Genomic DNA, 87,843 nt, shown 5'->3' on the forward strand with positions numbered 1-87,843 from the left:
AAGTGGCGGAATTGGTAGACGCGCTAGCTTCAGGTGCTAGTGTCCGTTAGGACGTGGGAGTTCAAGTCTCCCCTTGTGCACCACATTTGCAGATGTGGCGGAATTGGTAGACGCGCTAGCTTCAGGTGCTAGTGTTCGCAAGAACGTGGGAGTTCAAGTCTCCCCATCTGCACCAGATTTTGAAACCCCGGTTCTCACGAACCGGGGTTTTCTGTTTGTGCCCCTTAAGAATCCTCGTATACTGGCCTGGCTGACAAATAATCAAACCAACAATGTCAGAAGAGGTTGATATGCCAACGCCATTTTGGGACGCCCATGCGCAGCAGGTGCTGGTCCAGTTGCGCCCCGCTGATTTCCCCAACCTGCAACCGCAGCAGCTGCAAGCCTGGCTGCAGGACAGCCCCTTCGCGCACTATCGCCCCCTGATCGAACAGTGGGCTGACGCCTTGACCGACCTTGCCAATGGCGACCCTCAGCAGATCCAATCCCTGGCCCTTGCCGATAAACAGGATGGCGACTGGCAACTGCTGCTCAGTGATAATGCCATGACCCTCACCGCCCAACGTTTACCTGCCCAGGGCGGTAAGGAAGCGGACAAGGCCCTGCTGGTTACCCGGCTGGGCCAGATAGGGATCCGCACCGGACTGATCCGCAGCCGTATTGACGCCCTGCTCGCCGATGGCACAACGCCCCAGCTGATCGCCCAGGGTAAGGCCCCCTGTCGCGGCGAGGATGGCTTCCTTGAGCGGCTGGTGCCCCTGGGCCATGAGCGGGTGCTGCGCCCTCAGGCACAGGACAATGGCAAAGTCGACCTGCGTGAGTTGGGGCAACAGATCCTGGTGGAGCCGGAATCGGCCCTGATGCGGCGACACCCCCCCACCCTCGGCCAGTCTGGCTACAACCTCTACGCCGAATCATTGAAGGCCAATCCGGGCACCCCCTGTGCCCTGCAACCGGGCCCCGGTACCCGCCTGGCCCCTGGCGACCCCAACCTTTTGGTGGCCACCCTGCGCGGTCAGCCCCTGATGCAGGCCAAGGGGATGACCGTCGAACCCACCCTGACCCTGGAACAGGTCAATACCAAAAGTGGCAACGTCCATTTTGATGGCGCCGTGGTGATCCTGGGCAACGTCCAGGAGGGGATGGTGGTGGATGCCAGCGGAAGTATCACGGTGATGGGTCTGGTGGAGGGCGCCAGTCTCAATGCCGGTGGCGATCTCTGCATCGGCCAAGGGGTCATCGGCCGACCACTGGATCACGGCGAGTTCAACTGTACCCTGACCGCCAAGGGCAGCATCCATGTGCGCTACGCCCACTACACCCGCATCATCACAGGTGGCGATCTGCACATTGAACAGCAGAGCCTGCACTGCCACCTAAACTGTGGCGGTGAGCTGGTGGTGGGCAGCAGCGGGCGAGGCGATCTGGTCGGCGGCATTGCCCAGGCTCCCTACCGGATCCAGGCCCAGGGGGTGGGAGCCCGAGCGGGTGCCGAAACCCGCATCGAGTTGGGCCAGCATCTGCCGCAGCTGCGCGTCCAGGTTGAGCAACAGCAGCAAGCCCTGAACCAGGCCAGAGAGCAGTACCAGCAAGTACAGGAACGACTGCGGGCTCCCCACGACGATAGCCAGACGCCGGCACTGCACCAGGCCCTGAAACAGCTGGCTCAGCAGCGCGATGAGCTGGAACAACAGCTGCAGAGCAGCCAACAGCGGCTGCAGGAACTGCCTCAACGGCTAGCCCTGGAGATCACCAAGATACTGCACCCCAGGGTCAAGCTGTTGCTGGCGGAGCAGGCCAGCCTGAGTCAGAGTGAGCATGGCCCCAGCCGGGTGCGACTGTCCCGGGGTAAGGTGGCCATCGAACCCTGGGTGCCGGGGCGTGCAAAACAACGAAGCCATGGCACAAAAGTTGCAGCGTTTTAGGGATTCGCGAGATAATGTCAGATTCCCGACGACCCGAAATGAAGCCCAGTGTTCACACCATGATCGCCTCCATCCCCTTTGCCCTGCTGGCAGCCCGCATCGCCTTGTGGCTGCTGATCGCCGCCAGCGCGCTGTTGCTGCTACCCCTGGCCAACCTGCAATCGCTGCATCTGCAGGAGTGGGTGGGGCGCAATGGCTTTAGCCTGGGGCTCACCGTGGTATTGAGCGGCAGCTACCTGCTCGCCCATGGCCTGATGTTGGGCGTCAGCGGCTTGACCCAGAAACAGCAGCGCAAGCTGGCAGAACAGCGACTGCAGCAGAAGCTGCAACTGCTGGACGGTCAGGAGCGCGCCGTGTTGCGGGAATACCTGCTACAGAGCAAAAGCACCCTGGCGATGCCTCTCACCCACCCTACGGTCAATGAGCTGATGCAATCCGGCGTGCTGGTGCAGGCCGGTGCCACCGAGCACTATGCCATTGAGGGCCCGGTGGCCCCGCTAAAGATCGCCAATGGCGCCAAGGCCCGGTTGACCCGGCAGCTGCTGCGCCTGCCGGAGGGACAGCTGGATGAGCAGCAAAAGGCGGCCCTGATGGCCTCCCGCCCGGAGTTCATGGCCGGCAAGCGCAGCCGGCGCCAGGCCGCCTGATCAGAGCAAGCGGCAAAGCACACACCCAGGCGCAAACGCGAAAGTCTGACCAACAAAAAAGCCCCCATGCTGGGGGCTTTTTTGTTGCTAACCGGATTACAGCGCGCTGAGCATCGCTCGCTCGGCTTCACCTTCATCCAACTGGTGCTCCACCTCGGCCATCACCCGCTGATAGGAATCCATGCGCAGCGGCGTGGTCCACTCCAGAGTGTTGATAAAGATGGCAAAGGACTCAAACAGTTGGCGCGTGTCCAGTCGCTTAATGGCGTCGCTCATCAGTGGGTTGTCCACCGCACCGGATGCGCCGCGCTGGAAATAAGCCAACATGGCGTGCACGGTGGAGACCTGCTCATCGCTGGCCTTGAGGTGACCCTGGATCCGGGCGCCTTCCACCACGCGCAGGATGGCGCGGTAAAACTGCTCCAGGTACATCTTCAGTTCCTGGACCCGGTACTCCGACGCGCGTTCGATCACCTTGGGCGCACCACCTAAGGTGTTCAGTCCCAGGGTCCAGCTGGAGCGCTGAATCGCCACGACGGCAAACAGATGCATCGCCACCCAACGCTCGGCGTAGCTCAACTCACTGTTCATAAAGTGGGGCTGACGCTCCACCAGGTGCTCCACGTGGCGGGCAAAGATGGCGATCAACAGATCCTCTTTGCTGCTGAAGTGCTTGTAGAGCGTGCCCGCACTGCAGCCGGCCAAGGGCGCCAGCTCGGAGAAACGGAAGGACACCAGGCCCTGCTCTTGAATCAGTTGCTCTGCAAGACGCACCAATACCTGGTCGCGCTGGCGAAAACGTGCCTGATTGGGTGATCCCCAATGGGTTGAACTTCCTACTTCCATGGCCGATACCGTCATTGGACCCTCAAATTGTTGTTAGCTTTGAATCAGGTAGCTTCACTTTAAAAGGGTTAAGGAAAGCTAACTGTGCACTGGCGCTAACTTTTGGACTTTCACCTGAGACAAATTGACATACTGCGTTGTCTAACCGGCCAAAAACGCCCCGCCTGACTCCCTTTGGGTAAATCTAAGGGAGAATGACGTTCAAATGACAAACTCAGGACCGGACAAAATGTCTCACCCTCATCCCATCCGAGCCACAGCCGATAATGGCCACCACAGGCAATACCACTAAAGTCGCAGCCCATTTCGCAACAAAAGCTCGATCTTCATTTACAAAGCTGGTATTTAATTAGGTTCAGAGTACTAGGGAGGAGTCCGCATGGCAGACCAGAATTTTAAACCGGAAGAGCACAGCCCGGCAGAGCTTCAATCTGGGCAAACTTGGCGTGATGGCGCCATTGGACAGCAACTGGTTGAGTTGCTGGAAGATGCCTACCAGGATGACCTACCAGGCGATGCATAAAAAAAGCCCCAAGCGGGGCTTTTTTTATGCCTGTCATTGGCCGACTCCCGCTAGAAACGAAAACCCAGGTTCCAGAACAGTGTTGGTCGCTGCACCCGATAGGTGCGGTCACCATCCTCCTCCAGCAGATCCACATTAGGCAGCAGCAGCAGGTTTATCGAGAAACGCCGCCAGGTCAGCTCCAGGTTGGGCGCCACCATGGGCACTATCTCCCGCTCCGTGCCCTCAAACTGCTCATCCACGTAGATGGCCACGGAACGACTGGCCGCCCCCAGCATAAAGCCCGCCGCCAGCGAGTCGAACAAGGGGTACTGCCAGTTCCAGTAGAGGGTGTACATGGGGTTGTCGAAACTGTCGCGCAGGTACACCGCGCCCAGATGACAGCGCCAACGTTCGCTGCCGTGGCAGTTATCGAAGCGATAGTTCAGGCCGATGCCTTTGTGGTTTTCATTGAAGGTAGGGGAGCTTGGATAGGGCTCATCCTCGAAGTGATGGGACCAGCCGCCAAGCACCAGTTGAAAATCGCTGTACTGGGACTGCGCCCAGCCCGGGCCGCTCCACATCAGTACTAGCATCACTATTACTCTGATCACGCCGCGCCCTCCCTGAAGCCATGATGTCGGACACTCTGATGGGCCCATTTTTGTGATCCAAGTCACACCACCATAACCCAGATGTGAAATTCCGGCGACAACCAAATCAGACCAGCAGCAGCACCAGCGCCGCCTGCAGGCTAAGAACCAGGCTCATTCCGCCGCCAATCACAAAGCAGCGCAATTGCAGTCGTGTCATTTCGTTTCCCTCCCAACTGGAAAAACCGCTACGCAGAGCGGTGTTGCGGGGATCACTAGCGAAGCCCATGCAAAAAAAATAAGCCATTGATAAACAATGGCTTATTGGTTTTATCGGTTGAGCCTATCGGCGCAATCTATGACAGATTGGTGAGATCCGCCACCAGCCGATGGAGCGGTTGGCCGGACTGACCATACTTGCGCTCAAACGGGGTCAGCGGTGGCTCGTCCGGCAACGGGGCAAACTCGGCCTGCTGTCCGGCTTCGGCCAGCGCCAGCTGAAACTCTTCCAGGTAGATACGCCAATTGGAGCGCAGCTCCAGCTTTCCCCCCAAGGCCAGCAGCGAGGGAAACAGGGGCCCACCGTGCCAGCGTCGCTGCAGATGAGAGGACTTGGGCCAGGGGTTGGGATAGAGCAGATAGTGGTGCTGCAACTGCCAGCCGTCGGCCACCATCAGGCGCCACAGGTCGTTGAGGTTACCGCGCTCGACCCGGTAGTTGTCACCACCGAGCTGATAATGCTCATGCTTACCGACCCGACTGGCGGATTTGTCCAGGCCGAGCACCAGGGCATCGGGGTGGCGTCGGGCCAGGTTGGCACTGGACTCCCCCACCCCACAGCAGGAATCCAGTACCAGCGGGCGACCATCCGCTTCCTTCCAGGCTTTGAGCTGCTCAAACAAGCGCAGGCTGTGATCCGCATAGGGAGCCTGAAACGGGTGCTGCAGGTGGCGACGCACGGTCGCCAGCAGGTTGTCATGGGGCCCCGCCTGATTAGAGACGATGACCCGGGAGTTGCCGCTATCCATCAATGCCTCAATCCGATGCCGCGATCGATCAGATAATAGGCCACACCGCCGAGGATCAGCACAAAGGCCGACAGCACCGCCATCGACAGCCCCAGGCTGACATCCGCATGGCCCAGGAAGCCATAGCGGAAGGCGTTAATGGTATAGACCACCGGGTTGAGCTGGGACAGTGACTGCCACACCGGCGGCAGCAGGCTGATGGAGTAAAACACGCCGCCCAGGTAGGTCAGCGGGGTCAACACGAAGGTGGGGATGATGCTGATGTCATCGAAGGTACGGGCGAACACCGCGTTGATCAGCCCCCCCAGGGCAAACACCACTGAGGTCATCAGCAGGGTCAGCAGCAGGATCGGCAGGCTGTGGATCTGGATGTCGACAAACAGCAGGGCCACCACGGTGACGATCGCCCCCACGCACAGACCTCGGGTTACCCCGCCAGCCACGTAGCCCAGGATAATAAGGATGTTGGGCACCGGTGCCACCAGCAGCTCTTCGATATTGCGCTGGAACTTGGCGCTGAAGAAGGAGCTGGCGACATTGGAGTAGGAGTTGGTGATCACCGACATCATGATCAGCCCCGGCATGATGAACTCCATGTAGCTGAAGCCACCCATCTGACCGATACGGGAACCGATCAGGTTGCCGAAGATCAGAAAGTAGAGGGTCATGGTGATCGCTGGCGGCACCAGGGTCTGGACCCAGATCCGGGTAAAGCGGTTGATCTCCTTGCGCACCAGGCTGGTAAACGCGATCCAGTAGGGATGACTCATGCCTGCGCCTCCCGACCATTCTCCACCAGGGAGACAAAGAGTTCCTCAAGGCGGTTGGCCTTGTTGCGCATCGACAGCACCTCGATCCCCTGGGCCGACAGTTGACTGAACAGGCCGTTGAGGCCCGCGGTTTTCTCCACATCCACCTCCAGGGTATGGTCATCGAGCCGGCGGCTCTCAAAGCCCTCCAGCGCAATAGCCCCGGTGCCCGGCTTCAGGTCGAGGATAAAGGTCTCCAGGTGCAGCTTAGCCAGTAATGCCTTCATGCTGGTGCACTCCACCAGCTGGCCCTTATCGATGATGCCGATGTTGCGGCACAGCATCTCCGCCTCTTCCAGGTAGTGGGTGGTAAGGATGATGGTGACGCCCTGGGCGTTGATCTGCTTGAGGAAGCCCCACATGGAGCGGCGGATCTCGATATCCACACCGGCGGTGGGTTCGTCCAGGATCAGCAGCTTGGGCTGGTGCATCAGGGCACGGGCGATCATCAGGCGTCGCTTCATCCCGCCGGACAGCTCGCGGGCGCGGGCATCGCGTTTCTGCCACAGGTCCAGCTGGGTCAGGTAGGTCTTGGCCCGCACCAGTGCTTCAGCCTTGGGCACGCCATAGTAACCGGCCTGGTTCACCACGATCTGCTGCACCGTCTCGAACTGGTTAAAGTTGAACTCCTGCGGCACCAGACCGATGCAGCGCTTGGCGGCATTAAGTTCGGCATTGATGTCATGGCCGAACACCGACACCGAACCGCTGGTCTTGTTGACCAGGGCGCTGATGATACCGATGGTGGTGGATTTACCGGCCCCGTTTGGGCCGAGCAGGGCAAAGAAATCGCCCTGTTCGACGGTGAGATCGATCCCCTTGAGGGCCTCGACACCGCCGTCGTAGGTTTTCCGCAACGACCGAATCGCCAGTGCGGTGGCTGAACTGCTCATACGCTTCCCCTTGTTAGCCGCGTAATTATAAGTGCTCAGCGGATAAGAAAAAACGCCTTTTATATATGGTTATTCAAATATCCTAATCTCACCCCCGCAAAGCGCGGCAACAAAAAGGCGCCCCCGGGGGCGAGGAAAACGCGAGCTGGATGCTATCTTGTCGGAAATGGAAGAAGGAACAGATTTCAGATTCGTCAAAATCGTGTGGAAGTGTCGCACAATGACGACAAAGAAGAACCGGCGCTACCGGTTTGATGTAGCGCCGGATTAAGAGTGATTAGCCCTTGTATTTGATTGAACAGCCATAAGGCGCTGTCAACTTAGGATCTGGCGAACCGCCTGCTTCAAGTGCAGTCATACCTGAAGTCACATAGTTGATCGACTTAGGAATGTCCTCTGGATTCGCTGACTTGATGCTATCAATAGCGCCCGCGTAGCGAAGGATTCCGTCTGAATCGATTAGGTACATGTGTGGCGTTGTTTTAGCACCATAGGCTTTACCTACCGTACCTTCCGGGTCAAAAAGTACGTGACTTGGCGCGGCATTGCGGTCTTTGGTTAGCGCATTAGCAGTATCTGAATCCACATAGCCTTGCTTGCCCGGCGCAGAAGAGATAATTGATAGCCACACCACGTCTTCACCCGTGTACTGGGTCTGCAGGGCCTGCATGTTATCGCTGCTGTAGTGCTTTTGCACGTACGGGCATAGGTGGTTAGTCCATTCCAAGATCACCTGTTTACCAGCAAACTGTTCAAGACTGACAGACTCGCCGTGGCTGTTGGTTAGTGTGAACTCAGGCGCCGCAGAATCGACCTTAACGGCAGCACTGGCAAGCGTGCTGACACTCGCCATGACTAGTGCAGAGAGTAAGGCTTTAGCCCTCATGATTTTTCTCCTGTTGTGCAGACTTTATGGCATCTATGACTAAATCGGTTGTTAACACTTGAGGGAGCACCTGCCCCTCTCTATTTCCGGCGTACACTACGTATAGAGGTACACCTGAGCGTTGGTATCGGTTCAAAAATCCTAAAATTTCGTCGTTCTTATTTGTCCAGTCGCCGACCATGTAGTGGACGTCTTCCTGACTGATGACTGACTCAAACCTATCGGAGCGGAACGCCACTTGCTCGTTTACTTTGCATGTTATGCACCAATCGGCAGTCATGTTGACAAGAACGACCTGATTACTGTTGCGGAGCTTTCGTAGCGCGTCTTCACTGTATGCCAAATTCGGCCCGGCTTTCATCGAAGCAGATGGCGTTGCTTGATTCATTAGCGGCCACGCGATACTTCCCACTAATAAGACCAGCGCAATTGCGCCAGACTTTCTGCCAGAAAACGATAACCACCAACAACTCAGAGCGAAGACCAGCAGTCCGCATAGCAACAGCAACTGACTCAAGGCGTCCGTTTGAGATAAGTAAACCCATACCAACCAAATAACCGTAGCCAGCATTGGAAAGGCTAGGAACTGACGGAACCGGTTCATCCATTCACCCGGCTTAGGTAGCCACTTCTGCCACGCAGGAACGAGGTAAATGGCAGTTAATGGTGTTGCCAAGCCAAAGGCCAGAGCGCTGAATAGAGCAAACGTAGTAAAAGGCTCGCTCACTAACGCAACCCCAAGTGCCGTTGCCATAAACGGAGCCGTGCAAGGCGACGCGACCACAACGGCTAAAACACCAGTGAAAAATTGTGCACTGAAGCCTTTACCTTGAATAAGTGTTTGACCAATACCCGCAAAGCGCGACCCTGCTGGCGCAACATCGAGCAGGATCAACGCGATAAACACGAAGAGGTAGGCCAGGGCTCCGACGACGATGGGCTCCTGCATATGAAAGCCCCATCCGATGGCTTCACCACCTTGCTTTAGAATGATGATAAGCATGGCAAAGACGTTAAAGCTCACGAGGATGCCTATCGCGTAGCCGAGCTTATTGGCGAGAGATGACGCCTCTGTGGACTGACTCAGTGATAGAGCTTTGATAGACAGTACCGGCAGAACACAAGGCATGAGGTTTAATATCAAACCGCCTACAAAGGCCATCAGTAAGAGTAAAGGTAGGCTCGCACCGTCAAGGGCATTACCTGCGCTTGCAACTACCGGGCGCGCGGTCAGATAGTAACCTTGCTCGCCATCCGTCAATAAAAACTGAAGGGTTTGTCCCTGGTCGACAAAATAGTCTGAGCGAGAGATTACCGAAATGCTCTGCGCATCTTCTACCAGATACTGCTGCGATGCAGCATGATTGGTTACTGCCGAATCAAAAGGCAGGAGTTGCCATTCAGATGCGTAGGGGGCTGAAAATGACAGAGACAGATGCGATTCGGTAACTTCATATCGGCCGTCAAGCAGCTCGGTTTGTGGAAGCTGTTGCCTGGTCTGAACGAACGACGCCGACTGTTCTGTGGGTGATGAAGTTGCGTCAACGGGAATTTGCTTAGTCAGTGTTGTCCATCCAGGGATGCAGTCTTCTTTGCACACTAGCCAGGACAAATCGGCCACGATATCGGCCGTCTCTCCGACGGGGGCATTGTCGGCAACCGTAAATGGCACCATTAACAAGTTGTCTCCGTCGTAGCCGTAATTTACCAAGTGGGCGACGGGGATCTGGTGAGGGATAGGCCATTGGATTTCGCCTGCCGACAAGTAGTCAGGCAAAGTCCAGTTAATCACCGGAGGCTCGCCAGAGTCTCCGGGATTTCGCCAATAGGTATGCCATTCAGATTCTGGTGAGAGCAAAATGCCAAGATACTGAGTTTCACCAGGCACAAAAGCGGTGTCCTCGGCGAGCAGTCGCACTTCGATATGTGGACCTGTCGCCGACTCGCTGGCTGTGGTAGCAAAGCTAACAAGAGAAAAAAGCGTAAAAAACCAGAGCAGTATCAACTGGAAAGACTGTTTTATCATTATGGGTATTGAGCCTAAAATCGCTTAATAACTGCTCAGCGTACGTGACAAATTGGGACTTAGTCCACTTTGCCACGATAAATAGAAGTAATTTGTCGATAGACAGCGAAACGCCGCAACGAGTGCGGCGTTTTTACTATGCAGTTGCTTCAGACAGGGGCATTTGCCGGATGGAAGACCCCACTTTGCGTGGGCTTATTCGCTCTATCACCATCTAGTTAGCCGGTAAAAGAAAGGGCACCCTGAGGTGCCCTTCTCGCTTAAATCGCGTCTTCGTTCTCTTCACCGGTGCGGATGCGGATCACCCGCTGGATGTCGGTGACGAAGATCTTGCCGTCGCCGATCTTGCCGGTACGGGAGGTGTCGACGATCGCTTCGATCGCCTGCTCCAGCAGGTCGTCGGCGATGACGATCTCGATCTTCACCTTGGGCAGGAAATCCACCATGTACTCGGCACCACGGTACAGCTCGGTATGGCCCTTCTGACGACCGAAGCCCTTGACCTCCTGAACCGTCATCCCGGTGATGCCGATCTCCGCCAGCGCTTCCCGTACGTCATCCAGCTTAAAGGGCTTGATCACCGCTTCCAGTTTTTTCATTGCTCTTCCTTACTACCAGTTCTGTTTGCCGAAACCGGACGTGATGGGGTAACGCCGGTCTTTGCCAAAGGCACGGGGGGTCACCCGAGGGCCCACCGCCGCTTGGCGCCGTTTGTATTCGTTGATATCGGTCAGGCGGATAACCCGACGTACATCCGCTTCCTGGTGGCCGGCGGCGACGATCTCCGCCAGGCCCTGGTCCTGCTCCACGTAGCGCTCGAGGATATCATCCAGCACATCATAAGGAGGCAGGCTGTCCTGATCCACCTGGTCCGGGGCCAGCTCCGCCGAGGGCGGCCGGGTGATCACCCGCTCCGGGATCACTGCCGAGCGGGTATTGCGGAACCGTGACAAGGCATAAACCAGCTGCTTAGGCAGATCCTTGATCACCGCAAAGCCGCCACACATATCGCCATAGAGGGTGCAGTAGCCCACCGCCAGCTCACTCTTGTTACCGGTGGTCAGCAGGATGCGGCCGCTCTTATTGGACAGGGCCATCAGCAGTACCCCGCGGATCCGGGCCTGCAGGTTCTCCTCGGTGGTGTCCTTCTGCGCACCGGCAAACAGCGGCGTCAGGGTTTGCATAAAGCCATCGAACATCGGCTCGATCGGCACCACCTCGTACTCTACCCCCAGCGCCTTGGCCTCCGCCTCGGCGTCCTCCAGACTCATGGAGGAGGTGTAGCGGTAGGGCATCATCACCGCCTTGACCTTGTCGGCACCGATGGCGTCAGCGGCGATGGCCAGGGTCAGGGCGGAATCGATGCCGCCGGACAGGCCCAGCACCGCGCCGGGAAAGCCGTTCTTACCGATGTAGTCACGCACCGCCAGCACCAGGGCATCGTAGACTTGGGCCTCGACGCTGGGCAGCGGCAGGCGCTGACCCGGCTGTGGCTGCCCATCAACAAACTGCACCAGGGCCAACTCCGACTCAAACTGGGCCAGCTCCTGGGTGATGCGCCCTTGGGCGTCGACCACCATGGAGTGGCCATCGAACACCAGCTCATCCTGGCCGCCCACCTGGTTGAGGTAGACCACCGGGGCGCCAGACTCGGCACTGCAGGCCTCCAGCACGTTGAGGCGCTCATCCAGCTTGGTCATGTCGAAGGGGGAGGCGTTGATGCTGAGCAGGATCTCGGCGCCCTGCTCCTGGGCGCTCTGGATCGGCTCCGGGTGCCAGATATCTTCACAGATCAGCAGGGCCAGGCGATGGCCCTTGAACTCCACCACGCAAGTCTGGTCGCCGGTATGGAAATAACGCTCTTCGTCAAAGACCCGGTAGTTGGGCAGTTTCTGCTTGTGCGCCAGGGCCTGACGCTGCCCCTCGACGAACAGCGAGGCACTGTTGTAGAGCTCCCCGTCGGTGTCACGGTGGGGGTGTCCTACCAGCACCGCAATGCCCTGGGCCGCCGCCTCTACCTGGCTCAAGGCTACCTCTACCCGGCTCATCAGGTCGGGACGCAGCAGCAGGTCTTCCGGCGGGTAGCCGGTGATGGCCAGCTCGGAGAAAAGAATGAGATCGGCGCCCTGCTCCCGTGCGCGATCGATATCCTGGCAAATGGCCTCGCCATTGGCTTCGATGGCCCCCACCACGAAATTTCGTTGGGCGAGGGCGACCGTCAATTGCTTACTCATACTGCGGTCGGTCCAAAATGAAACGATGATCGCAGCATGGTAAATCATCTCCCCATGCCAGGGAAGCACGGCACACGAGGTGATTTCTCCCGGTCAGTCAATGGGCATGCACCCTCTTACGGACATGGCGAGCTGGGTAGAGTAAGAGCAGCACCTTTCTTATCCGTCGTCTTGCCATAGATCATATGCACGCACAAATTGTTCACATCGCTGGCCGTACTGAGCGTGGCTTCAGTGATGACACTGGGAGAAAGCTTGGCTTCCCCACTAGCACTGAAACGGATCTCATTGTCGGTACTGTCACCCAAATCCAGCCAGGTCGATGGCAGGTTGCAGCCAAATGCCGGTGTCCCTTCTGACGGTTTGGTCGGCTGTCCACTGCAGCTTGTGCCATCACTGGATGCGATCGACACATCGAAATCGGCATCATTGCAATCTACCCAGCCCCTGAATTTGCCACCGTTATTGAAATCGGCTTTTTGACAATAGATTACGCCCCCAATGTTCAAACCCGGGTTCGGGTTCGGATCTGGGTCTGGGTCTGGGTCTGGGTCTAGGTCTGGGTCAGGGTCTGGGTCCTCCACTTTGCCCAGGGTAATCCCTAAGTGCCTTGTCAAGGTGGTTTGCTCATCGTAGGGGGAGATGGGCCCCTCTCCACCCAGGCCAGAGTTACTTCGGCGTGCTGTGACGACCGCCACGTAGTTGCCATTGGCCGTGGCAGGATAGTTTAATCGGCCGCGGCTGTAGTAGCTGCTGTAGTAAGTGAGGCCATCCGCATCGGGACTGCTGTCGGCAATGGGTTCACTCGTCAGGGATACCGAGTCTCCGCAGGACGCACTGCCACTCTTGACTGCGCATTGGCTACAACCGTTCAGCGGATCAGCCGGGTCAAATTCAACCACACCGCACTCCCACAGCGTCCAGTCGGCCAGTTTGGTGTTGTTTATCTCGTGGAATGGATAATCCGTTAGGCTCATGGAGCTCGCTGCCCCAGGGTAGGCCTCGATCGGGTCCACATAGACGGCGCGAGACATCAACTGGGTAAAAGTGCTGGCGGCCGGGTCGATGGTAACACTGCGTTGGGGAAACGCTTTGCCTGAGTAGGTGTAGCTGTAATCGCCAGGTGCGGTCTGATAGTTGGTCGTACTACCCGCGTAATCGGTCAGCAGCGAGGATACGATGCCCTGATATTCACCGACATTGGCTAGGCTGTTGAGTTGATCCCGCGTCATCACTTCCAGGTGTGCCATCTGCCAGTCCGGCATCAGAACATAGTATCCATCCACCCGCATCATTCGGCAGGATTCCAGGTAATCTTGGCCGCTGTTGGCCTGAACAGTATGATCAGTAGTCCTATATTTGAGGTTACCCCAGCGCTTGTAATCAACGCTGTAGTGCTTGGTCAGACGCGCACTCTCCGAGGCAGACGCCTTGTAGGCACTGGCGTCAAAATGATCTTCACAGCAGCGGTTACAAAGATCCCCGGCTTTCGGATCGGTCTTATTGGCGGCACTAAAACTGCCGGTGGGTTTGCTCGATGGCTCGATCTGCAACCACTCCACCCCATCCTCATTCCAGGACAACTGCACCGGGTTGGCGCGTGAAGCATTCGAGCCCGACAGGGTGCAACTGCAAGTCACCGTAAGGTTGTCTTCCTGAACAATCTTCTGGTCATCCGATGAGTCAAAGTTCACTGAGTCAAATTGGACCAACACGATGCCATCACTGCTCTCCACCTGAGGTGTAGGCTTAGAGGTCTCACGTTTTTTGCCTTCACCCAACTCTATATCAATTACATCAGGAGCCAGCCCGTCATCGTGATAGACCGTTGGGCCGCCACCACCGTAGCCTCCTCCTCCGGAGGAAGCGGTACCCGAATCGGGCAAGGTCCGCGCTAACTCTCCACTCAGATTCACCGACATCGCCTGGCCATTGTTGGAGACCCAACTCACATCGACAATCACCGCTTTTTTCACCACTGTATCGCCTGCGCCCACATCGGCAACGCTAAAGCCATGCGCAGCCAGATCGTCAAGCATGTAATCCTCGACTGTCCAGCTAAGAGAAAAGTCCTGGTTCTTGAAAGTCACAGCTCCGGAGTTCAATTGAGTAGAGATACCTCCTTCATCAGACAGAATGTCCTCAAACTCGAAGCTGCTGCCCGGGCTAAAAGAACGCAAGTCATCCAGTTTTGCTCTGGCCAAATGCAACGCGACTTCCCGCTGGCTGGTTTGCGCTGCGCTTTTGACAAAAGTGCCCTGCAGTTGCGCCAGGGCAACCACCCCAAAACCGATTACCAGCACTGCAACCAGAACCTCGATTAGGCCGAAGCCACGGCACGTTTGAACCGGTCTCATCATCCTCTCCTTATCTCGCCATCCCTAGCACCCCGGGGGCTATTCCACTGCAAAATCACGCCAGCTTCCTGCTACCCTGACCAAGGGGGAAAAGACCTTATTTGGATCATCCTCATAGGCACTAAACACTTCCGGATGCCAGCTCAGCGCCAGATTGCTGTTAGTGTTGCCGGTGCCATGATTGCCCATCACTGACCCCAAGATCCCCTCTTTCGTTTTGATGGAGATCTTGGGCTCCGACGAATCGCTCAGATCGGTATCCAAGCTGAACAGCACCCCATAGACCTTGGTGTTATTTCGCACGTCCATACCGCCATCGGCAGAAATCAAGATAATGGGTGCTGATGGGCTTCCAGCCTGCGCTTGCTGCATCACACAGGAGTTGCCCTCATAGACAAATATTCCTGTAGAACTGGCGGTAAGCTCGCCGCAATCATCGATCTTTTGGGCGCCGCGGTAATAGATATCCCGCCACTGGTCAGTTGGGATGCCAAAGACAAAGGCAAACAGGTCATCGGGAAAGGCCGGATCATTGACGATGATATCGTTGCCCATGCCATCTTTTTTCGATGAGTAGGTGTCCCCACTACACTGGCCACTACCACGTTCAAACTCCTCGTAACCGCAACTCTCTGCAGCGCCAGTCAGGTCATCCGATTCACCAGTCCAGATTGACACCGGCACCCCCGTGCCCCCGCCATTCGGATTGGCTCCCAGATCCATGGTGCCGTTAAACTTTGCCGTTGACGCAAAGGTCAAAGGCGCGGGAGAGCCCAACGCAAACAGTGGTGCAAAGGCATAGCCCTCCGCCACCGTTGCAGAAGCACCACTGGCGCTGTCAAGGTAGCTCGCCGTAATGGTGACCGGCGCAGTTCCGCTATCACATTCCCAGGATAACGTGGCCTGATGTCCAGCCGGCAGACCACTATTGCTATCGTAAGTTTCCGTGGTGTCACAAACCGCACTGTCATCAAAGAAGCGCTGGGCACCTGACTCCAGCCAGGACTCAGCGCTGGCAAAGGCCGCCGCATATTGAAGCTCATTGCGAGAGATTCGCTTCTCCATCACCAGCACCTTGCCCGCGTACAGCGTAATCGCCGCCAGGATCAGCATCAACATCAGCGTCACGCCTACAGTGGCAAAGCCCCGGCTCTCCTTGCTCATCGTTTCTATCCTCAATACACGTTGTTTCGGATCTTCACCCTTTCGAGCAATGTCAGACTGATCTCCGGCCGTCCGGCCAAATTTCCACTCAGGCTGATCTCGACCGACTGCACCACACGCGACTCCCCGGCCACAACGGCCGGGTCCATGGTGAAATCCAGTGCCGTGATCTCCACATCGGCGCTGGTCAGCCCTTGCCAGCCCAAGCTGGCGCTGCTGCAGGCGGGCGTGGTAACAGCGCTGGTGCTAGACCAACTTCCCACCTCCACCTCCAGGCTGGTGGCATCGTAGCGGTAGGCACTGACCTCGTCCGGGCTCGGCCCCACCCCGGTGCTGGCATCGGCGTCCCCATTGTGGTCGGCCATCAACAGGATGCACTGGTAGGGCCCGCCGGCATCGTGGCTACCGCCACTGGCCAGGCTATCGATGTGCTCGCCCACCCAACTGCCGCTGTCGCGGCTGCCGGGCATAAACATAAAGGCCTTGTCGCCGATATCCCGATTGGCTATGGCGTCCCCCCGGTAGCCAGCCCGACGGACGTCCCGGGCCACCATGCCCATCACCGTCTGCAGCTCCTGGTTGAGCCGGGCCAGCCCCAAGGTGGTGCTGTTGGCCTTCAGATTGGAGACAAAGAAGCCCAGCATGGCGGCCAGGATCAACAGCCCTAAGGTCATCGAGACCATCAACTCCACCAGGGAGAAACCTCGGGTTAATTGGCGCATACCGTCCCTCCGCAGGCATCCACTCCCCAGATAGTGCCCTTGTCATTGGGGGTACAGATCCGGGCTCGCCCCACGTTCGAGGTCACCACACAGATGGCCAGGTCATCACCCAGGGCAAAGCGCCCATTACCGGCGGTAAAGCTGTTGCGCCGGCCTGGGACGCTCAAAGTGGTGTTGCCGCCAAAGTTTGCCGTGGCGGTGACCGAGCTGAACGCGCTGCTGTCGCCGCCACGTACAATCCCGTCGCCGTTGATATCGCATTTGTTGGTTTGATCGATAGGATTGCCGCTGCCATCTACCAGGGCGCAGGCGGTGCAGCTGTTTGGCACGTCAGTCAGGCGATAGCACCAGCCACCGCCGGTCTCGTTGATGAACTTCAACGAGATGCTATCCAGGTTGCGCTTGATCGCCTCACTCTTGCCTTGGTGCACTGTTTCCAGCAGTTGGAAGGCCGCCCCGCGCAAGCGCAGCTTCTGCGCCATGTCAGTGAACGACGGCATGGCAATCGCTAACAGGATCGCCAGGATGGCAAGGGCGACCAGTAGGTTAACCAGGGTCAGGCCCCGAGAGCCCTTTGCAGGTCTGCGCCTTGTGGTTGGAATCATCACACTTCCTCTGTGCGAACAGTACAATCCACTTGTACATCAATCTAGCCAGTGATTAAAGTGTACTAGAACAGACTATTAGATTTGAGCGGATCACGGATGAATCGAACTACTCCTGCTATTGCCCGTTCAGGCTTCACCTTGATCGAGCTGATGATCGTGGTGGCGATCGTGGCAATCCTGGCCAGCATCGCGGTGCCGTCCTACCACCAGTTTGTCCAGGAAGCCCGTCGGACCGACGCCAAACAGGCCCTGCTCGGCGCCCAGTTACTGCTGGAGGAGTACCGCATCGGCTGCAGTCAGTACGGCCAAAGCCCGGCAGACTGCCAAAGTGGCACCCCGACCAGCCTGACCAGTGCTAGCCTGGGGGCGGAGGATGGCAGCTACTACACCTACACCCTGACAGCCACCTCAGCCACCACCTATACCCTGACCGCAACCGCCAAGGGCAGCCAGACCAACGACAAAGTGGGCACCGTCAGCTGCACCCCGATGACCCTCAACCAAAACGACGCCAAGACCCCGGCAGAGTGCTGGTAAAAAAAACGCCGGCAGATGCCGGCGTTTTTCTTTGCGAAACTGCTTAGCGCAGCTCAGCGGGGACGTGGAACACCACGTTCTCTTCCCGGCCTGCAGCTTCGTCTACCGCTACCGCACCCTGGGCCTTGAGCGCTTCCACCACGCCCTGCACCAACACCTCCGGAGCGGAAGCACCGGCAGTGACGCCGATGGTGTCGACACCATTGAGCCATTCGCTCTGGATGTCGTCAGCCCCGTCAATCAGCTGCGCCTGGGTGCCGGATTTCTGCGCCAGCTCGCGCAGGCGGTTGGAGTTGGAGGAGTTCTTAGAACCCACCACCAGCACCAGGTCGCTCTGAACGGCCAGCTCCCGCACCGCATCCTGACGGTTCTGGGTGGCGTAACAGATGTCGTCCTTACGTGGCCCCTCTACCTGAGGGAAACGGGCCTTAAGGGCATCGATCACCGCCGCGGTATCATCCATCGACAGTGTGGTCTGGGTGACGAAGGTGAGGTTGGCTTCATCCTTAACCACCAGCTTGGTGACATCCTCCGGTGACTCCACCAGGTAGATACCACCCTCGGCATTATTGTACTGGCCCATGGTGCCCTCTACCTCAGGGTGGCCGGCGTGACCGATCAGCACGCATTCGGTGCCCTTGCGGCTGGCACGGGTCACCTGCATGTGCACCTTGGTCACCAGCGGACAGGTGGCATCAAACACCTTGAGGCCGCGGGCCTTGGCCTCGTTACGCACACTCTGAGAGACGCCGTGGGCGCTGAAGATCACGATGCAATCATCCGGTACCTCGTTGAGCTCATCGACGAACACCGCACCGCGCTGACGCAGGCCATCCACCACGTAGCGGTTGTGCACCACCTCGTGGCGAACGTAGATCGGCTTCTCAAACAGCTCCAGGGCACGTTCAACGATGCTGATCGCCCGGTCGACCCCGGCGCAGAAGCCGCGGGGGTTTGCCATCAAGACCTTCATTGTGCCTCCTTGGTGATCACATCGAGGATCTCCACGTCGAACAACACGGTCTGGCCCGCCAGCGGGTGGTTGAAGTCCACGGTGACTGAATCCCCTTCCACCGCCCGGATCACCCCGGGGAACTGGTTCCCGTCCATGGCGGTAAAGCCCATGATGGTGCCGACGGAAAGGTCCGCATCGGCGGCAAACTGGGTCCGGTCCATGTGCTTGATGTTGTCCGGGTTGGTCTGGCCGAAGGCCTCCTCCGGTGCCAGCGAGAAGCGCTTCTTGTCGCCCTTGGCCAGGCCCAGCAGCGCCTTTTCCATGCCGGCGCTGAGGCTGCCATCGCCCAGGGTCAGGCGGGCCGGCTTGCCGTGGGCACGGGTGCTGTCCGCCACACTGCCATCGGGCAGTTCCACGTTGAAATGCATAAATACCTGGGCACCGGGGCCCACAACCACATCACTCACTTGGCTTCTCCATTCTGTTTGGCCTGGTCGGCTTTGGGCTGCAGAAAGGCATCCAGGATCATCAACCCAGCGCCTACGCAGATGGCGGTGTCGGCAATATTAAAGGCCGGCCAGTGCCAATTCCCCACGTAGAAATCGATGAAGTCGACCACGTAGCCGTAGGCCAGGCGGTCGATCAGGTTACCAATGGCGCCACCGATGATCAGCGCGTAAGACCAGTTGATCACCCGGTTATCCGCCCGCTCAGCACGCAACATCACAACCAGTGCAATGGACACCAGGATGGCGAAGATGGCAAAGCCCCAGCGCTGCCAGCCGCCAGCATCCGCCAAGAAGCTGAAGGCGGCGCCAGTGTTGTGCACGTAGGTCAGGTTCAGGTAAGGGATCAGCGGGATCGACTCATACAGGTCGAACTTAGCCATCACCCACAGCTTGGTGATCTGATCCAGGATCAGCGCCACCGCGCTGATCCAGAGCAGACGACAACCGCTTTGCGTCCATGCGGCCGGACGCTTAGCCCAGGCCTCTTTAAGCATACTGACGCGCTTCTCCGTCGCCATCGACGTTGCTGACACAACGGCCACACAGGGTCGGGTGTTCAGCGTGGCTGCCTACGTCCTCACGGTGGTGCCAGCAGCGCTCACACTTGGCCGCCTCAGTCTTGCTCAGACCCACCAGCAGGCCATCGATCTCGGTGCTGACCGCGTCCTTGGCTTCGGCCAGGGGTTTAACGGTGGCGTTGGAGGTGATCAGGGCGAAGCGCAGCTCGTCACCCAGCTGTTCCAGCAGGGCCTTGAGATCGCCATCAGCATAGAGGGTCACATCCGCCTCCAGGCGGTTCTTGATCCCCTGCTCTTTGGCCTGCTCCAGCGCCTTGTTCAATTCGCCCAGTACCGCCACCAGTTGCTGCCACTGGTCATTGCTCAGGGCGGCATCGTCCGCCATCGGCGCCAGGCCATCGTACCAGTAGTCGGTAAAGACAAACTCACCGTGCTCGCCCGGCAGCAGCTGCCATACCTCATCGGCGGTGAAGCTCATGATCGGCGCCATCCAGCGCACCAGGGCTTCGGTGATCAGGTACAGCGCACTCTGACAAGAGCGGCGGGCATGGCCGTCGCCCTTGGCGGTGTACTGACGGTCCTTAATGATATCCAGGTAGAAGCTGCCCAGCTCAACGGAGCAGAACTGCATCAGTTTCTGGGTCACCTGGTGGAACTGGTAGTTGTCGTAAGCGGCAACGATCTCTTCCTGCATGGCGTGGGCACGGGCCACGATCCAGCGATCCAGCGCCACCATGTCGTCCAGCTCGACCATGTCAGTGGCCGGGTTGAAGCCATTCATGTTGGCCAGCAGGAAGCGGGCGGTGTTACGGATACGACGGTAGGCATCGGCACTGCGCTTGAGGATCTCGTCGGAGACGGTCATCTCACCGGTGTAATCGGTGGAGGCCACCCACAGGCGCAGAATGTCGGCACCCAGCTTGTTCACCACCTGCTGCGGGCTCATCACGTTGCCCAGGGACTTGGACATCTTGCGGCCCTTGCCGTCCACGGTGAAGCCGTGGGTCAGCACCTGCTTGTAGGGGGCATTGTCCTTCATCGCCACCGAGGAGATCAGCGAGGACATGAACCAGCCGCGGTGCTGGTCGGAGCCTTCCAGGTAGAGATCGGCACCGTGGCCATTGAACTCGTCACGGGCATCGACCACAGAGGCGTGGGTCACACCGGAGTCAAACCAGACATCCAGGGTGTCGGTCACCTTGCTGTAGTGTTCCGCCTCGTCGCCCAGCAGCTCGGCCGCGTCCAGATCCCACCAGGCCTGGATGCCGTCCTGCTCGACGCGCTTGGCGACCTGCTCCATCAGCTCAACGCTGCGTGGGTGCAGGGCCTGGGTTTCGTTGTGAACGAACAACGCAATCGGCACACCCCAGGTACGCTGACGGGAGATACACCAATCCGGGCGGTTCTCCACCATGGTATCGATGCGGGCCTGACCCCAGTCCGGGATCCACTGCACCTGCTCAATCTCCTCACGGGAGCGGCTGCGCAGGTTGTTCTGGTCCATGGAGATGAACCATTGCGGGGTGGCGCGGAAGATGATCGGGGTCTTGTGACGCCAGCAGTGCGGGTAGCTGTGGCGGAACGCCTCATGGTGCAGCAGCGCGCCCTTCTCCTTCAGCACCTCGATGATCGGGTTGTTGGCCTTAAACACGTGCTGGCCGGCAAACAACGGGGTATCCGGCAGGAATACGCCGTTGTTGCCCACCGGGTTGGCCACTTCCAGGTTGTACTTGTTGCCCACCACGAAATCGTCCTGGCCGTGGCCCGGGGCGGTGTGTACGCAACCGGTACCGGACTCGGTGGTGACGTGATCGCCCAGGATCGCCGGCACCAGCATGTCGTAGAAAGGATGATGGAACTGCTGCAGCTCCAGCGCCTTGCCCTGGCAGTAGCCCAGGTTGTGGTAGTGCTCGATACCGGCACGGTCCATCACGTCCTTGACCAGATCGGCGGCCAGGATCAGGCGCTCCTTGTGCTCACCTTCAACCTGAACCAGGGCGTACTGCACGCTCTCATGCAGGGCGATGGCGCGGTTGGCCGGCAGGGTCCAGGGGGTGGTGGTCCAGATCACCGCAGAGATCGGGCCTTCACCCTGGTGGCCTTCGGCGCAGTCAAACTTGTCCGCCACCAGCTTGGCGTCGTCCGCCTTGAAGCGTACGTCGATGGCCGGTGAGGTCTTGTCCTCGTACTCCACCTCGGCCTCGGCCAGGGCAGAGCCACAGTCAGTACACCAGTGCACCGGCTTAGCGCCCTTGTGCAGGTGGCCGTTGTCGATGATCTTGGCCAGGGTACGGATGATGTTGGCCTCGGTACCGTAGTCCATGGTCAGGTAGGGCTTATCCCACTCACCCAGCACACCCAGGCGGATGAAATCGGCCTTCTGGCCCTCAACCTGGGTCTTGGCGTAGGCGCGGCACTTCTCGCGGAACTCAGCAGCGGAGACCTTCTGGCCCGGCTTGCCGACCTTCTGCTCCACCTTCAGTTCAATGGGCAGGCCGTGACAGTCCCAGCCCGGAACATAAGGCGCGTCAAAGCCAGACAGGGTCTTGGCCTTGATGATGATGTCCTTGAGGATCTTGTTGACGGAGTGACCGATGTGAATGTCGCCGTTGGCGTACGGAGGGCCATCGTGCAGCACAAAGGGCTTAGCACCTTGGCGGCTGGCACGGATCGCTTTGTACAGCGCCTTCTCGTCCCAGTTCTTGAGCATCTCAGGTTCGCGCTTGGCCAGGTTCCCGCGCATCGGGAACTCGGTTTCAGGCAGATTCAGAGTTGTTTTGTAGTCAACCATTTAGGGTCACACCATCCGGTAAATCAAACAAAGAGGTTTGCGTCTGCAAGCCGGTTTCTGGCTTGGTTTGCATCCGCCTGGATCTGGGCCTTCAACGCCTCCAGAGAGGCAAAGGCTTGTTCTTCCCGCAGCCAGCTCACCAGCTCAACCTGCAGGTGCTGACCATAAAGATCAGCGTCAAAATCAAAAATGTGCACCTCAAGGCGGCTCTGAGTGCCGCCCAGGGTGGGGCGTCGGCCCACGTTGGCCACGCCACCATGCTGGCGACCGTCCTCGGTGCGCACGGTTACCGCGTACACCCCTTGCACCGGCACCACCTGACGCTTAAGCAAGATGTTGGCGGTGGGGAAGTCGAGGGTCCGGCCCAGCTTATCGCCATGGGCTACCCGGCCGCTGATGCAGTAGGGGTGGCCCAGCATCGATTCCACCAGGGCCAGGTCCCCCGCCGCCAAGGCGTTGCGGATCCCGGTACTGGAGATCCGCTCATCGCTCAGCCGCAGGCTTGCGGTGTCCTGCACCGCGAAGCCGAAGCGTTCGCCGGCGCTCTGCAGCAGGGCAAAGTCACCGCGACGGTCCTTGCCGAAGCAGAAGTCATCCCCCACCACCAGATAGCGTATGCCAAGCTGTGCCACCAGCAACTGCTCGACAAAGTGATCCGGCTGCTGACCGGCAAAGGCCTGGTCGAAGCGCACGCACAGCACCCGGTCGACACCCAGTGCCGCCAATCGGGCCAGCTTATCCCGCAACAGGTTAAGCCGGGCCGGTGCCCGTGCGCCCATGAAGAACTCCTGGGGCTGCGGTTCAAACAGCATCACCGTGGCCGGGACATCAAACTGCCGTGCCACCGTCACCAGGCGCTGGATCACCGCCGCATGTCCGCGGTGCACCCCGTCGAAGTTGCCGATGGTGAGCACGCAGCCACGGTGGGCCGGGGTCAGATTGTGGATACCGCGAACTAGCTCCATGGAACGCTGGTCACCTATGACTCGAAAATCGCCGGATTATACCTTAGCTAAAGGCAAACCCACTAATACCAATCGTACTAAATGCTGACGTTTTCCAGCAGCCTTTACGCCCCTTTCAGATGGCGCGGCCGGATCCCCAACAGCCCCAGGGCCAGCAGATAGGTCACGGCACCCAGGCCGATCAGGCCAAACAGGTGGCTGATCCGCTCCAGCAGAGACCAGGACAGCCACTGGGCCTGCTCCGGACAAAGCCACAGCAGCAACGCCGCCATCGCCGCTCCGGCCAGGGCCATGCGGGCGATCAGCCCCAGGCTGGTCCGGCTCAGGCTGAACACCCCCTGGCGGTTCAGGCCGCGATACAGCAGCAACGCATTCAAGGTGGCAGAGGCGGAGGTGGCCAGGGCCAAGCCAACGTAGCCAAAGGGGATCGCCAGCAACAGGTTAAAGCCCATATTGGCCACCATGGCGATGATGCCGTAGCGCACCGGGGTCTTGGTGTCCTGGCGGGCAAAATAGCCCGGCGCCAACACCTTCACCAGCATAAAGCTGAGCAGGCCGGAGGCGTAAGCCAACAGGCTCATCGCCGCCATCTGGGTGTCGCCCACAGTGAACTCACCCCGCATAAACAGCACCATCAGCATCGGCTGAGCCAGCACCATCAGGCCCAGCATCGCCGGGATCCCCACCAACAGCACCGAGCGCACCCCCCAGTCCATGGTGGTGGCAAAGCGGGTGGGATCGTCCGCGGCATGGCGACGGGACAGCGCCGGTAGGATCACCGTAGCGATGGCGATGCCAAACAGCCCCAGGGGAAACTCCAGCAACCGGTCGGAGTAGTAGAGCCAACTGATGGAGCCGGTCATCAGGAAGCTGGCAATAAAGGTGTCAAACAGCAGATTGATCTGACTGACCGAGACCCCGAACATGGCGGGGATCATCAGGGTGCGGATCTTGGTTACCCCGGGGTGATGCCAGCCCCAGCGGGGACGCACCAGGGTATTGGTCTGCAGCAGGAAGGGGATCTGGAACAGGAACTGGATCAGGCCGCCGAGGAACACCCCCCAGGCCAGGCCCAGCTCCGGCCGCGCCAGTTGCGGTGACAACCACAGCGCACAGCCGATGATCGCCACATTGAGAAACACCGGGGTGAAGGCCGCCACGGCGAAGCGCCCCAGGGTGTTGAGGATCGCCCCGGCCAGGGCGGTAAAGGTGATAAACCACAGGTAGGGGAAGGTGATCTTCAGCATCAGTGCCGCCAGCAGAAACTTCTCCCCCTCCGGCTCACCACCGAGCCAGGCAACAAACCAGCCGGTGCCAAACAGGGCCGCCAGCACCGGCGAAGCGATAACCCCCACCAGGGTCACCAGGGTCACGATCACCCCCAGGGTGCCACTGACTCGGGCGATCAGCTCCCGCACCGCCGATTCCGACTCCTTTTGCTGGTATTCGGTCAATACCGGTACAAAGGCCTGGGCAAAGGCACCCTCGGCGAACAGACGACGCAGGAAGTTGGGGATCTTGTTAGCCAGAAAGAACACGTCGGCCGCGGCCCCCGCTCCCATCAGGTTGGCCACTACCACATCGCGCACCAGCCCCAGCACCCGGGACACCAGGGTCATGGCGCTGACCACCAACCCGGAACGAACCAATCTCTTACTCAAAAAAGCCCCTAAGCCGCTGCGCAGGCCACCCTTTGGCGGCCTCAATGAAGGAATCGCAAAAAAAATTCCCTGCCTCTGTCACCGAGACGGGAATGCTGCTAGAATTTCGCCCCATCTTAAACCAAGAGGGTTGGGAAAGGCCAAATAAGGCCGCCAGATCGTAGATTTGGTGCTTATTTGCCCGCTGTCATTGACATCCCTGGGCGAACTGAGTAAATTCGCGACCCTTGTAAGAATCCAGACTGCACCGTTTTTAGGAGTTTGCACTTGGCTAACATCAAGTCTGCTAAGAAGCGTGCCATCCAAGGTGAGAAGCGTCGTCAGCACAACGCTTCCCGTCGCTCCATGATGCGCACCTACACCAAGAAAGTTGTTGCTGCTATCGCCGCTGGCGACAAAGCTGCTGCTACCGAAGCTTTCCAAGCTGCTCAGCCGATCCTGGATCGCATGGCCACCAAAGGCCTGATCCACAAGAACAAAGCTGCTCGTCACAAGAGCCGCCTGGCTGCGCAAATCAAAGCTCTGTAATCGCGCTTTGAATTGAACGATAAAAACCGGCCCCTGGCCGGTTTTTTTATGCCTGACGTTTGCCCCAAGCCCGATAACAGTCCCCCGCCCTGGCCCTGCGCCCGCACTTAATGCCGCCGGCCACACCTGTTACACTGCCGCTCGAAATGGAATAGAACAATAACAGGACGTCCCATGCGATCAGTGTTTCTCGCCCTTGCCCTGGCCAGCAGCGCCGCGGCCGCCACCCCCTTTTCCGCTGACACCCTCAGCCATGCCCAGTCCCTGCGCCAGCATGCGATGAGTAGCGACCATGCCTTCGAGGTGGTGGAAAGCCTTACCACCGAGGTGGGCCCCCGCCTGGCCGGCAGCGACGGCGATGCCCGTGCGGTGGCCTGGGCCAAGGCCCGGTTCGAGGCGATGGGGTTTGACCATGTCCGCTTGGAGCCGGTCACCATCCCTCACTGGGAGCGAGGCTACGCCGATGCCCGTGTCACCCTGCCCTTCCCCCAGCCTTTGGTGATCACCGCCCTGGGTAACTCGGTGGGCACCCCGGAAGGGGGGATTGAAGCCCCCATCGTACGTTTTGCCACCCTGGCCGATCTGGAAGCAGCAGACCCTGCCGAGGTGAAAGGCAAGCTGGCCTTTATCGACCATAGGATGGAGCGGTTCAAGGACGGGCGCGGCTACGGCCCGGTGGTGAAGGCCCGGGGCCAGGGCGCAGTTGCCGCCGCCAAGAAGGGCGCTGCTGGCTTGCTGCTGCGCAGCGTCAGCACCAGTGCCCATCGCTTCGCCCACACCGGGGTGATGCGCTACGTCGACGGCGTCGCCAAGATCCCTGCCGTAGCCATCTCCGGCCCGGACGCGGATCAGCTGACCCGGATGCTGCAGCGTGACCCCAAGATCCAGGTCAAGTTGGAGCTGGAGGCGATGGATCATGGCGAAACCACCAGCTACAACGTCATTGGCGAGATCACCGGACAAAGCCAGCCGGAGGAGATCGTCCTGATCGGCGCCCACCTGGACTCCTGGGATGAGGGCACCGGGGCGCTGGACGACGGTGCCGGAGTGGGGATCGTGACCGCCGCCGCCGGCCATATCCTGGCGCTGAAGCAGCGCCCTGCCCGTACCATCCGGGTGGTACTCTACGCCGCCGAGGAGATTGGTCTGATCGGTGCAAAAGCCTACCGCGACGCCCATCAGGACACCCTGGCACAACACTATGTGGCCGCAGAAGCGGACTTCGGTGCCGGTCCCATCTACCGGTTCGATACACGGGTTAACGAACAGGCGCTGCCGGCGATGACAGCACTGCAGCAGCAACTGGCGCCGCTGGGGGTCGAGCGGGGCCACAACCAGACCTGGGGCGGCCCGGACGTCTCCGTTCTGCCGCCGCTAGGGGTACCGGTGGCGGGCCTGGCGATGGATGGCACCGACTACTTCGACTATCACCACACCCCGGACGATACCCTGGATAAGATCCGTCCCGAGGCGATCCAGCAAAGCGCCGCGGTCTATACCCTGTTTGCCTGGCTGATGGCCAACGCCGAGGCCGAGTTGCGTCCCATCCCCATGCCCCAGCCCTGAGCCAAGTCTGAGAACAACAGCCATAAAAAACGCCGGTCATCAGACCGGCGTTTTCCTCTCTGTCGTATCCCTGGCTCGCTACAGCGGCTTGACCTTATAACGAGCACCCTCGCCATAGTCCGCCAGGCATTTGCTGATCCTCTGCCGGGTAAAGCCATGGCGACGCCAATAGCCGTCAGCACCGGCCACCGCCACCAGTGCCAGATGACTGAAGCCCTGCGCCCGGGCTCCGTCCTCAAGCTGCTCCAGCAGCGCCTTGGCAACGCCCAGACCCCGGGCCTGGGGGGAAACGGCCATATCATGCAGGTACATCTGCATCGTCTTTCCTGCATCCGCTTCGGCTACCTGACCCAAGGGTGGAGGGGTGCCCAGCGGCCAGGGGTGGGCCAGGCAATAGGCCAGCAGGCACTCGTCACGCCAGACACCCCAGCAGCTTTGTGGCCCCAGTCGTTGCTTGCTTTGTAGCACCGATTTTGGCTCCACCAGTGTCTCACCGTAGGCCTCGCGCTGCAGCGCCATCACCCCTGGCCAATCAAGCTCAGTCAGGGGACGGATAGACAGGCTCACGGCTCGTCCCGCAGGAACACCATGGTGTCTTCACTGGAGTCCGCCTCTGAGAAACGGTAGCCAGCGTAGTTAAACGCCTCCAGATCCTTGGGCGATTGCGGTTGCTGCTCAATCATAAAGCGCGCCATCAGGCCGCGGGCCTTCTTGGCGTAGAAGCTGATGATCTTGTACTGGCCGTTCTTCAGATCCTTAAACACCGGGGTGATCACCCGAGCTTCCAGCGCCTTGGGTTTCACCGCCTTGAAGTATTCGTTGGAGGCCAGGTTGATCAGCACGTTGTCGCCCTGCTCAGCCAGCGCCTGGTTCAGTGCCTCGGTGATGTGGTTGCCCCAGAAGGCGTACAGGTCCTTGCCGCGGACGTTAGCCAGCTTAGTGCCCATCTCCAGCCGATAGGCCTGCATCAGGTCCAGCGGTCGCAGCAGGCCATACAGCCCGGACAGGATCCGCAGGTGCTGTTGGGCGTGCTGCAGCTGGGATTCGCTCAAGCTGCTGGCATCGAGGCCGGTATACACGTCGCCATTGAAGGCCAGCACCGCCTGCTTGGCGTTGTCCGGGGTAAAGGGCGGCTGCCATTCGGCAAAGCGGGCGGCGTTGAGCCCCGCCAGCTTATCCGACAGCTTCATCAGGCTGGCCAAATCCGCCGGGGTCAGTTGACGGCAGGTGGCCATCAGCGCCTCGGCATGGTCCAGCATCGCCGGCTCACTGAAGGCCGGCACATGGGCCGGCGTGTCAAAATCGAGGTTCTTCGCCGGGGAGATCACCGCCAACATAGTTGCATCCTTGGTTTCGCAGATTTGATGGGCCCAATATATCAATGGGCCAGACACAAAAAAACCACGCCCGGAGGCGTGGCTTCTGGCTTTTTACGATTGCCGTTATCGAGACTTAGCGGCCGCTAGTGGGCTCGCGCTCGGTCTCTTTCCAGGTATCGCAGTGCAGCTGCTTCTCCAGCACGGCAACGGTACCGGCGTTGAACTCCGGGGTCTCACCGGCTTTCAGCTGGGACTCGTAGTCCTTGATGACAGCAATAGCCACCTTGGACAGGGTCACCAGGGCAATGATGTTCACCAGCGCCATCAGGCCCATGGACACATCAGCAAAGTTCCATACCAGGTTCAGAGAGGCCACGGAGCCCATCATTACCATGGCCAGTACGGCAACACGGAACACGGTCAGTACGGTGTTGTTCTTGGTCAGGAACTTCACGTTGGTTTCCGCGTAGCTGTAGTTGGCGATGATGGAGCTGAAGCAGAACAGGATGATGGCAAAGGCCACGAAGAAGGAGGACCAGCTACCCAACTCGTTGGTCAGTGCCAGCTGCAGCAGGCCGATGCCGCCCTGACCCTGCGGATCAGACAGCACGCCGGACAGCAGGATGATGGCCGCAGACGCAGTACAGATCACCAGGGTATCCACGAACACACCGATCATCTGAACAAAACCCTGGGAGGCCGGGTGGTTCGGGTTCGGGGTGGCGGAAGCGGCGATGTTGGCGGCGGAGCCCATACCAGCTTCGTTAGAGAACAGACCGCGGGCCACACCGGCCATGATGGCACCCATGGCACCACCAGCGGCTTCCTGCAGGCCGAAGGCGGACTTGAAGATCAGCGCCAGGGCAGCCGGAACCTCAGTGATGTTCATCAGCAGCACAACCACGGCGATCAGCAGGTAGGCCACGGCCATGACCGGGACGATCAGCTCAGAGGCCTTGGCTACCTTCTTCAGGCCACCGAAGATGATGTAGGCACTACCGGCCACGATCAGCACGCCCAGCAGGGCCTTGTCGATACCAAAGGCGGTGTTGACGGCGTCCGCGATGGTGTTGGATTGCGCCGCGTTGAAGGCGAAACCGAAGGCGATGATCAGCAGCACGGAGAACAGGGAGCCCATCCAGCGCTTACCCATGCCCTGCTCCATGTAGTAGGCCGGGCCGCCACGGTACAGACCGTCTTCGCCCTTCACCTTGTACACCTGAGCCAGGGTGGACTCGATGAACGCGGTCGCCATACCCAGCAGAGCGATGAGCCACATCCAGAAGATGGCGCCGGCGCCACCCACGGTGATGGCCACGGCCACACCGGCCATGTTGCCGGTACCCACACGGGCTGCCATGGAGGTGCAGAACACCTGGAAGGAGGAGATACCGTCGGTCTTGTTGCGGCCCTCTTTGACCAGCTTGACCCCGTGGCCGAAGCGACGGAACTGGATAAAGCCGGTCATCACGGTGAACAACACACCCGCAGCCACCAATACGTAGATCAGGACACTGCCCCAAAGCAGGCCGTTGGCCATATCGATGACAGCTTCAAAACCGCCTAGCAAAGATTCAAACATACAATCGTTCTTCTATATGAGCGCCCAAGGCGAGGTCGTGCCTCTTCTGGGGCGACTGAGTGTCAACTTCCATTCCTGGTCTTGCGGCCCTTCCTGGCCAGCTACCGGCAACTTCGTGCAATTTTGTTCTAATTCACCGCATAAATACGCTGCGGTGCGTCCAATAGCGGGCCGAAACATTAGCATACTTGATCTGCCAGACCGCGTGACCTTGGTCACACAGCATCATTTTCCCAACCCGCAGTTTACAGCAGCGCATCCAGCCAACTCAGGGTTAGACACAACAGATCACCACAAAACCACTCCGCGGCAAAGTTATATGACTCAGGTGGAAGCCTTTCCTTAACCTTCTACGCTTATCAGTAACAGGACGTGATTATCCAATAAAACAATGGATTGTGACTATGAAAGGATTGATAGGGGCGCTGGCCCTGCTCTGCCCTTTTGCCCTGGCGGCGACGGACGAGACCCCCTGGTACCTCAGCATCGGCATCGGTGGCAGCCATTGGCAGGATCTTTGTCCCGGCAGCGAGCAGGCGGATCGCTGCGATGACACCGACACCCAATGGGACATCAGCGCCGGTTGGCACTTTATCGAGCCCCTGGCCGTGGAGGTGGGCCATGTCGACCTGGGCGGCACCGAGTGGTCTCGGAATGAACAGTTAGGCCAGCGACTGTCCGGCGATGGTCTTCGATTCGCCTTGCGCGGCCAGGTCCCCCTGCCCCATCAGTTAGTGGTCAGTGGCGAACTGGGCGGACTTTGGTACGACAGCCAGGCCACTGACGCCAATGGCAGCGCCAGCGACAGCGGCATCGCCCCCTTTATTGGCGTAGGGCTGGATTACCAGATTAAATCCCGCTGGCAACTGGGCGCGAGGATCCGCCAGTACCAGGATCTGGAGGTCTCCGCCCTGTCCGCCCGCTCCGACGTCACCACCTACTCGCTGCAGCTCAAGTACCGCTTCGGCCCCATGGACAGCCCCATTGCCCGGGCCCGGGTGGCCCTGCCATCGCCACTGCCCGCCTCCACCACCCTGGTGTTCGGCTTTAACTCCTATCATCTGGATGAGGCCGCCCGGGATCAGCTCGGCCCTATTGGCCAATATATGCAGAGCACCCCCGGTGCACAGGCGGAGATCATCGGCTACACCGATCAGCAGGGCGACTCGGACTACAACCTGCTGCTGGGCCAGCGCCGCGCCGAAGCGGTGAAACTGCACCTGCAGCAGGCCTGGCAGATCCCGGAGGAGCGGCTGTTCACCACGACACGGGGCAGCCTGGACGCGGGGGCAAAACGGTCGGATTCTGATCGAAAAGCAACGATCAGCTTGTTCCTCGATTAGCCTGCATCCCCGATGGCGGCATTTCATAAAGGACAAACTGTAATTTATTTACATAACCGGTTGGCTTTATTGGGCAAATCGCCTTTAATGGAACAACCCTGATCCCCGGGCCTGCGGGCCCCAGCTAGTAATGGATTGACCACATGGCTAACGCGCTCGAACAACTTAAATCCCTCACCACCATCGTGGCCGACACCGGCGATATCGAAGCGATCCGCCGTTACCACCCAGAGGATGCCACCACCAACCCCTCGCTGATCCTTAAGGCCGCCCAGCTGCCCCAGTACGAAGCCCTGATCAGCGACGCCGTGGCCTGGGCTCAGCAAGAGAGCCAGGACCCGGCCCAGCAGCTGGAAGACGCCGCGGATAAGCTGGCGGTGAACATTGGCCTGGAGATCCTCAAGATCGTCCCCGGTCGCATCTCCACCGAGGTGGACGCTCGCCTCTCCTTTGATACCCAGGCCTCCGTGGCCAAGGCCCGCAAGTTGATCCGTCTGTATCAGCAGGCTGGGGTGGGTCCGGAGCGGATCCTGATCAAGCTGGCCTCCACCTGGGAGGGGATCCGCGCCGCCGAGCAGCTGGAGCAGGAGGGGATCAACTGCAACCTGACCCTGCTGTTCAGCTTCGCCCAGGCCCGTGCCTGTGCCGAAGCCGGCGTTTACCTGATCTCCCCCTTCGTCGGTCGCATCCTCGACTGGTACAAGGCCAAGACCGGCGAAGACTACCAGGGCAAAGACGACCCGGGCGTCATCTCCGTCAGCCAGATCTACCGCTACTACAAGGAGCACGCCTACGACACCGTGGTGATGGGCGCCAGCTTCCGTAACACCGGTGAGATCCTGGCCCTGGCCGGCTGCGACCGCCTGACCATCAGCCCGGCGTTGCTGGAGGAGCTGGAGCAGTCCAGCGTTGAGGTGGTACGCGAGCTGGATTACCAGGGCGAGGTGCACTCCCGTCCGGCCCCGCTGTCTGAGGGCCAGTTCCGCTGGGAGCTGAACCAGGACCCGATGGCCGTAGAGAAGCTGGCGGAGGGGATCCGCAACTTCGCCATCGACCAGGACAAGCTGGAGACCATGCTGCGCGAGCGCCTCGGTCTGTAACCCCTATTCCCTATCATCGCCCGGCATTGTCCGGGCGTTACTTTATGGACAAAGCCCCAATGAGCACATTGACCCAACTGCCAGCCTGGCAACAACTGAGCCAATGCCGAGCCCGCCTGGAGCAGCAATCGCTTCGTCAGGCCTTTGCCGATGACCCCCAGCGTGCCGAGCGCTATACCGTGCGCGCCGCAGGCCTGATGCTGGACTACGCCAAGAACCGCATTGATCAGCCCACCCTGGATGCCTTGCTGGCCCTGGCCGAGCAGGGAGGCCTGCCCCAGCTGCGCGACGCCATGTTTGCCGGCGAGGCGATCAACAACACCGAAGGTCGCGCCGTGCTGCACACCGCGCTGCGGAATCGTCAGCGTGACAGCATCCTGGTGGAGGGCGAGAACGTGGTGCCGGAAGTGCGCGCCACCCTGGCCAAGATGAAAGGCTTTGTTGAGCAGATCCACAACGGCGAGCGCACCGGCTACACCGGCCAGGCCTTTACCGACGTGATCGCCATCGGCATCGGTGGCTCCTTCCTTGGCCCCAAGGTGGCCACCGAGGCACTGCGCCCCTACGCCAAGCCACTGCGGATGCACTACGTTGCCAACGTCGATGGCACCGCCCTGGCCGAGAAACTGAAAAAGGTCGACCCGGCCACCACCCTGGTGGTGATGTCCTCCAAGTCCTTCACCACCCAGGAGACCCTGGCCAACACTGAAAGCACCCGGGACTGGTTCCTGGCCAGCGGTGCCAGCCAGGCCGACGTGGCCAAGCACTTTGTCGCGGTCAGCTCCAACGTACCGGCAGCGGTGGCCTTTGGCATCGACGCCGACAACGTGTTCCCGATGTGGGATTGGGTCGGCGGCCGCTACTCGCTGTGGTCCGCCATCGGTTTGCCCATCGCCCTGGCGGTCGGTTTTGACCACTTTGAGCAGCTGCTCGCTGGTGCCGAAGCGATGGACCGCCATTTCTGTGAGGCCCCGCTGGAACAGAATATGCCAGTGCTAATGGGCTTGCTGGCGCTGTGGTACGACAACTTCTTCGATGCCCAGAGCCAGGTGATCCTCAGCTACGACCACTACCTGCGTGGCCTGCCCGCCTACGTCCAGCAGCTGGATATGGAGAGCAACGGCAAGGGTGTGGACAAAGAGGGTAACCCGGTCGATTACCGCACCGGCCCGGTGATCTGGGGCGGCGAGGGCACCAACGGACAACACGCCTACCACCAGTTGCTGCACCAGGGCACCGCCCTGATCCCGGCGGACTTTATCCTGCCGCTCAACAGCCACAATCCGCTGGGTCGTCACCACAACATGCTGGCTGCCAACTGCCTGGCCCAGGCCCAGGCCCTGATGCAAGGTAAGACCCTGGAGGAAGCCAAGGCGGAACTGGCTGGTAAGGGCCTGTCCGAGACCGAGCTGGACACCCTGGCCAAGCACAAGGTGATGCCGGGCAACCGCCCCAGCAACACCCTGCTGATGGACCAGCTGACACCGGCCACCCTGGGGGCACTGATCGCCCTGTATGAGCACCGCACCTTTGTGCAAGGCGCGCTGTGGGGGATCAACTCCTTCGATCAATGGGGGGTGGAACTGGGCAAGGTATTGGGTAACGCGGTGCTGGCGGAGATCGAGGCGGAAAACCCCGCCTATCAGCAGGACAGCTCAACCAACGCACTGATCGCCTGCCTGCGAAAAGGGCACATCTGATCGCCATCGGCCGGTAACGTTGTTGCAACATTTTCATTGCATGGTGTTTTCCATCTGTGATATCTAGATTGTGACAACAGGAAAAACCGTTGGGGGGATGTGTTATGGAAAGACTGGATTACGGTTCACCGGAAGGAAGTGTGGTGGAGAAACCGACCCGCTCACGGGGCAGCAAGAAGCGCAAATGGCGTGAAATTGAAGCACTGAAAGAACGGGCACGGTTGCGCAAAGAGCTGGAAGACATCGACTTCTGCTTTGAGTTCACCGCCGACGTGGAAGACATGCTGGAAGAGTAAGGCATCCACCCAAACGCGACAGATAAAGGAAACGCCCCGCAATGCGGGGCGTTTTTTTGTCTTCAATTCAGCGCAGTGGCGCCGCTAGGGGGCTTCCGCCTCCAGCTCCGCCAGGTAGGCGCGCAGATCCTCGTACTCCTGGTCATTGCCCTCGCTGAACAGCGGGTCTTCGATCAGCTTGGTCGCCACCTTCTGCTGCAGGATGGCCCAGTCCGCCTCGGTCAGCTCCTGCTCCAGCACCGGCAGCACATAACGCTCCTCCTGCTCCAGGTGATGGCGTTGCTGGTGGGCAAAGTCGCGCAGATCGGCAATCAGCCGCTCCCGCGGCACCACCGCATCGTTGAGGATCATATTGAGGGTATCCATCAACTGGTCGGTGGATTCCGCCAGTACCTTATGCTCCTGGCCCAGCCGGTGCACCGTTTCCGCCCCTTTGCCCTGCTTCTCCAGGTAGTACTGGTAGAGGATATCCTCCATCGGGTGGTGGCTATGATCGGCGTAGCGCTGCAGGTAGTCGATCACATCCCGCACCAGTGGCAGGCTCACCTCCTGGCCCAAAGCCAGACGATTCGCTTTGTTATCCAACAGCGCCAGCAACGTAGCGATGTGGGCATGATCAGTGTGGATCCTTGCCAGCATAGGCTCACCCTTCTGTCCGTAAAGTGTTATCTCAACCTTAACTGTTAGCATGGGCTGAGAAAAGCGCGAACGCCTTGATCCCCATCAATGGCCGGTGATGCCTTACTGCGGCAGGCGGGGTTGCCAATCGATGGGATCCAGGCCCTGCTGCTGCAGCAAGGCGTTGGTCTGGGTAAAGTGGCCGCAGTCAAAAAAGCCCCGGTAGGCCGACAGCGGCGAGGGGTGAGGGGCATCCAGCACATGATGACGACTGCGGTCGATCCCCTTGCCTTTCTTCTGGGCATGGCTGCCCCACAGCAAGAACACCACCCCCTCTCGCTCCCGGTTCACCGCCTCGATCACCGCATCGGTGAAGCGCTCCCAACCCAGCTTGGCGTGAGAATGAGCCTGGCCGTCGACCACCGTCAGCACCGTATTGAGCAGCAACACCCCCTGATCGGCCCAGCTGCCCAGGTAGCCATGCTCTGGCAACTCAAAACCGGGAAACTCCTGGGCCAGCGCCTTGTAGATATTTACCAGCGATGGCGGCGGCTTGATTCCGGGGGCAACGGAGAAGCACAGGCCATGGGCCTGATTAGGGCCGTGGTAGGGATCCTGGCCCAGGATCACCACCTTAACCTGGTCAAAGTCAGTACGTTGAAACGCCTCGAACACCTGGTGCTCAGGGGGATAGATGAGCTGGCCCTCGCTGCGCCACTGGGCCAGCTGCGTCATCATCTGGCGAAAATAGGGCTGGGCTTGCTCCTCGGCCAGGATAGGGCCCCACTGGTTCTGCACCGGCATCTTGTTCTCCTTTGGCGATGTTGGCGCCAGCATAGCGAAGCGGCGGGCTGCGGAAAAGCCAGGGCGGGCAATCGCTTTCCCCGGCTTGCCCGGGCAGGACCGACACCGTACCATCGCGCCAGCCAAGCCAGTTCGGAGAGAACATGCCACACACCCAGTCCAGCCGCTTTGTCGGCGCCCATGTCAGCGCCAGTGGTGGCGTCGAGAACGCCCCCCTCAACGCCGCTAAGATCGGCGCCCGCGCCTTTGCCCTGTTCACCAAGAACCAACGACGCTGGCAGGCCAAACCGCTGTCTAGCGACAACATCGACAAGTTCCGGGCCAATTGTGAGCGACTGGGTTTTGCTGCCGAACAGATCCTGCCCCACGACAGCTACCTGATTAACCTCGGCCACCCCGAGCCAGAAGCGCTGGCCCGCTCCCGCGAGGCCTTTATCGACGAGATGCAGCGCTGCGAGCAGCTGGGTTTGACCCTGCTCAACTTCCACCCCGGCAGCCACCTGCGCAAGGTGGATGAAGACCGCTGCCTGGCCACCATCGCCGATTCCATCAACCTGGCGCTGGAGGCGACCCAAGGGGTCAGCGCGGTGATCGAGAACACCGCCGGACAGGGCAGCAACCTGGGCCACCGCTTCGAGCAACTGGCGGCGATCATCGACCGGGTGGAAGACAAGAGCCGGGTTGGTGTCTGTCTGGATACCTGCCACACCTTTGCCGCCGGCTACGATCTGCGTAGCACCGAGGCCTGCCAGCACACCTTTGCCGAGTTTGATCGCATCGTCGGCCTGTCCTACCTCAAGGGGATGCACCTCAACGGCTCCAAATCCACCCTGAGCAGCCGGGTGGATCGTCACCACAGCCTGCACCAGGGCGAGCTGGGCAGCGACGTGTTCCAGTTTTTGATGAGCCACCCGGCCACGAAGGGGATCCCCATGGTGCTGGAGACCATCGACGAGACCCTGTGGGCCGACGAGATCCAGTGGCTCTACAGCCTGGAACATCGCTGAGCCTGGCATGACCGGCTCCTGTCTCCCTGTGCTGTGGCGTGTAGCAACACACCCACAGCACAGTTTACGAATGCCGTTCAGCTCAGCTTAAGGTTCAGCTCACACTCCTTGCAGCGCAAGCTCAGACTGCGGTGTGGGTGAGCTACCATGCACGCCCCTTACTGCCCAGATTTAGAACGAGATCCATGATCAAGCCCGCCCTTCTTGTTGCCGCCTCACTGCTGCTGACCGCCTGCGTGTCGACCTATGACGATGTCCGACCGGGCCGGGACGGCATCCATCAAATCACCGTGTACGACCGGGATCAGCAAGAGTCCATGCGCAACGCGCTAAACCAATCGCGGGCCTATTGCCGCTCGCTGCAGCAGTCGATGTTTGTGATCAGCGAGGAGACCCGCTACCAGGGCACCCTGCCCCAGGCGGAGTTTGAGCGACAGAAGGCACTGGCCAACGCCGCCTCGCAAGCCGGTGACCGTCTGCAGACGCAAAGCAGCAGCCAGGGCGCCAATGACGTTGGCCGACTTCTGTCTGGCGTGGCGGGTAGCCTGGATGACAGCCTGCAGGAGCCCTACGAGGCCAAGTTGCAGTTCGAGTGTCAGTGAGCACGGAAACACCCAAGAAAAAGGGCACCCTCTCGGGTGCCCTTTGTGATCCTGGCGGAGGATGGCGCTTAGGCCTCCATCTCCTTCTCGATCAGCTGAATGATGATGTGGATGATCTTGATGTGGATCTCTTGGATGCGATCGGCGTAGCCAAAGTGCGGTACCCGGATCTCGATGTCCGCCACGCCGGCCATCTTGCCGCCATCCTTGCCGGTCAGGGCGATGGTCTTCATCCCTTTGTTCTTGGCCGCCTCAATGGCGTTGAGGATGTTGCCGGAGTTGCCTGAGGTGGACAGGCCAAACAGCACGTCGCCCTTGGAGCCCACCGCCTCAACGTAGCGGGAGAACACAAAGTCGTAGCCGAAGTCGTTGCTGACGCAGGACAGGTGGCTGGGATCGGAGATGGCGATCCCCGGGTAGCCCGGACGGTTCTCCCGGTAGCGGCCGGTCAGCTCCTCGGCAAAGTGCATCGCATCGCAGTGAGAGCCACCATTACCGCAAGACAGCACCTTGCCCTCCTGCTTGAAGGCATCCGCAATCAGCTTGGCGGCAGCCTCAATCTGGGCGAGGTTGTGCTCATCGCTCAAGAATTTATTGAGGACGTCTGCTGCTTCAGTCAGTTCAGCCTTGATTAGATCCTGATACATGGATGCTCTCTCGTTGGTTGTGTGTCATTGCCAGCATGGCATTCTGTCGAAGTCTACTGATTGAAACCGTTCTGTCGATAGTTAGGGGTCACAAGGCGTGAACCCTCTCCCTTTTCTGTGGGGGACTTTCCAGCGCCGGTGAGTGACAAATACCCAAAAAACAAAGGCGCCTATCGGCGCCTTTGCGGTTTTCAGCCCTTAACTACACGGTACGATGCAGATAGGCCTCGAACGCCGCTGCGTCAGCTCCCAGGGTTTCACTGAGTACCTGCTTGTCGACCACCGCGGCCAGCGCCGGCGGCAGCGGTAGCTCGATCTCCAGCACCTGCTCCACCGCCCCCTGGAACTTGGCCGGGTGAGCGGTGCCCAGAAACACCCCAACCTCGCCGGGCTGCAGCTGGCGTTCCAGCGCCTCGCTGGCCACCGCTGCGTGGGGCTCTGACAGGTAACCCTGTTGATGGAGCTGACGCAACCGCTGCTCGGTCTCGGCCTCACTGACCCGCTCCGCCGCCAGGGTGCTCAGCGGCCAACCCTGGCGCTGGCACAACGCCTCGACCCGGGGCCAGTTATTGGGACTGGTGACGTCCATGGCGTTGGACAGGGTGGCGTGCACCGGCATCGGCGACCACACCCCGTCGGCCAGGTAGCGCGGTACCGTGTCATTGGCGTTGGTAGCAGCAACGAAGCGCTTGATCGGCGCCCCCATCGCCTTGGCCAGCAGGCCGGCGGTGAGATTGCCAAAGTTACCGGAGGGCACCGAGAACACCGCCTGCTCGCGCTGCGCGGCCGGCAATTGTGCCAGCGCCTCAAAGTAGTAGCAGATCTGCGCCAGCAGCCGGGCGATGTTGATGGAGTTGGCCGAGGTCAGACCGTAGCGCTGCTTCAGCGGTGCGTCGGAGAAGGCCCCCTTCACCAGCGCCTGGCAGTCGTCGAAGCTGCCTTTCACCGCCAGGGTGTGGATGTTGTCCCCCAGGGTGCAGAACATCTTCTCCTGCAGCGGGCTGATGCCGCCATCGGGGTAGAGCACCACCACCTGGATGTTATCCAGCCCATAGAAGGCGTCCGCCACCGCGGCGCCGGTATCGCCGGAGGTGGCGGTGAGGATGGTCAGCGGCGTGTCCTCGGCAAACCGGCTCAGACACTGGGCCAGGAAGCGGGCGCCGAAGTCCTTAAACGCCAGGGTGGGGCCATGGAACAGCTCGAGACAGTGGCTGCGCTCAGTCACCGCCTGCAGAGGCGCGGCAAAGCGAAAGGCATCGCGCACCAGTGCACTGACCGTCTCCTGGCCCAGCTCCGGCGCCAGCCAGGCCCCCATCACCTGCTCGGCCCGCGCCAGCATGTCCTGCTGCCAGAACGCCGCATCCAGGGTCAGTTGCGGGATCTGGTCTGGGAAGAACAGCCCCTGTTGCTGGCCAAGTCCCTGGCGAACCGCCTCGGCAAAGCTCAGTCGCTCTGCCGGCACCTTCAGATTCACCCACTCCATCACATCGCTCCTCTTTCTACCTGAACACCGACCGGATCCAATTTGCAGATCCGCACCAGGCCCCGGGCATTCAATACATAATGTTGTTGCAGATAGCGCGCCGCCGCTTCTGCTTGTGTTTTGTCGCCGGCCACCGCAAACAGGGTGGGGCCGGAACCGGAGATCCCCACCGCAGGGCAACCCAGCGCCTGCAGCTTATCCCGCGCGGCCTGGTAGCCAGGGATGTGCGCCGCCCGATAGGGCTCAGCCACCACGTCCTTAAGCACCGCCAGCGCCTGCGCTTCATCCTGGCGATGGCAGGCATCGACGAAGCTGGCCAGCTGCTGGCCAAAGCGCAGCGCGGTGGCCAGCGGCAACTCGGTCGGTAACAGGGCGCGCATCTTGGCGGTGGACAGGGTGATGCCGGGGTAGGCCACCACCCAATACCAGGCGTTAAAGCCCGGCAACGCCCGGGCGCCGTCCTGCTGCATCAGCTGCAGTCCCCCCAGGTAGCTGGGCGCGACGTTGTCGTAATGCACGCTGCCGGAGATCTGCCCCTCCAGCTCCCCCATCATCACCAGCAACTCCTGCGGTGACAATGGGCTGTCGAAGAAGGCGTTGACCGCCGCCAGCGCCGCCACCACCGAGCTGGCGCTGCTGCCCAGGCCACTGCCGATGGGCAGGTTCTTCTCCAGGGTCAGGGCCAGCCCCTGCTCAGGCTTGCCTTGCTGCTGCAGAAAGTGGCGGGCGCAGCGCAGCACGATATTGTCCGCCACGTTGCCCGGCAGCAGGTCGGCGTAGGGGCCGACACACTCCAGTGACAGTGGTCCGTCACTGGCCTCCACATGGACCCGGTCCCCCAGCGGCTCGCCATCCACCGGGGCCAGGGCAGCGCCGAGCAGATCAAAGCCGACACTGACGTTACCCATGGAGGCGGGGGCGTAGACGCTGACGCGTTGTTTGGCTTGGCTCATCCCTTAACCCTCCCGTTGCCAGCTCTGGGTGCGCAGGATATCGGCAAATACCCCGGCGGCGGTGACCTCGGTACCGGCACCATAACCGCGCAGCACAAAGGGCAGTGGCTGATAGTAGCGGCTGTAGAACGCAAGGGCGTTCTCACCGCCCTTGATGCTGTAGAGCGGGTGCTCAGGCCCGACCGCCTCCAGCACCACCTGGCACTGACCATCGCCGCCGATCTTTCCGACATAGCGCAGCACCTTGCCCTCATCCCGGGCCGCTGCAATACGCGCAGCGATGGCGCTATCCGCTTCAGGCAGCCGGGCCAGGAAGCTGTCCACGTCACCGCTGGCATCAAAGCCCGAAGGCAGCACGCTCTCCACCTGGATCTGCTCCAGCTCCAGCGCCATCCCCGCCTCCCGGGCCAGGATCAGCACCTTGCGGGCCACGTCCATGCCGGACAGGTCGTCGCGGGGATCCGGCTCGGTAAAGCCCTTCTGTTTGGCCTGCAAGGTGGCCTGGGACAGCGGGATCCCCTCCTCCAGCAAGCCGAAGATGTAGGATAGCGAGCCGGACAGGATGCCGGAGAAGGCCTGCAGCTGATCGCCAGCGCGCAGCAGCCCCTGCAGGTTGTCGATTACCGGCAGGCCGGCACCGACGTTGGTCTCATACAGGAACTGGCGCTTCTGCTCCTGGGCAACTGCTCGCAGGCTCTGGTAGTACTCCAGGCTGCCGGTGTTGGCCTTCTTGTTGGGGGTAACGATATGCCAGCCGGCAGCTAGGGCGTCCACGTAGCGATCCGCCAGACTCTGCTCGGCGGTGCAATCCACCAGCACCGGGTTGACCAGCTTAGCCTCGTGGGCAAAGGCCAGCAGCTTGGCCATGTCCAGCGCCTCACCCTGGTTGGCCAGGCCGTCACGCCACTGTGCCAGCGGCAGCCCGGCGGCGGCCAACTGCATCTGGCGGGAGTTGGCTACGCCGCACAAACGGATGGCGATGTTCTGCTCGGACAGGCTGGCCTGCTGCGCCTCGATCTGACGCACCAGCTCGCCGCCGACGTTGCCGGCGCCGATCAGCACCACATCGATAAAGTGGCGGGTATCGAAGAAGTTCTGATGACACAGCCGCAATGCGCTGGCGGCTTCAGATTGGGCAATCACCGCGGAGATCGCCCGCTCGGAGCTGCCCTGGGCGATGGCCACGGCGGAGGCGCCGGCCTGGGCCAGGGCGCGGAAGAAGCGCGCCGCCACCCCCTTCTTGGTGCGCATGCCGTCGCCGATCAGGGTCATGATCGCCAGATCCTCAAGGATGGCGATAGGCTCCAGCAGCGACTGCTTCAGCTCCAGCTCGAACGCCGCTTCCAGTGCGGCCTTGGCAGCGGGCCCGTCCTGGGCGGGCAGACAGAAGGAGATGGAGTACTCGGAGGAGCTTTGGGTGATCAGCGAGATCGACAGCCCCGCCCGGGCAATGGCGTTGAACACCCGGCCTGCCATCCCCACCATCCCCTTCATGCCGGGGCCGGAGACGCTGATCATCCACTGGTCCTCCAGCTGGCTGATCGCCTTTACCAGGCTCTTGGAGGGCTCGGTGCGGGCGTGGATCAGGGTACCCGGCGCAGAGGGGTTGAGGGTATTACGGATGCGACAGGGCAACTGATGCTGGGCGATAGGGGCGATGGTGCGGGGGTGCAACACCTTGGCGCCAAAGTAGGACAGCTCCATCGCCTCCTCGTAGCTGAGGGAGGGCAGCAGCTGGGCATCGGCAATCAATCGGGGATCGATGTTGTAGACGCCGTCCACGTCGGTCCAGATCTCACAGCTGTCGGCATAGAGGCAGGCAGCCAGGCAGGCGGCGGAGTAGTCGGAGCCGTTGCGGCCAAGGGTCACCACCTCGCCGACCTCGTTGCTGGCGGTAAAACCGGGCATCAGCCAGATGCGATGGGCGCCCAGGTCCAGCTTGGCCAGACGGGCCCGGCTGGCCTCGATCGCCACCTCCGCCTCCAGGTGAGGGCCACGGGCCTGGAAGTAGTGACGCGGGTCCAGCGCACCGACGTTGGCACCGCGACTGCGAAACAGACCATGCAGCGCCGCCACTGACAGGCGCTCGCCGGTGACCAGTACCTGGGCCATCACCGCATCGGGGCAGCGCTTCAGCAGTCGGACCCCCTCCAGCAGGTTGGCCAGCTCCGCCCGCTCCTGGGCAAACTGCTGCGCCAGGGTGGCCTGGGCGGCGGGGTCCAGCTGCGGTGCCAGGGCCTGCTGCAGCTGTTCCAGGCGCTGGTCCAGCGAGGCAAGGTCCGGTGTCTTCCCTGAAGCGGCAGTCTGGGCTGCCGCCTCCAGGGCGTTGGTCACGCCACCGGGAGCGGACACCACCAGCATCACCGGAAACTGCGCCGCCGCCTCCGCCACCAGGGTGGCGACGTGTTGCAGCTTCTCCCCGTCCGCCAGTGACGAACCGCCAAACTTCATTACCTTCATGCCTTACTCCCTGTCACCAAAACCTTTTTCTACCGTCCAAAACACAACAAGCCCGCTCTTTGGGAGCGGGCTTGTTGTTTGGGATTCTTTGAATCCGAGGTGCCGTCAGCCCGCCCCCAACCTGTCGGTGGTGGTAATCAGGGTAATCTGGGTGTGACGAACCAGTGTCAACATAGTGTTACAACGAATCCTCGAATCAACTGGTTATACAGTCGCCAACTTCATTGACAAAGTCAACGCCTTTCCTTTATCGCGTTTTCAACATCACCGATAAGCAGATGCAACATTGACACGTCCCGTTGAGACAAGCTGCCCAGGCTATCGGCCAGCCAGCGACGCAGTACGTCGTCTTCTGCCACCGCCAAGCGGTCAAGCAGCGCCTGGCTGCGCCCCTTCAGAGCGCGGAACTGATCCGGATCCGCCTCGCTCTCCGCCGTCAGGCTGGCCTGGGAGAACTCGTAGGCATAGAGCATGATCGCCTGACCCAGGTTGAGCGAGGGATAGGGGTTGGCCAGGGGAATGGTGGTGAGTAGATCCGCCAGGGCCAGGTCGGCGTTGGACAGCCCGGAGGCCTCGCAGCCGAACACCAACGCTACCCGCTTTACCGAGCCGGCCAGTGCCTCGACCCGCTTGGCCGCCTCTGCCGGGGTGTGCAGCCGGCGCTTGTCGCCGCGACGGCGGGCGGTGGTGGCCAGCACCAGATCGACGTCCGCCAGGGCGGCGGCCAGGTCGGGGTAGCTGCCGGCCTGCTCCAGGATCTCCTGGCTGCCGTGGGCAACCCAGCTGGCCTGCTCCGATTGGTGCACATCCGAGCCGACTACCCGCAGCTGGTCGAAGCCCATGGTATTCATCGCCCGGGCCGCGGCCCCCACATTCTCGCCCCGCTGCGGGGACACCAGTACAAAAATCAGTTCAGCCATCGCTTCCTCCGTTGGCCACGGAGAGTAACGGGTTTGCGCCCGGTTGCAAGTCCCGCCCTGCCCCTTGAGACAAATAGTGGTAAGTTAGAGTCATCTGCGATGATTGCAGCAGGAGTGACCATGACAGGATGTTCCCCAACGCAGCTGGCCTACCGGATCCTGGCCGGGTTCGATAAACACTACCGCCTCTACACCCGCATCACCCTGGAAGCCAAAGACCGCTTCGCTCGGGCCGACTGGCCGGCGGTGCAAGCGGCCCAGAAAGCCCGGGTGCGGCTCTACGGCGAGCTGCTCAATGACCAGGTCCGGCTGATGATCCAGCAGCTGGACAAGCCGGTGATCTCCACCGAGCTGTGGCGGCAGACTAAGCAGGCCTACAGCGCCCTGCTGCAGGGGCATCCCCAGGCGGAGCTGGCGGAGACCTTCTTCAACTCGGTGTTCTCCCGCCTGTTTCGTCACCGCGGCCTGAGCAATCAGCACCTCTACCTGCACACCGATGCCCCGCCGCGCCCCGCCTTTGCCCCGGAAAAGCTGTGTCGGGTGGCCGCCCTGGACGACGGGCCGGAGGGCCTGGTCCGGCTCATCCTGCCCAGCCGCTTTGGCCGCCCCTTCAGCGACATCGAACAGGATGCCCAGAAGGTGTGGCAGCGGTTGCAGCCACTGATCGCCGAGCATCAGCTGCATACCCTGGAGCTGGTCACCAGCATCTTCTATCGTAACAAGGGTGCCTACCTGGTGGGCCGACTGGTGGGCCAGCAAGGCTTCCTGCCGCTGGTTCTGCCGATCCGCCACGGCCCGGATGGCCTCTATATCGATGCGGTGCTGACCGAAGAGGACGACCTGTCGGTGGTGTTCAGCTTTACCCGCTCCTACTTTATGGTGACGGTGGATCGCCCCTCCCTGCTGGTCAGCTACCTAAAGCAGCTGCTGCCCAACAAGAGCTGGGCCGAGCTCTACACCGCCATCGGCTTCCAGAAACACGGCAAGACCGAATTCTACCGGCGCTTCCTCCACCACCTGGACCGCAGTGACGATCAGTTCGTCATCGCCCCCGGCATCAAGGGGATGGTGATGTCGGTGTTTACCCTGCCCTCGATGGATACCGTGTTTAAGGTGATCAAGGACCGCTTCACCCCGCCCAAGGAGATGACCAAAGAGGAGGTCAAACAGAAGTATGAGCTGGTGAAACAGCACGACCGGGTGGGCCGAATGGCGGATACCCATGAGTTCGCCAACTTTGTCTTCCCCCGCGAGCGCTTCAGCGAGGAGCTGCTGGAGGAGCTGCAGAAGGTGGCACCTTCGGAGTTGGAGATCGACGATGAGCAGGTGGTGATCCGCCACCTCTACGCCGAGCGCAAGATGATCCCGCTCAACCTCTACCTGGAGCAGGCCGATCCGCCGCAACTGGCCCACGCCATCTACGAGTACGGGCTCGCGATCAAACAGCTGGCCACCGCCAACATCTTCCCCGGCGACATGCTGTTTAAGAACTTCGGGGTCACCCGACACGGCCGGGTGGTGTTCTACGACTACGACGAGATCAGCTACATGACGGAGTGCAACTTCCGGGCGATCCCCAAGCCCCGCACTCCGGAGGATGAGTGGGCAGCGGAGCCCTGGTACTCGGTGGCGCCGATGGACGTGTTCCCGGAGGAGTTTGGCTACTTCCTGCTGGGTAAGAAGGAGGTCAAGGCGCTGTTTATGGAGAACCACCAGGACCTGCTGGATCCGGCCTACTGGCAGGGGCTGCAGGAGGGGATCCGGCAGCAGCGGATCCCGGACTTCTACCCCTATCGACAGGCTTGTCGGCTGCCCTGAGCACATTTTTGCCACAGGATCGTGGCAGCGGACCCGGCGACGGCGTAAGATGCCGGTTTTTAGTCCCTTTGGAGTTATCGGATGATCATCGACGCCAATACCGTTGTTACCCTGCACTACCGTCTGCGCAATGCCGAGGGTGAGCTGCTCGAAGAATCCTTTGGCGCCGAGCCGATGCAGTACCTGCATGGCGCGCAAAACATGATCCCCGGGCTGGAGAAGCAGCTGACCGGCAAGCAGGTTGGTGACAGCTTCAAAGCTGACGTCGAGGCGGCGGAAGCCTATGGTGAATACGAGCAGGGCCTGGTGCAGGCAGTGCCGCTGAGCGCCTTCGAAGGGGTTGAGGATATCGTCCCGGGCATGCGCTTTATCGCCGAGACCGATGTCGGTCCGCGCCCGGTAGTAGTCACCGAGGTGCAGGACGAGAACGTAATCGTTGACGGTAACCACCCGATGGCAGGCCAGTCCCTGCATTTCGAGGTTGAGGTGACCGAGGTGCGCGCTGCCACCGAAGAGGAGCTGGCTCATGGCCACGTTCACGCGGCCGGCGGTTGCTGTGGCGGTGGCTGCGGCAGCAAAGAGGAAGCGGACCACGAGTGCTGCGGTGGCAGCGGTGAGTGCGCCAAGGGCGACGACTGCTGCGGCGGCCACGGCCACCACTAAGCGGCCAGCGCGCTCAACAGCCCGTCTCCGGACGGGCTTTTTTGTGGCTTAACGACGAGGAAGCGGCATGAACCGCAAGAAGAAGGTCAAACAAACCCTGCTGAAAAAGGCGAAGAAGGCCAATGCCAAGCTGCGCCACAGCAACAAACCCAAGTACATCAGCAAGGCCGACCGGGCCCTGCTGGAACAAACGGAAGCGAGCGAAAGTCCGAGTCAGCCCGAGGGCCCCAACGAGGTAGCTAGCAAGGTAGCCAGCGAGGAGCCCGGCGACAAAGCGTGATCATGATCCCAATCCGCTGGGCCGGGCGCGACATCCTGCCGAAATGACGCATCCTATGCGCCGTCGCGCTGTGAGATTGGGAGTCGCTATGGAGTTGTTGTTGGGGTTTGCCGGCTTGATCGGCCTGTGGTTGCTGGGGGAGGGCTTAAGCGAGCTCCTCTCCCTGCCGATCCCAGGCTCGGTGATCGGTATGCTGCTGCTATTTATCGGCCTGGTCATTCGCGGCCGGGAGCCGCAGGCGATCACCCAGGCCAGCGACGGCTTACTGCGCTACCTCGGCCTGCTATTCGTGCCCGCCGGGGTGGGCCTGATGGTCTACATCGAACTGATCAAAGAGGCCTGGTTGCCCGCCACCGTCGCCATCCTGCTGGCCACACTGATCACCCTGCTCAGCTCCGCCGGTGCCATGACCCTGGCCAAACGCTGGGGCAAGGACAACCACGATGCTTGAAATTCTTGTCAGCCTGCCGGGCTTCGCCCTGGTAATCACCCTGCTGGCGTTCTGCCTGGGTCAGGTGGTGCAACAACGCGCCGGTAACCACCCTCTGCTCAATCCCGTCACCTTTGCCATGGTGGTGCTGATCAGCCTACTACTGCTGCTGGAGATCCCCTACGAGGACTACTTCCAGGACGCCCAGTTTATCCACTTCCTGCTGGGCCCGGCCACGGTGGCGCTGGCGGTACCGCTGTATCGACAGCTGCCGCTACTGAAGCGGCTGTGGCTACCGATCCTTTCCAGTATCGTGATTGCCGTCTCCGCCACCGCGCTGGGTGCAGCCTACCTGGGCAAGGCGCTGGGGATGCCCGAGGCGATGAGCCAGTCGATGACCATGAAGTCGGTGACCATCCCCGTCGCCATGGGGATCAGCGATAAGATCGGCATGATGACCTCGATGACCATCCTGTTTGTGATGATCACCGGCAACCTGGGCAGCATTATCGGTAGCGGCGTGCTGCGCCGGGTCGGCGTCACCGATCCCAAGGTAGTGGGGCTGGCCCTGGGCGCCACCTCCCACGGTCAAGGCGCCGCCACCGCCTTTCAGCTGCACCCGGAAGCCGGCGCCTTTGCCGGCCTGGCAATGGCACTGACCGCAATCACCGCCTCTTTGCTGGTGCCGGCCTTCTTCGCTCTTGGGTGGTTGTAGCCTTGCCAACAACACCCAAAGGGGTTTCATCCCGCTTGAATCCCCTCTGCCTCCTAGGGCAGTGAAAGTCCCAGTGGTGGCTAATCACCTACAAAAAAGCAGCGCCTCAGCGCTGCTTTTTTTAACCCCGGTGAATTACACCAGGAAATAGGCGGCCAGTTGGATCACCCCGAGGGCGAAGATCCCCGCCAGGATGTCATCCACCATGATGCCAAAGCCACCGTGGACATGACGGTCAAGCAGCTTGATGGGCCAGGGCTTCAAGATATCGAAGAAGCGGAAGGCGACAAAGGCGGCGACGATCCAGACCCAGCCGGCGGGCAAGCAGATCATGGCGATCAGCATCCCCACCACCTCGTCCCAGACGATGGCCGGATGGTCATGCTCACCCATGTCCTCGGCGGTCTTACCGCACAGGTAGATCCCCACCAGGCTCATCACCACCAGGGTGCCGATGTAGAGCGGCAGCGACCAGTCCATCATCAGCCAGAAGAATGGCAACGCTGCCAGGGTACCAAAGGTACCCGGGGCCTTGGGGGCCAGGCCCAAACCAAAACCCAATGCCAGGAAATGCACCGGATTGCGCATCCGGATCCCGGTCAGTCGACTCATACTGCGTCCTTAAAATGGTTGTAGCCGGACAACGTCAGCTCCACCGGCTCGCCCTCTCGACGAAACTGGATGCCGCTGCCGTTGGTGATCTGGCCGATGCAGTGGTACGAAGTCCCCGCTTCCGACATGGCGGTGGCCAGGGCCCCCTTCTGTGCCTCGGGCACGGTAAACAGCAGCTCGTAGTCCTCGCCGCCGGCCAGGGCCAGTTGCAGCGCCTGCTCCGGCTCCACCACGCTTTTCAGCGAGGCGGAGATGGGGATCTGGTCCAGCTCCACCACCGCGCCCACACCGGAGGCGGTAAGGATGTGGCTCAGATCCGTGGCCAGGCCGTCGGACAGGTCCAAGCAGCTGGAGGCCAGGTTGCGCAGGGCGCGCCCCGCCAGCATCTTGGGCCGGGGCCGCAGGTGCTTGTTCACCAGCGGGCGGCGCAGAGGGGATGGCAGCTGCAGCTCATCCTGCAGGCACATCAACCCGGCGGCGCTGTCACCTAAGGTGCCGGTAACGAACAGCCAGTCGCCGACCCGGGCGCCGGCTCGATAGAGGATACGACCCGCCGGCGCCTGGCCGTGCATTGTGATGGTCAGGCTCAGCGGACCACGGGTGGTGTCACCGCCGACCAGTGCCAGCCCATAGTACTGGCAGATCTCGAACAGGCTGGCGGAAAACGCCTCCAGCCACTCCTCATCCGCCTCAGGCAGGGTGATGGCCAGGGTCATCCAGGCGGGCTCAGCCCCCATGGCCGCCAGGTCACTCAGGTTGACCGCCACCGCCTTGTAGGCCAAGTCCCCCGGTTCGATGTCCGGTAGGAAATGCACCCCGGAGACCAAGGTATCGGTGGAGACCAGTAACTGATTGCCTTCCGGCAGCTTCAATACCGCGGCGTCGTCACCGACACCACAGATCACGTCCTTGCGCTGATTGGGGCGGGTAAAATAGCGCTTAATGATGGAAAATTCACCAGTTCCCATAACGTAATGCGGCCACATGTTGTGGCCGCTCTCCTTGTCTTCGCTGTCCGCTTAGCGGTTGATCGAGATCGCCAGCTTATCCAGTACGCCGTTAACGAACTTGTGGCTTTCCTCGGCACCAAACACCTTGGCCAGCTCAATCGCTTCGTTAATAGCAACCTTATAAGGGACATCATCCCGGTGCATCAGTTCAAACGCACCCAGGCGCAGGATCGCCAGCTCCAGTTGGTCCACCTCTTCCACCAGGCGAGCCAGGTTGGGCTTCAGCTTGGCATCCAGGGTGCTGGCCTGGGCACTCACCCCGGACAGCAGCTCACGGAAGTAGGCGACGTCTGCGCCGTCGGTGTCCTGCTCGGACAAAAATTCATGCTCGATGTCGGCGATGGCGTTGCCGCTCATCTGCCAGGAGTAGATGGCCTGCACCGCCAGTTGGCGGGCTTTACGACGCTCGGAAGGCTTCACACAATTCTCCAATCAGGCTTCGTCAGCCAGATGGTTTAGGACATTGACCATCTCCAGCGCGCCCAGGGCAGCTTCACCGCCCTTGTTACCAGCTTTGGTACCGGCACGCTCGATGGCCTGCTCAATAGTGTCAGTGGTCAATACCCCGAAGGAGACCGGAGTATCAAACTCCAGCATCACCTGGGCCAGTCCTTTGTTACATTCACCGGCGACAAAGTCGAAATGCGGGGTGCCGCCACGGATCACTGCGCCCAGCGCAATGATGGCGTCGTACTTCCCGCTGGCTGCCACCCGGCGCGCGGCCAGGGGCAGTTCGAAGGCACCAGGTACCCGCACCACAGTGAGGTCTTCCTCGTTCACCTGGCCAAAGCGCTTAAGGGTGTCAACGGCACCCTCCAGCAGGCTGTCCACGATGAAGCTGTTAAAGCGAGATACCACCAAAGCGATCTTAGCGCCTTTGGCCTCGATGTTGCCTTCGATTACCTTCATTTCTCTATCCATTTCTTTCACATGGGCCAGCAGGGCCCAAAAAAGTTGCCGTATGATAGCACAGGGTCGCTGCAATAGGAGGGTTCAAATCCCCAGCGACTGCCCGTTACTGATCAATGTATTCGGTGACCTCCAGGCCGAAGCCTGAGAGGGAGTGATAGCGTTTCTGGCTCGACAGCAGACGCATCCGCCCGACCCCCAGATCCGCCAAAATCTGTGACCCGACACCGACGGTGCGAGTCGCGCCTTCCGGCCGTTTGCTGGCCAGCTGCTCACCGGCCTGCTCGGCGGCGAAGCGCTTCAGTTGGCCCAGCAGTGATTCGGTACTGAGTTCACGACCCAGCAGAACCATTACCCCACCCTCTTCGGCGATGCGCGCCATCGCCTTGTCCAACGGCCAGTTGGGGGTGCCGTTGAGGGTCGCTTGCAGCAGATCCCGGGTGGGATCGGTCAGGTGCACCCGCACCAGGCAGTTGTCGCTGACCTCACCCTTCACCAGCGCCACGTGCAGCTGGTTGTCGATGGTGTCGCGGTAGGCGGTCAACTGGAACTCACCATGGCGGGTCGGCAGGGTGCACTGGGTCTCCCGCACGATGGTGGTCTCGTTGTGATTGCGGTACTCGATCAGATCGGCAATGGTGCCCATCTTGAGGTTGTGCTTGGCAGCGAACTCCTCGAGCTGAGGGCGACGGGCCATGGTGCCGTCCTCGTTGAGGATCTCGACGATAACCGCGGCGGAGCCAAAGCCCGCCAACCGGGCCAGATCCACCGAGGCTTCGGTGTGGCCGGCGCGGTTAAGCACCCCGCCATCCATCGCCCGCAACGGGAAGATGTGACCCGGCTGGACCAAGTCCTGCGGCCCGGCGCCCTTGGCCACCGCCGCCTGAATAGTGCGGGCCCGATCGCCGGCGGAGATCCCGGTGGTCACCCCCTCTGCCGCCTCGATGGAGACGGTAAAGGCGGTACCGTACTGTTCGGTATTGTTGCTGACCATCTGGTGCAGGCCCAGCCGGTCGCAGCGCTCGGCGCTCATCGGCAGGCAGATCAGGCCGCGACCGTGGGTCGCCATAAAGTTGATCGCCTCCGGGGTCACCGCCTCGGCGGCCATGATCAGGTCGCCCTCGTTCTCCCGATCCTCATCGTCCATCAGGATCACCATCTTGCCCTGGCGAATGTCCTCGATGATCTCTTCAATGCGGTTCAGCGCCATCCTGTTCAGTTCCTTTACTTCACAAAGCCACTGCGGGCCAGGGTTTCCAGCGTCAGGCCCGACGAAGTGTCGGCCTGAGGCTGCATCAATTTCTCCAGGTAGCGGGCCAGCAGGTCCACCTCGATATGCACCTGTTGGCCGGCCTGGGCCGCCTCCAGGGTGGTCTGTTGTGCCGTGTGCGGCACGATGGTCAGACGAAAGCGTGCACCATCCACCTCGTTGAGGGTCAGGCTGATGCCGTCGATGGTAACCGAGCCCTTGTGGGGCAGGTAGCGACCCAGCGCCGCCGGAGCCTCCAACCAGAAATCCACGGCCCGAGCCCGGGCGGTGCGGCTCACCACGGTGGCAACACCATCCACATGGCCGCTGACCAGGTGACCGCCCAATCGGGTGGAAGGGGTCACCGCCCGCTCCAGGTTCACCGGCTGGCCCACGGCGTAGTGGCCAAACCGGGTCAGCGACAGGGTTTCGGCACTGACGTCGGCGATAAAGTGGTCGGCCCCCAGGGCCACCACGGTCAGACAGACACCATTGGTGGCGATGCTGTCGCCCAGCTGGACATCGTCCAGCGGCAGCGCGCCTGTGGCCACGGTGACCCGCAGATCGCCGTCGCGCCATTCCAGTTTGCGCAGTGCGCCCACTGCCTCCACGATACCGGTAAACATCTTAGTTGGATCTCTCTAAAGGCTTCAGGACCCAGCGCACATCGTTGCCAATGCGGCGCAGGTCTATGACTTCAATCTCGGGCAATTGGTTCATCTGTTCGTATTCTGGCAGCGCCAGCAGGCCGCGGGCGTGATGCCCCATCAGCTTGGGCGCCTGGTACAGTATCAGCTCTTGCCACAACCCCTGCTGAATAAAGGCACCACAAAGGTTGGGGCCGGCCTCGACCCAGACCTCGTTGATCTCGCGCTGCCCCAACTCCGCCAGCAGGGCATGAAGATCCAGCTTGTCGCCCTGCTTCGGACCCTGCCAGTTCTCAACCGATTCCGGCCAGGCCGTGGTGTAGGGGGTATGACTGGCCAGCAGCACCGGACCCGGCAGTTCCACCAGCTTCAGCGGCGGCCGCAATCGGGCCTGACCGTCCACCACCACCCGCAGCGGCTGCAGCAGACGCTCGGCGTCGATACGGGATTGCCAATGACCCAGCTCACCATGGCGTACATTCATGCTGGGGTTGTCCGCCAGCACGGTATCGGCGCCGGTGATCAGCGCATCGCTGCGCGCCCGCCAGCGCTGCACATCCTGGCGCGCCTGGGGGCCGGTGATCCATTTCGATTCACCATTGGCCAGGGCGGTGCCACCATCCAGGCTGGCAGCCAGCTTGAGTCTGACGTAGGGCAGCCCGGTCTTCATCCGGTGAATAAAGCCCGGGTTGAGGGCTTCGGCTTCAGCCTCCATCAGCCCGGAGGCAGTGGCGATCCCAGCCTGCTCCAGCATGGCCAGGCCACGGCCGGACACCTTGGGGTTGGGATCCACCATGGCGGCGATCACCTTGGCGACGCCGGCCTCGATCAGGGCCTGGGAGCAAGGGGGGGTGCGGCCAAAGTGACTGCAGGGTTCCAACGTGACGTAAGCGGTGGCGCCCCGAGCCTGCTCTTTGGCGGCGCGCAGGGCATGCACCTCGGCATGGGGCTCGCCGGCCTTGAGGTGGGCACCCTCGCCCACCACCACACCGTCCTTGACCAGCACGCAGCCGACCCGGGGGTTAGGTCGGGTGGTCAGCAGGCCGCGCTCCGCCAGGGCGACGGCACGGGCCATATGACGGGCGTCTTCCGGGGTGAACATCAGCGCTTTTCCAGCTTGGCGATCGCTTCCCCGAACTGGGCCAGGTCATCAAAGGCGCGGTAGACCGAGGCGAAGCGGATGTAGGCCACCTTATCCAGGTGCAGCAGCTGCTCCATCACCAGGTTGCCCATCAGCTCCGAGCCCACCTCCCGCTCGCCGGTGGCACGCAGGGCGGACTTGATCTTGCTGACCGCCTGCTCCACCTGTTCGGTGCCCACCGGGCGCTTCTCCAGTGCCCGCTGCATGCCGCGACGCAGCTTCTCCTCATCGAAGGGTTGGCGAGTACCGTCAGTCTTGACGATCCGCGGCATCACCAGTTCGGCGCTCTCGAAGGTGGTGTAGCGTTCATGACAGGTCAGACATTCGCGACGGCGGCGCACCTGGTGGCCGTCCGCCACCAGGCGGGAATCGATCACCTTGGTGTCCGTTGCGGCACAGAAGGGACAGTGCATGCTCTCTCCATTGAGACGGGGTAGGAATGGCGCCAAGAATAGCGAATTTTGCCCGCCTAGGTAAGCATCCGGTAACGAAAAGCCCGCCGGTGAGGCGGGCTTTTGGCTCAAGCACTTGGACGCTTACTTGTACACCGGGAACTGACCGCAGAGATCGGTTACCTGGGCCTTCACCCGCTCGACCACGGACTCGTCACCGAAGTTGTCGAGAATGTCGCAGATCCAGCCGGTCAGCTCACGGGCCTGGGCCTCTCCGATGCCACGACGGGTCAGCGCCGGGGTACCGATGCGCAGACCGGAGGTGACAAAGGGGCTGCGCGGGTCATTGGGCACGGAGTTCTTGTTGACGGTGATGTTGGCACGGCCCAGGGCGGCATCGGCGTCCTTACCAGTAATGTCCTTGTCGATCAGGTCGAGCAGGAACAGGTGGTTCTGGGTGCCACCGGAGACCACCTTGTAGCCACGGTTGATGAACACGTCCGCCATCGCCTGGGCGTTGGTGACGACCTGCTTCTGGTAGTCGACAAACTCTGGCTGCAGCGCTTCCTTGAAGGCCACCGCCTTGGCAGCAATGACGTGACACAGCGGGCCACCCTGGCCACCGGGGAATACCGCAGAGTTGAGCTTCTTGTAGATGCTCTCATCGTTGCAGGCGGACAGGATCAGGCCGCCGCGCGGACCGCCCAGGGTCTTGTGGGTGGTGGTGGTCACCACGTGGGCGTGGGGCACCGGGTTGGGGTAGATACCGGCGGCGATCAGGCCCGCCACGTGGGCCATATCAACAAACAGGTAGGCACCCACTTCGTCGGCGATCTTGCGGAACTCGGCCCAATCGATGACGCCGGAGTAGGCGGAGAAGCCCGCGATGATCATCTTCGGCTGGTGCTCCTTGGCCAGGGCACGCACCTCGTTGTAGTCGATGGCGCCGCTGTCCGGGTTAATGCCGTACTGCACCGCGTTGTAGATCTTGCCGGAGAAGGAGACGGAGGCACCGTGGGTCAGGTGACCACCGTGGGCCAGGCTCATGCCCAGCACGGTGTCGCCCGGCTGCAGCAGCGCCATGAACACAGCGGCATTGGCCTGGGAGCCCGAGTGGGGCTGCACGTTGGCGTAGTTGGAACCGAACAGCTCGTTGGCACGATCGATGGCCAGCTGCTCGGATTTGTCCACGTACTCACAACCGCCGTAGTAGCGCTTCTCCGGGTAGCCTTCGGCGTACTTGTTGGTCAGCTGGGAGCCTTGCGCCTCCAGTACACGGGGGCTGGTGTAGTTCTCGGAAGCGATGAGCTCGATGTGCTCTTCCTGGCGCACGCGCTCGGCTTCCATGGCCTGCCAAAGTTCAGGGTCAAAGTCCGCGATAGTCATGTTGCGTTCGAACATCCGTCTCTCCTGGGCGGTTGATGCGAGTCAGTAGGGATTTGTGGTGGTGCTAATGGCGGCACAGTGTACCGGTTGAATCCCATTTCCCCAACCTTTGTGAGCCACCTCACGATAGATTACGTGATAACTCAATGGCTGGGTTGATTTGCGCAGCGCCATCCTTGGCTGCGGGCACAAAAAAGCCGGGCTAAAAAGCCCGGCTTTGGATTGCTCTCTCATCGCCGACGGCAGTGCATCGGCAGAGGCATCAGTTAAAGCGACCTACCGCCTGGTACTCAGACTGGTAGCGCGCCTCGAAGGCCTCTTCGCTCAGCGGCTCACCAGGGATCAGCAGCGGCTCCAGACGAGACTGCGGGATCTCCTTCTCAACCCAGTGGTCGTTGGCGATCAGCTGGTTGGCTTCGCCGGCAGCCAGGGCGTGCAGGAACTGCGGGTCTTGCTGGTCAGACAGCACAAAAGACTGACGGGTAATCATGCCGCCCAAGGCGGAGAAGGTCAGCTCTTCCGGCACGTCCGGGATGAAGAAGGTGCCGTGGCTGTAACCGGGACCCGGAGGCAGCGGCCAGGGGGTATCGGTTTCATCTGCTTGGAGGTGCTCTGCCATAGCGTAGACGTTGCGGTAGATGTACTTACAGTTGGACTTCTCCACACACTCGCCGTTGAAGTTGCCGGTGCCGGTAAAGTAGCGCGCACTGTAGTGAGCAGCAAACTTACCGGTCTCAAGCATCTCTTCCTCCGCCAGCTCGTAGCTCAGATCATTCAGGTTGCACTCCGGAGTGATATCAACAACGCCGGAGATGGCAATGAAGGTTTCGAAGTCCAGTCGGCCATCAGTAGCATCATGGATGATCTCGCGCAGGTTAGGGATATCCAGGCCCGGGAAGCGGTCGACCAGATCCTGGTAGGACTGCAGAATGTTGCCCAGGTTATGGCCGCAGTAGATCTTGTTCATCATGAACGGGTAGGTCACCCCTTCCGTGTACCCGGTAGGGATACCGATGACATTGAAATCCCAACCGTCTTCCGCAAACTCGAAGTTGTTGTTGAGAGCCAGCAGCTCGCCCGCCATCTGAGCTACACGCTGAGCAAAGAAGTCGTTCTCAACTACGTGCTCGAAGCTGGCCAGGTTGATGCCACCGTTTTCAATTGCATTGACCAGGTTCACCATCGGATTGAGATCCTCGGTGCTGGGGGTATCGATGGCCATGCGGGTCGGGTAGTTGGCGTACTGCAGCTGAATGGCGGCCGCCGGCAACGTGCCCTCCAGAGTGTCATGAAGCCAAACTTGCTCGGCATCACTGTCCAGCGCCACCTCAACCATCTCACCGCTTTCCAGCTCACGGCTGTCGATCAGTTGAGTGCCCACCAGCTTGTCGTTTTGGTAACCCGCCACCATCACCGGACCGTTGTGGGCCAGGGTCAGAGTGTCCTGGCTGTCATCCAGCAGGGCGAAGTGGTTGGCATTAAGGCTGTCGGCGGCAGAGACGTTGCTCAGGCCAAGCTCGGTGGTCTTGCCTTCGATGGCACCACACTGGGTGTAGGCGGCTTCGTCGATCCACTGCAGCTTCACCTTGGAGGCGATGCCTTCACCAGCGAACATCGCCAGTTCAAAGGTGGAGGCGTCCCAGTGGGCGTAGTCCACTTCCGGGGCATACAGATAGGTAACGTACTTGGCGGTCAGCGGCAGCTTCACGTCCAGATCAATGAAGCCCTGCTCGTCGGTGTAGCGCGGCTCACCGATCACGGCGCCGGCCTCGTCCTGGAATACGTACTTGATGCCCGGGATGCCGCAGTTAGGCTTGAGCTCAGAGGCGATATAGAGGCCCTTCTTTACCGGGGCTACCTCACCGGCGTCCGGAAACTCCGGGCCAGTGGGGTTGTCGTTGGGGTTGTTGCTGTTACAGCCCGCCAGCAGCAGGCCTACGGCGGAAGCCAGAACCAATTTTTTCATGTTGATCTCGTTTCAATCTTGGAGAATACAGCGGGGGGCGAGGCCCCCCGACTCGATCAGAAGGCCAGTTTCACGCTGACGTTGAAGTAGCGGCCCGGTTGGGTCAGGTCGGACTCAACGGTACCGGCGGCTTCCAGCAGGGCTTGGGCTTGACCAGCCACATCGGCGTAATCGATGTATTCCTTGTCAAACAGGTTGAACACGCCCGCACGCAGGGACAGGTTCTGGGTCAGCTCCATGTTGGCGGTCAGGTCCACCAGGGCGTAGCCGGCGGTGGTGTAAACGCGGTTGTAGAAGTCGTTGCCCGGAACCACGTCCAGATCGGTGGTGCGATCCATCTTGTCGGCAAAGCGTACCGCCAGGCCCATATCGGCGCTGCGACCGGCCAGCTCGGTGTAGTAGTTGGCGCCGACGGTGCCCTTGGTGGGGCTGACGGTGTTGAGGTAGTCGCCGTTCTCATCTTCGCCGTGGGTGTAGGCGATGTTACCGAACACCTGGAAGTTGTTGCTGAACCAGTGGCTGGCCTGGGCTTCGAAGCCGTACAGGGTCACCTCTTTACGGTTGATGTAGCGGTACTCCAGGGAGTCCGGCTTACCCACACCGGTCATGCCGACGAATTCCCAATCGATGAAGTCTTCAACCTGGGTGTAGAAGCCAGTCAGCTCATAGCTGGTATCACGGTGGTTACCACGGACACCGATCTCCAGGGTGTTGCTCTGCTCGGACTTAAGATCGTAGTTGGGCAGGACCTTCACCAGCGGCATGGCGCCGTCTTTGATCTCCAGCTCGCCCCATTTCACGTCAGCGGTGGGCATCATGTGGCCGTAGGCGTACTGGGCGTAGACGCTGACGTCGTCGCTCATGTGGTACACCATGCCGATTTTCGGTGACCAGAAGCCTTCGCTCATCTGCTCAAAGTTGGCGGGATCGCGACCGGCGTCGGCAGCCTGCTGCTGATCCGGGGTGTTGCGGTAGTAGTCGTAACGCAGGCCGGCCACCAGGTTCAGCTTGCCGTCCATCAGCAGGATGTCGTCCTGGATGAAACCACCGACACGCAGGGATTCGGTATCGGCAAAGGCGAACAGATCGGTGTCGCTGGGCTGCCACATGCCGTTGTTCAGCACCTGGTAGTCACGGGGACGGCTCATCTCGGATTGCTCAACATCCACACCGTAGGTGATGTTGTGGCCGTAGTTATCGCTGCCGATGAACTTGCTGAAGGTACTGGCCAGGCCGTAGCGCTCTTCGGTGAACTCGTAGTCGCGCACCTCGTACTTGTCACGGCCGATGGTGCCCTGCTCACCCCAGTAGTAATCGCGGTGCTCAGTCTGATCGGTCATGCCGTAGTAGAGGGTGATGTCCATGGCGTCATGCGCCACGGTGGCTTTATCAGAGCGGTAGCGCAGTGAGCCGTTGAACACCTCGGTCTGACGATCGTAATCGATGGAACGCATGTTGTTGCCGGTGCTGTTCCAGTCCTGCTCCCAGCGGTCCAGCTGCTGGTTGAGGTAGTCCAGGGTCAGCTGGATGTTGGAGGTGTCGTTGATGTAGTACTTGGACTTCACCAACAGGCTGTCGGTAGTCAGATCGGAATCCGGCAGGGTCTCATCGTAGTTCTGCTGCTCCTCACCCTCGCGACGCTGGTAGCTGACCAGGTGCTCGAAATCGCCAAAGGCGTGGGCCAGGGTAAAGCCGGCGGTGTACTCGTTGTTCAGACCGGTGTAGCCGGCGTTGGCAGAGAAGTAGCCGGTTTCACCCATCAGGTAGTCGGAGGCGTCCTTGGTGTTCATCACCACCACGCCACCCAAGGCGTCGGAGCCATACATAGTGGATGCGGCCGCCTTGACCACCTCAACCTGTTTCAGGCCTTCCACCTCGATCAGACCACGACCGGTGCCCTCAGCACCGGGACCCAGCGGAGAGGAGTACTGGTTGTTCACCCGTACGCCGTCCTTAACCATCATCACCCGGTTACCACCGATTCCACGGATGGTCACGGAGGTGGGCTTACCGGCACCGCCTTTCACGTCCACCGCCGCTTCGTTGCGGAACAGGGAGGAGAAGTCGGTGCTCATGTTGCGCTGGATCGCTTCCTCGTCGATCACCACCACGGAGCCGGCAACGCTGTCCAGGCTCTGCTCCAAGCGAGAACCGGACACCACCATTACTTCGGTGGCCTGTCGATGTTGAGGTTCGGCTTCCTCTGCCAGAACGGAAGGGGCGGTGAAGGCGCTGGCCACGGCCAGGCTCACCAGGGAAAGCTGAGTGCATTTCATAGATTGGGACCTATCGATTCATTCGGCCTAAAGACGAATGATTATCACTACCTTTGTTTTAATCTGGGCACAGTCTATCAACGTGATTTAAGAAAAAGGTTGCACCAGCTCTCGTTTTTTTTCGTTTAGTCAGTGGTTTTAGCCCCAAATGTTGCAGCTAATAGTGATTCTCATTTGATGCTTGAGGGCGGTCACATTGGGTGTTACCGCAGGCGGATTGATTGTTTGTTAATCAGGGGGGATTGTTGCCTTTGGGTGACAGATCCTGCGATATGGTAAAACCCGACCATCCGGGGCAAGCAAAACGCCAATCCATCAGGTAAAATTGCGGTTTTCTCGCACACAACTGTGGAACACACATGGCTCAGTTCATCTATTCCATGCTGCGCGTTGGTAAGGTCGTCCCGCCAAAGCGCCATATCCTGAAAGACATCTCTCTCTCCTTCTTCCCCGGCGCCAAGATCGGTGTCCTGGGTCTCAACGGTGCCGGTAAGTCCACCCTGCTGCGGATCATGGCCGGCGTCGATACCGAGTACGAAGGTGAGGCCCGTCCGCAACCGGGCATCAACGTAGGTTACCTGCCGCAGGAGCCGCAGCTGGACCTGAACAAGACCGTTCGTGAGGTGGTTGAAGAGTCGGTGGCGGACGTCAAGAACGCCCTGACCCGCCTGGACGAGGTGTACGCTGCCTACGCCGATGAGAACGCCGACTTCGATGCCCTGGCCAAGGAGCAGGGGGAGCTGGAGAACATCATCGCCGCCAAAGACGGCCACAACCTGGAAAACGCGCTGGAGCGTGCTGCCGACGCCATGCGTCTGCCGCCCTGGGATGCCCGCATTGAGCACCTGTCCGGTGGTGAGCGCCGCCGTGTGGCGCTATGCCGCCTGCTGCTGGATAAGCCAGACATGCTGCTGCTGGACGAGCCCACCAACCACCTGGACGCCGAGTCCGTGGCCTGGCTGGAGCGCTTCCTGGTGGAATACACCGGCACTGTTGTGGCCATTACCCACGACCGTTACTTCCTCGACAACGCCGCAGGCTGGATCCTGGAACTGGACCGTGGCGAAGGGATCCCGTGGGAGGGCAACTACTCCTCCTGGCTGGAACAGAAAGAGAACCGCCTGGAGCAGGAAGCCGCCCAGGAAAAGGCCCAGATGAAATCCATCCAGAAAGAGCTGGAGTGGGTGCGTCAAAATCCGAAGGGGCGTCAAGCCAAGTCCAAGGCTCGTATGGCCCGCTTCGAAGAGCTCAACTCCACCGAGTTCCAGAAGCGCAACGAGACCAACGAGCTGTTCATCCCGCCGGGTCCGCGCCTGGGTGACAAGGTGCTGGAGGTTGAGAACCTGTCCAAGTCTTACGACGGCCGGGTGCTGATCGACGACCTCTCCTTCTCTATCCCCAAGGGCGCCATTGTCGGCATCATCGGCCCCAACGGCGCCGGTAAGTCCACCCTGTTCCGCATGATGAGCGGTCAGGAGCAACCGGACTCCGGCACCATCACCCTGGGTGATACCGTCAAGCTGGCTTCCGTTGACCAGTTCCGCGACAGCATGGACGACAGCAAGACCGTGTTCCAAGAGGTCGCCGACGGCCAGGATATCCTCAAGATCGGTAACTTCGAGATCCCGGCCCGCTCCTACGTCGGTCGTTTCAACTTCAAGGGCTCCGACCAGCAGAAGCGCGTCGGTGAGCTGTCCGGTGGTGAGCGTGGCCGACTGCACCTGGCCAAGCTGCTGCAGGCCGGTGGCAACATGCTGCTGCTGGATGAGCCGACCAACGACCTGGACATCGAGACCCTGCGTGCGCTTGAAAATGCCCTGCTGGACTTCCCCGGCTGCGCCATGGTCATCTCGCACGATCGCTGGTTCCTCGACCGCGTGGCCACCCACATCCTGGACTACCGGGACGAAGGCAAGATCAACTTCTTCGAAGGCAACTTCAACGAGTACGCCGACTGGATGAAGAAGGAGCAGGGGGTCGACATCACCCAGCCCCACCGCCTCAAGTACAAGCGCATCGACTGATCCGCCGTACCCACAAAAAAACGCCGGCAGCCGCCGGCGTTTTCTTATGCTCACATTCCATCTCGTGACGCGACAAGGCGTCAGCCCTGCGCCTAGTACCTAGCACCTAACGCCAAGTTCCCAGCCTCTAGCACCTAGCATCTAGCACCTAGTACCCAGCGCCTAACGCCCAGCTCCTAGCACCAAGCTCCTAACACCTAGTGCCGAGCTCCCAGCTCCTAGCTCCTAGCTCCTAGCTCCTAGCTCCTAGCTCCTAGCTCCTAGCTCCTAGCTCCTAGCTCCTAGTTTTCCACCTCTCCATAGAAGCTGTGCAACCACTCCTCCAGGCGGGTGTAGCCGGACTCCATCACCTCGTTGTAGTTGGCGGGGATCTCCAGCTCGCGCTGGTTTTGTTTCATATCCGGCCAACCGCCAGCATTGCGGGTGCAATCGATCTCCACCGCGTAGCGGCTGCTGCTGGTGGGGGTTGTGTTCCAGCTTTCATTGACCGACACCTTGAACGAGCTATCCGACGGGCAGCTGTTGCCGGAGGTGATGGTGCGGGACTCCCCCTCCCCCGGACCGCTGGTGATGCGAATGGTACGCCCCTCGTTGCCCTCCTTGGAGTCATCACAGTCGTCGTTATCCAGGCTCAGGGTGATGCTGGAGCCGCTGGCACTGATCACCTTGCCGGTGGGATAGAGGATGGTCTCCGGCCCCACGCAATCCTTAAGCCGTCCGGTGCGGGTACGGATCTCATTGATGATCCGCTCATCGGTGGCGTCCCGGTCCGCCGGACGGGCACCGGCATTGGCCAGCAGCTCCCGCTCGACGTCTTCTGTAGGCAGCACATCCAACCCGTCGAGCCAGATGGGGATCTCCTTAACCCGGAAGCGATCGGCGCCGTCACTGCGAACGAACACACAAGGCCAGCTGTCGTTCTTATAGTCGCCACAGACGTTCTCCTCGATATACACCTTGGAGTTGTCCCGCTTGGTCTGGATGATGGCCCACTGGTCATCCTGGTTGGAGCCATAGAGGGTGTCCTCTCCGGGGATCCGTACGTTATTCATGGTGGTGTTGATGCGGTGCTCGTCATCGTAGAAGGAGCGCTGATCCAGCCCCCACACCCGGTGGCCCACCTGGGCGGTGTTGTAGCTGAGGTTGTTGGTAAAGATCCCCCGCGGGGTCACATCCAGCGGGCCGCGGTCATCCACATGGGCAATCACGTTACGGTGGTACAGCGCCCACTTGGCGATGATCATCGCCCCCTTGGAGTGCTTACCCTTGGCGTGCAGGCTGTAGTTGAGCGCTTCGGCGATCAGGTTATTGCTGACGGTGACATTGGAGACCATGTCGGTCACCGAGAACGCCTCGTCGATGCTCCAGCTCACCGACAGGTGATCCAGCACAATGTTCTCCTTATCGTGCGGCGGATCCTTGTAGCGACCGCCGATCATCAGCAACGAGTCCCGCTCACTGGGTTGTGAACCGTCGGCATCGTCCCCCACTCGCACCCGGATGTGCTGGATCAGCACATCGTCTGCGTTGATCCGCAGAACGTGGTCCCGCAGGGTGATGCCGGGACTGGGGGCAGTCTGGCCGGCGATGGTGATGTAGTCGTTGCTGATGCTCAGGCGGCTGGTCAGATCGATGTAGCCACTGACCTCGAACACGCAAGTTCTCGGGCCACTGGCCTCGACACACTGGCGCAGCGAGCCATCACCGCTGTTGTTGAGGTTAGTGACGGTGTACACCGTGGTGCGCGGCTCCGACAGGTTGCGGCCGCTGCCCGCCGGGGTATCCATGCCCCAGCCCACCTGGCAGGGGATGATCGGCAGGGGTTCACTGGGCTCGCAGACGTAATGATCCGGCATATCGGGATCTTCCGGCGGATCAGGCGGGTCCACCGGTGGCTCAACCGGTACCTCAGGCTCTCCCGGATCTACCGGATTGCCGGGCTCGCCTGGATCAGGATCCGTCGGAGGCTCTATGGGCTCGCCAGGATTTGGCGGCAGCACTGGCGGCACCCCCGGGTCGGGCGGGTCGATAGGCGGAGGATCGATGACCGGCGGATCCACCGGCTCTTCAGGGTCCGTTGGCGGTACCCCTGGATCCGGCGGGTCAATGGGCGGATCCACCGGTTCTTCCGGATCCGTGGGCTCCTCTGGCGTCGTGCTGCTGTCGCTGCAGGCACCGATTGTCGTTGCCAGCAACAGCGCTAACAGCGCCGCCTTGATACGCGTCGTTTCCATTCTCTCCGTCCCTCTCAGCCCTACTCCACCTCGGCATAGAAGCTATGCAGCCACTCCTCCAGCCGGGTGTACCCCGATGGCATCAGCTCATTGTAGTTCTCCGGCAACGACAGCGGCCGCTCAGTTGACTCCAACACCGGCCAACCACCGCCGTTGAGACTGCAGTCCACCTCCACCTCGAAAGAGGAGTCTGTGGTGGGAGTGGTGCCCCAGTCCCGATCCACTGTCAGGGTCAACTCGCCGCCACTGCACTGGTTCTTCTCAGTGATCTCTCGCCACTGACCGGCACCCGGCCCTTCGTAGATATGCACCCGGCGGCCCTTGTTGCCCTCCTTGGAGGTGTTGCAGTCCTTCACCTTGCCGGTCACCGTGTTGCTGCTGGCCGCGGTCACCTTGGCCCGGGGGAACATGATGTTGTCCGGCCCAACGCAGTTCTTCAGGGTGCCTGTGCGGCTGCGCACCTCCTCAACCACCCGGGCATCGGCGGAATCCCGATCCGCCGGGCGGGCACCGGCAAAGGCCAGTACCGCATCCTCAACCTCGCTGGCGGGCAGCAGCTCCAGGCCATCGAGCCAGATGGGGCGTTCCTTCACCCGATACTGATCCGCGCCATCAGAGCGCACCACCACACAGGGCCAGGCGTCGTTTTTGAAGTCACCACACTGGTTGCCTTCGATGTAGACCTTGGAGCCCTCCCGGGTGGTTTGCAGCATCACCCACTGGTTATCGTGCCCCTCTTCATCGTCTATCTGGGTGTTGGCCCCGGGGATCCTTACGTTGTTAACCACGGTAGCGATGCGCACCTCGTCATCGTGATAGGAGCGCTCCTTCAATCCCCACATGCGGTGACCCACCTGGGCTGTGTTGTAGACCAGGTTGTTAGCGACGATGGAGGTGGGGGCCACATCCAGCGGCCCACGATCATCCAGGTGTGCCAGCAGGTTGCGGTAAACCAGCATGTCGTGGGATTCCATCATCAACCCCTTGGAGTGCTTGCCCTTGGGGTGGAGGCTGTAGTTCAGCCCCTCGGCAATGATGGAGTTGGAGATGGTGACGCCATACACCGCTTCCTTGGTGGTGAAGTTCTCGTCGATGCCCCAGCTCACCGACAGGTGATCCAGAATCACGCTGCTGGGTTGTCGCTCGGTATCGGTGTAGCTGCCGATCACCAGCAGGCCGTCGCGGTTACCGGGATCCGGGTTGTCCGGGTCGTCCCCGGGGCGGATGCGGATATGCTGCATCAATACATGATCCGCCTCGATCCGCACCGTGTGGCCTCGCAGGGTAATGCCTGGGCTGGGAGCAGTCTGGCCGGCGATGGTGATGTAGTCATTGCTGATGTTGAGGCGATCGGTCAGGTCGATGTAGCCGGCCACCTCGAACACACAGACCCGCGGCCCACTGCCATCGACGCAGCGGCGCAGCGAACCTTCGCCGCCGTTATTGAGGTTGACCACCTTGTACACGTCCGGATCCGGTGCGGCCTCGTGGCGGCCACTGCCTGCGGGGGTGTCCATGCCAAAGCCAATCTGACAGGGGATCACTGGCAGCGGCGACATCGGCTCGCAGACGTAGCGGTCGTCCTGCTCTGGCGGGTCCGGGTCTGGGTCCACTGGCGGATCCGGGTCAGGATCCGGGTCCACCGGTGGGTCCGGGTCGGGATCCGGGTCTACCGGCGGATCCGGGTCGGGATCCGGGTCTACCGGCGGATCCGGGTCTGGATCCGGGTCAGGGTTGACCGGTGGGGGTTGCTCAGGCTCCTCTGAGCTGCTGTTGTCGCTGCATGCCGACAGGCCGCTGGTCAGCCAAAGGGCCAGGACCAGCGCCATAAGTTGCTTGAGATTCATGCTCCCACTCCTTGCAAGAGACCTCATCCATGATGGCGGTGTTGCCTTTCAGGTTGTGCCCCGCCCCAGGGCCAACCGGATGTCACTAAATTCAACCCAAGCCAAGCGCTTAGCCTTTCTGAGTCATTGCCCTCAGTGGCCTGCGCGGTGGTTCGGTAGGTATAGCAAGGGGGAAAGGTGCTCACCATGACGCCCCGTCCGGGCTCCAACCGCTAAGATGGTTAAAGCAAGAAAAAGCAGCTAGTTAGGCTGCTTTATTCAACGACAAAAAAATTCCCTGTAGAGCTGTCTGATTTGGTCTATTCCACCTCGGCGTAGAAGCTGTGCAGCCACTCCTCCAACCGGGTGTAACCCGATGCCATCACCTCGTTGTAGTTGGTCGGGATCTCCAGCTCACGACGGGTCTCCGGCATATCCGGCCAGCCGCCAGCATTAACCGTACAATCGATCTCGATGGCGTAACTGCTGCTGCTGGTGGGCGTGGTATCCCAGCTGGAATCCACGCTGACCCGGATCTGGCTGCTCGACGGACAGCTGTTGCCGGAGGTGATGGTGCGCACCTGCCCCGCACCCGGGCCATCGGTGATGCGCAGCTTACGCCCCCGGTTGCCCTCCTTGGAGCTGTCGCAATCATCCTGGCTGAAGTTGAGAGTGATGCTGGTGCCACTGGCCTCACGCACCTTGCCGGTAGGATAGAGGATGGTTTCCGGACCGACGCAGTTTTTCAGGGTGCCGGTACGGGTTCGGATCTCCTTGACCACCCGTTTGTCCACTTCATCCCGGTCGGTGGGGCGCGCCCCAGCAGTGGCCAGCAGCTCCTCTTCCACCTGGTCCACCGGCAGCAACTCCAGCCCCTCAACCCAGATGGGGATCTCCTTAACCCGGAAGCGGTCGGCGCCGCTGCTGCGAACGTAGACACAATCCCAATCGGGGTTCTTATAAGCCCCACACAGGTTGTCTTCGATGTAGACCTTGGAGTTATCCCGCTTGGTCTGAATGATGGCCCACTGGTCGTCCTGGTTGCTGCCGTACAGGGTGTCCTCGCCGGGAATACGGACGTTGTTCACTGTGGTGTTGATACGGTGCTCGCCGTTGTAGAAGCTGCGCTGATCCAGCCCCCAGACCCGGTGGCCGACCTGGGCAGTGTTGTAGCTCAGGTTGTTGGTGAACACTCCCCTTGGGGTCACATCCAGCGGGCCTCGGTCATCCACGTGGGCGACGATATTGCGGTGATACAGGGCCCACTTGGCGATGATCATCGCCCCCTTGGAGTGCTTGCCCTTAGCATGCAGGCTGTAGTTGAGCGCCTCGGCAATCAGGTTATTGGAGACGGTAACGTTGGAGACCATGTCGGTCACCGACATCGCTTCATCGATGCTCCAGCTGACCGACAAATGGTCCAGCACGATGTGTTCCCGGTCCTTCTGGTCGCTATAGCGGCCACCGAGCATCAACAGGGAATCCCGATCACTGGGGGTGGAGCCGTTGGGGTCGTCGCCGGCCCGGGCGCGGATATGCTGCACCAGCACATGGTTAGCGTTGATGCGGAACATGGCATTACGCAGGGTGATGCCGGGGCTGGGGGCAGTCTGACCGGCCACGGTGATGTAATCGCTGTTGATGTTGAGCCGACCGGTCAGGTTGATGTAACCGCCCACCTCGAACACGCACACCCGCGGGCCACTGGCTTCGGTGCACTGACGCAAAGAGCCCTCGCCGCTGTTATTGAGGTTGGTGACCTTGTACACCGTGGTACGGGGCTCATCCAGGTGGCGGCCACTGCCGGCCACGGTGTCCATGCCCCAGCCAACCTGGCATGGAATAATGGGCAGGGGTTCCGACGGTTCACAGACGTAGTGATCCGGCATCTCCGGGTCGCCAGGCTCCAGTGGCGGTTCCAGTGGAATATCCGGCTCCTGTGGCTCCTGTGGGTTACCCGGGTCGATCGGCGGATCCGTCGGTGGGTCAACGGGCTCGCCGGGCTCCGGTGGGATCGGCTCGCCAGGGTCGGTCGGCGGGTCGCTGGTGGTGTTGTCACTACAGGCGGTCAGTACCCAACCCAACAACAGGGCTGACCAAAAAGCGGTGTGTTTCGATGCGCTCATGGGGTGTTCCCCTCTCCGTCCTATTCGACCTGCTGGTAGAAGCCGTGTAACCACTCCTCCAGCCGGGTGTAACCCGACTCCATCACCTCGTTGTAGTTGGCGGGAATGGTCAGCTCCCGGCGGGTCTCCGGCATGTCCGGCCAGCCGCCGGCATTGACCGTGCAGTCAATCTCGATGGCGTAGCTGCTACTGCTGGTGGGCGTGGTATCCCAACTGGAATCCACGCTGACCCGGATCTGACTCTTCGAAGGGCAGCTGTTGCCAGAGGTGATGGTGCGCACCTGCCCCGCGCCTGGGCCGTCGGTGATGCGCAGTTTGCGCCCCCGGTTGCCCTCCTTGGAGCTGTCGCAATCATCCTGGCTGAAGTTGAGGGTGATGCTGGTGCCACTGGCCTCGCGCACCTTGCCGGTGGGGTAGAGGATGGTCTCCGGGCCGACGCAGTTTTTCAGGGTGCCGGTACGGGTGCGGATCTCGTTGACGATGCGATCATCCACCGCATCCCGATCCCGTGGCCGGGCCCCGGCATTAGCCAGCAGGTCCTCCTCCACCTGGTCCACCGGCAACAGCTCCAGCCCATCGATCCACAGCGGCACCTCCTTGACCCGGAAGCGATCAGCCCCGCTGGTGCGCACGTACACGCAGTCCCAATCGGGGTTTTTGTAGGCCCCACACAGGTTGTCTTCGATGTAGACCTTGGAGTTGTCCCGCTTGGTCTGGATGATGGCCCACTGGTCGTCTTCGTTCGAGCTGTACTTGGTGTCCTCACCGGGAATACGGATGTTATTCATGGTGGTGTTGATGCGGTATTCGTCCTTGTAGAAGTTGCGCTGATCCAGCCCCCAGACCCGGTGCCCCACCTGGGCAGTGTTATAGGTCAGGTTGTTGGTGAAGATCCCCCTCGGCGTGACATCCAGCGGGCCGCGGTCATCCACGTGGGCAACGATATTGCGGTGATACAGTGCCCACTTGGCGATGATCATCGCTCCCTTGGAGTGCTTGCCCTTGGCGTGCAGGCTGTAGTTAAGCGCCTCGGCAATCAGGTTGTTGGAGACGGTGACGTTGGAGACCATGTCGGTGACCGACAGCGCCTCGTCAATGCTCCAGCTAATCGACAGGTGATCCAGCACAATGTGCTCGCGGTCGATCTCATCACTGTAACGACCGCCGAGCATCAGCAGGGAATCCCGATCACTGGGGGTGGAGCCGTTGGGATCATCACCGGCACGGGCACGAATATGCTGCACCAACACATGATTGGCGTTGATGCGGAACATGGCGTTACGCAGAGTGATACCGGGGCTGGGGGCGGTCTGGCCGGCGACGGTGATGTAATCGCTGTTGATGTTAAGCCGCCCCTCCAGGTTGATGTAACCCCCCACCTCGAACACGCACACCCGGGGGCCACTGGCTTCGGTGCACTGGCGCAGCGAGCCGTCACCGCTGTTATTGAGGTTGGTGACCTTGTAGACCGTGGTGCGGGGTTCATCCAGATGGCGGCCACTGCCAGCCACGGTGTCCATGCCATAGCCCACCCGACAGGGGATGATGGGCAGCGGATCGGCGGGCTCACAATCGTAGCCCGGCCCTTCTCCCGGCGGCGGCTCTGGCGGTTCGCCGCCATCCCCAACCTGGCTTTCGCTGCAGCCAATCAGCAACACCAGCAACACTGACAACCACCATCCACGAGCTCTCAGCCACGCCATAACGCACGCCTTTTCCAAAGGGGATTCTTTAGGTATAGCAAGGCCCGAACAGCGATGCTGTCCGGGCCCTACTTGCTGAACGTCAACTCAGTCTTCCACTTCGGCATAGAAGCCGTGTAGCCACTCCTCCAGCACGGTGTAGCCACTCTCCGCCAGCTCGTTGTAGTTGGCGGGCACCTCCAGGGTGCGGGTGGTCTCTTTCATCTCCGGCCAGCCACCGGCGTTGGCGGCGCAGTCGATCTCGATGCCGTAGGTACTGCTGCTGGTGGGCTCCGTGCTCCAGCCACCATCCACAGACACCTTGATGGAGCTGCTGGAGGGGCAACTATTGCCAGAGGTGATGGTGCGGGACTCGCCCTCACCGGGACCGCTCAGGATCACCAGTTTGCGCCCTTCGTTGCCCTCCTTGGAGTCGTCGCAGTCGTCGCTGTCGTAGCTCAGGGTGATGCTGCTACCACTGACGCTCTGCACCTTACCGGTTGGGTAGTAGAAGTTATCCGGGCCGACGCAGTTCTTCAGGGTGCCGGTACGGGTGCGGATCTCATTGATGATGCGCTCATCGGTCTCATCCCGGTCTGCCGGGCGGGCACCGGCGTGTTTCAGCAGCTCCGCTTCTACCTGGTCCACCTCCAACAGCTCGAGCCCATCCAACCAGATCGGGATCTCCTTCACCCGGTACTGGTCTGCGCCACTGGTGCGCACAAAGACACAGGGCCAATCGTCGTTCTTGTAATCCCCGCACAGGTTCTCCTCGACGTAGACCTTAGAGCTTGAGCGGCTGGTTTGCAGGATCGCCCACTGGTCATCCTGGTTGGAGCCATAGAGGGTGTTCTCGCCGGGGATGCGGACGTTGTTCATGGTGGTGTTGATGCGGTACTCGTTGTCGTAGTAGGAACGCTCCTTCAGGCCCCAGATCCGATGGCCGACCTGAGCGGTGTTGTAACTGAGGTTATTGGTGAAGATCCCCCTCGGGGTGACATCCAGTGGGCCGCGGTCATCCACGTGAGCGACGATGTTGCGATGGTACAGCGCCCACTTGGCGATGATCATCGTCCCCTTGGAGTGCTTGCCCTTGGCGTGGATGCTGTAGTTCAGTGCCTCAGCAATCAGGTTATTAGAGACGGTGACGTTGGCCACCATGTCGGTGACGGAGAACGCCTCATCGATGCTCCAGCTGGCAGAGATGTGATCGAGCACGATGTACTCTCTGTCCTTCGAGTCGCTGTAGCGGCCGCCGATCATCAGTAGCGAGTCCCGCTCACTGGGCTTGGAGCCGTCCGGGTCATCGCCGGCCCGGACCCGAATATGCTGCACCAGTACATGGTTGGCGTTGATCCTCAGCATGGCGTCGCGGATGGTGATGCCGGGGCTGGGGGCGGTCTGACCGGCGATGGTGATGTAGTCGTTGCGGATATCCAGCCGGCTGTCCAGCTCGATGTAGCCCGCCACCTCGAACACACAAACCCTGGGGCCGCTGCCATCGATGCAGGCACGCAGCGAGCCTTCGCCACTGCTGGCCAGGGTGGTGACCTTGTAGACCGTGGTGGAGACGGGATCCAGGTGACGGCCGCTACCAGCCACGGTCTCCATGCCGTAGCCAATCTGGCAGGGGATGATCGGCAGCGGCTCGCTGGCCTCGCAGACATAATGGTCCGGCATCTCAGGGTCGGGATCCGGGCCCGGAGATGGGTCAACTGGTGGCACTTCCGGGTCAGTGGGCGGCTCTTCCGGATCAGTCGGCTCCTCAGGATCGGTAGGCTCTTCCGGATCCGTCGGTTCTTCTGGGTCGGTAGGCGGTTCTTCCGGATCGGTGGGCGGTTCGGTGGTGGTGGAGCTGTCGCTACAAGCCACCACCAGTGACAGCACCATCGCCACCAGCAGGGCCCAGAATGGGGTTCGGGTCGGATTGCGCATTGTCCCTCCTCACGTCGCCGTCACGTGCGCACCGTCCAATAGGTATAACAGACCTGTCGGGGCTCGCCCGTTTTCCTAGTGAAGAGAAGACGATGCCAGCCAAAGCGGTATTTGGCTGGCAGCTTTGCAGGAGCTCAGGGTTCCAGCGGGCGGCGGGAAAAGGCGATGCCGTCGCATTGTGGGCAGGCCGGCAAGGTGGCGGGGTGGAAGAAGCTCATGCAGTGGCCACAGTTGTCACACACCAGCTCCCCCAGGCCGACCAATTCGCCCGCCTCGTAGGTGCCGTGGTGCTTAAACTCCTCCCCCAGCTCATGCCACTCCAACTGGGAGCGATCGGTGATCTCCGCCAGCCAGCGCCACACGGTGTTCTCCAGTCCCAGGGTGAACACGCTGTCCCCCTCGGCCTCGAACTGCTCCTTGGCATGACGCTGGGCGTAGTCGGCCAGGTCACGACGTAAAAAGCGCTCCACCAGGTCCAGTTCGGTCTCACTCAGCTCCGATTCCAGCGCGCTGTAGGTGCGGCTCTGCTTCAGCACCTCCTCCAGCTGCCCCAGGGTCAGGTCCGGGTCATGGCGGTAACGTCGCTCCATGTCCTGCAGCAGGTATTCGTACTTCTGGATCAAGGCTTGGTTACGGTCCACAATCGCATCTCCCTCTTTATTCGGAAAACAGCGCAAAAACCGGTCCAGTCTGTGGTTGTTGCCACTCTGGCTCCTGCGTTATTCTATGCAGATCTTTATGGGCCATTCCCTGCCCGAAATCAAAATTTCAATTTGGACTTCAGACGTGTCGATGCAAGAGCAATACAATCCTGCGCAGATCGAGCCGCAAGTGCAAAAGCACTGGGCTGACAACAACACCTTTATCGCCAAGGAAGAGGAAGGCAAAGAGAAGTTCTATTGCCTATCCATGTTCCCCTACCCTAGCGGTCGTCTGCACATGGGCCATGTGCGCAACTACACCATCGGTGATGTGATCTCCCGCTACCAGCGTCTGCAGGGCAAAAACGTGATGCAGCCGTTCGGTTGGGACGCCTTCGGTCTGCCCGCGGAGAACGCCGCGATCCAGAACAAGACCGCACCGGCGCCGTGGACCTACGACAACATCGAATACATGAAGACCCAGCTCAACAGCCTGGGCTTTGGCTTCGACTGGAGCCGCGAACTGGCCACCTGCCAGCCAGAGTACTACCGCTGGGAGCAGTGGTTCTTCACTGAGCTGTACAACAAGGGGCTGATCTACAACAAGACCAGCTCCGTGAACTGGTGTGAGAACGATCAAACCGTACTGGCCAACGAGCAGGTGGTGGATGGCTGCTGCTGGCGCTGTGACACCCCGGTGGTACAAAAAGACATCCCGCAGTGGTTTGTGAAGATCACCGACTACGCGGATCAGCTGCTGGGCGACATGGATCAGCTGGATGGCTGGCCGGAAATGGTTAAGACCATGCAGCGCAACTGGATCGGCCGTTCCGAGGGCATCGAGATGACCTTCGACGTCGACGGCAGCGATGAGTCCGTGGCGATCTACACCACCCGTCCGGACACCGTGATGGGCGTGACCTACGTGGCCGTAGCCGCCGGTCACCCGTTGGCCGAACAAGCCGCTAAAGACAATGCCGAACTGACCGCCTTCATCAACGAGTGCAAAAACACCAAGGTGGCCGAAGCTGAGCTGGCCACCATGGAGAAGAAGGGGATGGACACCGGCCTGTTCGCCATCCATCCGCTGTCCGGTAAGAAGGTGCCGATCTACGTCGCCAACTTCGTGCTGATGGGCTTTGGTACCGGCGCCGTCATGGCCGTTCCGGCCCACGATCAGCGCGACTACGAGTTCGCCAGCAAGTACGGCATCGCCATTGAGCCGGTGGTTAAGCCCACCGAGGGTGAGCTGGATATCTCTGAAGCGGCTTACACCGACAAGGGCACCCTGTTCAACTCTGGCGAGTTCGACGGCCTGGACTTCGACGGTGCGCTGGAGGCGATCGCCGCCAAGCTGGACACCCTGGGCAAGGGCCACAAGACCACCAACTTCCGTCTGCGCGACTGGGGCGTGTCCCGCCAGCGCTACTGGGGCGCGCCGATCCCGATGGCCACCCTGGAGAACGGCGAGACCGTGCCGGTACCGGCCGAAGACCTGCCGGTGATCCTGCCGGAAGACGTGGTGATGGACGGTGTGACCTCCCCGATCAAGGCCGACAAGGCCTGGGCCGAGACCACCATCAACGGCCAGAAGGCAACCCGCGAGACCGACACCTTCGACACCTTTATGGAGTCCTCCTGGTACTACGCCCGCTACACCAGCGTCGGCACCAACGATCAGATGCTGGATCCGGCCAAGGCCAACTACTGGCTGCCGGTAGACCAGTACATCGGCGGCATCGAGCACGCCAACATGCACCTGCTCTACTTCCGCTTCTTCCACAAGCTGCTGCGCGATGCCGGCCTGGTGGACTCCGACGAGCCGGCCAAGCGCCTGCTGTGTCAGGGCATGGTGTTGTGCGACGCCTACTACTACACCGGCGACAACGGCCAGCGTGTTTGGGTATCCCCCACCGAAGTGACCGTGGAGCGTGACGGCAAGGGTGCCATCACCAAAGCCGTCGATGGCGAAGGCCGCGAGCTGGTGCACACCGGCATGACCAAGATGTCCAAGTCCAAGAACAACGGCATCGATCCGCAGCTGATGAATGAGAAATACGGTGCTGACACCGTGCGTCTGTTCATGATGTTCGCCGCACCGCCGGAGATGACCCTGGAGTGGCAGGAATCCGGTGTTGAGGGTGCCCACCGCTTCCTCAAACGCTTCTGGAAACTGGCCCACGATCACATCGCTAAAGGCACTGCCCCGGCGCTGGATCTGGCCAGTCTGAGCAACGAGCAGAAGGCGCTGCGCCGCAGCCTGCACCAGACCATCGCAAAGGTGGACGACGACTTTGGTCGCCGCCAGACCTTCAACACCGCCATTGCGGCCGTGATGGAGCTGATGAACAAGCTGAACAAGGCGCCGCAGGAGAGCGATAACGATCGTGCCCTGCTGCAGGAAGCGCTGAGCGCCCTGACCGTGATGCTCTACCCGATCATCCCTCACACCAGCTTTGTTCTGTACAACGCACTGGGCTTCGAAGGCGACGTCGACAACGCCCTTTGGCCAATCGCCGACAAGGACGCCATGGTCGAGGACGAGAAGCTGATCGTGGTGCAGGTCAACGGCAAGGTTCGTGCCCGCATCACCGTGGCGGCGGATGCCGCCAAGGAGCAGGTGGAAGCGCTGGGCCTGGCAGACAGCAACGTTCAGAACTTCACCGAAGGCAAGACGGTACGCAAGGTGATCTACGTACCGGGCAAGCTGCTCAATATCGTTGCCAACTAAGGCGACCCTAGGCGCCCTCCGGGGCGCCTTTTTTAACCAAAAGGAGATGAGGGTGATCCAACGCCTTCTGCTAACCCTGCTGACCTTAAGCCTGCTCAGTGGCTGCGGCTTCCGCCTGCAGGGTCAATACCTGTTTCCCGACGAGCTCGACCAGGTGCAACTGGCCAGCTCCGACCGCTACGGTGAGCTGCACCGGCTGGTCACCGAGCGACTGCGCCTCTACAACATCGAGGTGGTAAGCAACGAAGAGGCCCCGCGCCTGTGGCTGGGGGATGACCGCCTGGAGCGCACCACCCTGTCACTGTTCCCCTCCGGCCAGGTGGCCGAGTACGAGCTGATCTACTCCGTTCGTTTCTCGGTGACCGTCGGCGAGCAGGAGCCGCAGCCGTTCGATATTGAGATCCGCCGCGACTACCTGGACGATCCCCGTACCGCCCTGGCAAAGAACCGCGAACTGGAGCTGCTGCTGGAAGAGATGCGTGCCCAGGCCGCTGATCAGATCCTCCGTGCCCTGGCGGCAACCCGGGTGGATGAGGCCGCGACCCAAGCGGATGAGGCCGACGCCGGCTGATGCGGATCTTCGCCAACCAGCTGCCCGCCCAGCTTAAGCAACTGCCCCAGATCCTGATGGTGTTTGGCGACGATGTGCTGATCCGCGAGGAGTGCCGGGACAGTCTGCGCCAGGCCCTGTTTAGCTCCAGCTATGGCATCGAAGAGCGCCTCTCGCTGGTGCAGGAATCCCCGTTTGACTGGAACGCCCTGCTCAGCGAGTGCCACTCCCTGTCACTGTTTGCCAGTCGTCGTTTGATCGAGCTGGAGCTGCCCAACCTCAAGCCCGGCACCGACGGGGCCACCGCGCTGCAAGAGCTGGCTGCCCTGTTACCGACTCAGCAGGACACCTTTCTGCTGCTGCATGGCCCCAAGGCCGGGCGGGAGCAGACCAACACCAAGTGGTTCAAGGCACTGGATGGAGCCGGACTCTACGTCCAGGCACTGACCCCGGAGGGCCGCCACTACCAGCGCTGGCTCAGCGATCGGGCCCGTCACCACCAGGTGCAGCTGACGCCGGATGCCCTGGCTCAGCTGGCGCCGCTGTTCGAAGGCAACCTGCTGGCGGCGGATCAGGCCCTGGCTCAACTGGGACTGATCAGCGCCGGTGCCCGCATCGAGGCGGACACCCTGGGCCGACTGCTGGAGGACCAATCCCGCTACAGCGCTTTTCAGCTGGTGGACGCCCTGCTGGCGGGGCAGATGAGCCGGGCCTTTAAGATCCTCGGCCAACTGCAGTTGGAGGGCACCGCCCCGAACCTGGTCAGCTGGAGCCTGATCCGCGAGCTCACCCTGCTCTGCCGCTTAGCCCAGGCTCGTCAGGTCGGCACAGCGCTGCCCGCCGCCATGAAGCAGGCCAAGATCTGGGACAAGCGCCAACCGCTCTACGGCAGCACCATGGAGCGCTTGAGCAACAGCCAATTGGCAGACGCCATGGCCGCAGCCGGGGTTTTGGAGCGCGGCCTTAAGGGCGACGGCATGAACGAGGAGAGCCAGTGGCTGGCACTGGCGGATCTCTGTGCCCGCTTCAGCGGCGACTACCAGCCGCTGGAGGTGCTATGAACAAGCCCTTAGGCCTGTTTGGCGGCACCTTCGACCCCATCCACAATGGCCACCTGCGCTGCGCCTTCGAGGTACAGCAGCAGCTCGGCCTGGACCAGGTGCTGCTGCTGCCTAACCACATCCCGCCCCACAAGGCCTCACCGGGCATCGCCCCCCACCACCGCCTGGCGATGGTGGAGCTGGCCATTGAGGGATGCCCTAACCTGGGGGTGGACCGGCGTGAATTGGACCGCAGCGAGCCCTCCTACACCGTCGAGACCCTGGCCCAATACCGCCAGGAGCAAGGTGACCGACCGCTGTGCTTTATCGTTGGCATGGACTCGCTGTTGCAGTTCCATCGCTGGCACCAGCCTGAGCAGATCCTGGAGCTGGCCCACCTGGTAGTCTGCCATCGACCGGATCACCCCCTGCCGGCGGACAGCGAGGCGCAGGGCTGGTTGGCCCGTCATGGCCTGGATAGCGCTGAGCAACTGCAACAAACACCGGCCGGCGGGATCTGGCTGCAGCCGGTAACCCAGCTGGCGATCGCCTCCAGCACACTTCGTGCGCAAATGGCTCGGGGATTGGCGGCAGACTTTCTGTTACCGCCTCAAGTGGTCGCCTATATTGACCGCCATCGACTCTATCGTCACGACGATGGTGGCACTACCGCGAAACCGCTATAATACGCGGCTTTGTGTCGAATATTTGAAGGAGCTTCGGGTGCAAGCAACCGAACTGAAAGACTTTGTCGTTGATAAGATTGATGATTTGAAAGGCCGCGATGTTGTGGTGATGGACGTGTCCACCCGCAGCGACGTGACCGACTTTATGGTGGTGTGCACCGGCACCTCCAAAACCCACGTCCGCTCCATCGCCGAGCACATCTACGTGGAAGCCAAGAACAGCGGCAACACCCCGCTGGGCATGGAAGGCAAAGACGCCGGTGAGTGGGCCCTGGTGGACCTCTCCTCCGTCATTGTTCACGTCATGCAGGCACAGACCCGCGATCTGTACCAGCTGGAGAAGCTGTGGGGCGCTCGCCCGGAATAAGCAATGAAGCTGAAGTTGATCGCCGTGGGCACCAAGATGCCCGGCTGGGTAACCACTGGGTTCACCGAGTACCAACGCCGGTTTCCCCGGGATATGAGCCTGCAACTGGTGGAGATCCCCGCCGGTAAGCGTGGCAAGAACGCCGACATCGCGCGGATCCTGGAAAAAGAGGGGGAAGCGATGTTGGCGGCGGCGCAAGGATGCCGTATTGTCACCTTAGATATCCCGGGCAAGCCCTGGGATACGCCAACCCTGGCCAAACAGCTGGAACGCTGGCAGATGGACGGCCGCGATGTGGCCATCCTGATCGGCGGCCCGGAGGGGTTGGCGCCGGCCTGCAAACAAGCCGCCGAACAGAGCTGGTCGCTCTCCAACCTCACCCTGCCCCACCCACTGGTGCGCATCGTGATGGCGGAGAGCCTGTACCGGGCCTGGAGCATCAATAATAACCATCCGTATCATCGTGAATGAAACGCTATAAGCAACGAGTTGCCTTTCGGGACCATGCCGCCGAAGCGGCGCTGTTTACACGTCGAGCCATCGCCGGCTTTGCCTTTGTGCTGGTCCTGGTTGGCTTGTTGCTGGGCAATCTCTACAACATTCAGATCAACGATCACCAGTCCTACCAGACCCGCTCCAACGACAACCGCATCCGCCTTATCCCAGTCGCCCCCAACCGGGGCCTGATCTACGACCGTCATGGCGAACTGCTGGCGGATAACCGCCCGATCTACTCACTGGAGGTTATCCCGGAGCGCACCAGCAACATCAGCGAGCACCTCGATGCCCTGCAGGAGCTGCTGCCGCTGACCGCCGAACGGCGCGAGCAGTTCGAGGAGCGCCTCAAGGTTTCCCGCCGCTTCCGTCCCTTGACGGTAATCAGTCGCCTCACCCAGGAGGAGGTGGCCACCTTCTCGGTCAACCAGCATCGATTCCCCGGCTTCTACATCGAGGCAGGCCTCAGCCGCTTCTACCCCCATGCCGACAGCCTGACCCACCTGCTGGGCTACGTTGCCCGCATCAACAGTCGCGACCAGCAGCGCATCGACGAAGAGGGCAACCGTGCCCGCTACGCCGCCTCACGCAACATCGGTAAACAGGGGCTGGAGCGCTTCTACGAGAAAACCCTGCACGGTGAGCCGGGCATGCTGGAGGTCGAGGTGAATAACCGCGGCCGCATCGTGCGCACCGTCAATGCCACCCCCTCCGAGGCTGGCAAGGATCTTCACCTGACCCTCGACCTGGGCCTGCAGCGTCACGCCGAGCGGGTTCTGGCGGGCCGACGTGGCGCCGTGGTCGCTATGGATCCCAGAGATGGCGGCATCCTCGCCATGGTCTCCAGCCCCAGTTACGACCCCAACCCCTTCGTCACCGGGATCTCCGGCAGTGCCTACTCCGAGCTGCTCAATGACCGTAACCGGCCGCTGATCAACCGGGCCACCCAAGGCCAGTACGCCCCCGCCTCCACGGTGAAGCCGCTGCTGGCACTGCTGGGCCTGGAAAAAGGCCACATCACCGAGAACACCAAGATCTGGGATCCGGGCTGGTGGCAGATCCCCGGTGTAGAGCGTCGTTACCGTAACTGGAAACGCTGGGGTGAGGGCTGGGTCGATCTCAACAAGGCGATTACCGCCTCCAACGACACCTACTTCTATGAGCTGGCCTATAAGACCGGCATCAACGACATCAGTGACTTCATGTACCAGTTTGGCTTCGGCCAGGGCACCGGTGTCGACATCCTGGAGGAGTCCTCCGGTAATATGCCCACCCGGGACTGGAAGCGGATCCGCTACAAGGAACCCTGGTACATCGGTGACACCATCTCGGTGGGGATCGGCCAGGGCTACTGGACCTCCACCCCGCTGCAGCTGGCGCTGTCCACCACCATCCTGGCCAACGACGGACGTCACCTGGAACCCCATTTCCTGCGGGCTATCAGCAACGACGGCGAACTGGAAGAGAACCGGCCCTCGGAACGCCCACCGGTGGAGCTGAAGCGGCCCGAGGCCTGGCAAAAGGTCAAGCACGCCATGTACCTGACCGCCCACCGCTCCGATGGCAGTGGCTATCGCCAGTTCAACAACGCGCCCTATAAATCGGCGGTGAAGACCGGTACCGGCCAGGTTTTCGGCCTGGCGGAGGACGTCGAATACGACGAGGACAACGTGGCCGAGCATCTGCGGGATAACGCCCTGTTCGTTGGCTACGCCCCCTACGACGATCCGCAGATCGTCATCGCCATCGTGTTGGAAAACGCCGGTTGGGGTGGCGCCAATGCAGGCCCAGTGGCCCGTTCCCTGTTTGATTACTACCTGCTTCCGGAGTACCGCGAAGCCGCCGACGCCATCATCACTAAGGTGCAATCGTGAACGTTCCGCAGAATCAACCCAGCCTGTCCTATCGACTCCATATCGATCTGCCGTTGCTGGTGGGTCTGCTGCTGCTGATGGGGTTCGGCATGCTGGTGCTGTACAGCGCCAGCGGCGAGAGCAGTGCCATGCTGGAGCGTCAGCTGGTGCGCATCACCCTGGGCCTGCTGGTGATGTTTGTCCTGGCCCAGTTTAATCCGGAGATCTTCCGGCGCTGGGCCCTGCCCATCTTCCTGGTGGGCATCGTCCTATTGCTGGCGGTGACCTTCTTCGGCGAGACCAATAAGGGTGCCCAGCGCTGGCTCAACCTCGGCTTTATGGAGTTTCAGCCCTCGGAGCTGATGAAGCTGGGCTTTCCCATCATGATGGCTTGGTACATCAGCCAGTTCCCCCTGCCCCCGCGTAAGCGCTACCTGTTCGGTGGTGCCTGTATCCTGCTGATCCCCACCCTGCTGATCGCCTCTCAGCCGGACCTGGGCACCTCCATCCTGGTGGCCTCCTCCGGGGTCTTTGTGCTGTTTCTCTCCGGCATGAGCTGGATGGTGATCGGCGCCCTGGTGCTGGCGGTACTGGCCTTTATGCCGGTGCTCTGGTTCTACCTGATGAAGGACTACCAGCGCACCCGGGTGATGACTCTGCTGGATCCGGAAAAAGACCCTCTGGGTGCCGGCTACCACATCATTCAGTCCAAGATCGCCATCGGTAGCGGTGGCATCGAGGGCAAAGGGTGGCTGCAAGGCACCCAATCGCAACTGGACTTCCTGCCGGAGCGCCACACCGACTTTATCTTTGCTGTTCTGGGTGAAGAGTTTGGCTACATCGGCGTGGTAGTCCTGCTGGCGCTCTATCTCTTTATCATCGGCCGCGGCCTCTACATCGCCAGCCAGGCGCAAACCGCCTTCTCCCGTTTGCTGGCCGGGTCCCTGACCCTCACCTTCTTCGTCTACATCTTCGTGAACATCGGCATGGTCTCCGGCTTGCTGCCCGTGGTGGGGGTTCCCCTGCCACTGATCAGCTACGGCGGTACATCGATGCTGACTTTGCTTGCTGGCTTTGGCATTCTCATGGGAATTCATACCCATAGACGGTTTATCTCACGATAACGGTTCATCGGCCCTGGCCGGACTCTGTGGCATCCACCGGATACCAACAGTGACCTAAGCACTCGCAAGATAACGACACCGCAACGACAACCCGAAGAAGGGAACGGCATGAAAAAACGGATCATCCGCTGGGCAGCCCCGTTGCTGCTCGGCGCCCTGGCCAGCGTACAGGCCAGCGAGCAGGAGCAGGCCTTCGTTGCCCAGTGGCAACAGCAGGGGCTGAGTGAAAGCTACCTCAACCAGGCATTGGAACTGGCCAAGAAGGATCAGGCGGTACTGGATGCCATCCAGCGCCCCTGGGAAGCCAAGCCCTGGTACCAGTACTACCCCATCTTCCTGACCGAAAAACGGCTGGCCGCCGGCCTGGCCTACTGGCAGGAGCACCAGGCCCTGTTTGACCAGGCCTACGAGGAGTTCGGCGTCGAGCCGGAGATCATCCTCGCCATCCTCGGGGTGGAGACCTTCTACGGTACCTACATGGGCAAGTACCCGGTGCTGAACGCCCTCTACACCCTGGGCTTCCACTACCCGCCCCGTCAAAGCTTCTTCCGCAAGGAGTTTGGCCACTTCCTGCAACTGGCCCAGGAGCAGGGCTGGGAGTTGGATAAGCCGATGGGCTCCTACGCCGGTGCCATGGGGCTGGGCCAGTTTATCCCCTCCTCCTACCAGGCTTACGCGGTGGACTTCGACCAGGACGGCCAGCGCGATCTGTTCGACAACCCGGCGGACGCCATCGGCTCGGTGGCCAACTACTTTGCCCGCCATCGCTGGCAGCGTGGCGGCCCGGTCACCGAGACCGTCAGCCTGAAAGGCGATGCCCAGGTGGACTCAGTACTGTGGAACGGCCGCCGCTTGAGCCAAGATGCGGACACGATGACCGCTGCCGGTGTGCAGCTGCCGCAGGCCTATGAGGGCAAGCTGGGACTGGTCAAGCTGGAGGTGGCCGAGGGGCAGTTTGAGTACCAGCTGGTGCACCCCAACTTCTACAGCATCACCCGCTACAACCACAGCCCGCTCTACGCTATGGCGGTGTGGCAGTTCAGCCAGCAACTGAAGCAGGCGATGGCCGATGCACGCTAGGTTTCTGTCGGCCGCCTTGGTAACCGCGCTCATCGCCGGCTGCAGCAGCGCCCCCAGTGGTCGATACAGTATGGCCCAGGACGAAGCCCCGCAGTCGGCACCGGACCTGGCCCACCTGGAGCAGCCGGTGCCGCGCTATGAACCCCACAGCCGCGGCGGCAACCGCGACTACCAGGTCTGGGGTATCGCCTACGAGGTGTTGCCCAGCGCTGAGGACTATCAAGCCGAGGGGATCGCCTCCTGGTACGGGGCCAAGTTCCATGGCCACCTGACCTCCAACGGCGAAACCTACGACATGTACAGCTTCTCCGCCGCCCATCGCAGCCTGCCGCTGCCGACCTACGCCAAGGTCACCAACCTGAGCAACAACAAGTCGGTGATCGTCCGTATCAACGACCGTGGGCCATTCCACCCGGATCGGGAGATCGATCTCTCCTATGCTGCCGCCTGGCACCTGGATATGCTCCAATCCGGCACCGCCCAGGTAAAGGTGGAGGCGTACCACTTTGATGGCCCCCCCAGCCCGAGCCAGACCGAGCAGACCTACATCCAGCTGCTGGCCAGTGGCGATCAGGCGCGGATCCAGCAGCTCAAGGCTCAGTTGAGCGAACAATATTCCGCGCCGCTACGGGTGACTCAGCAAGACAGCTTGTATAAACTCCAGCTAGGTCCTTTTGACGCAATCGGAGCGGCGGAGCAGTGGCTCAAACAGCTTCAGCTCGATGGTTACACAGGGGCGTTCAAAGTCTCTGATACTAAGGGAAATAATTGAAACTTTTGCGCAGGGTTCACAGTCTCATTGGCTAGACTGTCAATGTTCAACGCGCAAATTTCGGTCACTCACATCACCGACAAAAGTTCTGATAACAATGAATTTCATCAAACGCACACTCATTTCGACCACCGCATTGTTGGCCTCGGCGACCGCTGCAGCCGTTCCCATGGTGATCCCCAATCCGCCCACCGTGGCAGCCAGCTCCTATGTGCTGATGGATTACCAGACTGGCCAGATCCTGGCGGAGGAGAACGCTAACGAGCGTCGCGCCCCGGCCAGTCTGACCAAGATGATGACCTCCTACGTTCTGGGTCAGGAGATCAATCGTGGCAACGCCAAGCTGGATGACATGGTCACCATCTCCGAGAACGCCTGGGCGAAGAAATTCCCCGGCTCCTCAGTGATGTGGATCGAGGTGGGTACCTCGGTCAAGCTGTCCGATCTCTACCGCGGCATGGTGATCCAGTCCGGTAACGACGCCTGTGTGGCGATCGCCGAGCACATCGCCGGCACCGAGTCCGCCTACACCGATCTGATGAACGCCTGGGCCCAACGCCTGGGGATGAGCGATACCCACTTCGCCAACAGCCACGGCCTGGACAGCGACGATCAGCTGACCACCGCCTACGACATGGCCCTGTTGGGTCGCGCCATCATCCGCGACATCCCGGACTACTACCCGCTCTACTCCGAGCGCGAGTTCACCTACAACAACATCCGTCAGCACAACCGTAACGGCCTGCTGTGGGATCGCAGCCTGGACGTGGACGGCATCAAAACCGGCTACACCAGCAACGCCGGCTACAGCCTGGTGAGCTCCGCCACCCGCGGTGACATGCGCCTGGTAGTCGTCGTGATGGGCGCCAAGAGCCCGCAGTCCCGGGAAGCCGAAAGCAAGAAGCTGCTCAACTACGGCTTCCGTTTCTTCGAGACTGTGACCCCCTATAAGTCCGGCGACCAGTTCATCAGCCAGAAGCTCTACTACGGCGACAAGCCCGAGGTGCAACTGGGCGTACTGGAAGACACCCCAGTGACCATCTACCGTGGCCAGGGCGAGCAACTGCAGGCTAACTTCGAGCTGAGCCAGGAGCTGAAGGCGCCGCTAAACCGCGGTGACCGGGTTGGTACCCTCTACTTCCAGCTGGATGGCAAGGACGTGGCCCAGTACCCGCTGATGGTGCTGGAGGATGTCCAGGAAGGCAGCTGGTTCTCCAAGCTGCTGGACTACCTCAAGCTGCTGTTCCTCTCGTTCTTTAACTGAGAGTAACCGCTAACTCATTGAGTTAAGGGGCGACCATCCGGTCGCCCCTTGTCCGTTTCTGGACCAGGCTTGAATTTTGATATACTGGCCCCCATTAAGCGGCAATCAGTTTTACGCCGGAGTATTTATGCAAACCAAATTTGATGAACTGCTGGAGTTCCCCTGCGCCTTCCCGTTCAAGGTGTTGGGCAACGCCTCTGACACCCTGGCCGACCGTGTCGTTGCTGTGCTGCAACAACACGCTCCGGGCGACTACACCCCGACCCAGAAGGCGTCGACCAAGGGCACCTACCTGTCCGTGACAGTGACCTGCACCGTTACCTCAAAAGAGCACGTTGAACTGCTCTACACCGAGTTGAGCAAGATTGACGGGGTTCGCGGAGTCCTTTAAAAGCGTGATCTCTCTGGCATTCCCAGGGGCCACCGGTATAATGCTGGCAACCGTTTTCAACCACGAGTCGTAACAGATTGGTTGCCAGTACCCTTAAAATCCGCCACCTCGGACGCCAGGCCTACGAACCGGTCTGGCACGCCATGCAACACTTCACCGATACGCGTGACGACGACACCGCCGACGAGTTATGGCTGGTGGAGCACGCCCCGGTGTTTACCCAGGGCCAGGCCGGCAAGGCCGAGCACCTGCTCAATACCGGTGACATCCCGGTGGTAAAGGTAGACCGAGGCGGCCAGGTGACCTACCACGGCCCCGGACAACTGGTGGCCTACCCCCTGCTCAACCTGCGTCGGCGCAAGCTCGGCGTACGTGACCTGGTCACTGAGATCGAGAACAGCCTGATCGAACTGCTGGCCCGCTACGACATCGAAGCGGTCGCCAAGGCCGATGCCCCCGGCGTCTACGTCAATGACCGCAAGGTGGCGTCACTGGGCCTGCGGATCCGCAAAGGCTGCTCCTTCCACGGCCTGGCGCTCAACGTCAATATGGACCTCGCCCCCTTCCTGCGCATCAACCCCTGCGGCTACGCTGGGCTCGAGATGGTGCAAACCGCCCAGTTGGGTGGCCCTGCAGAGGTGGATGAGGCCGGCCGTCAACTTTCCGAGATTTTCGTTAACCGGCTGGGCTACCAGCAGGTCATACAACAAGAGGGATCACTCCATGTCTGAAGCCCCGATCAAACTCCAGCCGGGCGTTAAACTGCGCGATGCCGAAAAGGTTGCCCGCATCCCCATCAAGGTGGTGCCCAGCAACCGCGACGAGATGCTGCGCAAGCCCGACTGGCTCAAGATCAAGCTGCCGCCCACCAGCGAACGCATCGACGAGGTGAAGAGCGCCATGCGTAAGCACGGCCTGCACTCGGTGTGTGAAGAGGCCTCCTGTCCGAACCTGTCGGAGTGCTTCCACCACGGCACCGCCACCTTTATGATCCTTGGCGCCATCTGCACCCGCCGCTGCCCCTTCTGCGACGTGGCCCACGGTCGTCCGCTTAAGCCGGATCCAGAAGAGCCGTTGAAGCTGGCCCGTACTATCCGTGACATGAAGCTGAAGTACGTGGTGATCACCTCGGTAGACCGGGACGATCTGCGCGACGGCGGTGCCCAGCACTTTGCCGACTGCATCCGTGAGATCCGCGCCCTGAGCCCGCACATCAAGATCGAGATCCTGGTTCCCGACTTCCGCGGCCGCATCGACCGGGCGCTGGAAATCCTCAAAGACACCCCGCCGGATGTGCTTAACCACAACCTGGAGACGGCCCCGCGGCTTTACCGTATGGCCCGCCCCGGTGCCAGCTACCAGTGGTCGCTGGAGCTGCTGCAGAAGTTCAAGGCGCAGCACCCGGAAGTCCCCACCAAATCTGGCCTGATGATGGGCCTGGGTGAGACCAACGAAGAGATCCGCCAGGTACTGGACGATCTGCGCGCCCATGACGTGGAGATGCTGACTCTGGGCCAGTACCTGCAACCCAGCCGTCACCACCTTCCGGTGAAGCGTTACGTGCCGCCGGCGGAGTTCGATGAGCTGAAGGAGTACGCCCAGTCCATCGGCTTTACCCACGCCGCCTGTGGCCCGCTGGTCCGCTCCAGCTACCACGCTGATCTTCAGGCCCAGGGCAAAGAGGTCAAATAGGTCTTGGGGCTAGGTGCTAGGTGCTAGGTGCTAGGTGCTAGGTGCTAGGTGCTAGGTGCTAGGTGCTAGGTAAGAATAAAAACGCCGCTACGAATAACCGTAGCGGCGTTTCTGTTTCCCAAGCCTTTAGCTTACTCCTGCTCTTTGCCTTTTCTAGCAGGGCGAAGCCCGGCCTAGCTCCTAGTAGGACGAAGTCCGCCCTAAGCACCTAGCGCTATCGACATCAGTACCGCATCCTCGCGCTGCTCACCGGCGGGATAATAGCCCTTGCGCCGACAATCCTCCTGCCAACCGCTGGCCCGGTACAGTCCAAGGGCAGCCAGGTTACCGGCGCGCACCTCCAGAAATGCCTGGGCGACACCGCGCTGAGCAGCTTTCGTCATCGCCCGCTCCAACAGCAGTCGTCCCAACCCCTGTCCTCGACGGTTCGGATCGATGCAGATGTTCACCAGGGTCACCTCATCCAGCACCTGTTGGAACAGGTAGAAGCCCAGCAGCCTCTCCCCCTCCTGCAAGCTTTCCCCCCAATAACCGTCCCCTAAGCAGGACGACAGGGTCTTTTCGCTCCAGGGGTAGGGATGGGCACGTAACTCCAGAGAAAACAGCTCAGAGAGCCGGTGAGAGCCGGTAGGCTGATAGCTTAGAGCCAACGCTGCAGTCCCTGCCAAAGCCGACGCTTCGCATCCGCCTGGTTGAGCTGAGCTAACACTGTGCTGTGCAGCTGGCTCGGGCTGGCCGGCAAGTAGTGCTTCATATGCCAGTAGCGCTTGGCCTTCACCTCAGTATCTTCCTGGGCCAGGGCGACCTGCTCTTCGGAAAGGCTCAGCAACGCCAGCACATCCTGTACCAGGGGATGGGACAGGGTGTCGGGATCCTCGCTGAGGATACAAAGCTCAATGGGGCGTGCCGGCACCTGGTAGGGGGTGATCCCCATCTGCTGCAGGGTGGCGACTTGTCGTTGGGAGAGAGTGCTCATGGCGCCGAGGATACCATAGGCGGAGCCTGCTCTGCAGGTAGGGAAAAGGGTCAGCGCCAGGGCGAGCTCAGCCAGCCCCTGTCGCGAGCATCAGATATCAGCGATAGCCGCTTTGCTGCAACAAAACGCGGACACAAAAAAACGGCTTAGGTGAGACCTAAGCCGTTTCTTGAAGATGGCAGGGGTAGACGGACTCGAACCGCCAACACCCGGATTTGGAATCCGGTGCTCTACCAATTGGAGCTATACCCCTAGCGAACGAGAGAGGATTATAAGGAAGCACCGACAAAGGTAAAGGCCTTTTTCACCGAAACCCCTTCAACTGCGCGCTTTCTCACCACAGTGGATAGGGAAGCAGCAACTCGCTTTCGCCTTAAGACTCATGCCCCAACCAAGCCCCCAAACGCTGCGCTTAAGCCTAGTCGATCTGTACCTGTTTCGGTTCGATAGCGGACACCTTGGTACCAGGAGTCAGAGCGCCCATCACGAAGCAGTGCAGTGCCCGAACGCGGAGACAGGACGAAGTGGACCGTTGCGCAGCAACGCAGCCACTGAGGTGGAGGCACGGAAGCCGACAGACAGCAGCTACAGGGACGTACGCTCGCTCAGCACTTAATTTGGGCAAATACGAAAAAGCCCCTGTCCAAAGGACAGGGGCTTAATCTTAATAGGTGTCTGATAGGCAGGATGCCTGAATGCCGCGATGCCATGGATGGCAAGGAGCGGCGGGCAGTGACCAAGGCTCACATGGACTCT

Annotated in this window: 80 protein-coding genes and 2 tRNA genes; 33 read left to right on the forward strand and 49 right to left on the reverse strand. The window is 60.9% G+C overall.

The features are described from left to right. Positions 1 to 88 precede the first annotated feature (88 nt). The 3 genes from BUC04_RS11935 to BUC04_RS11945 all read left to right on the forward strand — a co-directional run bounded on the left by BUC04_RS11935 (position 89) and on the right by BUC04_RS11945 (position 2,572). Positions 89 to 175 (forward strand) — tRNA-Leu (locus BUC04_RS11935). Positions 176 to 290: 115 nt separating this feature from the next. Next, the gene (locus BUC04_RS11940) at positions 291 to 1,925 is read left to right on the forward strand and encodes a FapA family protein (RefSeq protein WP_067664172.1); all 1,635 of its coding nucleotides are present in this window, start codon (positions 291 to 293) and stop codon (positions 1,923 to 1,925) included. A gap of 38 nt (positions 1,926 to 1,963) precedes the next feature. After that, positions 1,964 to 2,572, forward strand: coding sequence for a superinfection exclusion B family protein (locus BUC04_RS11945; RefSeq protein ID WP_067664175.1), 609 nt, complete (start codon positions 1,964 to 1,966; stop codon positions 2,570 to 2,572). A gap of 96 nt (positions 2,573 to 2,668) precedes the next feature. On the opposite strand, the gene BUC04_RS11950 is transcribed toward BUC04_RS11945, so the two are convergent. Then, positions 2,669 to 3,418 carry a TetR/AcrR family transcriptional regulator gene (locus tag BUC04_RS11950; RefSeq protein ID WP_159437694.1) on the reverse strand — a complete coding sequence of 250 codons (750 nt, stop codon included), beginning with the start codon at positions 3,416 to 3,418 and terminating at the stop codon, positions 2,669 to 2,671. Between the two features lie 379 nt (positions 3,419 to 3,797). On the opposite strand from BUC04_RS11950, the gene BUC04_RS23945 reads away from it, so the two are divergent. Continuing rightward, positions 3,798 to 3,941 carry a hypothetical protein gene (locus tag BUC04_RS23945; protein ID WP_156480041.1) on the forward strand — a complete coding sequence of 48 codons (144 nt, stop codon included), beginning with the start codon at positions 3,798 to 3,800 and terminating at the stop codon, positions 3,939 to 3,941. Between the two features lie 50 nt (positions 3,942 to 3,991). Here the strand turns inward: BUC04_RS23945 and BUC04_RS11955 are convergent, their stop codons facing one another. From BUC04_RS11955 to BUC04_RS12010, 12 genes are all read right to left on the reverse strand, one after another. Then, a complete protein-coding gene (locus BUC04_RS11955; protein WP_143165696.1) occupies positions 3,992 to 4,534 on the reverse strand; it encodes a hypothetical protein in 543 nt (180 codons plus the stop codon). 335 nt (positions 4,535 to 4,869) lie between these two features. Beyond that, on the reverse strand, positions 4,870 to 5,541 hold the full coding sequence (gene trmB, locus BUC04_RS11960; protein WP_067664179.1) for a tRNA (guanine(46)-N(7))-methyltransferase TrmB: 672 nt from the start codon (positions 5,539 to 5,541) through the stop codon (positions 4,870 to 4,872). Then, the gene (locus BUC04_RS11965; RefSeq protein ID WP_067664181.1) at positions 5,541 to 6,311 is read right to left on the reverse strand and encodes an ABC transporter permease; all 771 of its coding nucleotides are present in this window, start codon (positions 6,309 to 6,311) and stop codon (positions 5,541 to 5,543) included. The genes trmB and BUC04_RS11965 overlap by 1 nt, the downstream gene beginning before the upstream one ends. Then, positions 6,308 to 7,243, reverse strand: a complete 936-nt coding sequence (locus BUC04_RS11970; protein WP_067664182.1) for an ABC transporter ATP-binding protein — start codon at positions 7,241 to 7,243, stop codon at positions 6,308 to 6,310. The genes BUC04_RS11965 and BUC04_RS11970 overlap by 4 nt, the downstream gene beginning before the upstream one ends. Positions 7,244 to 7,520: 277 nt before the next feature. Further along, positions 7,521 to 8,129: a redoxin domain-containing protein gene (locus BUC04_RS11975; protein ID WP_067664184.1), complete on the reverse strand. Its 609-nt coding sequence runs from the start codon at positions 8,127 to 8,129 to the stop codon at positions 7,521 to 7,523. Next, the gene (locus BUC04_RS11980; RefSeq protein ID WP_067664186.1) at positions 8,119 to 10,155 is read right to left on the reverse strand and encodes a protein-disulfide reductase DsbD family protein; all 2,037 of its coding nucleotides are present in this window, start codon (positions 10,153 to 10,155) and stop codon (positions 8,119 to 8,121) included. The genes BUC04_RS11975 and BUC04_RS11980 overlap by 11 nt, the downstream gene beginning before the upstream one ends. Before the next feature lie 260 nt (positions 10,156 to 10,415). Continuing rightward, entirely contained in the window at positions 10,416 to 10,754 is a 339-nt protein-coding gene (glnB, locus tag BUC04_RS11985; RefSeq protein ID WP_067664188.1) for a nitrogen regulatory protein P-II, read from the reverse strand. A gap of 12 nt (positions 10,755 to 10,766) precedes the next feature. Further along, positions 10,767 to 12,389, reverse strand: coding sequence for an NAD+ synthase (locus tag BUC04_RS11990; protein WP_067664324.1), 1,623 nt, complete (start codon positions 12,387 to 12,389; stop codon positions 10,767 to 10,769). A 116-nt stretch (positions 12,390 to 12,505) separates the two neighbouring features. Continuing rightward, on the reverse strand, positions 12,506 to 14,746 hold the full coding sequence (locus tag BUC04_RS11995; RefSeq protein WP_067664190.1) for a type IV pilus modification PilV family protein: 2,241 nt from the start codon (positions 14,744 to 14,746) through the stop codon (positions 12,506 to 12,508). Between the two features lie 39 nt (positions 14,747 to 14,785). After that, entirely contained in the window at positions 14,786 to 15,910 is a 1,125-nt protein-coding gene (locus BUC04_RS12000; protein ID WP_067664192.1) for a pilus assembly PilX family protein, read from the reverse strand. Positions 15,911 to 15,921: 11 nt separating this feature from the next. Further along, the gene (locus BUC04_RS12005; RefSeq protein WP_067664194.1) at positions 15,922 to 16,632 is read right to left on the reverse strand and encodes a prepilin-type N-terminal cleavage/methylation domain-containing protein; all 711 of its coding nucleotides are present in this window, start codon (positions 16,630 to 16,632) and stop codon (positions 15,922 to 15,924) included. Beyond that, on the reverse strand, positions 16,620 to 17,237 hold the full coding sequence (locus BUC04_RS12010) for a pilus assembly FimT family protein (protein WP_067664196.1): 618 nt from the start codon (positions 17,235 to 17,237) through the stop codon (positions 16,620 to 16,622). The genes BUC04_RS12005 and BUC04_RS12010 overlap by 13 nt, the downstream gene beginning before the upstream one ends. Before the next feature lie 99 nt (positions 17,238 to 17,336). On the opposite strand from BUC04_RS12010, the gene BUC04_RS12015 reads away from it, so the two are divergent. Then, positions 17,337 to 17,777 carry a type IV pilin protein gene (locus tag BUC04_RS12015; protein ID WP_073325875.1) on the forward strand — a complete coding sequence of 147 codons (441 nt, stop codon included), beginning with the start codon at positions 17,337 to 17,339 and terminating at the stop codon, positions 17,775 to 17,777. Positions 17,778 to 17,820: 43 nt separating this feature from the next. Here the strand turns inward: BUC04_RS12015 and ispH are convergent, their stop codons facing one another. The 6 genes from ispH to murJ all read right to left on the reverse strand — a co-directional run bounded on the left by ispH (position 17,821) and on the right by murJ (position 25,176). Then, positions 17,821 to 18,750, reverse strand: coding sequence for a 4-hydroxy-3-methylbut-2-enyl diphosphate reductase (ispH, locus tag BUC04_RS12020; RefSeq protein ID WP_067664200.1), 930 nt, complete (start codon positions 18,748 to 18,750; stop codon positions 17,821 to 17,823). Then, on the reverse strand, positions 18,747 to 19,199 hold the full coding sequence (gene fkpB, locus BUC04_RS12025) for an FKBP-type peptidyl-prolyl cis-trans isomerase (protein WP_067664203.1): 453 nt from the start codon (positions 19,197 to 19,199) through the stop codon (positions 18,747 to 18,749). Before fkpB ends, ispH begins: the two co-directional genes overlap by 4 nt. Beyond that, positions 19,196 to 19,735: a signal peptidase II gene (gene lspA, locus BUC04_RS12030; protein WP_067664205.1), complete on the reverse strand. Its 540-nt coding sequence runs from the start codon at positions 19,733 to 19,735 to the stop codon at positions 19,196 to 19,198. The genes fkpB and lspA overlap by 4 nt, the downstream gene beginning before the upstream one ends. Beyond that, positions 19,728 to 22,550 carry an isoleucine--tRNA ligase gene (gene ileS / locus BUC04_RS12035; RefSeq protein WP_067664207.1) on the reverse strand — a complete coding sequence of 941 codons (2,823 nt, stop codon included), beginning with the start codon at positions 22,548 to 22,550 and terminating at the stop codon, positions 19,728 to 19,730. The genes lspA and ileS overlap by 8 nt, the downstream gene beginning before the upstream one ends. Before the next feature lie 23 nt (positions 22,551 to 22,573). Then, on the reverse strand, positions 22,574 to 23,515 hold the full coding sequence (ribF, locus tag BUC04_RS12040; RefSeq protein WP_067664208.1) for a bifunctional riboflavin kinase/FAD synthetase: 942 nt from the start codon (positions 23,513 to 23,515) through the stop codon (positions 22,574 to 22,576). A 104-nt stretch (positions 23,516 to 23,619) separates the two neighbouring features. Next, positions 23,620 to 25,176: a murein biosynthesis integral membrane protein MurJ gene (gene murJ, locus BUC04_RS12045; protein WP_067664210.1), complete on the reverse strand. Its 1,557-nt coding sequence runs from the start codon at positions 25,174 to 25,176 to the stop codon at positions 23,620 to 23,622. Between the two features lie 267 nt (positions 25,177 to 25,443). Here murJ and rpsT point away from each other — a divergent pair, with 267 nt between their 5' ends. Both rpsT and BUC04_RS12055 read left to right on the forward strand, forming a co-directional pair. After that, on the forward strand, positions 25,444 to 25,704 hold the full coding sequence (gene rpsT, locus BUC04_RS12050) for a 30S ribosomal protein S20 (protein WP_067664212.1): 261 nt from the start codon (positions 25,444 to 25,446) through the stop codon (positions 25,702 to 25,704). Between the two features lie 174 nt (positions 25,705 to 25,878). Continuing rightward, on the forward strand, positions 25,879 to 27,270 hold the full coding sequence (locus tag BUC04_RS12055; protein ID WP_067664214.1) for a M28 family peptidase: 1,392 nt from the start codon (positions 25,879 to 25,881) through the stop codon (positions 27,268 to 27,270). A gap of 78 nt (positions 27,271 to 27,348) precedes the next feature. Here BUC04_RS12055 and BUC04_RS12060 read toward each other — a convergent pair whose 3' ends face one another. The 3 genes from BUC04_RS12060 to BUC04_RS12070 form a co-directional block, all read right to left on the reverse strand. Continuing rightward, positions 27,349 to 27,837: a GNAT family N-acetyltransferase gene (locus tag BUC04_RS12060; RefSeq protein ID WP_067664216.1), complete on the reverse strand. Its 489-nt coding sequence runs from the start codon at positions 27,835 to 27,837 to the stop codon at positions 27,349 to 27,351. Then, on the reverse strand, positions 27,834 to 28,607 hold the full coding sequence (yaaA, locus tag BUC04_RS12065; RefSeq protein WP_067664218.1) for a peroxide stress protein YaaA: 774 nt from the start codon (positions 28,605 to 28,607) through the stop codon (positions 27,834 to 27,836). The genes BUC04_RS12060 and yaaA overlap by 4 nt, the downstream gene beginning before the upstream one ends. A 115-nt stretch (positions 28,608 to 28,722) precedes the next feature. Beyond that, complete coding sequence (locus BUC04_RS12070) at positions 28,723 to 30,171, reverse strand: alanine/glycine:cation symporter family protein (protein ID WP_067664220.1); 1,449 nt, start codon at positions 30,169 to 30,171, stop codon at positions 28,723 to 28,725. A 404-nt stretch (positions 30,172 to 30,575) separates the two neighbouring features. Between BUC04_RS12070 and BUC04_RS12075 the strand changes: the two genes are divergently transcribed. The 4 genes from BUC04_RS12075 to BUC04_RS12090 all read left to right on the forward strand — a co-directional run bounded on the left by BUC04_RS12075 (position 30,576) and on the right by BUC04_RS12090 (position 34,610). Next, positions 30,576 to 31,514 (forward strand): OmpA family protein, encoded by a 939-nt coding sequence (locus BUC04_RS12075; protein ID WP_067664222.1) that lies wholly within the window; start codon positions 30,576 to 30,578, stop codon positions 31,512 to 31,514. A 143-nt stretch (positions 31,515 to 31,657) separates the two neighbouring features. Further along, the gene (gene tal, locus BUC04_RS12080) at positions 31,658 to 32,614 is read left to right on the forward strand and encodes a transaldolase (RefSeq protein WP_067664224.1); all 957 of its coding nucleotides are present in this window, start codon (positions 31,658 to 31,660) and stop codon (positions 32,612 to 32,614) included. A 59-nt stretch (positions 32,615 to 32,673) separates the two neighbouring features. After that, positions 32,674 to 34,314, forward strand: coding sequence for a glucose-6-phosphate isomerase (gene pgi / locus BUC04_RS12085; protein ID WP_067664226.1), 1,641 nt, complete (start codon positions 32,674 to 32,676; stop codon positions 34,312 to 34,314). 104 nt (positions 34,315 to 34,418) lie between these two features. Continuing rightward, entirely contained in the window at positions 34,419 to 34,610 is a 192-nt protein-coding gene (locus BUC04_RS12090) for a DUF3545 family protein (protein WP_067664228.1), read from the forward strand. An 84-nt stretch (positions 34,611 to 34,694) separates the two neighbouring features. Here the strand turns inward: BUC04_RS12090 and BUC04_RS12095 are convergent, their stop codons facing one another. Then, positions 34,695 to 35,249, reverse strand: coding sequence for a hemerythrin domain-containing protein (locus tag BUC04_RS12095; protein WP_067664230.1), 555 nt, complete (start codon positions 35,247 to 35,249; stop codon positions 34,695 to 34,697). 102 nt (positions 35,250 to 35,351) lie between these two features. Next, complete coding sequence (ung, locus tag BUC04_RS12100) at positions 35,352 to 36,032, reverse strand: uracil-DNA glycosylase (RefSeq protein WP_067664232.1); 681 nt, start codon at positions 36,030 to 36,032, stop codon at positions 35,352 to 35,354. Positions 36,033 to 36,175: 143 nt separating this feature from the next. Here ung and nfo point away from each other — a divergent pair, with 143 nt between their 5' ends. Then, positions 36,176 to 37,039, forward strand: coding sequence for a deoxyribonuclease IV (gene nfo / locus BUC04_RS12105; RefSeq protein ID WP_067664234.1), 864 nt, complete (start codon positions 36,176 to 36,178; stop codon positions 37,037 to 37,039). A gap of 185 nt (positions 37,040 to 37,224) precedes the next feature. Beyond that, a complete protein-coding gene (locus BUC04_RS12110; RefSeq protein ID WP_067664235.1) occupies positions 37,225 to 37,641 on the forward strand; it encodes a hypothetical protein in 417 nt (138 codons plus the stop codon). 68 nt (positions 37,642 to 37,709) lie between these two features. On the opposite strand, the gene lpcA is transcribed toward BUC04_RS12110, so the two are convergent. From lpcA to BUC04_RS12135, 5 genes are all read right to left on the reverse strand, one after another. After that, complete coding sequence (lpcA, locus tag BUC04_RS12115; protein ID WP_067664238.1) at positions 37,710 to 38,288, reverse strand: D-sedoheptulose 7-phosphate isomerase; 579 nt, start codon at positions 38,286 to 38,288, stop codon at positions 37,710 to 37,712. A 202-nt stretch (positions 38,289 to 38,490) separates the two neighbouring features. Continuing rightward, positions 38,491 to 39,771 (reverse strand): threonine synthase, encoded by a 1,281-nt coding sequence (thrC, locus tag BUC04_RS12120; protein WP_067664240.1) that lies wholly within the window; start codon positions 39,769 to 39,771, stop codon positions 38,491 to 38,493. After that, on the reverse strand, positions 39,771 to 40,724 hold the full coding sequence (gene thrB / locus BUC04_RS12125; protein ID WP_067664242.1) for a homoserine kinase: 954 nt from the start codon (positions 40,722 to 40,724) through the stop codon (positions 39,771 to 39,773). Before thrB ends, thrC begins: the two co-directional genes overlap by 1 nt. Positions 40,725 to 40,727: 3 nt before the next feature. Then, positions 40,728 to 43,184 carry a bifunctional aspartate kinase/homoserine dehydrogenase I gene (gene thrA / locus BUC04_RS12130; RefSeq protein WP_067664244.1) on the reverse strand — a complete coding sequence of 819 codons (2,457 nt, stop codon included), beginning with the start codon at positions 43,182 to 43,184 and terminating at the stop codon, positions 40,728 to 40,730. Positions 43,185 to 43,417: 233 nt separating this feature from the next. After that, positions 43,418 to 44,104: a tRNA/rRNA methyltransferase gene (locus BUC04_RS12135; protein ID WP_067664246.1), complete on the reverse strand. Its 687-nt coding sequence runs from the start codon at positions 44,102 to 44,104 to the stop codon at positions 43,418 to 43,420. 120 nt (positions 44,105 to 44,224) lie between these two features. Between BUC04_RS12135 and aceK the strand changes: the two genes are divergently transcribed. The 5 genes from aceK to BUC04_RS12160 all read left to right on the forward strand — a co-directional run bounded on the left by aceK (position 44,225) and on the right by BUC04_RS12160 (position 48,010). Next, entirely contained in the window at positions 44,225 to 45,922 is a 1,698-nt protein-coding gene (gene aceK, locus BUC04_RS12140) for a bifunctional isocitrate dehydrogenase kinase/phosphatase (RefSeq protein ID WP_067664248.1), read from the forward strand. A gap of 81 nt (positions 45,923 to 46,003) precedes the next feature. Next, positions 46,004 to 46,585 (forward strand): peptidylprolyl isomerase, encoded by a 582-nt coding sequence (gene slyD, locus BUC04_RS12145; protein ID WP_067664250.1) that lies wholly within the window; start codon positions 46,004 to 46,006, stop codon positions 46,583 to 46,585. A 67-nt stretch (positions 46,586 to 46,652) separates the two neighbouring features. Then, complete coding sequence (locus BUC04_RS12150; RefSeq protein WP_067664252.1) at positions 46,653 to 46,865, forward strand: DUF2986 domain-containing protein; 213 nt, start codon at positions 46,653 to 46,655, stop codon at positions 46,863 to 46,865. Positions 46,866 to 46,953: 88 nt separating this feature from the next. Further along, positions 46,954 to 47,316 (forward strand): CidA/LrgA family protein, encoded by a 363-nt coding sequence (locus tag BUC04_RS12155; RefSeq protein WP_067664254.1) that lies wholly within the window; start codon positions 46,954 to 46,956, stop codon positions 47,314 to 47,316. Then, positions 47,309 to 48,010, forward strand: a complete 702-nt coding sequence (locus BUC04_RS12160; protein WP_067664255.1) for an LrgB family protein — start codon at positions 47,309 to 47,311, stop codon at positions 48,008 to 48,010. Before BUC04_RS12155 ends, BUC04_RS12160 begins: the two co-directional genes overlap by 8 nt. 135 nt (positions 48,011 to 48,145) lie before the next feature. On the opposite strand, the gene BUC04_RS12165 is transcribed toward BUC04_RS12160, so the two are convergent. From BUC04_RS12165 to BUC04_RS12215, 11 genes are all read right to left on the reverse strand, one after another. Further along, entirely contained in the window at positions 48,146 to 48,622 is a 477-nt protein-coding gene (locus BUC04_RS12165; RefSeq protein ID WP_067664258.1) for a phosphatidylglycerophosphatase A family protein, read from the reverse strand. Further along, positions 48,619 to 49,608: a thiamine-phosphate kinase gene (thiL, locus tag BUC04_RS12170; protein ID WP_234977387.1), complete on the reverse strand. Its 990-nt coding sequence runs from the start codon at positions 49,606 to 49,608 to the stop codon at positions 48,619 to 48,621. The genes BUC04_RS12165 and thiL overlap by 4 nt, the downstream gene beginning before the upstream one ends. Before the next feature lie 33 nt (positions 49,609 to 49,641). Continuing rightward, a complete protein-coding gene (gene nusB, locus BUC04_RS12175) occupies positions 49,642 to 50,052 on the reverse strand; it encodes a transcription antitermination factor NusB (protein WP_067664261.1) in 411 nt (136 codons plus the stop codon). 12 nt (positions 50,053 to 50,064) lie between these two features. Continuing rightward, positions 50,065 to 50,541 carry a 6,7-dimethyl-8-ribityllumazine synthase gene (gene ribH / locus BUC04_RS12180; RefSeq protein WP_067664263.1) on the reverse strand — a complete coding sequence of 159 codons (477 nt, stop codon included), beginning with the start codon at positions 50,539 to 50,541 and terminating at the stop codon, positions 50,065 to 50,067. Between the two features lie 106 nt (positions 50,542 to 50,647). Further along, entirely contained in the window at positions 50,648 to 51,751 is a 1,104-nt protein-coding gene (gene ribBA, locus BUC04_RS12185; protein ID WP_067664265.1) for a bifunctional 3,4-dihydroxy-2-butanone-4-phosphate synthase/GTP cyclohydrolase II, read from the reverse strand. A 14-nt stretch (positions 51,752 to 51,765) separates the two neighbouring features. Further along, positions 51,766 to 52,416: a riboflavin synthase gene (locus BUC04_RS12190; protein WP_067664267.1), complete on the reverse strand. Its 651-nt coding sequence runs from the start codon at positions 52,414 to 52,416 to the stop codon at positions 51,766 to 51,768. Between the two features lies 1 nt (position 52,417). Continuing rightward, positions 52,418 to 53,539 (reverse strand): bifunctional diaminohydroxyphosphoribosylaminopyrimidine deaminase/5-amino-6-(5-phosphoribosylamino)uracil reductase RibD, encoded by a 1,122-nt coding sequence (gene ribD, locus BUC04_RS12195; RefSeq protein ID WP_067664269.1) that lies wholly within the window; start codon positions 53,537 to 53,539, stop codon positions 52,418 to 52,420. Next, positions 53,539 to 53,991: a transcriptional regulator NrdR gene (gene nrdR, locus BUC04_RS12200; protein WP_067664270.1), complete on the reverse strand. Its 453-nt coding sequence runs from the start codon at positions 53,989 to 53,991 to the stop codon at positions 53,539 to 53,541. Before nrdR ends, ribD begins: the two co-directional genes overlap by 1 nt. A gap of 123 nt (positions 53,992 to 54,114) precedes the next feature. Then, positions 54,115 to 55,371, reverse strand: coding sequence for a serine hydroxymethyltransferase (glyA, locus tag BUC04_RS12205; protein WP_067664272.1), 1,257 nt, complete (start codon positions 55,369 to 55,371; stop codon positions 54,115 to 54,117). A 247-nt stretch (positions 55,372 to 55,618) separates the two neighbouring features. Further along, on the reverse strand, positions 55,619 to 57,322 hold the full coding sequence (locus BUC04_RS12210; protein WP_067664274.1) for a hypothetical protein: 1,704 nt from the start codon (positions 57,320 to 57,322) through the stop codon (positions 55,619 to 55,621). Between the two features lie 56 nt (positions 57,323 to 57,378). Next, the gene (locus tag BUC04_RS12215; protein ID WP_067664276.1) at positions 57,379 to 59,598 is read right to left on the reverse strand and encodes a TonB-dependent hemoglobin/transferrin/lactoferrin family receptor; all 2,220 of its coding nucleotides are present in this window, start codon (positions 59,596 to 59,598) and stop codon (positions 57,379 to 57,381) included. 359 nt (positions 59,599 to 59,957) lie between these two features. Here BUC04_RS12215 and ettA point away from each other — a divergent pair, with 359 nt between their 5' ends. Further along, positions 59,958 to 61,622: an energy-dependent translational throttle protein EttA gene (gene ettA, locus BUC04_RS12220; RefSeq protein WP_067664278.1), complete on the forward strand. Its 1,665-nt coding sequence runs from the start codon at positions 59,958 to 59,960 to the stop codon at positions 61,620 to 61,622. Positions 61,623 to 61,903: 281 nt separating this feature from the next. Here ettA and BUC04_RS12225 read toward each other — a convergent pair whose 3' ends face one another. The 6 genes from BUC04_RS12225 to BUC04_RS12260 all read right to left on the reverse strand — a co-directional run bounded on the left by BUC04_RS12225 (position 61,904) and on the right by BUC04_RS12260 (position 72,066). Further along, positions 61,904 to 63,856: a pectate lyase gene (locus BUC04_RS12225; protein WP_143165698.1), complete on the reverse strand. Its 1,953-nt coding sequence runs from the start codon at positions 63,854 to 63,856 to the stop codon at positions 61,904 to 61,906. Between the two features lie 20 nt (positions 63,857 to 63,876). After that, entirely contained in the window at positions 63,877 to 65,703 is a 1,827-nt protein-coding gene (locus BUC04_RS12235) for a hypothetical protein (RefSeq protein ID WP_067664285.1), read from the reverse strand. Between the two features lie 299 nt (positions 65,704 to 66,002). Continuing rightward, positions 66,003 to 67,808 carry a hypothetical protein gene (locus tag BUC04_RS12245; RefSeq protein WP_067664289.1) on the reverse strand — a complete coding sequence of 602 codons (1,806 nt, stop codon included), beginning with the start codon at positions 67,806 to 67,808 and terminating at the stop codon, positions 66,003 to 66,005. Between the two features lie 20 nt (positions 67,809 to 67,828). After that, positions 67,829 to 69,511 (reverse strand): pectate lyase, encoded by a 1,683-nt coding sequence (locus BUC04_RS12250; protein WP_143165701.1) that lies wholly within the window; start codon positions 69,509 to 69,511, stop codon positions 67,829 to 67,831. A gap of 87 nt (positions 69,512 to 69,598) precedes the next feature. Next, on the reverse strand, positions 69,599 to 71,425 hold the full coding sequence (locus tag BUC04_RS12255; RefSeq protein WP_067664293.1) for a hypothetical protein: 1,827 nt from the start codon (positions 71,423 to 71,425) through the stop codon (positions 69,599 to 69,601). Positions 71,426 to 71,559: 134 nt separating this feature from the next. Continuing rightward, positions 71,560 to 72,066: a zinc ribbon-containing protein gene (locus tag BUC04_RS12260; protein ID WP_067664295.1), complete on the reverse strand. Its 507-nt coding sequence runs from the start codon at positions 72,064 to 72,066 to the stop codon at positions 71,560 to 71,562. A gap of 151 nt (positions 72,067 to 72,217) precedes the next feature. On the opposite strand from BUC04_RS12260, the gene leuS reads away from it, so the two are divergent. The 14 genes from leuS (at position 72,218) to lipA (ending at position 86,111) form a co-directional block, all read left to right on the forward strand. Then, a complete protein-coding gene (gene leuS, locus BUC04_RS12265) occupies positions 72,218 to 74,797 on the forward strand; it encodes a leucine--tRNA ligase (protein WP_067664297.1) in 2,580 nt (859 codons plus the stop codon). Between the two features lie 52 nt (positions 74,798 to 74,849). Then, the gene (locus BUC04_RS12270; protein WP_143165702.1) at positions 74,850 to 75,368 is read left to right on the forward strand and encodes an LPS-assembly lipoprotein LptE; all 519 of its coding nucleotides are present in this window, start codon (positions 74,850 to 74,852) and stop codon (positions 75,366 to 75,368) included. Beyond that, the gene (holA, locus tag BUC04_RS12275; protein ID WP_067664301.1) at positions 75,368 to 76,408 is read left to right on the forward strand and encodes a DNA polymerase III subunit delta; all 1,041 of its coding nucleotides are present in this window, start codon (positions 75,368 to 75,370) and stop codon (positions 76,406 to 76,408) included. The genes BUC04_RS12270 and holA overlap by 1 nt, the downstream gene beginning before the upstream one ends. Further along, on the forward strand, positions 76,405 to 77,073 hold the full coding sequence (gene nadD, locus BUC04_RS12280) for a nicotinate-nucleotide adenylyltransferase (RefSeq protein WP_067664303.1): 669 nt from the start codon (positions 76,405 to 76,407) through the stop codon (positions 77,071 to 77,073). The genes holA and nadD overlap by 4 nt, the downstream gene beginning before the upstream one ends. Before the next feature lie 37 nt (positions 77,074 to 77,110). Next, the gene (rsfS, locus tag BUC04_RS12285) at positions 77,111 to 77,440 is read left to right on the forward strand and encodes a ribosome silencing factor (RefSeq protein WP_067664305.1); all 330 of its coding nucleotides are present in this window, start codon (positions 77,111 to 77,113) and stop codon (positions 77,438 to 77,440) included. A 3-nt stretch (positions 77,441 to 77,443) separates the two neighbouring features. Then, a complete protein-coding gene (gene rlmH / locus BUC04_RS12290; RefSeq protein ID WP_067664307.1) occupies positions 77,444 to 77,911 on the forward strand; it encodes a 23S rRNA (pseudouridine(1915)-N(3))-methyltransferase RlmH in 468 nt (155 codons plus the stop codon). After that, positions 77,908 to 79,809, forward strand: coding sequence for a penicillin-binding protein 2 (gene mrdA / locus BUC04_RS12295; RefSeq protein WP_067664309.1), 1,902 nt, complete (start codon positions 77,908 to 77,910; stop codon positions 79,807 to 79,809). Before rlmH ends, mrdA begins: the two co-directional genes overlap by 4 nt. After that, on the forward strand, positions 79,806 to 80,912 hold the full coding sequence (gene rodA, locus BUC04_RS12300) for a rod shape-determining protein RodA (RefSeq protein ID WP_067664311.1): 1,107 nt from the start codon (positions 79,806 to 79,808) through the stop codon (positions 80,910 to 80,912). The genes mrdA and rodA overlap by 4 nt, the downstream gene beginning before the upstream one ends. A 108-nt stretch (positions 80,913 to 81,020) precedes the next feature. After that, positions 81,021 to 81,992 (forward strand): lytic murein transglycosylase B, encoded by a 972-nt coding sequence (gene mltB / locus BUC04_RS12305; protein WP_067664313.1) that lies wholly within the window; start codon positions 81,021 to 81,023, stop codon positions 81,990 to 81,992. Further along, positions 81,982 to 82,764, forward strand: a complete 783-nt coding sequence (locus BUC04_RS12310; protein ID WP_067664315.1) for a septal ring lytic transglycosylase RlpA family protein — start codon at positions 81,982 to 81,984, stop codon at positions 82,762 to 82,764. The genes mltB and BUC04_RS12310 overlap by 11 nt, the downstream gene beginning before the upstream one ends. 97 nt (positions 82,765 to 82,861) lie before the next feature. Beyond that, positions 82,862 to 84,028 carry a D-alanyl-D-alanine carboxypeptidase family protein gene (locus BUC04_RS12315; RefSeq protein WP_067664316.1) on the forward strand — a complete coding sequence of 389 codons (1,167 nt, stop codon included), beginning with the start codon at positions 82,862 to 82,864 and terminating at the stop codon, positions 84,026 to 84,028. Positions 84,029 to 84,155: 127 nt separating this feature from the next. Next, positions 84,156 to 84,419, forward strand: a complete 264-nt coding sequence (gene ybeD, locus BUC04_RS12320) for a DUF493 family protein YbeD (RefSeq protein ID WP_067664318.1) — start codon at positions 84,156 to 84,158, stop codon at positions 84,417 to 84,419. Between the two features lie 77 nt (positions 84,420 to 84,496). Continuing rightward, entirely contained in the window at positions 84,497 to 85,150 is a 654-nt protein-coding gene (gene lipB / locus BUC04_RS12325) for a lipoyl(octanoyl) transferase LipB (RefSeq protein WP_067664320.1), read from the forward strand. Next, positions 85,143 to 86,111, forward strand: coding sequence for a lipoyl synthase (lipA, locus tag BUC04_RS12330; protein WP_067664322.1), 969 nt, complete (start codon positions 85,143 to 85,145; stop codon positions 86,109 to 86,111). The genes lipB and lipA overlap by 8 nt, the downstream gene beginning before the upstream one ends. A gap of 200 nt (positions 86,112 to 86,311) precedes the next feature. Here lipA and rimI read toward each other — a convergent pair whose 3' ends face one another. The 3 genes from rimI to BUC04_RS12345 form a co-directional block, all read right to left on the reverse strand. After that, on the reverse strand, positions 86,312 to 86,761 hold the full coding sequence (gene rimI / locus BUC04_RS12335; RefSeq protein WP_073325881.1) for a ribosomal protein S18-alanine N-acetyltransferase: 450 nt from the start codon (positions 86,759 to 86,761) through the stop codon (positions 86,312 to 86,314). Continuing rightward, complete coding sequence (locus tag BUC04_RS12340; RefSeq protein WP_067664328.1) at positions 86,752 to 87,087, reverse strand: DNA polymerase III subunit psi; 336 nt, start codon at positions 87,085 to 87,087, stop codon at positions 86,752 to 86,754. Before BUC04_RS12340 ends, rimI begins: the two co-directional genes overlap by 10 nt. 176 nt (positions 87,088 to 87,263) lie before the next feature. Further along, positions 87,264 to 87,340 (reverse strand) — tRNA-Trp (locus BUC04_RS12345). Between the last annotated feature and the right edge of the window lie 503 nt (positions 87,341 to 87,843).

The organism is Ferrimonas marina (assembly GCF_900129905.1).
Lineage (GTDB): Bacteria > Pseudomonadota > Gammaproteobacteria > Enterobacterales > Shewanellaceae > Ferrimonas > Ferrimonas marina.

What these genes read in the sequence shown, in the direction of transcription:
- BUC04_RS11940 (WP_067664172.1), top strand. Translation starts at nt 291, where the DNA reads ATGCCAACGCCATTTTGGGACGCCCATGCGCAGCAGGTGCTGGTCCAG.
- BUC04_RS11945 (WP_067664175.1), top strand. Translation starts at nt 1,964, where the DNA reads ATGAAGCCCAGTGTTCACACCATGATCGCCTCCATCCCCTTTGCCCTG.
- BUC04_RS11950 (WP_159437694.1), bottom strand. Translation starts at nt 3,418, where the DNA reads ATGGAAGTAGGAAGTTCAACCCATTGGGGATCACCCAATCAGGCACGT.
- BUC04_RS23945 (WP_156480041.1), top strand. Translation starts at nt 3,798, where the DNA reads ATGGCAGACCAGAATTTTAAACCGGAAGAGCACAGCCCGGCAGAGCTT.
- trmB (WP_067664179.1), bottom strand. Translation starts at nt 5,541, where the DNA reads ATGGATAGCGGCAACTCCCGGGTCATCGTCTCTAATCAGGCGGGGCCC.
- BUC04_RS11965 (WP_067664181.1), bottom strand. Translation starts at nt 6,311, where the DNA reads ATGAGTCATCCCTACTGGATCGCGTTTACCAGCCTGGTGCGCAAGGAG.
- BUC04_RS11970 (WP_067664182.1), bottom strand. Translation starts at nt 7,243, where the DNA reads ATGAGCAGTTCAGCCACCGCACTGGCGATTCGGTCGTTGCGGAAAACC.
- BUC04_RS11975 (WP_067664184.1), bottom strand. Translation starts at nt 8,129, where the DNA reads ATGAGGGCTAAAGCCTTACTCTCTGCACTAGTCATGGCGAGTGTCAGC.
- BUC04_RS11980 (WP_067664186.1), bottom strand. Translation starts at nt 10,155, where the DNA reads ATGATAAAACAGTCTTTCCAGTTGATACTGCTCTGGTTTTTTACGCTT.
- glnB (WP_067664188.1), bottom strand. Translation starts at nt 10,754, where the DNA reads ATGAAAAAACTGGAAGCGGTGATCAAGCCCTTTAAGCTGGATGACGTA.
- BUC04_RS11990 (WP_067664324.1), bottom strand. Translation starts at nt 12,389, where the DNA reads ATGAGTAAGCAATTGACGGTCGCCCTCGCCCAACGAAATTTCGTGGTG.
- BUC04_RS11995 (WP_067664190.1), bottom strand. Translation starts at nt 14,746, where the DNA reads ATGAGACCGGTTCAAACGTGCCGTGGCTTCGGCCTAATCGAGGTTCTG.
- BUC04_RS12000 (WP_067664192.1), bottom strand. Translation starts at nt 15,910, where the DNA reads ATGAGCAAGGAGAGCCGGGGCTTTGCCACTGTAGGCGTGACGCTGATG.
- BUC04_RS12005 (WP_067664194.1), bottom strand. Translation starts at nt 16,632, where the DNA reads ATGCGCCAATTAACCCGAGGTTTCTCCCTGGTGGAGTTGATGGTCTCG.
- BUC04_RS12010 (WP_067664196.1), bottom strand. Translation starts at nt 17,237, where the DNA reads ATGATTCCAACCACAAGGCGCAGACCTGCAAAGGGCTCTCGGGGCCTG.
- BUC04_RS12015 (WP_073325875.1), top strand. Translation starts at nt 17,337, where the DNA reads ATGAATCGAACTACTCCTGCTATTGCCCGTTCAGGCTTCACCTTGATC.
- ispH (WP_067664200.1), bottom strand. Translation starts at nt 18,750, where the DNA reads ATGAAGGTCTTGATGGCAAACCCCCGCGGCTTCTGCGCCGGGGTCGAC.
- lspA (WP_067664205.1), bottom strand. Translation starts at nt 19,735, where the DNA reads ATGCTTAAAGAGGCCTGGGCTAAGCGTCCGGCCGCATGGACGCAAAGC.
- ileS (WP_067664207.1), bottom strand. Translation starts at nt 22,550, where the DNA reads ATGGTTGACTACAAAACAACTCTGAATCTGCCTGAAACCGAGTTCCCG.
- ribF (WP_067664208.1), bottom strand. Translation starts at nt 23,515, where the DNA reads ATGGAGCTAGTTCGCGGTATCCACAATCTGACCCCGGCCCACCGTGGC.
- BUC04_RS12055 (WP_067664214.1), top strand. Translation starts at nt 25,879, where the DNA reads ATGCGATCAGTGTTTCTCGCCCTTGCCCTGGCCAGCAGCGCCGCGGCC.
- yaaA (WP_067664218.1), bottom strand. Translation starts at nt 28,607, where the DNA reads ATGTTGGCGGTGATCTCCCCGGCGAAGAACCTCGATTTTGACACGCCG.
- BUC04_RS12070 (WP_067664220.1), bottom strand. Translation starts at nt 30,171, where the DNA reads ATGTTTGAATCTTTGCTAGGCGGTTTTGAAGCTGTCATCGATATGGCC.
- BUC04_RS12075 (WP_067664222.1), top strand. Translation starts at nt 30,576, where the DNA reads ATGAAAGGATTGATAGGGGCGCTGGCCCTGCTCTGCCCTTTTGCCCTG.
- tal (WP_067664224.1), top strand. Translation starts at nt 31,658, where the DNA reads ATGGCTAACGCGCTCGAACAACTTAAATCCCTCACCACCATCGTGGCC.
- pgi (WP_067664226.1), top strand. Translation starts at nt 32,674, where the DNA reads ATGAGCACATTGACCCAACTGCCAGCCTGGCAACAACTGAGCCAATGC.
- BUC04_RS12090 (WP_067664228.1), top strand. Translation starts at nt 34,419, where the DNA reads ATGGAAAGACTGGATTACGGTTCACCGGAAGGAAGTGTGGTGGAGAAA.
- BUC04_RS12095 (WP_067664230.1), bottom strand. Translation starts at nt 35,249, where the DNA reads ATGCTGGCAAGGATCCACACTGATCATGCCCACATCGCTACGTTGCTG.
- ung (WP_067664232.1), bottom strand. Translation starts at nt 36,032, where the DNA reads ATGCCGGTGCAGAACCAGTGGGGCCCTATCCTGGCCGAGGAGCAAGCC.
- nfo (WP_067664234.1), top strand. Translation starts at nt 36,176, where the DNA reads ATGCCACACACCCAGTCCAGCCGCTTTGTCGGCGCCCATGTCAGCGCC.
- BUC04_RS12110 (WP_067664235.1), top strand. Translation starts at nt 37,225, where the DNA reads ATGATCAAGCCCGCCCTTCTTGTTGCCGCCTCACTGCTGCTGACCGCC.
- lpcA (WP_067664238.1), bottom strand. Translation starts at nt 38,288, where the DNA reads ATGTATCAGGATCTAATCAAGGCTGAACTGACTGAAGCAGCAGACGTC.
- thrC (WP_067664240.1), bottom strand. Translation starts at nt 39,771, where the DNA reads ATGGAGTGGGTGAATCTGAAGGTGCCGGCAGAGCGACTGAGCTTTGCC.
- thrB (WP_067664242.1), bottom strand. Translation starts at nt 40,724, where the DNA reads ATGAGCCAAGCCAAACAACGCGTCAGCGTCTACGCCCCCGCCTCCATG.
- thrA (WP_067664244.1), bottom strand. Translation starts at nt 43,184, where the DNA reads ATGAAGGTAATGAAGTTTGGCGGTTCGTCACTGGCGGACGGGGAGAAG.
- BUC04_RS12135 (WP_067664246.1), bottom strand. Translation starts at nt 44,104, where the DNA reads ATGGCTGAACTGATTTTTGTACTGGTGTCCCCGCAGCGGGGCGAGAAT.
- aceK (WP_067664248.1), top strand. Translation starts at nt 44,225, where the DNA reads ATGACAGGATGTTCCCCAACGCAGCTGGCCTACCGGATCCTGGCCGGG.
- slyD (WP_067664250.1), top strand. Translation starts at nt 46,004, where the DNA reads ATGATCATCGACGCCAATACCGTTGTTACCCTGCACTACCGTCTGCGC.
- BUC04_RS12150 (WP_067664252.1), top strand. Translation starts at nt 46,653, where the DNA reads ATGAACCGCAAGAAGAAGGTCAAACAAACCCTGCTGAAAAAGGCGAAG.
- BUC04_RS12155 (WP_067664254.1), top strand. Translation starts at nt 46,954, where the DNA reads ATGGAGTTGTTGTTGGGGTTTGCCGGCTTGATCGGCCTGTGGTTGCTG.
- BUC04_RS12160 (WP_067664255.1), top strand. Translation starts at nt 47,309, where the DNA reads ATGCTTGAAATTCTTGTCAGCCTGCCGGGCTTCGCCCTGGTAATCACC.
- BUC04_RS12165 (WP_067664258.1), bottom strand. Translation starts at nt 48,622, where the DNA reads ATGAGTCGACTGACCGGGATCCGGATGCGCAATCCGGTGCATTTCCTG.
- thiL (WP_234977387.1), bottom strand. Translation starts at nt 49,608, where the DNA reads ATGTGGCCGCATTACGTTATGGGAACTGGTGAATTTTCCATCATTAAG.
- ribH (WP_067664263.1), bottom strand. Translation starts at nt 50,541, where the DNA reads ATGAAGGTAATCGAAGGCAACATCGAGGCCAAAGGCGCTAAGATCGCT.
- ribBA (WP_067664265.1), bottom strand. Translation starts at nt 51,751, where the DNA reads ATGGCGCTGAACCGCATTGAAGAGATCATCGAGGACATTCGCCAGGGC.
- BUC04_RS12190 (WP_067664267.1), bottom strand. Translation starts at nt 52,416, where the DNA reads ATGTTTACCGGTATCGTGGAGGCAGTGGGCGCACTGCGCAAACTGGAA.
- ribD (WP_067664269.1), bottom strand. Translation starts at nt 53,539, where the DNA reads ATGTTCACCCCGGAAGACGCCCGTCATATGGCCCGTGCCGTCGCCCTG.
- nrdR (WP_067664270.1), bottom strand. Translation starts at nt 53,991, where the DNA reads ATGCACTGTCCCTTCTGTGCCGCAACGGACACCAAGGTGATCGATTCC.
- glyA (WP_067664272.1), bottom strand. Translation starts at nt 55,371, where the DNA reads ATGTTCGAACGCAACATGACTATCGCGGACTTTGACCCTGAACTTTGG.
- BUC04_RS12210 (WP_067664274.1), bottom strand. Translation starts at nt 57,322, where the DNA reads ATGAAAAAATTGGTTCTGGCTTCCGCCGTAGGCCTGCTGCTGGCGGGC.
- BUC04_RS12215 (WP_067664276.1), bottom strand. Translation starts at nt 59,598, where the DNA reads ATGAAATGCACTCAGCTTTCCCTGGTGAGCCTGGCCGTGGCCAGCGCC.
- ettA (WP_067664278.1), top strand. Translation starts at nt 59,958, where the DNA reads ATGGCTCAGTTCATCTATTCCATGCTGCGCGTTGGTAAGGTCGTCCCG.
- BUC04_RS12225 (WP_143165698.1), bottom strand. Translation starts at nt 63,856, where the DNA reads ATGGAAACGACGCGTATCAAGGCGGCGCTGTTAGCGCTGTTGCTGGCA.
- BUC04_RS12235 (WP_067664285.1), bottom strand. Translation starts at nt 65,703, where the DNA reads ATGAATCTCAAGCAACTTATGGCGCTGGTCCTGGCCCTTTGGCTGACC.
- BUC04_RS12245 (WP_067664289.1), bottom strand. Translation starts at nt 67,808, where the DNA reads ATGAGCGCATCGAAACACACCGCTTTTTGGTCAGCCCTGTTGTTGGGT.
- BUC04_RS12250 (WP_143165701.1), bottom strand. Translation starts at nt 69,511, where the DNA reads ATGGCGTGGCTGAGAGCTCGTGGATGGTGGTTGTCAGTGTTGCTGGTG.
- BUC04_RS12255 (WP_067664293.1), bottom strand. Translation starts at nt 71,425, where the DNA reads ATGCGCAATCCGACCCGAACCCCATTCTGGGCCCTGCTGGTGGCGATG.
- leuS (WP_067664297.1), top strand. Translation starts at nt 72,218, where the DNA reads ATGCAAGAGCAATACAATCCTGCGCAGATCGAGCCGCAAGTGCAAAAG.
- holA (WP_067664301.1), top strand. Translation starts at nt 75,368, where the DNA reads ATGCGGATCTTCGCCAACCAGCTGCCCGCCCAGCTTAAGCAACTGCCC.
- nadD (WP_067664303.1), top strand. Translation starts at nt 76,405, where the DNA reads ATGAACAAGCCCTTAGGCCTGTTTGGCGGCACCTTCGACCCCATCCAC.
- rlmH (WP_067664307.1), top strand. Translation starts at nt 77,444, where the DNA reads ATGAAGCTGAAGTTGATCGCCGTGGGCACCAAGATGCCCGGCTGGGTA.
- mrdA (WP_067664309.1), top strand. Translation starts at nt 77,908, where the DNA reads ATGAAACGCTATAAGCAACGAGTTGCCTTTCGGGACCATGCCGCCGAA.
- mltB (WP_067664313.1), top strand. Translation starts at nt 81,021, where the DNA reads ATGAAAAAACGGATCATCCGCTGGGCAGCCCCGTTGCTGCTCGGCGCC.
- BUC04_RS12310 (WP_067664315.1), top strand. Translation starts at nt 81,982, where the DNA reads ATGCACGCTAGGTTTCTGTCGGCCGCCTTGGTAACCGCGCTCATCGCC.
- BUC04_RS12315 (WP_067664316.1), top strand. Translation starts at nt 82,862, where the DNA reads ATGAATTTCATCAAACGCACACTCATTTCGACCACCGCATTGTTGGCC.
- ybeD (WP_067664318.1), top strand. Translation starts at nt 84,156, where the DNA reads ATGCAAACCAAATTTGATGAACTGCTGGAGTTCCCCTGCGCCTTCCCG.
- lipA (WP_067664322.1), top strand. Translation starts at nt 85,143, where the DNA reads ATGTCTGAAGCCCCGATCAAACTCCAGCCGGGCGTTAAACTGCGCGAT.
- BUC04_RS12340 (WP_067664328.1), bottom strand. Translation starts at nt 87,087, where the DNA reads ATGAGCACTCTCTCCCAACGACAAGTCGCCACCCTGCAGCAGATGGGG.